The sequence below is a fragment of the Amycolatopsis sp. w19 genome (assembly GCF_051373225.1).
Taxonomy (GTDB): Bacteria; Actinomycetota; Actinomycetes; order Mycobacteriales; family Pseudonocardiaceae; genus Amycolatopsis; species Amycolatopsis japonica.
On the sequence record NZ_JBPQFM010000017.1, the window covers coordinates 1 to 113304 of the forward strand.

At 69.0% G+C, this 113304-nt stretch carries 104 protein-coding genes and 2 pseudogenes (1 of these 106 only partly in view); 53 read left to right on the forward strand and 53 right to left on the reverse strand.

Annotated features, from left to right (window positions below; all coding sequences use genetic code 11):
• The first annotated feature begins 411 nt into the window (after positions 1-411).
• Entirely contained in the window at positions 412-1215 is an 804-nt protein-coding gene (locus ACSMFO_RS28240) for an alpha/beta fold hydrolase (RefSeq protein ID WP_436461127.1), read from the forward strand.
• On the forward strand, positions 1215-1973 hold the full coding sequence (locus ACSMFO_RS28245; RefSeq protein ID WP_436461128.1) for an SDR family oxidoreductase: 759 nt from the start codon (positions 1215-1217) through the stop codon (positions 1971-1973). Before ACSMFO_RS28240 ends, ACSMFO_RS28245 begins: the two co-directional genes overlap by 1 nt.
• Here the strand turns inward: ACSMFO_RS28245 and ACSMFO_RS28250 are convergent.
• Positions 1912-3510 (reverse strand): IS1634 family transposase, encoded by a 1599-nt coding sequence (locus ACSMFO_RS28250; protein WP_436461129.1) that lies wholly within the window; start codon positions 3508-3510, stop codon positions 1912-1914. The two genes, ACSMFO_RS28245 and ACSMFO_RS28250, sit on opposite strands and share 62 nt — an antisense overlap.
• A 185-nt stretch (positions 3511-3695) precedes the next feature.
• On the opposite strand from ACSMFO_RS28250, the gene ACSMFO_RS28255 reads away from it, so the two are divergent.
• The 5 genes from ACSMFO_RS28255 to ACSMFO_RS28275 all read left to right on the forward strand — a co-directional run bounded on the left by ACSMFO_RS28255 (position 3696) and on the right by ACSMFO_RS28275 (position 10655).
• On the forward strand, positions 3696-6251 hold the full coding sequence (locus tag ACSMFO_RS28255) for a bifunctional FO biosynthesis protein CofGH (RefSeq protein ID WP_436461237.1): 2556 nt from the start codon (positions 3696-3698) through the stop codon (positions 6249-6251).
• A gap of 150 nt (positions 6252-6401) precedes the next feature.
• Complete coding sequence (locus ACSMFO_RS28260; protein ID WP_073847643.1) at positions 6402-7253, forward strand: HalD/BesD family halogenase; 852 nt, start codon at positions 6402-6404, stop codon at positions 7251-7253.
• A gap of 162 nt (positions 7254-7415) precedes the next feature.
• The gene (locus tag ACSMFO_RS28265; protein WP_436461238.1) at positions 7416-8249 is read left to right on the forward strand and encodes a class I SAM-dependent methyltransferase; all 834 of its coding nucleotides are present in this window, start codon (positions 7416-7418) and stop codon (positions 8247-8249) included.
• Positions 8246-10027, forward strand: coding sequence for a choline/carnitine O-acyltransferase (locus ACSMFO_RS28270; RefSeq protein WP_436461130.1), 1782 nt, complete (start codon positions 8246-8248; stop codon positions 10025-10027). Before ACSMFO_RS28265 ends, ACSMFO_RS28270 begins: the two co-directional genes overlap by 4 nt.
• 82 nt (positions 10028-10109) lie before the next feature.
• Entirely contained in the window at positions 10110-10655 is a 546-nt protein-coding gene (locus ACSMFO_RS28275; protein ID WP_083650045.1) for a DUF4232 domain-containing protein, read from the forward strand.
• Here ACSMFO_RS28275 and ACSMFO_RS28280 read toward each other — a convergent pair.
• Positions 10652-11290, reverse strand: a complete 639-nt coding sequence (locus ACSMFO_RS28280; RefSeq protein WP_436461131.1) for a hypothetical protein — start codon at positions 11288-11290, stop codon at positions 10652-10654. The genes ACSMFO_RS28275 and ACSMFO_RS28280 overlap by 4 nt on opposite strands.
• Positions 11291-11364: 74 nt before the next feature.
• On the opposite strand from ACSMFO_RS28280, the pseudogene ACSMFO_RS28285 reads away from it, so the two are divergent.
• Positions 11365-11553, forward strand: a pseudogene (locus ACSMFO_RS28285) (histidine kinase dimerization/phospho-acceptor domain-containing protein); the annotation flags it as partial.
• Between the two features lie 9 nt (positions 11554-11562).
• On the opposite strand, the gene ACSMFO_RS28290 reads toward ACSMFO_RS28285, so the two are convergent.
• From ACSMFO_RS28290 to ACSMFO_RS28300, 3 genes are all read right to left on the reverse strand, one after another.
• The gene (locus tag ACSMFO_RS28290) at positions 11563-12636 is read right to left on the reverse strand and encodes a hypothetical protein (protein WP_436461132.1); all 1074 of its coding nucleotides are present in this window, start codon (positions 12634-12636) and stop codon (positions 11563-11565) included.
• 67 nt (positions 12637-12703) lie between these two features.
• Entirely contained in the window at positions 12704-13144 is a 441-nt protein-coding gene (locus tag ACSMFO_RS28295; RefSeq protein WP_436461133.1) for a hypothetical protein, read from the reverse strand.
• 14 nt (positions 13145-13158) lie between these two features.
• Entirely contained in the window at positions 13159-14496 is a 1338-nt protein-coding gene (locus ACSMFO_RS28300; protein ID WP_436461239.1) for an LVIVD repeat-containing protein, read from the reverse strand.
• A 112-nt stretch (positions 14497-14608) separates the two neighbouring features.
• On the opposite strand from ACSMFO_RS28300, the gene ACSMFO_RS28305 reads away from it, so the two are divergent.
• Positions 14609-16051 carry a peptide ABC transporter substrate-binding protein gene (locus tag ACSMFO_RS28305; RefSeq protein WP_436461134.1) on the forward strand — a complete coding sequence of 481 codons (1443 nt, stop codon included), beginning with the start codon at positions 14609-14611 and terminating at the stop codon, positions 16049-16051.
• Here ACSMFO_RS28305 and ACSMFO_RS28310 read toward each other — a convergent pair.
• Complete coding sequence (locus tag ACSMFO_RS28310) at positions 16031-16930, reverse strand: LysR family transcriptional regulator (protein WP_436461135.1); 900 nt, start codon at positions 16928-16930, stop codon at positions 16031-16033. The two genes, ACSMFO_RS28305 and ACSMFO_RS28310, sit on opposite strands and share 21 nt — an antisense overlap.
• Positions 16931-17001: 71 nt before the next feature.
• On the opposite strand from ACSMFO_RS28310, the gene ACSMFO_RS28315 reads away from it, so the two are divergent.
• Positions 17002-18036, forward strand: coding sequence for an SDR family oxidoreductase (locus tag ACSMFO_RS28315; protein WP_436461136.1), 1035 nt, complete (start codon positions 17002-17004; stop codon positions 18034-18036).
• Positions 18037-18291: 255 nt separating this feature from the next.
• On the opposite strand, the gene ACSMFO_RS28320 is transcribed toward ACSMFO_RS28315, so the two are convergent.
• A complete protein-coding gene (locus tag ACSMFO_RS28320) occupies positions 18292-19032 on the reverse strand; it encodes an SDR family oxidoreductase (protein ID WP_436461137.1) in 741 nt (246 codons plus the stop codon).
• A 171-nt stretch (positions 19033-19203) separates the two neighbouring features.
• Here ACSMFO_RS28320 and ACSMFO_RS28325 point away from each other — a divergent pair, with 171 nt between their 5' ends.
• Both ACSMFO_RS28325 and ACSMFO_RS28330 read left to right on the forward strand, forming a co-directional pair.
• Positions 19204-19629: a hypothetical protein gene (locus ACSMFO_RS28325; RefSeq protein ID WP_037346876.1), complete on the forward strand. Its 426-nt coding sequence runs from the start codon at positions 19204-19206 to the stop codon at positions 19627-19629.
• Between the two features lie 156 nt (positions 19630-19785).
• Positions 19786-20874, forward strand: a complete 1089-nt coding sequence (locus ACSMFO_RS28330; RefSeq protein WP_436461138.1) for a substrate-binding domain-containing protein — start codon at positions 19786-19788, stop codon at positions 20872-20874.
• A 70-nt stretch (positions 20875-20944) separates the two neighbouring features.
• Here the strand turns inward: ACSMFO_RS28330 and ACSMFO_RS28335 are convergent, their stop codons facing one another.
• The 3 genes from ACSMFO_RS28335 to ACSMFO_RS28345 form a co-directional block, all read right to left on the reverse strand.
• Positions 20945-22837, reverse strand: coding sequence for a S8 family serine peptidase (locus ACSMFO_RS28335; RefSeq protein ID WP_436461139.1), 1893 nt, complete (start codon positions 22835-22837; stop codon positions 20945-20947).
• 207 nt (positions 22838-23044) lie between these two features.
• Positions 23045-23929, reverse strand: coding sequence for a sortase (locus ACSMFO_RS28340; RefSeq protein WP_436461140.1), 885 nt, complete (start codon positions 23927-23929; stop codon positions 23045-23047).
• Positions 23926-26274, reverse strand: coding sequence for a hypothetical protein (locus ACSMFO_RS28345; protein WP_436461141.1), 2349 nt, complete (start codon positions 26272-26274; stop codon positions 23926-23928). The genes ACSMFO_RS28340 and ACSMFO_RS28345 overlap by 4 nt, the downstream gene beginning before the upstream one ends.
• Before the next feature lie 187 nt (positions 26275-26461).
• Here ACSMFO_RS28345 and pstC point away from each other — a divergent pair, with 187 nt between their 5' ends.
• Genes pstC through ACSMFO_RS28365 form a run of 4 tightly spaced genes read left to right on the forward strand, consistent with a single transcriptional unit; the run spans position 26462 to position 30964 of the window.
• Positions 26462-27451: a phosphate ABC transporter permease subunit PstC gene (gene pstC, locus ACSMFO_RS28350; RefSeq protein ID WP_436461142.1), complete on the forward strand. Its 990-nt coding sequence runs from the start codon at positions 26462-26464 to the stop codon at positions 27449-27451.
• Positions 27448-28581, forward strand: coding sequence for a phosphate ABC transporter permease PstA (pstA, locus tag ACSMFO_RS28355; RefSeq protein ID WP_436461143.1), 1134 nt, complete (start codon positions 27448-27450; stop codon positions 28579-28581). The genes pstC and pstA overlap by 4 nt, the downstream gene beginning before the upstream one ends.
• 41 nt (positions 28582-28622) lie before the next feature.
• Entirely contained in the window at positions 28623-29423 is an 801-nt protein-coding gene (locus ACSMFO_RS28360) for a phosphate ABC transporter ATP-binding protein (protein ID WP_378417405.1), read from the forward strand.
• Positions 29420-30964 (forward strand): substrate-binding domain-containing protein, encoded by a 1545-nt coding sequence (locus tag ACSMFO_RS28365; protein ID WP_436461144.1) that lies wholly within the window; start codon positions 29420-29422, stop codon positions 30962-30964. Before ACSMFO_RS28360 ends, ACSMFO_RS28365 begins: the two co-directional genes overlap by 4 nt.
• A gap of 43 nt (positions 30965-31007) precedes the next feature.
• Here the strand turns inward: ACSMFO_RS28365 and ACSMFO_RS28370 are convergent, their stop codons facing one another.
• The gene (locus ACSMFO_RS28370) at positions 31008-31919 is read right to left on the reverse strand and encodes an NADP-dependent oxidoreductase (RefSeq protein WP_436461145.1); all 912 of its coding nucleotides are present in this window, start codon (positions 31917-31919) and stop codon (positions 31008-31010) included.
• Positions 31920-32015: 96 nt separating this feature from the next.
• Between ACSMFO_RS28370 and ACSMFO_RS28375 the strand changes: the two genes are divergently transcribed.
• Positions 32016-32477: a GNAT family N-acetyltransferase gene (locus tag ACSMFO_RS28375; protein ID WP_360088975.1), complete on the forward strand. Its 462-nt coding sequence runs from the start codon at positions 32016-32018 to the stop codon at positions 32475-32477.
• Here ACSMFO_RS28375 and ACSMFO_RS28380 read toward each other — a convergent pair.
• Positions 32455-33408 carry a helix-turn-helix transcriptional regulator gene (locus tag ACSMFO_RS28380; RefSeq protein ID WP_436461146.1) on the reverse strand — a complete coding sequence of 318 codons (954 nt, stop codon included), beginning with the start codon at positions 33406-33408 and terminating at the stop codon, positions 32455-32457. The genes ACSMFO_RS28375 and ACSMFO_RS28380 overlap by 23 nt on opposite strands.
• 62 nt (positions 33409-33470) lie before the next feature.
• On the opposite strand from ACSMFO_RS28380, the gene ACSMFO_RS28385 reads away from it, so the two are divergent.
• From ACSMFO_RS28385 to ACSMFO_RS28395, 3 genes are all read left to right on the forward strand, one after another.
• Positions 33471-34607, forward strand: a complete 1137-nt coding sequence (locus tag ACSMFO_RS28385) for an epoxide hydrolase family protein (protein ID WP_436461147.1) — start codon at positions 33471-33473, stop codon at positions 34605-34607.
• 3 nt (positions 34608-34610) lie between these two features.
• Positions 34611-35690 carry a winged helix DNA-binding domain-containing protein gene (locus tag ACSMFO_RS28390; protein WP_436461148.1) on the forward strand — a complete coding sequence of 360 codons (1080 nt, stop codon included), beginning with the start codon at positions 34611-34613 and terminating at the stop codon, positions 35688-35690.
• 76 nt (positions 35691-35766) lie between these two features.
• Positions 35767-36063, forward strand: a complete 297-nt coding sequence (locus ACSMFO_RS28395) for a hypothetical protein (protein WP_038517587.1) — start codon at positions 35767-35769, stop codon at positions 36061-36063.
• 17 nt (positions 36064-36080) lie between these two features.
• On the opposite strand, the gene ACSMFO_RS28400 is transcribed toward ACSMFO_RS28395, so the two are convergent.
• Complete coding sequence (locus tag ACSMFO_RS28400; RefSeq protein ID WP_436461149.1) at positions 36081-36851, reverse strand: FHA domain-containing protein; 771 nt, start codon at positions 36849-36851, stop codon at positions 36081-36083.
• 83 nt (positions 36852-36934) lie between these two features.
• On the opposite strand from ACSMFO_RS28400, the gene ACSMFO_RS28405 reads away from it, so the two are divergent.
• Entirely contained in the window at positions 36935-37306 is a 372-nt protein-coding gene (locus ACSMFO_RS28405) for a PH domain-containing protein (protein WP_038517592.1), read from the forward strand.
• A gap of 355 nt (positions 37307-37661) precedes the next feature.
• Here ACSMFO_RS28405 and lpdA read toward each other — a convergent pair whose 3' ends face one another.
• The 4 genes and pseudogenes from lpdA to pip all read right to left on the reverse strand — a co-directional run.
• A complete protein-coding gene (lpdA, locus tag ACSMFO_RS28410; protein WP_037346846.1) occupies positions 37662-39047 on the reverse strand; it encodes a dihydrolipoyl dehydrogenase in 1386 nt (461 codons plus the stop codon).
• A 47-nt stretch (positions 39048-39094) separates the two neighbouring features.
• Positions 39095-39865 (reverse strand): lysophospholipid acyltransferase family protein, encoded by a 771-nt coding sequence (locus ACSMFO_RS28415; RefSeq protein WP_037346845.1) that lies wholly within the window; start codon positions 39863-39865, stop codon positions 39095-39097.
• A 63-nt stretch (positions 39866-39928) separates the two neighbouring features.
• A complete protein-coding gene (locus ACSMFO_RS28420; protein WP_435826488.1) occupies positions 39929-40336 on the reverse strand; it encodes a nitroreductase family deazaflavin-dependent oxidoreductase in 408 nt (135 codons plus the stop codon).
• Between the two features lie 63 nt (positions 40337-40399).
• Positions 40400-41338: pseudogene (pip, locus tag ACSMFO_RS28425) on the reverse strand (prolyl aminopeptidase); the annotation flags it as partial.
• A gap of 38 nt (positions 41339-41376) precedes the next feature.
• On the opposite strand from pip, the gene ACSMFO_RS28430 reads away from it, so the two are divergent.
• From ACSMFO_RS28430 to ACSMFO_RS28450, 5 genes are all read left to right on the forward strand, one after another.
• The gene (locus tag ACSMFO_RS28430) at positions 41377-42417 is read left to right on the forward strand and encodes a LacI family DNA-binding transcriptional regulator (RefSeq protein WP_436461150.1); all 1041 of its coding nucleotides are present in this window, start codon (positions 41377-41379) and stop codon (positions 42415-42417) included.
• 77 nt (positions 42418-42494) lie between these two features.
• Positions 42495-43646, forward strand: coding sequence for a dihydrodipicolinate synthase family protein (locus ACSMFO_RS28435; protein WP_436461151.1), 1152 nt, complete (start codon positions 42495-42497; stop codon positions 43644-43646).
• The gene (locus tag ACSMFO_RS28440; RefSeq protein ID WP_436461152.1) at positions 43646-44452 is read left to right on the forward strand and encodes a sugar phosphate isomerase/epimerase family protein; all 807 of its coding nucleotides are present in this window, start codon (positions 43646-43648) and stop codon (positions 44450-44452) included. Before ACSMFO_RS28435 ends, ACSMFO_RS28440 begins: the two co-directional genes overlap by 1 nt.
• A gap of 69 nt (positions 44453-44521) precedes the next feature.
• Positions 44522-45994 carry an apolipoprotein N-acyltransferase gene (locus ACSMFO_RS28445; RefSeq protein WP_436461153.1) on the forward strand — a complete coding sequence of 491 codons (1473 nt, stop codon included), beginning with the start codon at positions 44522-44524 and terminating at the stop codon, positions 45992-45994.
• Between the two features lie 76 nt (positions 45995-46070).
• Positions 46071-46775, forward strand: a complete 705-nt coding sequence (locus ACSMFO_RS28450; protein ID WP_037346833.1) for a response regulator transcription factor — start codon at positions 46071-46073, stop codon at positions 46773-46775.
• Here ACSMFO_RS28450 and ACSMFO_RS28455 read toward each other — a convergent pair.
• Genes ACSMFO_RS28455 through ACSMFO_RS28465 form a run of 3 tightly spaced genes read right to left on the reverse strand, consistent with a single transcriptional unit; the run spans position 46769 to position 49043 of the window.
• Complete coding sequence (locus ACSMFO_RS28455; RefSeq protein WP_436461154.1) at positions 46769-47884, reverse strand: ABC transporter permease; 1116 nt, start codon at positions 47882-47884, stop codon at positions 46769-46771. The genes ACSMFO_RS28450 and ACSMFO_RS28455 overlap by 7 nt on opposite strands.
• Positions 47881-48540 carry an ATP-binding cassette domain-containing protein gene (locus ACSMFO_RS28460; protein WP_436461155.1) on the reverse strand — a complete coding sequence of 220 codons (660 nt, stop codon included), beginning with the start codon at positions 48538-48540 and terminating at the stop codon, positions 47881-47883. Before ACSMFO_RS28460 ends, ACSMFO_RS28455 begins: the two co-directional genes overlap by 4 nt.
• Positions 48537-49043 (reverse strand): lipoprotein ABC transporter ATP-binding protein, encoded by a 507-nt coding sequence (locus ACSMFO_RS28465; RefSeq protein ID WP_436461156.1) that lies wholly within the window; start codon positions 49041-49043, stop codon positions 48537-48539. The genes ACSMFO_RS28460 and ACSMFO_RS28465 overlap by 4 nt, the downstream gene beginning before the upstream one ends.
• A gap of 77 nt (positions 49044-49120) precedes the next feature.
• Here ACSMFO_RS28465 and ACSMFO_RS28470 point away from each other — a divergent pair, with 77 nt between their 5' ends.
• Positions 49121-50485, forward strand: coding sequence for an ATP-binding protein (locus ACSMFO_RS28470; RefSeq protein WP_038517622.1), 1365 nt, complete (start codon positions 49121-49123; stop codon positions 50483-50485).
• Positions 50486-50686: 201 nt separating this feature from the next.
• On the forward strand, positions 50687-51307 hold the full coding sequence (locus ACSMFO_RS28475) for a TetR/AcrR family transcriptional regulator (RefSeq protein WP_038517625.1): 621 nt from the start codon (positions 50687-50689) through the stop codon (positions 51305-51307).
• A gap of 99 nt (positions 51308-51406) precedes the next feature.
• On the opposite strand, the gene ACSMFO_RS28480 is transcribed toward ACSMFO_RS28475, so the two are convergent.
• Positions 51407-52144, reverse strand: a complete 738-nt coding sequence (locus ACSMFO_RS28480) for a TetR/AcrR family transcriptional regulator (RefSeq protein WP_436461157.1) — start codon at positions 52142-52144, stop codon at positions 51407-51409.
• A 61-nt stretch (positions 52145-52205) separates the two neighbouring features.
• Here ACSMFO_RS28480 and ACSMFO_RS28485 point away from each other — a divergent pair, with 61 nt between their 5' ends.
• Both ACSMFO_RS28485 and ACSMFO_RS28490 read left to right on the forward strand, forming a co-directional pair.
• Entirely contained in the window at positions 52206-53075 is an 870-nt protein-coding gene (locus ACSMFO_RS28485; protein WP_436461158.1) for an alpha/beta fold hydrolase, read from the forward strand.
• A 91-nt stretch (positions 53076-53166) separates the two neighbouring features.
• Positions 53167-53640 carry a hypothetical protein gene (locus tag ACSMFO_RS28490; RefSeq protein WP_436461159.1) on the forward strand — a complete coding sequence of 158 codons (474 nt, stop codon included), beginning with the start codon at positions 53167-53169 and terminating at the stop codon, positions 53638-53640.
• Here the strand turns inward: ACSMFO_RS28490 and ACSMFO_RS28495 are convergent.
• Positions 53589-55064, reverse strand: coding sequence for a carotenoid oxygenase family protein (locus ACSMFO_RS28495; RefSeq protein ID WP_436461160.1), 1476 nt, complete (start codon positions 55062-55064; stop codon positions 53589-53591). The two genes, ACSMFO_RS28490 and ACSMFO_RS28495, sit on opposite strands and share 52 nt — an antisense overlap.
• A 130-nt stretch (positions 55065-55194) precedes the next feature.
• Between ACSMFO_RS28495 and ACSMFO_RS28500 the strand changes: the two genes are divergently transcribed.
• Complete coding sequence (locus ACSMFO_RS28500; RefSeq protein WP_360129242.1) at positions 55195-56160, forward strand: winged helix-turn-helix transcriptional regulator; 966 nt, start codon at positions 55195-55197, stop codon at positions 56158-56160.
• Between the two features lie 74 nt (positions 56161-56234).
• Positions 56235-56423: a DUF5302 domain-containing protein gene (locus ACSMFO_RS28505; RefSeq protein WP_005162443.1), complete on the forward strand. Its 189-nt coding sequence runs from the start codon at positions 56235-56237 to the stop codon at positions 56421-56423.
• Positions 56424-56519: 96 nt separating this feature from the next.
• Here ACSMFO_RS28505 and ACSMFO_RS28510 read toward each other — a convergent pair whose 3' ends face one another.
• The 4 genes from ACSMFO_RS28510 to ACSMFO_RS28525 form a co-directional block, all read right to left on the reverse strand.
• A complete protein-coding gene (locus tag ACSMFO_RS28510) occupies positions 56520-57590 on the reverse strand; it encodes a Glu/Leu/Phe/Val family dehydrogenase (RefSeq protein WP_073847669.1) in 1071 nt (356 codons plus the stop codon).
• 159 nt (positions 57591-57749) lie between these two features.
• Positions 57750-58943 carry a kynureninase gene (locus ACSMFO_RS28515; RefSeq protein WP_436461161.1) on the reverse strand — a complete coding sequence of 398 codons (1194 nt, stop codon included), beginning with the start codon at positions 58941-58943 and terminating at the stop codon, positions 57750-57752.
• A complete protein-coding gene (locus ACSMFO_RS28520) occupies positions 58940-59722 on the reverse strand; it encodes a tryptophan 2,3-dioxygenase (protein WP_007033945.1) in 783 nt (260 codons plus the stop codon). Before ACSMFO_RS28520 ends, ACSMFO_RS28515 begins: the two co-directional genes overlap by 4 nt.
• Entirely contained in the window at positions 59719-60540 is an 822-nt protein-coding gene (locus tag ACSMFO_RS28525) for a PaaX family transcriptional regulator (protein ID WP_436461162.1), read from the reverse strand. The genes ACSMFO_RS28520 and ACSMFO_RS28525 overlap by 4 nt, the downstream gene beginning before the upstream one ends.
• Positions 60541-60588: 48 nt before the next feature.
• Here ACSMFO_RS28525 and ACSMFO_RS28530 point away from each other — a divergent pair, with 48 nt between their 5' ends.
• Genes ACSMFO_RS28530 through ACSMFO_RS28545 form a run of 4 tightly spaced genes read left to right on the forward strand, consistent with a single transcriptional unit; the run spans position 60589 to position 64326 of the window.
• Positions 60589-61314: a creatininase family protein gene (locus tag ACSMFO_RS28530; protein WP_038517649.1), complete on the forward strand. Its 726-nt coding sequence runs from the start codon at positions 60589-60591 to the stop codon at positions 61312-61314.
• On the forward strand, positions 61311-62813 hold the full coding sequence (locus ACSMFO_RS28535) for a benzoate-CoA ligase family protein (RefSeq protein ID WP_436461163.1): 1503 nt from the start codon (positions 61311-61313) through the stop codon (positions 62811-62813). The genes ACSMFO_RS28530 and ACSMFO_RS28535 overlap by 4 nt, the downstream gene beginning before the upstream one ends.
• Positions 62810-63502, forward strand: a complete 693-nt coding sequence (locus tag ACSMFO_RS28540; protein WP_436461164.1) for an SDR family NAD(P)-dependent oxidoreductase — start codon at positions 62810-62812, stop codon at positions 63500-63502. Before ACSMFO_RS28535 ends, ACSMFO_RS28540 begins: the two co-directional genes overlap by 4 nt.
• Positions 63499-64326, forward strand: coding sequence for an enoyl-CoA hydratase family protein (locus ACSMFO_RS28545; protein WP_360088877.1), 828 nt, complete (start codon positions 63499-63501; stop codon positions 64324-64326). The genes ACSMFO_RS28540 and ACSMFO_RS28545 overlap by 4 nt, the downstream gene beginning before the upstream one ends.
• Before the next feature lie 336 nt (positions 64327-64662).
• Here the strand turns inward: ACSMFO_RS28545 and ACSMFO_RS28550 are convergent, their stop codons facing one another.
• The gene (locus ACSMFO_RS28550) at positions 64663-65916 is read right to left on the reverse strand and encodes a DUF222 domain-containing protein (RefSeq protein WP_436461165.1); all 1254 of its coding nucleotides are present in this window, start codon (positions 65914-65916) and stop codon (positions 64663-64665) included.
• 189 nt (positions 65917-66105) lie between these two features.
• On the opposite strand from ACSMFO_RS28550, the gene ACSMFO_RS28555 reads away from it, so the two are divergent.
• Positions 66106-66923 (forward strand): IS5 family transposase gene (locus ACSMFO_RS28555; protein WP_436461166.1). Its coding sequence is split into 2 segments (ribosomal slippage): positions 66106-66454 and positions 66454-66923, totalling 819 coding nucleotides; the frame shifts between segments, so codons are not numbered across the junction.
• Between the two features lie 9 nt (positions 66924-66932).
• On the opposite strand, the gene ACSMFO_RS28560 is transcribed toward ACSMFO_RS28555, so the two are convergent.
• Complete coding sequence (locus tag ACSMFO_RS28560) at positions 66933-67889, reverse strand: helix-turn-helix transcriptional regulator (protein ID WP_436461167.1); 957 nt, start codon at positions 67887-67889, stop codon at positions 66933-66935.
• Between the two features lie 62 nt (positions 67890-67951).
• Between ACSMFO_RS28560 and ACSMFO_RS28565 the strand changes: the two genes are divergently transcribed.
• A complete protein-coding gene (locus tag ACSMFO_RS28565; RefSeq protein WP_038517663.1) occupies positions 67952-68422 on the forward strand; it encodes a VOC family protein in 471 nt (156 codons plus the stop codon).
• Here ACSMFO_RS28565 and ACSMFO_RS28570 read toward each other — a convergent pair.
• The 5 genes from ACSMFO_RS28570 to ACSMFO_RS28590 form a co-directional block, all read right to left on the reverse strand.
• Positions 68414-69331 (reverse strand): SMP-30/gluconolactonase/LRE family protein, encoded by a 918-nt coding sequence (locus ACSMFO_RS28570; RefSeq protein ID WP_038517668.1) that lies wholly within the window; start codon positions 69329-69331, stop codon positions 68414-68416. The genes ACSMFO_RS28565 and ACSMFO_RS28570 overlap by 9 nt on opposite strands.
• 173 nt (positions 69332-69504) lie before the next feature.
• Complete coding sequence (locus ACSMFO_RS28575; protein ID WP_063271648.1) at positions 69505-70161, reverse strand: histidine phosphatase family protein; 657 nt, start codon at positions 70159-70161, stop codon at positions 69505-69507.
• The gene (locus tag ACSMFO_RS28580; RefSeq protein ID WP_436461168.1) at positions 70162-71226 is read right to left on the reverse strand and encodes a phosphotransferase family protein; all 1065 of its coding nucleotides are present in this window, start codon (positions 71224-71226) and stop codon (positions 70162-70164) included.
• Positions 71223-71975 carry an SDR family oxidoreductase gene (locus tag ACSMFO_RS28585; RefSeq protein ID WP_360129270.1) on the reverse strand — a complete coding sequence of 251 codons (753 nt, stop codon included), beginning with the start codon at positions 71973-71975 and terminating at the stop codon, positions 71223-71225. The genes ACSMFO_RS28580 and ACSMFO_RS28585 overlap by 4 nt, the downstream gene beginning before the upstream one ends.
• 101 nt (positions 71976-72076) lie before the next feature.
• Positions 72077-73327 carry a S8 family peptidase gene (locus tag ACSMFO_RS28590; protein ID WP_037346775.1) on the reverse strand — a complete coding sequence of 417 codons (1251 nt, stop codon included), beginning with the start codon at positions 73325-73327 and terminating at the stop codon, positions 72077-72079.
• 261 nt (positions 73328-73588) lie between these two features.
• Between ACSMFO_RS28590 and ACSMFO_RS28595 the strand changes: the two genes are divergently transcribed.
• Positions 73589-74539 (forward strand): hypothetical protein, encoded by a 951-nt coding sequence (locus ACSMFO_RS28595; RefSeq protein ID WP_436461169.1) that lies wholly within the window; start codon positions 73589-73591, stop codon positions 74537-74539.
• Here ACSMFO_RS28595 and ACSMFO_RS28600 read toward each other — a convergent pair.
• Positions 74536-76170 (reverse strand): acyl-CoA synthetase, encoded by a 1635-nt coding sequence (locus ACSMFO_RS28600; RefSeq protein WP_037346774.1) that lies wholly within the window; start codon positions 76168-76170, stop codon positions 74536-74538. The genes ACSMFO_RS28595 and ACSMFO_RS28600 overlap by 4 nt on opposite strands.
• A 150-nt stretch (positions 76171-76320) precedes the next feature.
• Between ACSMFO_RS28600 and ACSMFO_RS28605 the strand changes: the two genes are divergently transcribed.
• On the forward strand, positions 76321-78027 hold the full coding sequence (locus ACSMFO_RS28605; RefSeq protein WP_436461170.1) for a bifunctional 3'-5' exonuclease/DNA polymerase: 1707 nt from the start codon (positions 76321-76323) through the stop codon (positions 78025-78027).
• Between the two features lie 227 nt (positions 78028-78254).
• On the opposite strand, the gene hrpA is transcribed toward ACSMFO_RS28605, so the two are convergent.
• The 6 genes from hrpA to ACSMFO_RS28635 all read right to left on the reverse strand — a co-directional run bounded on the left by hrpA (position 78255) and on the right by ACSMFO_RS28635 (position 87084).
• Positions 78255-82139, reverse strand: a complete 3885-nt coding sequence (hrpA, locus tag ACSMFO_RS28610; protein ID WP_436461171.1) for an ATP-dependent RNA helicase HrpA — start codon at positions 82137-82139, stop codon at positions 78255-78257.
• Between the two features lie 125 nt (positions 82140-82264).
• On the reverse strand, positions 82265-83428 hold the full coding sequence (locus ACSMFO_RS28615; protein WP_436461172.1) for a lactate 2-monooxygenase: 1164 nt from the start codon (positions 83426-83428) through the stop codon (positions 82265-82267).
• A 13-nt stretch (positions 83429-83441) separates the two neighbouring features.
• Positions 83442-84650 (reverse strand): cation:proton antiporter, encoded by a 1209-nt coding sequence (locus tag ACSMFO_RS28620; RefSeq protein WP_038517693.1) that lies wholly within the window; start codon positions 84648-84650, stop codon positions 83442-83444.
• A gap of 43 nt (positions 84651-84693) precedes the next feature.
• Positions 84694-85005, reverse strand: a complete 312-nt coding sequence (locus ACSMFO_RS28625; protein WP_038517696.1) for a hypothetical protein — start codon at positions 85003-85005, stop codon at positions 84694-84696.
• Between the two features lie 49 nt (positions 85006-85054).
• Entirely contained in the window at positions 85055-85615 is a 561-nt protein-coding gene (locus ACSMFO_RS28630; protein ID WP_436461173.1) for a GNAT family N-acetyltransferase, read from the reverse strand.
• Positions 85612-87084, reverse strand: coding sequence for an APC family permease (locus tag ACSMFO_RS28635; protein ID WP_436461174.1), 1473 nt, complete (start codon positions 87082-87084; stop codon positions 85612-85614). The genes ACSMFO_RS28630 and ACSMFO_RS28635 overlap by 4 nt, the downstream gene beginning before the upstream one ends.
• Before the next feature lie 192 nt (positions 87085-87276).
• Between ACSMFO_RS28635 and ACSMFO_RS28640 the strand changes: the two genes are divergently transcribed.
• Positions 87277-87918 (forward strand): GOLPH3/VPS74 family protein, encoded by a 642-nt coding sequence (locus ACSMFO_RS28640; protein WP_125735455.1) that lies wholly within the window; start codon positions 87277-87279, stop codon positions 87916-87918.
• Positions 87919-88037: 119 nt separating this feature from the next.
• A complete protein-coding gene (locus ACSMFO_RS28645; protein ID WP_350594616.1) occupies positions 88038-88889 on the forward strand; it encodes a chitosanase in 852 nt (283 codons plus the stop codon).
• A gap of 382 nt (positions 88890-89271) precedes the next feature.
• Here the strand turns inward: ACSMFO_RS28645 and ACSMFO_RS28650 are convergent, their stop codons facing one another.
• The 3 genes from ACSMFO_RS28650 to ACSMFO_RS28660 are packed head-to-tail and all read right to left on the reverse strand — an operon-like array spanning position 89272 to position 91448.
• Complete coding sequence (locus tag ACSMFO_RS28650; RefSeq protein ID WP_436461175.1) at positions 89272-90267, reverse strand: PHP domain-containing protein; 996 nt, start codon at positions 90265-90267, stop codon at positions 89272-89274.
• Between the two features lie 18 nt (positions 90268-90285).
• On the reverse strand, positions 90286-90789 hold the full coding sequence (locus ACSMFO_RS28655) for a metallophosphoesterase family protein (RefSeq protein WP_378412913.1): 504 nt from the start codon (positions 90787-90789) through the stop codon (positions 90286-90288).
• Positions 90789-91448, reverse strand: coding sequence for a GntR family transcriptional regulator (locus ACSMFO_RS28660; protein ID WP_436461176.1), 660 nt, complete (start codon positions 91446-91448; stop codon positions 90789-90791). Before ACSMFO_RS28660 ends, ACSMFO_RS28655 begins: the two co-directional genes overlap by 1 nt.
• A 35-nt stretch (positions 91449-91483) precedes the next feature.
• Here ACSMFO_RS28660 and araD point away from each other — a divergent pair, with 35 nt between their 5' ends.
• From araD to ACSMFO_RS28680, 4 genes are all read left to right on the forward strand, one after another.
• Positions 91484-93202 (forward strand): L-arabinonate dehydratase, encoded by a 1719-nt coding sequence (gene araD, locus ACSMFO_RS28665; RefSeq protein ID WP_436461177.1) that lies wholly within the window; start codon positions 91484-91486, stop codon positions 93200-93202.
• 150 nt (positions 93203-93352) lie between these two features.
• A complete protein-coding gene (locus tag ACSMFO_RS28670) occupies positions 93353-95155 on the forward strand; it encodes a VanW family protein (RefSeq protein WP_436461178.1) in 1803 nt (600 codons plus the stop codon).
• 104 nt (positions 95156-95259) lie between these two features.
• Positions 95260-96471 (forward strand): MFS transporter, encoded by a 1212-nt coding sequence (locus tag ACSMFO_RS28675; protein ID WP_436461179.1) that lies wholly within the window; start codon positions 95260-95262, stop codon positions 96469-96471.
• Between the two features lie 140 nt (positions 96472-96611).
• Positions 96612-97826 carry a GGDEF domain-containing protein gene (locus ACSMFO_RS28680; protein ID WP_436461180.1) on the forward strand — a complete coding sequence of 405 codons (1215 nt, stop codon included), beginning with the start codon at positions 96612-96614 and terminating at the stop codon, positions 97824-97826.
• Positions 97827-97895: 69 nt separating this feature from the next.
• Here the strand turns inward: ACSMFO_RS28680 and ACSMFO_RS28685 are convergent, their stop codons facing one another.
• Entirely contained in the window at positions 97896-99248 is a 1353-nt protein-coding gene (locus tag ACSMFO_RS28685; RefSeq protein ID WP_038517725.1) for a TrpB-like pyridoxal phosphate-dependent enzyme, read from the reverse strand.
• A 76-nt stretch (positions 99249-99324) separates the two neighbouring features.
• Between ACSMFO_RS28685 and ACSMFO_RS28690 the strand changes: the two genes are divergently transcribed.
• Positions 99325-100209, forward strand: coding sequence for an arginase family protein (locus tag ACSMFO_RS28690; RefSeq protein WP_436461181.1), 885 nt, complete (start codon positions 99325-99327; stop codon positions 100207-100209).
• The gene (locus ACSMFO_RS28695) at positions 100206-100895 is read left to right on the forward strand and encodes a dienelactone hydrolase family protein (RefSeq protein ID WP_436461182.1); all 690 of its coding nucleotides are present in this window, start codon (positions 100206-100208) and stop codon (positions 100893-100895) included. The genes ACSMFO_RS28690 and ACSMFO_RS28695 overlap by 4 nt, the downstream gene beginning before the upstream one ends.
• A gap of 12 nt (positions 100896-100907) precedes the next feature.
• Here the strand turns inward: ACSMFO_RS28695 and ACSMFO_RS28700 are convergent, their stop codons facing one another.
• The gene (locus ACSMFO_RS28700; RefSeq protein ID WP_436461183.1) at positions 100908-102035 is read right to left on the reverse strand and encodes a hypothetical protein; all 1128 of its coding nucleotides are present in this window, start codon (positions 102033-102035) and stop codon (positions 100908-100910) included.
• A gap of 53 nt (positions 102036-102088) precedes the next feature.
• On the reverse strand, positions 102089-103024 hold the full coding sequence (locus tag ACSMFO_RS28705; protein ID WP_436461184.1) for an alpha/beta fold hydrolase: 936 nt from the start codon (positions 103022-103024) through the stop codon (positions 102089-102091).
• Positions 103025-103226: 202 nt separating this feature from the next.
• On the opposite strand from ACSMFO_RS28705, the gene ACSMFO_RS28710 reads away from it, so the two are divergent.
• Positions 103227-104021: a PIG-L family deacetylase gene (locus ACSMFO_RS28710; protein ID WP_436461185.1), complete on the forward strand. Its 795-nt coding sequence runs from the start codon at positions 103227-103229 to the stop codon at positions 104019-104021.
• 101 nt (positions 104022-104122) lie between these two features.
• On the opposite strand, the gene ACSMFO_RS28715 is transcribed toward ACSMFO_RS28710, so the two are convergent.
• Positions 104123-104521, reverse strand: a complete 399-nt coding sequence (locus ACSMFO_RS28715; RefSeq protein WP_038524161.1) for a RidA family protein — start codon at positions 104519-104521, stop codon at positions 104123-104125.
• A 57-nt stretch (positions 104522-104578) separates the two neighbouring features.
• Between ACSMFO_RS28715 and mtnA the strand changes: the two genes are divergently transcribed.
• The gene (gene mtnA / locus ACSMFO_RS28720; RefSeq protein ID WP_436461186.1) at positions 104579-105544 is read left to right on the forward strand and encodes an S-methyl-5-thioribose-1-phosphate isomerase; all 966 of its coding nucleotides are present in this window, start codon (positions 104579-104581) and stop codon (positions 105542-105544) included.
• Here the strand turns inward: mtnA and ACSMFO_RS28725 are convergent.
• The 3 genes from ACSMFO_RS28725 to ACSMFO_RS28735 form a co-directional block, all read right to left on the reverse strand.
• Positions 105541-106746, reverse strand: a complete 1206-nt coding sequence (locus ACSMFO_RS28725; protein WP_436461187.1) for a GNAT family N-acetyltransferase — start codon at positions 106744-106746, stop codon at positions 105541-105543. The genes mtnA and ACSMFO_RS28725 overlap by 4 nt on opposite strands.
• Positions 106747-106831: 85 nt before the next feature.
• Entirely contained in the window at positions 106832-107047 is a 216-nt protein-coding gene (locus ACSMFO_RS28730) for a ferredoxin (protein WP_436461188.1), read from the reverse strand.
• A gap of 2 nt (positions 107048-107049) precedes the next feature.
• Complete coding sequence (locus ACSMFO_RS28735; RefSeq protein ID WP_436461189.1) at positions 107050-108240, reverse strand: cytochrome P450; 1191 nt, start codon at positions 108238-108240, stop codon at positions 107050-107052.
• A 112-nt stretch (positions 108241-108352) separates the two neighbouring features.
• Here ACSMFO_RS28735 and ACSMFO_RS28740 point away from each other — a divergent pair, with 112 nt between their 5' ends.
• On the forward strand, positions 108353-108919 hold the full coding sequence (locus ACSMFO_RS28740; protein ID WP_038517748.1) for a TetR/AcrR family transcriptional regulator: 567 nt from the start codon (positions 108353-108355) through the stop codon (positions 108917-108919).
• A 40-nt stretch (positions 108920-108959) separates the two neighbouring features.
• Positions 108960-109862 (forward strand): phosphotransferase, encoded by a 903-nt coding sequence (locus ACSMFO_RS28745; RefSeq protein WP_436461190.1) that lies wholly within the window; start codon positions 108960-108962, stop codon positions 109860-109862.
• Here ACSMFO_RS28745 and ACSMFO_RS28750 read toward each other — a convergent pair.
• Together ACSMFO_RS28750 and ACSMFO_RS28755 are read right to left on the reverse strand one after the other, a co-directional pair.
• Positions 109843-111036 (reverse strand): cytochrome P450, encoded by a 1194-nt coding sequence (locus ACSMFO_RS28750; RefSeq protein ID WP_436461191.1) that lies wholly within the window; start codon positions 111034-111036, stop codon positions 109843-109845. The two genes, ACSMFO_RS28745 and ACSMFO_RS28750, sit on opposite strands and share 20 nt — an antisense overlap.
• A 45-nt stretch (positions 111037-111081) precedes the next feature.
• Positions 111082-111633 carry a TetR/AcrR family transcriptional regulator gene (locus ACSMFO_RS28755; protein WP_436461192.1) on the reverse strand — a complete coding sequence of 184 codons (552 nt, stop codon included), beginning with the start codon at positions 111631-111633 and terminating at the stop codon, positions 111082-111084.
• Positions 111634-111685: 52 nt separating this feature from the next.
• On the opposite strand from ACSMFO_RS28755, the gene ACSMFO_RS28760 reads away from it, so the two are divergent.
• Positions 111686-112231, forward strand: coding sequence for a hypothetical protein (locus tag ACSMFO_RS28760; protein WP_436461193.1), 546 nt, complete (start codon positions 111686-111688; stop codon positions 112229-112231).
• 195 nt (positions 112232-112426) lie between these two features.
• On the opposite strand, the gene ACSMFO_RS28765 is transcribed toward ACSMFO_RS28760, so the two are convergent.
• Positions 112427-113304: the final stretch of an FAD-binding and (Fe-S)-binding domain-containing protein gene (locus ACSMFO_RS28765; protein ID WP_436461194.1), read on the reverse strand. The gene runs 1888 nt beyond the window's last position; the window shows 878 of its 2766 coding nt (coding positions 1889-2766); its start codon lies beyond the right edge, outside the window; its stop codon occupies positions 112427-112429.

Below are 113304 nucleotides of genomic sequence, written 5' to 3' on the forward strand. Positions count from 1 at the left end.
GCTCTACTGGCTTAGTTCACTAGCACACTGTTGAGTTCTCAAGCAACACACCCCGAATCGCACCACCATCACAGCGGCCTTATCCGAAGCAGTCATTCCTAGCAGTTTTTGGTGGGACACCCACTCAATCGCGCTAAGTTCTTCAACTCCGCGGCGAGAGCTTGGTTCGTGTCCCGGTCGGCCGCTCGGTTTCCCTGGCGACGAAGAGAACTTTACATGGCCGGAAACCCCCGAAAACAGGGGGGTACCTTAACGACATTCGCCCAGGTCAGAGGCCATAAACGGGTCCAGGCCCGGCGATCACGCGGTGATCGCCCCAGGAGACCGCAGGTGAACTCCCGGGCAAGAACATTGCTCCGAGTACATTGCACCGTATTGATCCCAGCGATTGCTCCGATTAGCGTCGGGCTCATGAGTACTGCGGAACTCGACGGCATCTCCGTCGCTTACGACGACCTCGGCACCGGGTTGCCCGTCGTCCTCGTCCACGGCCACCCCTTCAACCGTTCGATGTGGCGGCCCCAGGCCGAACGCTTCAGCCGGGAGGGCTACCGGGTCATCACCGCGGACCTCCGCGGGTACGGCGAGACGACCATGCCGCCGGAGAGCACGAAGACCGGACTCGACGTCTTCGCCAAGGACATCTGCCGTCTCGCGGATCGCCTCGGTCTCGGGCGCTTCGTACTGGGCGGCCTCTCCATGGGCGGGCAGATCGTCATGGAGTTCCACCGCACCTACCCCGAGCGCGTCGCCGGCCTTCTGCTCGCCGACACCTCTCCCCAGGCTGAGACCGAGGAGGGCAAGCGCGTCCGCAACGAGATGGCCGACCGCGTCCTCGCGGAGGGAATGAACCCGTACGCGGAGGAAGTGCTGACGAAGATGGTCTCCCCGGAGAACGTCCGCACGATGCCGGACGTGGCGGCACACGTCCTCGGCATGATGCGCACGACGCCCAAGGAAGGAGCGGCGGCCGCGCTCAGGGGACGGGCCGAGCGTCCGAACTACCGGGAGAGCCTCACCCGCGTGGAAGTACCGGCCCTGGTGGTGGTCGGGACCGAGGACGAGTTCACCCCGGTCGCGGACGCCGAGCTCATGCACGACCTCATCCCCGGCTCCACCCTGGCGGTGATCGAAGGCGCCGCGCACATGCCTAACCTGGAGCGCGAGGCCGAGTTCAACGACGTGTTCGCACGATTCTTGAAAGAGATTGACTGATGCCCCAGAAGACCGTTTTCGTGACCGGTGCCAGCGCCGGGTTCGGCGTCGAGATCGTCCGCCGGTTCGCCGCCGACGGCGCCAAGGTCGTCGCGGCCGCGCGCAGCAAGGACCGGCTCGACAAGCTGGCCGGCGAGCTGGGCGAGAACGTCCTCCCCTTCGAACTCGACGTCCGGGACGCCGACGCGGTGGCCGCCCTCCCCGGCACGCTGCCCGCCGAGTTCGCCGAAGTCGACCTGCTGGTCAACAACGCCGGCCTCGCGAAGGGGCTCGAGCCCGCCCACCGGGCGAAGCTCGACGACTGGGACCAGATGATCGACACGAACATCAAGGGGCTCGCGCACCTCACCCGCGCCCTGCTGCCCGGCATGGTCGAGCGCGGCCGCGGGCACGTGATCAACATCGGCTCGGTCGCGGGCAGCTACCCCTACCCCGGCGGCAACGCGTACGGCGCGACCAAGGCGTTCGTACACCAGTTCAGCCTGAACCTGCGCGCGGACCTGCAGGGCACCGGCGTCCGGGCGACCAACGTCGAGCCGGGCCTGGTCGGCGGCACCGAGTTCTCCGTCGTCCGGTTCGAGGGCGACCAGGGCAAGGCGGACAACGTCTACAAGGGCACGACGCCGCTGACGGCCGCCGACGTGGCCGAGTCCGTCTTCTGGGCGGCTTCGCAGCCGGAGCACGTGAACATCAACGTCATCGAGTTGATGCCGGTGGTACAGAGCTTCTCCGCGCTCCATATTCACCGAGAGAGCTGAGACCGAAGAGGGCGAAGAGCGCCTGCTGTTCCGGGTTCCGCTCGGTCAGCAGGCGCCGCGTCCGCGGGCGGCCGCCGGTGGACGGATACCGCAGCACCGTCTCCCCTATCCCCGCGAGGCTGTCCATCAGTTCGCGGACCGACAGGTTCATCCCCGCGCGGTCGGCCTCACGCCGCATGAGGTGGGTGACCGTGGACGCGAGCACCGTGACCAGGGTGTGCACGGCGATCCGGTGCGGCGTCCACTCCCAGCGCGGGGCCGGGCCGGTGACGGCGGGGCCGGTCAGCCAGCGGAACGTCGAGTCGAGGTGCGTCCGGGCGCGGTACGCGGTGACGACCTCGGCCACCGGCCAGTCGTGGTCGGTGACCAGCACCTGCTTGCCGAAGAACTCGTCGTGCAACCGCGACACCGCGGCGTCGTCGACCTTCCAGGTCAACCGGATCTCCCCCGGCCTCGTCCCGGTCAGTGCCGGTGAGAGCACCCGTTCGACGCGGCGGCCGCGGGTGATCCGGGCGATTTCGGCGTTCACCTGGCCGCGGTCGCCCCGGTACGTGCCCGAGGCCAGCGCGGCGTCGAGGCCGGCGAGTTCGCGGGTCGCGGTGCCCAGTTCCTCGCCGAACGCGCGGGCCTGCGCGTTGTGCAGGGTCTCCGAATGCGTGAGGATCACGCGCCGCCGCATCCCGGCGACCACGGCCCTGGTGTCGAGGGCGGTCAGCCCGGCGAAGCGTTCCGGGTCGACCGGTTTGCGCGCGGACGGCGGTTTCGCCAGCAGTTCCGGGTGCTCCGACAGCGGGAGCGCGCCGACGAAATGCCGTCCGAGGTCCAGTTGCGCGGCCTGGCCGGCGGTGAAGACGAGCGTGACGGGATACAGGGAGCGGAGTTCTTCGGCGAGCGCGGCGAACGGCGGCGCCCCTTCCCTCGGGTACACGTGCGAGGCCAGCGGGATCGCGCCGTCCTTGGTCACCACCAGCCCGAGACCGGCGAGTTCGCAGCGGCAGGGGTCGGCCGTGGTGAAGGTGGCGAACCGCGGGACGTCGACGGCGAGCGCGGCGTCGCCCGTCCCCAGCCACGAGAGCACCGCGTCGGCGACGGCGGTCTCGATCCGCGCGATCCGTTCCGGTGTGAGGCGTTGCAGGGCCCGACGGTGATTCGGCAGGTCGGCCTCGATGAATTCCCGGGCGACGGAGTCACGCCACCAGTCGGCCAACTGCGTTTCCGGCGCGGTCGCCCGGTGCAGTACGGCGAGCGCGAGATGCGTCCCCAGGGTGGTCGCCGCGCGCTGGGCCCCGACGGCTTCGTCGACCCGGCGCACGAAGTCGAGCCGTCGCAGCGTGGCCCACACCGCCGCGACGTCGCCGAAGGTCCGATGACGCGCTTCGCCGGGCGCGGAGACGTCGCCGTCCATCGCGCGCCCGATCTCCTCGGCCGTGCCGAGATAGCGCTGCGAAACCACCCTCGGCTCGCCGTCGACCCGCGCGGAGGTGACGAGGTAGTAGTACGTCCGCCCGCCGACCTTCTTGCCGATCACCGAAGCCACACTTTAGGTAATACACTCCGGCCCCTTGATCGGCAACCAAGATCACGCTCTGACCAGCGGAAACAGTGACCACACCCACGTGGGTGACGCGGTGGCGGGATGCACACTGGCAGGTGGAGCGAGTCCGGCCATAGCGTGCGGGAATGGCATCCCCTGCTGACGCGAACGCCCCCACCACCTCGGCGATGCGCCGGGCGCTCGCCAGGGCGCGCGACGGGAAGACCCTCGACATCACCGAGGCCTCGATCCTGCTCCAGGCGCGCGGCGACGACCTCAAGACGCTGTCCGAGCACGCCTCGAGGGTCCGCGACGCCGGGCTCGTCGCGGCCGGCCGTCCCGGCGTGGTCACTTACAGCCGTTCGGTGTTCATCCCGCTGACCCGGCTGTGCCGGGACCGCTGCGGCTACTGCACCTTCGCGACCGTCCCCGGCCGCGTCGAATCGCCGTTCCTCTCCCCCGACGAGGTGCTCGACATCGCCCGCAAGGGTGCCGCGATGGGGGTCAAGGAAGCGCTCTTCACCCTCGGCGACCGTCCGGAGGACCGCTGGAAGGCGGCGAAGGACTGGCTCGACGCGCACGGTTACGACGACACGCTGTCCTACGTCCGGGCGATGGCGATCCGGGTGCTCGAAGAGACCGGCGTCCTCCCCCACCTCAACCCCGGCGTGCTGACCTGGCAGGACTTCCAGCGGCTCAAGCCGGTCTCGGCGTCGATGGGCATGATGCTGGAGACGACGGCGAAGCGGCTGTACACCGAGAAAGGCGGCCCGCACTACGGCTCGCCGGACAAGGACCCGGACGTCCGCCTGCGGGTGCTGGAGGACGCCGGCCGCAGTTCGGTGCCGTTCACCACGGGCATCCTGATCGGCATCGGCGAGAACTTCGAAGAACGCGCCGACTCCCTGTTCGCCATCCGCAAGGTCGCGAAGACCTACGGCGGCATCCAGGAGGTCATCGTCCAGAACTTCCGCGCGAAGCCGGACACGAAGATGCGCGCGACCCCGGACGCCGATCTCGAAGAACTCGCCGCGACCATCGCCGTCGCGCGGCTGGTGCTCGGGCCGCGGATGCGGATCCAGGCGCCGCCGAACCTGATCGGACAGCAGTACGAACTGATGCTGAACGCGGGCATCGACGACTGGGGCGGCGTCTCACCGCTGACCCCCGACCACGTGAACCCCGAACGCGCGTGGCCGCAGATCGACGAGCTCAAACGCCGCACCGAGGCGCTCGGGTTCACCGTGCGCGAGCGGCTGCCGATCTATCCGGAGTACGTCAAGGCGGGCGAGCCGTGGCTGGACCCGCGGCTGAACGCGCATCTCGCGCCGCTGACCGACACCGAGACCGGGCTCGCGATCGAAGAGGCCATTCCGGTGGGCATCCCGTGGCAGGAGCCGGACGGCGGGTGGAAGGAGGCCGGGCGTACCGATCTGCACGTCGAGGTCGACACCGTCGGGCGCACGGAGGACCGCCGCAGTGACTTCGACTCGGTCTACGGCGACTGGGCCGAGATCAAGGGCAACATCAAGACCGGACCGCAGCGGTTCGACACCGACATCCGGGATGCCTTGCGCAGCGCGGAAAAGGACCCCGCCGGACTCTCGGACGACGCGGCGCTGGCGCTGCTGCACGCCGACGGGCCGGAGCTCGACGCGCTCGCGAAGATCGCCGACGACCTGCGTCGCGAGGTGAACGGCGACGACGTCACCTTCGTCGTCACGCGGAACATCAACTTCACCAACGTCTGTTACACGGGTTGCCGGTTCTGCGCGTTCGCCCAGCGGCGCACCGACGCCGACGCGTACACGCTCTCGCTGGAGCAGGTCGGCGACCGCGTCGACGAGGCGTGGGCCGCCGGCGCGACCGAGATCTGCATGCAGGGCGGCATCCACCCGGATCTGCCGGGTACCGCGTACTTCGACCTCGCGGCGGAGGTGAAGCGCCGTCAGCCGGACATCCACCTGCACTCGTACTCGCCGATGGAGGTCGTCAACGGCGCTTCGCGGACGAACCTCTCGATCGAGGACTGGCTGGCGCGGGCGAAGGAAGCCGGCGTCGACTCGCTGCCGGGCACGGCCGCGGAAATCCTCGACGACGACGTGCGTTGGGTTCTGACCAAGGGCAAGCTGCCGACGTCCGAATGGATCAACGTCGTCACCACCGCGCACAAACTCGGCATCACGACGACATCGACGATGATGTACGGGCACGTCGACACCCCGGCGCACTGGGTGGGGCATCTGAAGCTGCTGGCGAAACTGCAGCGGGAAGGCCTGGAGCGCAACGGGCGGCGCGGGTTCAGCGAGTTCGTGCTGCTGCCGTTCATCCACCAGAGTTCCCCGATCTACCTCGCCGGGCTGGCGAGGGCGGGCACGACGCTGCGCGAGAACCGCGCGGTGCACGCGCTGGCCCGGCTGCTGCTGCACGGGATGATCGACAACATCCAGAGTTCGTGGGTGAAACTCGGCGAAGAGGGCAGCCGCGCCGTGCTCCAGGGCGGGGTCAACGACATCGGCGGAACGCTGATGGAGGAGACGATCAGCCGGATGGCCGGCGCGGCGAACGGGTCGTACAAGACGATCAGCGACATGCGCGCGATGGTCGAGCCGCTGGGCCGCCCGCTGCGGCAGCGGACCACGGAGTACGGCACGCCGACCGCCGAGCGGATCGCCGCGGCCCAGGCGTCCGACGGCGTCGCGACCGCGGTGCGGCGTCCGCTCCTGCCGCTTGTCACCAGCTGACGAAAATCCCCTGACGGCCCCCTGACTCGCGTACAAACGCGAGGAAGGGGGCCGTCACGTTGCGTGTGGCACCGCTCACAAGGCCCGGGGGTCGCGGGCGTTTTCTGTGCTAAACCCGAGAATCACTTCCGGGCAGCCGAGAGGACGTCGATGACCGCGAGCGCAGTCCAAGTGGCCGATACCGCCCGCTATCCGTTGTCCGAACCGGGAAGCCCGGCGTGGCGCGAAATCGTTTCCCGGACCCGCGCCGAACTGCGGGAAACGGGCTGCAGCGTGCTGGCCGACTTCATCCGTCCGGAGTTGCGAGACGTCCTTCGCCACGAAGGCGCGAAGATCGCTCCGGAGGCGTACGCGAAGGTCGAACGCGTCAACGCCTACAACATCGCCATCGACACTCCGCTGCCGGAAGACCATCCCGGCCGCACGATCATGGAACGCGGCAACGCTTTCGTGGCGCGGGACCGGATCCCGGCGACCGCGGTGATCCAGCAGCTGTACTCGAGCCGTGAGTTCCAGCGGTTCGTGGCCGACTGCTTCGAACTCCCCGAACTGCACGAACTCGCCGATCCGCTGTCCGGCCTGGTGCTCAACGTGATCGAACCGGGCCGCGCGCATCCGTGGCATTTCGACACCAACGAGTACACGGTCAGCATGCTCACGCAGGAAGCGGCCGACGGCGGTGTCTTCGAGTACTGCCCGAACATCCGCTCCGAAACGGCGGAGAACTTCGACGACGTCCGTGCCGTCCTGGCGGGCGAAGGTGAGCACCTGATCAGGCGGCTCACTCTCCGTCCTGGCGATCTTCAGCTGTTTCGCGGACGCTTCGCGCTGCACCGGGTGAGTAGTGTTCAAGGGGCAGTCGCCCGCCATTCCGCGATCTTCGCGTACAGCGAGCGCCCTGGGGTCATCGGCAGTCCGGAACGGACGAGGCAACTGTTCGGCCGGGTCCTGCCGGAGCACGTCGCTTCGGCGGCGGTCCGGGGCGATCAGCTGCTCGACTAGCGCCAGTTGGCGGAGCTGAAGGAGTACCTGAAAGGTGACCACAGGTGTGAACCCGCCCCGGCCGTAGGCCCCGCTATCGCGGTGGCAGGGCAGCGCCCTGCCGACGTCGATCGCGGTCGCGGGTTCACCTACCGACACTCAGTCAGGAGCTTGGCCGTGCCTTTGGATTCGACCGGCAAGATCAATTTCGACGACATCTACACCGCGCCCGATCCACGCGCCTTCTTCGGCACGTTGCGCCGTCTGGACTACGACATCCCGCAGCAGGCGAAGGCCTACTTCGCGAAATTGATCGACGAGTACCGCGCGGAGGCCGATGTCAAGGTCCCGACGGTGCTCGACCTCGGCTGTTCCTACGGTGTCAACGCGGCGCTGTACAGATGCGACACCACGATGGAGCGGCTGTACGACCACTACGCGTCCGCCGGTGCGCTGAGCCGGGACGAACTGATCGCGCGTGACCGCCGGATGGACGCAGTCGGCGATGACGTCCGCTTCATCGGCCTCGACGCCTCCGCGCCCGCTCTGGACTACGCGCTCGCTGCGGGCTTCATCGACGAAGCGATCCACGCCGATCTGGAGAACGAAGACCCGACCGACGAACAGCGCGCGTTGCTGTCCGAGGTCGACATCGTCATCTCGACCGGCTGCGTCGGCTACGTCACCGAGAAGACCCTCGTGCGGATCGCGCGGGAAAACCGGCCGTGGATGGCGCATTTCGTCCTCCGGATGTTCTCCTACGGCCCGGTCGCCGACAGCCTCGGCGAACTGGACTACGAGACGACCGGGGTCGAGGGCGTCTTCCGGCAGCGGAAATTCGCTTCGGATGAGGAACAGACGCAGATCCTGGACAATCTGTCCGTCGCGGGCGTCGACCCGCGTGGGCTGGAGGCCGGTGGCCGGCTGTACGCGCGGCTGTTCGTCTCCCGTCCCCACGGCGCGGCGGGCGGGCTCGCCTCCGCGCTGAACGCCCTTCCCCTTCGAGATCGAGGATGATCGTGAGCAGTCCGGAACCGTCCACCCGCACGTTCGGCAACGAGGACAGCCTGCCGCGGGTCCCCGTCCCCAGCCTGGAGGACACCTGCCGCCGGTTCCTCGAGTGGTGCTCGCCGCTGCTCACCCCCGGCGAACTCGCGGAGACCGAAGGCGCCGTCACCGAGTTCCTCGCCGAAGGAAGCTCAGCGCACGAGCTGCAGAGCGCGCTCGAGGCCTACGACAAGCGCGAAGACGTCCGAAGCTGGCTCGACACCTTCTGGCCGTATCGCTACCTCGGCCGTCGCGACCGGATCGCCCTCAACGCGAACTTCTTCTTCCTGTTCACCGAATCCCCGCTGGAACAGCTGGAGCGCGCGGCCGAACTGACGGCTTCGGCGGTGGACTACAAGCTGAAGCTCGACGAGGAACTGATCCCGCCGATCCTGCTGCGCGGGCGGCCGCAGTCGATGGTGCAGCACAAGTTCCTGTTCTCGGCGACCCGCATCCCCGGCGCCGCGCAGGACACCGCGCGCACGCCGTACCGCGAGGACTGGCCGGGGCCGTCGAAGGCGCGGCACATCGTGGTCTTCCACCGCGACACCCCGTTCCGGATGGACGTCATCGCGCCGGACGGCCGGCCGTATTCCCCCGAACAGCTGGTCGCGGGACTGCAGGCCATCGTCAAGTCGGGGACCTTCGTCGAGGACCCGCAGACCGCCGCCGGGCATTTCACCACCAAGGCCAGGGCCGAGTGGGCGGCGACGCGGGAAGCGTTGCTGGCGGCGGGGAACGCGGCCGCGCTCGACGACATCGAGACCGCGTTGTTCTGCCTGTGCCTGGAGGACTTCACGCCGTCGGGCACGCAGGAGGCGTGCGACGCCCTGCTGCACGGCGACAGCGGGAACCGCTGGTTCGACAAGGCCGTGTCGCTGGTCGTGTTCGAGGACGGCACGGCGGGGCTGAACGTCGAGCACTGTGAACTGGACGGGACCACGATCCTCGGGTTCACCGACGCGCTGCTCAGCGGTACGCGGCTGGAGCGGCCGCCCGCCGACGGTGTGCCGTCGTCCGAGGTCATCGAGTTCGTCCTGGGTGACGCGCTGCGCGAAGACGCCCGCGCCGCTGCCGCGTCCTTCGCCGAGTACGCCGACGCGACCGCTACGAAGACGGTGTCCTTCACCGACTTCGGCGCGAACCGGGCGAAGGAGCTCGGGATGTCCCCGGACGCCTTCGCGCAGATGGCGTACCAGCTCGCGCACAAGCGGGCGAAGGGGATCACGGGCGCGACGTACGAGTCGATCGCGACGCGGCAGTACCAGAACGGGCGCACCGAAGCGATGCGCGTGGTGACGCCCGAGGTGCTGTGGTTCGTCCAGGTGATGAACGACCCGCAAGCCGACCGCCAGACCCGTCAGGCGGCTTTCCGCGCGGCGGCCGCGAAGCACGTCACGCGGGCGAAGGAGTGCCAGGCAGGCGACGCGCCGGAGCAGCACCTGTGGGAGCTGCAGCTGATCCAGAAGCGGCGTGGCGTCGAGGACTCCCCGTCGCTGTACTCGTCACCCGGCTGGCTGAAGATGCGCAACGACTACCTGAGCACCAGCTCGGCGCCGTCGGTGAACATCCAGTACTTCGGTTTCGGGTCGACCAGCCCGCAGTGCATCGGCATCGCGTACGTGCTGCTGCCGGAGTCGTTGAATCTGTACCTGTGCACGCCGAAGCACGTGGCGCACGACATGGAGCTGTTCGCGACGGAACTGGCCGATGCGGTGCGTGAACTGCAGGAGTTGCTGGCCTCTTGAGCGGGGTCTGAGATGGGCCGAAGGCGTCCTTCGCCGCGTCGGATGCGGTGAAGGACGCTTTCGGCCCAGGTAAGGTTCCGGCGTGCTGGGGAAACTGGGGTCACTGGGTGGATTGCTGCTAGTCGTGGCGGGGTGCGGCGAGCCTCCGCCGCCACCGCCGCCGGTCCCGCCCACCGTCCACACGCCGGACCCGGGCCCGGTGGTCCCGGCAGGCTGCCTCGACACCGGCGTGACGGTGAAGTCCGGGCCGGTCGAGGCCGCGCTGGGGCATCGCGCGGTCGTGCTGACCCTCACCAACTGCGGCACGACCCCGCGCACGCTCACCGGCTATCCCGAAATCCGCTTGCTGGACAAGGAAAAGCGGCCGATGAACGTCGCCGTGGAGCACGGCACGTCGTATATGGCGATCGATCCCGGCGTCAGCCCGCAGACGGTCCAGCCCGGCGGGACGCTGCTCTCGGTCGTCTCGTGGTCGAACACGGTCACCGTGGGTTCGCCGGAGGCCGGCGCCTACGTGACGGTCGCGGCCGCGAAGGGCGATCCGGAGCAGCGGATCACGGTCGACACCGACCTCGGGACCACGGGCAAGCTGACGCTGACGGCTTGGAACGCCAAGCTCAAGAACTAGAAGCTCGCGAACAAGCCCTCGAAGAAGTCCGGCGCCGACACGATCACGAGACCGAGAAGTCCCAACGGCAGGGCGACGACGGCGACCTCGGCGGCCTGACGCGGTGAACGAATCCCCCGCCAGGCCACGAACGCGATCGCGATCGCCGTGGCGACCGCCAGAGTTCCGAAACCGGATCGGTCGGATCGCCGGACGAGATCACCGATCAGCAGACCCACGACCGCCGAGGTGGCCAGGGTGCCGCGGCGGTCGCCCCGCCCCACGGCGTCGAGCAGAAGCCCGGCGACGAGTCCAGCGGCCACGGCCAGACCGCACCACAGCACGAGCGTCGAAGGGTCGATTCGGTACGTGCCCTCGTATTTGACGCCGTAGACCCACGCCTTGCCGAGGTAGAACGCGAGGACCGCCGCGATCAGCGCGCACACCGCCCGGATCACCGCCCGCCGGCGGGGCATCCCGGGGACGACCGCGACGATCAGCACGATCCACAGAGTGAAGCTGTGCGCCAGCGGCCGTAGCGACTCGCTGTAGTAGGCGTAGGCACCGACGGCGCCGGAAACCGCACCCGCCACGAGCACCGCCACCTCGGAGAACCCGAAGTAGCCGGACACGCGTTTCCCCACCTCGACCGACATCGCTCCCCCTAGCTCGCGGATACGACAGTGAAGCAGATGACCGGGTTTTGTGACGAGACCGCACGGCTCCGCGACGGACACCGCTCGCGTCGATGGTCGCCACGGTCGACACCCTCGACGCCGGCCCCGAGGTCAGGACCCGCGCGGCCGAGTTGCTCGGGACGCAGACCCGGCGCCTGGCGCGGCTCGTCGAGGATTTGCTGGAGATCTCGCGGTTCGACGCGGGTTCCGCGGACCTGCGGCCCGAACTGGTCGACCTCGCGGCGCCGTTTTCACCGTGCGTCTTCCACGGGAGTCACCAGCGTGAGCCCGCGTGGCGTGTAGTCGTCGAAATACGGCAACGGGATATGGGTGAGCACCAGCAGGAGCGCGGTCAGTACACCGATCTGCGGCAGTTTCAGCTCACGATGGCCGAGCCAGAGCCACACCACCACGAAGAAGTTGGTCATCAGCAGGAAACCCCACCGGGCGTCGTCCCAGCCGCCGAACGCGAGCAGGACCGGCGCACCGATCGCGGCGGCGGGCACCACGGCCGCGAGGGTGGGCCGGTACAGGTACAGGAAACCGCCGAGCACCACGGCCGCGATCGGCAGCAGGTAGAGCAGGACACCGGCGATCGAGTACAGCCGCCAGCTTTCGGACTGGGTGCGCCCGAACAGATCCAGCGCGTCGGCGCGGTAGGCGAAGTCCGCTGTGGACAGTGAGCGCCGGAGACCGTCGATGGTGCCGGGAGCGGCGGGCGGCAGGGCGAGGATCCCCAGGCCGAGTACCGCCGCCGGGGTGAGCAACGCGCACGCGCGCCGGAACGGAACCTTCCGCAGCAGGGCGAAACCGAAGATCGGCAGCACGGTGAGCAACGCGATCTCGTGCACGGTCACCGAAAGCGCCATCACCGCACTGGCGAGCACGGGTCTGTTCCGGTGCACCGCCCACAGCGCGCCGGACAGCAGGAGATACAGCACCTGGTCGAGGTAGCCGACCTCGTGGAACAGGTAGCCGCCGGTCGGCAACAGGAGCCAGGCGACGATCAACCACCGCCGGCTTTCGGTGCGGCTGCGGACGAAGGCGAGCGTCAAGACCGCCAGTACCGCGCCGAGGACGGCGAAACTCGCGACCGCGAAGACCACGTAGTCGTGCCCGAACGGCTTCAGGAGCGTGCCGACGAGGAAACGGCGGTGGAACCCGTCCGTCAGCGACACGGCCTGCAGGGTCGCCGCCCACTCCCCCGGCAATCGGAACCCGGTGTAGCCGGCGAGGAGGACGGCGATCGCGAACAGGGTGGTGACGCTTCGTCGCGAAGTCTTCCCGGCGACGGGGACCGGGGCCCGCTCGAGCAAGGTGGTCATGACGCCAAGCTAGGAACGGATCATCCCGCTGCCGTGATGGTCCCGCGACAGTTCCGCCACAGAACCGTTACATGGTTGTCGACCTCAGGACCGCCTGTTCGGAACCGTCGACCACGAAAGCGGTCCGCGCCTTGGTCGTCGTGGGCAGCTCGCAGGACAGCCACGCCACGCCGGGCGTCAGGAGTCCCTTCAGCTGGTTCGGCACCTCCGGGGCCCCAGCCTTGCACTTGAGATCTGCGATCACTTTCGACACGGCTTCGGGGCGAAGCTTCACCACCGCGGACAGCTTGAAGACAGATGGCCCGGGTGCCTCGATCCGGCCCTCGGAGGCGCCCATCCTCTCCTCGACCCACGACGCTTCGACGATCTCGCCGACGTCGGGGAAGTCCTCGGTGACCGGCGCCGGATCGGTGCGGACGGCCATTTCCTTCGGCGGTGGTGCCGGGGCACAGGCCGCGATCAGGACGATCGCGGCCGTGATCCCCAACGTCTTTCCCATGGTGCGCATGGGGACATCTTGGCTCAGGCGGTGAGCTTCAGGATGTCGATTCCGCGAGTGTTGTCGGCGACATAGACGTAACCCTTGTGCCAGTAGGGCGCCCACGCGCTGGCGTCCGCCGGGCGGAAGTAGGCGATCTGCTTCGGGTCGGTCGGGTCGCTGACGTCGAGGAAGCGTGTGCCCTGCGTGTAGAACGACTGCACGAGGACCTTGCCTCGGACGTCGAAGTAGTGCGCGGAGCAGTCACCCGTCGCCGGGTCACTGCCTTCCTGCCCGGCGACGCTCCAGGTGCCGACGGACTTGAGGCGGAACGGCTTCTCCGGCGTCGAGCGCCAGCCTTCGCCGTTGTAGGAGTTCTGCAGCGACGAGATCGTCAGCACGCCGTCACCGGCGCAGCCGTCGAGGAAGCTCTCTTCGGTGGCGTAGATCAGGTCGCGGCCATGCCAGCGGTTCGAGTCGGCGCCGTCGGCCGAACGGTGTCCCGCCGGGTGGAAGCTGTTGTGCATGAACTTCGACGGCGCCGCCGTCTCCTCGATGCCGCCGCCCGCGTACGGCACCGGGTCGAACGCCGTCGCGCGGCGGACCTTGCCCTGCACGGGATCGCGGTGGTGGCCGTTGGTCCAGTAGCCGCGGACACCGCCTCGCCCGGACACCCACGCCACGCCCTCGTCGTCGACCTGGACGTCGTGCACGTAGTCGGTCTTGCCGTCGTTGCGCGCGAGTTCGATCGGGTTCGGGAACGTCTTGGGGTTGCGCGGATCGCGGATGTCGGTCACCCAGATCGGGCGGCCGCCCCAGTCCGCGGGCTGGTTCGCGGCCTTCGCGGGGCCGCCGGTCCAGAGGTACCGGCAGTCGTCGACGCAGCTGGTCGTGTGGCCGGCGGGCACCTTGGTGTAGCTCAGGATGGCCGGTTTGTCCGGGTTCTTCAGGTCGATGATGTAGATGCCGGACTCGCCGGTCTGTGTGGTGCCGCCGTAGGCCCGCGGGTCCCGCGCGAGGAAGACGAGCTTGCGCTTGACGTCGACCTCGGTGTCTTCGGTCTCCCACAGGCCGGGGAGGCTGACCTCGCCGATCAGCTTCGGGGCGGTGGGGTTCTTCGTCAGGTCGTAGACCTTCAGGCCGAACTCGCCGGAAACCGCCATGACGTCACGTTTGCCGTACTGCAGGAACCCCATGGCGATGGCGCCTTGCGCGTCGGGCACGTTGCCGACGGCCTTGACGTTCTTCACCGCGCCGGGCGCACCGGCGACCCGGACCTTCTCACTGGCCGGTTTGTCCTCTTCGCCGCAGGCCGCGGCGGGCAATCCGGTGGCGATCAAGGTCGCGGTGACCGTGGTGAGCGCCAAACACGAACGGAGCAACCAGTTTCCTCGCACAGAAACCTCCCAGGCTGGTCCCCGCACCCTATGATCGCCACTTTGCCCGCACAACCGCCATTGGTTGTGGGACTGCTCGGTGCGGGACTGCTAAGACATGACCATGCGCTTGCGTCTTCTGGCCCCGCTCCTCGCCGCCGCCCTGGTCGCGGCGGGCTGCACCGAATCCGGCGAACCGCCCGCACCGGACGTTCTTCGCGTGGGCCTGGCCGCCCCGGCGACCCTGCTGCCCGCGGACGTCCGCGACCAGTCCGGACGGATGGTCACCGGCGCGCTGTGGACTCCGCTGGCGGACTACGACCCGGCGACGGGGAAGACGACGCCGCGGGCGGCCGAATCGTTCTCCAGTTCCGATCGGATCACCTGGACGGTCAAGCTCAAGGACGGCGGGAAGTTCCACGACGGCACCCCGGTGACCGCGCAGTCCTATGTGGACACCTGGAAGGCGATCGGCGCGGAGCAGTGGCAGGCGTCCCGGGTCGTCAAGGATCTCTTGCGGGCCAAGGAGATCACCGCACCCGAACCGCTGACCATCCGCCTCGTGCTCGACCGCCCGTCCGGGCAGGTCCCGGCGCTGCTCTCCTCGCCCGCGCTGGTCCCGCTGCCCGCTTCCGCGCTGGCTTCGCGTGATTGGGCGGGTTTCGCGCAGCGGCCGGTCGGCAACGGGCCGTTCCGGTTGGACGGCGCGTGGCAGCCGTCGGGCGGCAAACTGGTCCGGGTCGCCGACGCGCCGGGCAAGGCGCGGACGGTCGAGCTGAAGACCGGCGACGCGGCGGCACAGTACGACGAGGTCAAGGCCGGGAAACTCGACCTCTCCACCTTCGTGCCCGGCGATCGCCACGAGGCCATGCACGCGGATTTCGCGCAGCGGCACGTGATGTGGGCCCTGCCCACCGTCGCCTACCTCGGGTTTCCCTTGAACGCACCGCATTTCTCCGACGCGACCGTCCGGCACGGCTTCGGGCTCGGCATCGACCGCGCGGCGCTGGAGGCCGGTGCGCTCGGCAAGCAGGTGGATCCGGCGAAGTCGCTGCTGCCGCCCGCCGTCGCCCCCGGCGAGCGCAGCAGCACGTGCCGTCCCTGCACGTTCGACGCCGGAGCGGGGAAATCCCTGCTGACCCAAGCGGAGTTCCCGGCCACGCCGGTCCACTTCGGACAGTCGCAGGCGAGCTGGCTGCGTCCGCTCGCGGAGCAGGTCGGCAAGGCCGTCGGTGTCCCGCTCGCCCCGGAACCGGGGCAGGGACCGTTCGCGATCGACGTGGCACTGACGACGCCGAGCCCTCAGGAAGTGCTGGCCGAGATCGTGAAGGCGACCGGCTATGCCAGCGACGGGTTCGCCGACCTGCTGAAATCGGCCGAGGAGACCGACTCCGCCGAAAGCGGCGAGGTCTACCGGCTGGTGGAGAACCAGTTGCTGCGGGATCTCCCGGTCGTGCCGCTGTGGTCCGGGCACGGGCACGCCGTCTGGGCGGACCGCGTGGGCGACGTCAAGGCGACGGCGTTCGGCGGCGTGGACCTCTCAGGGATTTCCGTGCGGTGACCCGAGCGTGCATTCCCCCGCGACGACGTCGATGAAGGCCGAGGTCAGCGGGTCGGGAGTGCTGCGGCAATAGGCGGCGAGCGTCCGGCGGATCGCCGGTTCGGGCCGCAGGACGCGGCCGTGGAAACCTTCGGGCAGCACATTGGCGGGCACCAGCGCGGGACCGAGACCCGCGGCCGCGAGCAGAGGGGCGGCCGCACTCTGTTCGGTGCGGACCGCGGCCCTCGGCTGGAATCCCGCCGCGGCGCAGGCCTGGTCGACGAGGTCGGCCAGGCCGTTGCCCGGCGCGTAGTGCACCCACGCGCAGTCGGCGAGGGTCGCCAGGTCGACGACGCCGGTGCCGTCGTCCTCGCGCGGCCCGTCGATCGGCAGGACGACGACGAACTCCTCGACCCCGAGTTCGCGCACCGGCCCGTCCCAGTCCGGTGGGACCGGGCCGACCGCGACGTCGGCCTCCCCCGCCGCCATCGCCTCCCGGAGTTCGTCCGCGTGCCGGAACTCCACCAGCCGGACGTCGACGTCGGGCCGCTCGCGGCGCCACACCCGCAACGCCGCGGGGAGGACCCCGAGGCCGACCGAGTAGACGGTGGCGATCTGCAGTTCCCCGGCTTCCAGCCCCGATGCCTGCCGGGCCGCGCACCGCGCGCGTTCGGCGTCGGCGAGGGTGGCGCGGGCGTGCGGCAACATGGCGCGGCCCATCGGGGTGAGCCGGACGCTGCGCGGCAGCCGTTCGAGCAGCGGGCCTCCGACACCCTTCTCCAGCGCGCGCACCTGATGCGACAACGCGGGCTGCGTCACGTGCAGCAACTCGGCGGCCCTGGTGAAGGAGCCGGTGTCGACGACGGTCACCAGGTATTCGAGCTGCCGCAAGCTGGTCATGAAGAGAGTTTATCGGAGAGGTGAGATCTATGCCTTGGACTTATCACGCGGGCTGGTCCAGGCTCGGAGACATGAACGAAGAACGCAAGGTCGCCCTGGTCGCCGGGGCCAACGGGGTCATCGGCAAGAACCTGATCGCCCACCTGGAGACGCTGCCCGGCTGGCGCGTCATCGGCCTGTCGCGGCGTGGCGGCCCCGGCCAGATCGCGGTCGATCTGCTCGACGCGGACGACACCCGCGCGAAGCTCGGCGGCCTGGACGACGTCACGCACGTGTTCTACGCGGCCTATGTCGACAAGCCGACCTGGGCCGAACTGGTGCCGCCGAACCTGGCGATGCTGACCAACCTCGTCGACGCGATCGAACCCGTCGCGACCGGCCTGCGGCACATCAGCCTCATGCAGGGCTACAAGGTCTACGGCGCCCACCTCGGCCCGTTCAAGACCCCGGCGCGGGAGGACGACGCCGGGCATATGCCGCCCGAGTTCAACGTCGACCAGCAGCAGTTCTTGGAGCGGCGACAGGCCGGGAAATCCTGGACGTGGTCGGCGATCCGGCCGTCGGTGGTCGGCGGGACCGCGCTGGGCAACCCGATGAACCTGGCGCTGGCCATCGCGGTCTACGCGTCGATCTCGAAGGAACTCGGCCTGCCGCTGCGGTTCCCGGGCAAACCCGGCGCGTACGACAGCCTCCTGGAGATGACCGACGCCGGACTGCTGGCGAAGGCCACCGTCTGGGCCACCGGTTCGGAGAACGAGGCGTACAACATCGCGAACGGGGATCTGTTCCGGTGGAACGACCTCTGGCCGCGGATCGCGCGCTACTTCGACCTGGAGGTGGCGCCGCCGCTGCCGATGTCGCTGGACGTCGTCATGGCGGACAAGGAAGAACTCTGGACTTCGGTCGCCGCGAAGTACGGCCTCGAAGTGCCGTACAGCGCCGTTTCGTCGTCGTGGGCGTTCGCGGACTTCGTGTTCGGCTGGGACTACGACATGTTCGCGGACGGCTCGAAGGCGCGGCGTGCCGGTTTCCACGAGTACGCCGAGACGCCGGAGATGTTCTTCCGGCTGTTCGACGAGTTCCGCACGACGAAGGTGATCCCGTGAGGCTCTCGTGAGCGACTGAGATCGACATGTCCGATTTGATCACTTTGCGCAGTATTGTCCGGGGGTCGTGAGTGGTAATGGTCGTTCTAACCCTCTTTACCACTCACGACTCCCGCGAAACCGGACTTACAGACATAAAGCAGGCGTAACCTGCCCGGAAAGTGACCACTGTGGACACCAAGGCCTCAAGCAGCACAACGCGCCACACTTGACTTACTCCTCAATAACCGTCCTTACCACTCACGAAGCTTGAAACTAGCCGCGCCCGATGTACGGCATCGCGGTCGCCGTGACGGTCAGAAATCCGACGTTCGCGTCCAGCGGCAGCCCGGCCATGTACAGCACGGCGTCCGCGACGTGCCGGGCGTCGAAGGTCGGCTCGGCCTTCACGCTGCCGTCGGCCTGCGGGATCCCGTCGGCCATCCGCAGGGTCATCTCGGTGGCCGCGTTGCCGATGTCGATCTGTCCACATGCGACATTCCAGGCGCGGCCGTCGAGGGAGATCGACTTCGTCAGCCCGGTGACCGCGTGTTTCGTCGCGGTGTAGGCGACGGACGCGGGGCGCGGGGCGTGCGCGGAGATGGAACCGTTGTTGATGATCCGGCCACCGCGCGGATCCTGCGTCTTCATCAGCCGCACGGCCTGTTGCGCGCACAGGAACATCCCGGTCAGGTTGGTGTCGACGGCGCGTTTCCAGTCCGTGAAGGACAGTTCGTCGACGGTCCCGCCCACGGACACGCCCGCGTTGTTCACCAGGAGGTCCAGCCGCCCCCATCGGGCGCGGACCGTCTCGAACAGCGCCGCGACGGAATCGGGATCGCCGACGTCGGTGGGCACGGGAAGCGCGTCCGCCGCGCCGTCGGCGGTCTCGGCCAGCGCGTCCGCGCGGCGGCCGGCGAGGGCGACCCGGTAACCGGCGCCGAGCAACGCGCGGGAGATCTCCCTGCCGAGCCCGGAACCCGCCCCGGTGACGACCGCGATCCTGCCGTTGCCCATCGATCCTCCTCGCAGACCGTGCCGGAGCGGACCGGCTCGGTGATTTTTTTCCGATTACCCGCGTCCGTTCAGGCTAGCGCGCCGCCGCCGGGGGAAAACGTTCACCCGTCGGCCGTCGCGCCTTAAGCGGATCCGGTAACCCCTTCACCACATGGCGGCGATTCACGGGATGTGACCAGGGGGAATTCAGTAGCGAAGAATCCACGCTTTCAACTCGTCCAGACCGGCGAGCAGACCCTTCGATGGCGGCTGCTCGGCGGCAACAACGTGTCGCTCGGATCGGCGCCCGAAGACTATCCGCGAGCCGAGGAATGCCTTGTCGCGATCGCTTGGCTCAGCACGCATATTTCCGAACTGACCAGCGATTTCAGTCATCTCAGCGGCGGTCGCTGGCGCTGGCGCCTGCACACCGGCGACCGGCTCGTCGCGATCGCCAGCCACGCCTACGGAAGACGTATCGAGGCGCAGCGCGGCCTCGACCGGTTCCGCTCGGCCACCACCGAAGCGTCCATCGGCGAAGGAATCGAGACGATCGCCGATTGGCGCCGGAAATACCGTCGCGATTCCGGCGGACATTCACCGAATCGTTCTCCGTGACGGCCGATCACGGAAAGTGCGTTCCCCGGAGATTAACCACCATGACGTCGGGCGGGAACGCGAAGCACCGCAGCCGGACAGTGTTGCGGAGCGAGGATTGCGTCAAGTCACGGAATCCCGCGACTACTTGGGGACTAGAGAAAGAGTGCAAACAAGATGCGTGCTCGTACCACTCGGTTTCTCGGCGCCACCGCGATCGCCGCGTGTGCCTGCCTCACCCTGACCGGCACCGCCTCGGCGGTCGCCCCCGCCAACGGCCTTTCCGAGGTCATCGCCGCGGCGGGCTCCGACACCACGGTCGACATCACCGGCGCGATCCTCGCCAACGCGAACGGTGGCGCCTGGAACAGCGACCCCGACAACTTCGTCAACGTGCCGCCGCTGCTGTCCGGCACCCAGACCTTCACCGTCCCGGCCGACCCGTTCGCCGACGAGGTCGTCTACAGCGCGGGCAACCCGGCCCCGAACGGTTCGTCGCAGGGCAAGGCCGCGCTGAAGGCCTCCGCCGAAGCGGGCGACGGCAAGATCGACATCGCGCGGTCATCCTCGGCTCGCGGCTCCTCCGACCCCGGCACCTTCGAGTACTTCGCCTTCGCCACCGACGGTGTCACCTGGGCCTCGTCGGCCACCGGTTCGGGCGCGGGCCTGACCCTCACCCTGGCGCAGCTGCGCGGCATCTACGACGGCTCCATCACCAACTGGAACCAGGTCGGCGGCGCCAACTTCCCCATCAAGGTCTACCTGCCGCAGACCGGTTCCGGCACGCTGAGCTTCTTCACCGGTACCGTCCTCGGCTTCGACCCGACCACCAAACCGGTCACCATCAAGCGCTTCCAGGAGCACGACGGCAACTCCATCCCGGTCGCCGACCGCGCCACCGCGATCGCGCCGTTCTCCATCGCGCAGTGGATCGCGCAGGGCAACACGGTCGTCGCCGACAAGCGGGCGGGCTTCACCGTCAACCCGCTGACCGGCGCCGGCTTCAACGGCTCCCCGGTCGCCGGTTCGGCGGGCGGCTACACCCCGGCGTTCACCACCGCGTTCCTGGGTTCGCGCAGCGTCTACAACATCGTCGACTCCCGCACCCCCAGCTACGACCAGGCCAAGCGCGCCGTCGGCTTCGACGACGGTGACACGGCCTCGACGGCCAGCCCGCTGTGCGGCGGTCAGCTCGCCGCCACCATCCAGCGATACGGCTTCCTGACCGTGTCGGGCCCGAACGGCCTGTCCTGCGTCAAGTCCTGACCCCTCCTAGCGCGTGAAGGCCCCCTTCCCTCGGCTCAGCCGGGGGAAGGGGGCCTTCACGCGAGAAGTGCTACTTCGGGGCGACGCCCAGCGCGGCGAGCGCCGGGTCGGTCATGATGACGCCCGCGCCGGTGACCGGGTCGAAGCCGGGGGCACCGAGGTCGATCGCGGTCGAGACGAGCGCGTTCCGGATCTCCGCCGGAGTCGCGGCCGGCTTGCCCTGCTTCAGCAGCGCGGCGATGGCGGCGGCGCTCGGCGCGGCGGCCGAGGTCCCGAAGAACGGCTGGAAACCGCTCACCGAGGTCGCGACGCCGTCGGCCGCGGTGATGTCCGGCTTGTTGCGCGTCGCGCCACCGGTCGAGGACACGTTGCCGGGGGTGATCACCGAACCGTCCGGGTTGTAGAACTGGTGACGGCGACCGTCCGAAGTGAACCGCTCCCACTTGCTGGCGGAGGTGAACAGACCCGGGTACGGGCCTGCCGGGTTCGCCGGGTCACCGGTCTCGAGCGCGCGGCCGAAGGCACCGGCGGCCGGGGCGGCCGCGACACTGAAGGCGTTGACGGCGGCCGAGTGGCCGGAGGTGACACCGTTGGTGCTGAAGGCTTTCAGCGCACCCGAGGTGACGAAGCGGCCGCGGATCACGTTGAGCGCGATGAACCGGTCGGAGCCGCTGTACTTGACCACGGCGACCTTGAAGCCCGAGCCGCTGGCCGGGACCTGGGCGATCTCGTACGGGTTCTGCGTGCCGTTCTGCGCGCCCTCGCTGGAGGCGACGACCGAACCGGACGAGTTCAGGACGAACAGGTCGTAGTCGCTGGTGGCCTTGCCCCACGGGTCGGACCAGAACAGGGTGACGTAGCGGCCGACCGAGTTCGGCGAAAGGGCGTTGTACAGCTGGGTCGTGGTGCTCGGGTCGAAGTCGTGCGGCGTACCGGTGATCCCGGAGATCTTGCTGCTGGAGCCGCGGAAGTCGCCCTCGTAGTAGCCGCTGGTGCCGTCGGTCAGGTTGCCCGAGTTCCCCGCGGAGGAGAAGTAGAGCACGCCGGCCGCGGTCACGTCGTTGACGGCCTGCGCGACCGGGCCGTCCTGGAACGGCGACTCGTCGAAGTAGGACACGTCGTCGACGATGATCGTGCACTTGCCGGTGGTGCGCAGGGCACGGATGTTGTCGGCGAAGCTCTGCTCGCTGGTGAACGCGGTGGCGAAACCGAGCGCGGCGCCGGGCGCCATGTCGTGGATGATCTCCAGCATCGCGGTGCCCTCGTCACCGCTGCCCGCCTGGCCGGGGAGGACGTCGACGGCGGGGAGCTCGCCCGCGGTCTGGGACGCCTTCAGGGATTTGATGCCGTCGGAAAGCACGCAGACCTTCTGGCCCGCGCCGGTGACGCCGTACTTGGTGCGGGCGGTGTCGTTGCCGTGCGCCTTGTCGCCCTCGGCGACCTGCAGCGCGGCGGCGGTCTGCTTGACCGCGGCCTGCCGCCGGTCCTGCTGCGCGGACTCGTTCCAGGTCATGGCCTGGGAAGCGGCCTTGACCTCGGCGACGTCCCCGCGTCCGGCGATCGCGTCGACGGCGTTCAGCGGGAGGTCGGCGCGGATCGCGCCGGCGGGAGAGGCGTAACGGACGGTGCCGCCCGCCGCCTTGACGGCGTCCACCAGGGACTGTCCGGCGCCCTTGATGTCCACCGCGACCGTGCCGGCGTCGCTGACGCCCAGCCCGGTCCGGTATTCGGGCAGCTTGCCCGCCAGGCCCTTGTCGGCACGCAGGCGCTTCTCGACGACGAGCTGGCTCGACTGCTTGCGCTCAGCCGGGGTGAGGCTCTTCTTGATGCTCTGCAGTGCGGTGATCCCGGCCTGCGTGCGCGCCTCCTCCGACGGTTGGGCGCCGGAAACCGCCGTCGACAGCAGCAAAGCGCCGACCGCGACCGGAACCGAGCATGTGACCACCCGGCTGAATCTGCTCATCGAAATCTCCCTGGCTTTTCCAAAGCACTGCCCACACGACACAGCCCGCAACAGGAATCCCTTCGGCCGCCCGAATGAATTACCCTGACCGGGCGTAATGGGGAGAATCTAAAGAGCGATCCGTGACGAGTCCACCGACCAAAGTCTGGATCGGGGGATGATCCACATCCTGGGAACGATTCCGGTCCGAAAAGACCGATATCCCGTTTACGCCCAGGCGGGGAACAGCCGCCACAACGCCAGCGCCGCGAGCGCGGCGAGGGTGAGCAGCACCGGCCCGGTGATGACATAGGTCGAAACCGGACGCCAACGGCGATAAAGGAATGTCGCCCCGGCCGCCGCGACCACGAATCCGCCGAAGGCCAGCACCAGCCCGGCCCACGCGTCACCGTCGCCGGTGCGGCCGTCCTGCGCGTCCGCCCGGCCGTTCTGCGGGCTCGGCCGGAACGGCCTGCCCTCCAGGACGGCGGTCACCACCGTCGCCTCTGCCGAGGCCAGTGGCCACCACGACGCCGACGTCACCAAGGTCAGCCGGTCGTTTTCGGTCTTGCCGTAATCGGCGCCCTCGTCGAGGGGGCGGGTGGCCTTGTCGGTCACCCGGTAGACGGACTTGCCCTGCGTGGTCGCGACGACGATCTCGTCGCCCTTCTCCAGCGCGCCGAGCGAGCCGAACGGGCCGCCGAACCCGGCGTTCCGGGCGGCGATCACCGCGTTGCCCGGCTGCCCCAGCCCGGCCGTCCCCGGCACATGCCCTGGTCCGGACGCGGTTTCCCCGCTCGAAGCGCCCTCGATGACGACCTGCTGCACCTTGAGGGCGGGGATCTCCATGACGGCCACCGGTTTGCCGAATTCAACCGGTTTCGCGGGCGGCGCGGCGCCGAAGAGGCTCTGACTGGCACCCAGCGCCACGCCGATCTCGCCCCGGATCTCGGTCAGCGCCTTCCGCTGATCACTCGACTGCAGCATCGGGCCCAGCGCGTAGACGACCAGTGCCAGCGCGACCAGGGTGGTGACCAGCCACGCGAACACGACCGCGCCGATCCAGCCAGGACCGAACCGCAGGAATTGCCTCTCCTCCACTTCGGTGTTCACGCCGCGCCGCCCGACTGCCTGCGACGCAGGAGAGCGGCCAACGCCCTCGTCAACCAGGACGGCACCGGACGGCCTGCCGCGAGATACGCCGTCGCGGACGGCAAGGTCGCCAGGATCACCAGCGCCACCAACGGGATCAGGGCTCCGAGCGCGCCGGCACCGGCGAATTTCGGGATGTCGATCGACTCGGCGAGGTTCTTCGCCGCCGCCACGCTTTCCGGCGTCGGGGCGACCGCGGGCGAGGGTCCGGTGGCGGCCGAGGGCGTCCCGGCCGACGCACCCGGACCGCCGGACGGGCCGGTGAGCGAGGTGTTGGACGCCTGCGTGACTCCGTTCGCGCCCGGTGGCGGCGGGTTCTTCGCCTCTTCCTTTTCCTGACAGGCCTTTTCGGCGGTACCGGTCCCGATCTTGGCGACGCGTTCGGTGGCGGTGGCGGCCAGGCCGGGGGTCAGCCGGGCCATGCCGGGCGGAAGCAACGCCTGTCCGAAACCGGCCGCGAGACCGGCGAACGCCTTCAGCTGGTCCTGCTTCTCCTTCATCGGCTTGCAGGTCGCGTCGATCACCGGGTTGACCGGAACGGCCATGTACTCGACGAAGGTGAGCGGGTAGGCGCCGTCCTTGGTGACGGTGCCGGTCTCGGCCGTCCCGTCGGGCCCGACCTTCATCGAATCGGCCGCCAGCTGCAGGCTCTGCTCGGTCGGCGCGACGAAGTTCCCCTTGCCGTCCGGGAGCGCCACCGGCGTCCAGCGGTTGACCGTCGCCGTCGCGAGATCGGTGATCACCCAGTTCAGGCAGCCGCCCGCACAGTCCGCGCCACGGCCGACGACCGCGTTGTCCACGGTCTTGCGCACCGACAGCTGACCGGTTTTCGCGTCGACGTTGTTCACCCGCGACTTGCCGGGGTCGAGCATGCTCAGATCGGAGATCACCCCAGGCGACTTCCCGCTCAGCTCACGGAAATAGTCGGCGCCCAGCGCCGGGAAGACCCACGCCTCCGGCGCCGTCGTGGCGAGGAGCTTGCTCAGCGCGAACGGGATCGTCCCCGGCCCCGATTCCCCGGTCACGCCGAAGAAGTCCGGGCTTCCGCCGTATCCGGCCCGTCGGTTCACCGCGATCACGCCGACGGGCTGGCCGTCCTTGATCGCCGAGAGCGCGGGATTGCGCTCGACCAGCGGCGAACCGTTCTTGAAGACGCCGCCCCGGCCGCCGGCGTCGGGGTTCTGCCCGCCCTTCGTGAACATGTGCGCCAGCTCGGTGGCGGTGAACGACATCGTCGTTGCGAGCTTCGAGCCGAGCGGGTTCCCTTCGTCGTTGACGTCGGTCGGCGACCATCCGACCGCGGCGATCACCGCCGCGTTGACCCCGACAGGGACGTATTCCCTGGACCGCACCGTCTGGGCGGCCAGCGCGTTCCCGCTGCCGGTGATCATGAGATCGGAGGTGCCCTTGTCGAACGCGGTCAGCCCGGTGTCCTCGGTCTCGCTCACGATGTTGGCGGGCTGATCGGCCTGGGTGGGTGCGCACAGCGCCTGGTTCCAGGCGACCGCGGCCCGGCCGAGCCGCTCCGGCATGCTGGCGTTGAGCGTGTTCCGCCCGATCCCCTTGCAGCCCTTGACGCCGATCCCCGGCAGGTATGGGGTGAACTTGATCGACTCGTCGACCCAGGTCACCGTCTTGCCGGTCGCGTCCTGCGCGGTGATCTGGATCGTGGCGGTGCAGGGATTGTTCTCGTCGCAGGTGAACGAATACTGCCTTCTGCTCTTCGCACCGGTCGCCGGATCGACGACGACGGGATTGTCCGCCCACGGCACCTTGGGGAATTTGTCGCCGGGATTCACCGCTTTTTCATAAGTGGTGTAAAGCGGGTCCCAGGCCACCGCGTGCGGGCGCAAGGTACCGCGCGGAATCGTCGTGTCGAAGACGATGTCGCCGGTCGTGCTGCTCCGCACCCTTTCCATCGACTGCATGCCCGCGGCCTTGCCGGTGAATTCGTCGCCGAATTCGTCCTGGCAGTAGGACTGCACCCGGGTGAGCAGGGTGCTGTCCTTGGGCCACGGCGGGACGTACACCTTCTTCATGAGGTTGTCCGGCACGTCTTTCGGGCAGATGACGAGCTTCGCCTTGGCCCCCTTGGGCAATCCCGAAAGCGTGATCCGCACTGGATCGCCGTTCTGGACCGCCGAAAGATCGGCGGGTTCGGTCTTGAGCCGATACGGCGGATTCGCGGGCGCCTGCGCCTGCGCGGCGGGAACGGACACCCCCGCGACCGCGAGTATCCCGCAGAGCAGCACGATCCCGGCTCGTCTCGCGCGGAACAGGAACACGGACGACTCCCCAGATTTCACGGGACCCAACGTCCACGAGTCACCCGGCGGGGGTCAACGGGTCCCCCGCACTGATTCACATACGTCCCGTCGGGCGTTCTCCGCGTGGACACCTTTCCCGGGCGTGGGCACCACATACTGGCCGCACCGAGGGGCGACGTGGTGTGCCCTGAACTCCTTTGACCGCCAACACGAAGGAAGGCCGCTCGTGACCATCGCGCCACCCCGGCCCGATCCGTCCCCACCGGGAGCCCCGGTGCGGCGGGCGATCACCGAAGTCCTGTCGCGGGCCGACCGCGCGTTCCGCCGGGTCACCACCGGCGCCGGGCTGACCATGCTGGCGATCCTCGTGGTCATCGGCTTCTTCCTCGTCTACCGCTCCGGGCCGGCGTTCGACTCCAGCGGTTTCGGCTTCTTCACCACGATCCGGTTCGATCCGGCTTCGGGTGTCCTCGGCGTACTGGGCCTGCTGTACGGGACGATCGTGGTGGCGCTGATCGCGGTCCTGATCGCGGTCCCGCTGAGCATCCTGGCCGCACTGTTCATCACGGAGTACTCCAGCGGGCGGATCCGCGGCTTCCTGACCGGACTGGTCGACCTGCTCGCCGCGATCCCGAGCCTGCTCTACGGCCTGTGGGGGTTCGCCTTCCTCGGACCGCAGATCGTGCCGGTCTCGTCGTGGCTGACCGAAAACCTCGGCTGGATCCCGGCCTTCTCGGCCAAGGAGAACGCGCTGTACATCCAGTCCATGTTCATCGCGGGTCTGGTGGTCTCGCTGATGGTCCTGCCGATCACGACCTCGGTGATCCGGGAGGTGTTCGCGCAGACACCGCCCGGGGAGAAGGAGGCGGCGCTCGCGCTGGGCAGCACGCGCTGGGGCATGGTCAAAACCGTGGTGCTGCCGTTCGGCCGCGGCGGCGTCATCGGCGGTTCGATGCTCGGGCTCGGCCGCGCGCTCGGCGAGACGATCGCCGTTTCCCTGCTGCTGCCACAGGTTCCGGAGATCACGAAACATCTCGTCCAGTTCGGCGGCGCGACGATCTCCGGGTTCATCGCCAACAACTCCGGCGCGTCCGGGCTCGCGCTGTCCGGGCTGATGGCCGCGGGCCTGGTGTTGTTCGTCTTCACCCTGGCGACGAACTTCACCGCGTCGGTGATCATCTCCAAGAGCCGTTCCGGCGCGGGGGTGGACGCGTGACCGCGACCATGACTCCCCCGGTCACCCCGCCGCGCAAGCTCGTCAAACGCCGCCCGTCGGAGACGACCAGGCAGGACCGGCTCGCGGCGCTCGGCTGCGCGGTGTCGGCCACGCTGCTCACCTGGTTCGTCATGCATCTGCTGCTGGATTCCCCCGGCCGGCTGGCCGACCTGATCATCGCGTACCTGCTCTACCTGGCGATGCTGTACCTGGTCACCCGCGACCGGCTGGGCAAGCTCGCCGCGTCCGACCGGCTCGTGTCCACGATCGTCGTCACCGGGGCGCTGGTCCTGCTCGCGCCGCTGCTGTCGCTGTTGATCTACATCGTCGCCGAGGGCGCGCCGTACCTGCGGCTCGGTTTCTTCACCCACGACATGTCCGCGGTCGCGCCGACCGATCCGGTGACCGACACCGGTGGGTTGCACGCCGTCGTCGGCACGCTCGAACAGACCGCGCTCACCCTGGTCCTCGTCGTCCCGCTGGGCGTGCTCACCGCGGTGTTCCTGAACGAGACGCGGTCGCGGTTCCGCCGTCCGGTGCGGATCATGGTCGACGCGATGAGCGGCCTACCGTCCATTGTGGCCGGTCTGTTCGTCTACGCGGCGCTGATCATCCCCGGTATCCAGGCGGGCGTGGGATTGTTCAGCTACAACGGGATGATGGCCACCCTCGCCTTGACGATGGTCATGCTGCCGACCGTCACGCGGACCGTGGACGTCGTGCTCCGGCTCGTCCCGGACGGCCTGCGCGAGGCGTCGCTGGCGCTCGGCGCGAGCCGGGCCCGCACGGTGTGGTCGGTGGTGCTGCCGACCGCCAGGACCGGCGTCACCACCGCCGTGATCCTCGGCATCGCCCGCGTGGCCGGGGAAACCGCACCGCTGCTGTTCACCTCCTTCGGTGCGCTGGGCATGAACGCGAACCCGTTCTCCGATCCGCAGGAGAGCATCCCGCTGTTCATCTACCGCTTCATCAAGCAGCCGCTGGAGAACGTCCAGCAGCGCGGCTACGTCGGCGCGCTCGTGCTGATCCTGCTCATCTTCGGCCTGTTCGCGATCGCCAGGGTGGTGGGCCGCGACCGGTCGAAGCGCAAGGCGAAGAGAACCACCGTCAAGACACAGGAGAACCGGTGACCGACACTGAAGTGTCCTACGTGGACAGTCCGGCGCGCCCGCTGGTCGAACTGACCGGCGGGCCGCCGCCCGGCGCGGCGGAACTCGAGTCCCGCGAGATCGGTGCCTGGTTCGGTGACCGCCTGGTGCTCGAAGGGGTTTCGCTGCGGATGCCCGCCAAGGAGGTGACCGCGCTCATCGGTCCCTCCGGCTGCGGCAAGTCGACCTTCCTGCGCATCCTGAACCGGATGCACGAGCTGGTGCCGTCGGCGTCGCTGACCGGCGAGGTCCTGTTGGACGGTACGGACATCTACGCCGACGGGACACGTCCGCAGCAGGTCCGGCTGCGGATCGGCATGGTGTTCCAGAAACCGAACCCGTTCCCGGCGATGTCCATTCGCGACAACGTGCTGGCCGGGCTGAAGCTCGCCGGTGTCAAATGCGGCGACAAGGACGCGCTCGTCGAGCAGAGCCTGGAGCGGGCCGGACTGTGGCGCGAGGTCCGCGACCGGCTCGGCTCCCCCGGCGGCGCGCTGTCCGGCGGGCAGCAGCAGCGGCTCTGCATCGCGCGGTCGCTGGCCGTGCAGCCGAACGTGCTGCTGATGGACGAGCCCTGCTCGGCGCTCGACCCGACGTCGACCCGCCGGATCGAGCAGACCATCGCCGAGATCGGGCACGAAGTGACGGTCGTCATCGTCACGCACAACATGCAGCAGGCCCAACGGGTTTCGGATCACTGCGCGTTCTTCCTCGCGGCCGAGAACGAACCCGGCCGGGTGATCGAACACGGGCCGACGGACACCATCTTCAACGCGCCGTCGGACGAACGGACCTACGACTACGTGAACGGGCGATTCGGATGATCACGAGGCTGGCCGCGGTGATGGCGTTGCTGTTCTCGGTCTCCGTGGCGACCGCCCCCGGCGCGGCGGCGCTCACCAGGATCACCGGCTCCGGCTCCAGCTACGTCGGCCCGGCGATGAACGACTGGCAGAACGGCGCGACGTCACGCGGTATCCCGGTCAACTACTCGGCCAACAACTCCCCCGCCGGGGTCAACCAGTTCGGCGACCGGACGGTCGACTTCGCCGGGACCGAGGCCGAAGTGTCCTCGCTCATCGCGGCGGGCGGCGGCGGTCTGTCCGCGCAGACCCGCGGCTACCAGTACGTCCCGGACGTCGCAGGTGCCATCGCGCTGATGTACAACGTCAACGACCAGGCCGGGAAACGCGTCGACTACCTGCACCTCAGCCGGGAGGCGATCGGCCGGATCTTCAGCCGGGACATCACCCGCTGGAGCGATCCCGCCATCACCGCGACCAACGGCGGGAAGTCCTTGCCCGATCAGCCCATCACGCTGGTAGGCCGGACCGGGCAATCGGGGACGACGGCGCTGTTCTACGACTTCATCGCGCACGCGGCACCCGATGCCTACAACCGGTTCGTCTCCCGCAACGTCGGCAATGGGATGGGGAACCTGCCCGCGGGCGTCCGCCCCATCCAGCTTCCCGGGCAGGGCCCGGACGCCGAGTGGTACCGGCTGCTCGCGGATTCGGACCAGATCGCGACGGCCATGGACAACGCGACCATCCCGTTCTCCATCAGCTACGACGAATTCGCCTACGCCCAGCGGTACCAGGTTCCGTCGGCGTGGGTGCAGAACGGCGCGGGCCAGTACACGCAGCCCTACGCGGAGAACATCGCGGCCGCGTTGAAGCACGCGGAACTGCGGCCGGACCTGAGCCAGAAACTGGACAAGGTCTACTCGAACACCGATCCGAAGTCGTATCCGATCTCGGCGTACTCGTACGTGATGATGCCGTGCACCAACGGCCGTGACACCTGCCGCGGCGGCTACGGCGACCAGGGCAAGACCGACACGATCACCGCTTTCCTCGAACACGTCGCCTGCGACGGCCAGATCAACATGGCCCGGATCGGCTACTCGCCGCTGCCGCCGAACCTGTCGCAGGAGATCATGAACTCCAACGCGCGGCTCACCGGGCAACCGGCGAAACAGCTGAACGCGGGCAACTGCGGCAACCCGACCTTCCACGGCAGCCTCGGCGCCGGCGCGGCCAGCCCGCCCGATCCGCTGGTGACCGCCGGGATCATCGCCCCGGACGGTAAACCCAAGGCCGCCACCTCGGGCCCCAAGGCCTCCGCCGGTCCCGGCGCGGGTCCGGCCGTCGGCGACAGGACCGCGACCGCGACGGCGAACCCCGACGAAGAGTCGGCGGGCGGCGGCTCGAAGAACTGGAGGGAAGCCGCCCCGGCCTCCTACGACGAGGGCGGGCTCGGCGGTTTCGGCGGCTGGGCGGCGCTGGTGCTCTTCGTGGCGATCGTGACGCCTTTGGTGGTGCGCGGGGTGGTGAGGAAACTGCGGAGATCTTGGGGCTCGTGAGTGGCAAGGACGGTTCTAACCGTCCTCGCCACTCACGAGGTCACTACGGGAAGGTCAGCACGATCTTCCCGCGTCCGTGCCCGGTCTCGATCTCCCGATGCGCCGCCGCGGCCTCGGTGAACGGATACGTCCGCCGCACGAGGAAGCGCAGTTCCCCCTTGGCGTACAACGACGCCAGCATCCCCAGCCGTTCGGCCGTCCTCGTCCCGGTGACCACCCGCGCCCCGGCCTCGGGCGCGCGGCCATGCTCGACCAGGGTGAGCACACGGTCCGGATTCCCGACCAGTTCCAGGGAAAGATCGAAGGCTTCCCCGCCCGCCCCGTCCAGCGCCGCGTCGATCCCGGACGGAGCGAGGGCACGCACCCGGTCGGCGAGTCCGTCCCCGTAGACCACCGGTTCGGCGCCGAGCGAACGGACGTAGGCCTGGTTCGCCTCGCTCGCCGTCCCGATCACCTTCGCCCCGCGCAGCACGGCGAGCTGGACGGCGGCCGTGCCCACCGCGCCCGCCGCCCCGTGGATCAGCAGCGTCTCGCCACGGGCGACGCGCAGGGCGTCCAGCGCCAGGTACGCCGTCTGCGTCCCCGCCGTGAACCCGCCCGCGACCTCCCACGGCATCTCCGCCGGCTTCGGCGTGACGTTCTCCGCGGGCACCACGATGTACTCGGCATACGCCTGCACCGCGGTGAACCCGAGCACCTCGGCCCCCGCGACGAGGCCGGTAACCCCGGAACCGACCTCGTCGACGACCCCGGCGAACTCGTTCCCCGGGACACGCGGCCAACGCAGCTCGAACCCCGCGGGTTCCCAACCCGCCCGCACGGCCGCGTCGTACGGCTGCACCCCCGCCGCCTTCACGCGCACCCGGACCTCCCCGGCTCCGGCGTGCGGCTCCTCCAGCTCCAGCACCCGGAGCACCTCCGGGCCACCGGCTTCCGTGAACGCGGCCGCTTTCATCTCGTTCCTCCAGTTCGTCTGCTGTCGGAACCCAGCCTGATACCTCCAGATAGCTGGAGGTCAAGAACTGTCGGTGTGGCGTTCTAAGCTGCGCACGTGACGAGCTACCGCATCTCCAGGGCAAGCGCTTCCGACGCAGGCAGGCTGACGGCGCTGATGCACGAATCGGCCGCCTACCAAGGGGAATACGCCTCGATCCTCGACGGCTACCAGGTCACCGAGGACTACCTCGCCACCCATCCCGCGTACGTCGCCCACGCGCAGCGGGACGTGGTCGGTTTCTACAGCCTGATCGAGTACCCGGCCGAGCTCGACCTGCTGTTCGTCGCCGATTCGGCACAGGGCACGGGTATCGGCGCGTGGCTGGTCGAGCACATGCTCGGGCAGGCCGCGAGCCTCGGCATGACCGAGATCCGCGTCGTCTCCCATCCGCCCGCCGCCGGGTTCTACGAGCGGATGGGCGCCCGCCGCGTCGGTGTCCGGCCCGCCAACCCGCCGAAGATCGCCTGGGAGCGCCCGGAGCTGGTCTTCGACGTCAAGCACCCACCGCGCGACTGAACCTCCCGATCAGTTTGCGCAGGTGGCCGGCGAATTCCGGCGAGTCGACGACCTCGAAGTCGGTGTCGAGCAGGCCCAGGTAGAGCGCCAGATACTCCAGCGTGTCCGCACCGGCTTTGAGCAGGCAGGTCCGCTCGTCGACGGCTTCGACGACGACGGCGGGCGGCACCTTCGCCGCGGCTTCGGCGGCCGGGGCGTGCAGCCGGATCGTCGCGTGGTGCCGCCACAACGCCGCGCCGACACCGCGCTGGAGGTAGGCGACCACGCCGCCTTCGGGTGGTTCGCGTTCCTCGAAACGGCGGCCGTTCGGTGTACGCGGCCGCACCCGGTCCGCGCGGAACGTGCGCCATTCCTGTTTGTCGACGTCCCAGCCGACGAGGTACCACCGGCGGCTCATATGCACGACGCGGTGCGGCTCGACCTGCCTTCGGGTCTCGGATCCGTTGTGTCCCAAGTAATCGAAGCGCAGGGTCTCGCGGTCGCGGCAGGCCGCGGCGATGGCGGCGAGCACCTCGGCGTCGACCGTGGGCCCGCCGCCCCGCACCGCGAGGGTCGCGGAATTCAACGCCGCGACACGATGCCGTAGCCGCGACGGCAGCACCTGCTCCAGTTTCGCCAGCGCGCGCACCGACGTCTCCTCGATGCCCGCGATCGTCCCGCCGGCGGCCGTGCGCAGGCCCATCGCCACCGCGACGGCCTCCTCGTCGTCGAGCAGCAGGGGTGGCATGGCCGCGCCGGCGCCGAGGCTGTACCCGCCGGAGACGCCGGGCGTCGCGTCGACCGGATAGCCCAGCCCGCGAAGGCGCTCGACGTCGTTCCGGATCGTCCTGGTCGTGACGTCGAGCCGCTCGGCCAGTTCCGGGCCCGTCCACGTGCGCCTGGCCTGCAGCAACGACAGGAGCCGCAGCAGTCTCGCCGAAGTTTCCGCCATGAATCCCACCTTGTCCGCAATCGCGGAACGAACCTTTCCGCAATCGTTCCTAATCTAGCCCCATGACTGAGATCAAGCCCTTCCGCATCGCCATCGACCAGGCCGAACTCGACGACCTCAGGGACCGCCTGAGCCGCACCCGCTGGCCCCGTGAGGTCACCGGCGACTGGAGCCGAGGCGTCCCGGTCGCCTATCTCAAGGGGCTGGCGGAATACTGGGCCGACGGCTTCGACTGGCGCGCCCAGGAAGCGGAACTGAACGAGTTCCCGCAGTTCACCACCGAGGTCGACGGCCAGACCATCCACTTCCTGCACATCCGGTCGACCGCCCCGGACGCGCTGCCGGTGGTCCTCACGCACGGCTGGCCGAGCTCGCCGTTCGAATTCCGGCGGGTCGTCGAGGAGCTCAGCGGCGAGTTCCACCTGGTCATCCCGTCGCTCCCCGGTTACGGGTTCTCGAGCCCGGTGAACGGCCCCGGCTGGGGCAACCTGTTCCGCGTCGCCCAGGCGTGGATCACGCTGATGGACCGCCTCGGCTACGAGCGCTTCGGCGTCCACGGCACCGACGCGGGTGCCGGGGTCGCGGGCATCCTGTCGATGATCGCCGCGCACCGGGTGGTCGGCGTGCACCTCACCGGGACCAGCGCGGGCATGCCGTTCGGTCCGGCGCTCGACCTCGACGGCCTCGACGAGAAGGACCGCGAGCGCGGCGAACGCTTCAACCGGTTCCAGTCCGACGGTCTCGGCTACCTGCATCTTCAGGCGACCCGGCCACAGACGCTGGCCTATTCGCTGAACGACTCCCCCATCGGCCAGCTCGCGTGGATCGTCGAGAAGTTCGCCGAATGGACCGATCCGGCGAAGGAACTGCCGGACGACGCCGTCGATCGCGACCACCTGCTGACCGCGGTGAGCCTGTACTGGTTCACCGGCGCCGGCGCTTCCTCCGCGCACGCGGTTTACGAAGGCATGGAGGTCTACCGGCAGATGGCCCAAGGCGGGTGGGACGACGGCGGCGAGGCGCCCGCCGGTCCGCCGCGCGGGATCGCCGTCTTCGCCGGGGACACCACGATCCGGAGCCTTCAGGACGGTCCGGTGGAACACTGGTCCGAGTACGACACAGGCGGCCACTTCCCGGCGATGGAGGTCCCCGGCCTGTTCGCCGAAGACCTCCGTTCCTTCCTGCGAAAGTGCGTCTGACGAATGGATCAGCTCAGCCCTCGGGCCCTCAACCGCGCGACCCTGGCCAGGCAGCTCCTGCTGGATCGGGCCGATCTCCCCGCCATCACCGCGATCGAGCGGCTGGCAGGCCTCCAGGCGCAGGCCCCCGACTCGTCCTATGTCGGACTGTGGTCACGGCTCCGGGATTTCCAGGTGGACGAGCTGGCGAAACCGCTGGCCGCCCGCGAAGCCGTCCGGATGACCTTGATGCGCGGCACCGTGCACCTGGTGACGGCCGCCGACGGTCTCGCACTGTGGCCCACCCTCAAACCGGTGGTCGAGCGCGGTTTCCTCGGCCACTACTCGCGGGAGGTCGCCGGGCTCGACCTCGCCGCGGTCGCCGAAGCGGGGCGGGCCCTGATCGCCGAACGGCCACGCACCCGCGCCGAGATCCGGGCCGCGCTGGCGCCCCGATGGCCCGACGCGGACCAGCCGACGCTCGGCTACGCGGTCAACAGCCTGCTCCCCCTCGCGCATGTGACCCCGCGTGGCCTGTGGGGACAGACCGGACCGGCCGCGTTCGCCCTGCTCGAAGACTGGGTCGGCGAACCGATCACGAACGGGATCTCCCTCGACGACCTGGTGCTGCGCTATCTCGGGGCGTTCGGCCCGGCGACCGTCCGCGACGCACAGGTCTGGTCGGGGCTCACTCGGCTGAAGGAGGTCTTCGAGCGGCTGCGGCCGCGGCTCATCACCTTCACCGACGTCGAGGGAAAGGAACTGTTCGACCTTCCCGGCGCCCCACGCCCCGACCCGGAAACCCCGGCGCCGCCCCGGTTCCTGCCCGAGTACGACAACGTCCTGCTCTCCCACGCCGACCGCGTCCGGGTGATCCCCGACGGCCGCCGCGTGCCGCTGCCACCCGGTAACGGCGGCCGCCGGGGCACGCTCCTCGTCGACGGTGAATTCCTGGCCATTTGGGCGATCAAAGGGGCGACCCTCACGATCGAATCGCGGGAACCCTTGCGAGATCAGGATTCGATCGCCGAAGAGGGCGCGCGGCTGCTGGAATTCGCAGTGCCGGATTCCGAGCACGACATCCGTTTCGGCATCGGCGGGTAACGGTCCGGCCTTTTGCCGTAACGATGGGCACCGTTCGGGCGAAGCATGGACGCAAAGAGCCTGAAGGGAGCGGGCCATGAGCAGGAACTACGGTTTCATGACGGTGCTGGCGGGCCTCAGCGCGCTCGCGGTGATCGCGGTCGCGGCGGTGTGGCGGTATCCGAACACTTCGGACGTGACGGCGGTGATCACCGCGGCGGGAACGGTGATCGGCACCGTGGTGGGTGCCTTCTTCGGCGTGAACGCGGCCTCGGCGGGACGTGTGAAGGCCGAAGAGAGCCGGGATCAGGCCACAGCGGCACTGGTCAAGGTGGCGACTCAGGCGGATGAAGGCAGCGACGTCGCCAAGGCGGCGATGGAAGGCGTGCGCTGACCGTCCTCTACGGACAGTCAGTCGAGCGCTTCGAGCAGGGCGAGGTCCGGCGGGACGAGCGTCGTGGACAGCACCAGTTCTCGCAACAGGTTGTCGTTCAACGCGTTGCCGACCGGCTCGCCGACCTCTTCGCGCCGCAGCCCGAAAACGCCGCCGGCGGACAACCGCCCCCGGACGTCGATGACGATGTGCTCGACCCGGCGGGCGGTCCACGTCTCGTCCGGCCTGAGTTCGGAGAGCGCCTCGGCCGTCTGCTGGCGGGACAACGGCTGCGGATTGAGGTCGTGCAGCAGGTAGCGCTGCCCGAAGACGACCAGGACCAGGCGTTCTTCCGCACTGAGGCGCCAACGGCGGGGCGGCACGGTGACGTCGTCGTGGCGGGTGACGGGATGCCCGCCCTCGGGACCCGCGACGTACAACTCGAGCAGGTGCTCCCGCCTGCCCGAACCGCGGACGAACAGCGGCGTGTACCCGTCCGACAGGGGAATCGGCTCCTCGCCGCGGGAAAGCCAGCGGGAATTCGGCAGGCGGATGGGCAACTGGCCGGTGTTGCTGACCCACCATTGCCCGTCGGTGAAGTTCAGCAGCCCGTGCTTGCGGCTGACCTGCAGGTCGTTCTCGCCCACACAGACGTCGACCTGCGGCCGATTACGCCCGAAAGAGATCTCGCCGCCCTCGCCGGGATCGACGGACACTCCGCCCGCGAGCGTGAGCGCGAAGACCGCGCCGGGCGCCGACCGGGGCACGCCGAGCGCCAGGCTCTCGTGCGTCGTCGTGAGCCGCTTCATCGTCCCTCCTCCTGCTCCCCGGCATTATGCGAGATCCCGCCGGGGACGGGTCCCGGTGTCGCGCTCGTCCGTATCGTGGGTACATGATTGACTTCTCCAAGGACACCGTCTTCAAGCTCACGCCGTGCAAGCCGAAGGACATCGCGCCGACGGTGCAGCCGATCATCATCCCCGGCGAGCAGATCATCTCGTCGTTCAAGGCGGTGCGCGACTTCGTGGTGTTCACGAACAAGCGGCTGATCGCGGTGAACGTCCAGGGCATGACGGGCCGGAAGAAGGACTTCACCTCGCTGCCCTACAACAGGATCCAGGCCTTCTCGATCGAAACCGCGGGCACCTTCGACCTCGACGCGGAACTGGACCTATGGTTCAGCGGGCTGGGGAACGTGCGCCTCGAATTCCGGGGCTCGGACATCCGGGCCATTGGGCAACTGATCGCCACACACACGCTCTAGCCCGCCTGCGGACACTGGGCCGCGGCGGGCGCGTTGCGAAAGCCACTTTCGCAACGTTGAAGGTTGCGAAAGTGGCTTTCGCAACGCCTGGTCACCATCAACCCGTGCGCCCCGAGGGCAGCTTGTGCGCGGGTGGCCGTCTCGCGTGATTGGACGGACGACACACGTGTCGGGAGGGACGACATGCGTGATCGGGCGGCCGCCTCGCCCCCGTCGCCCGAGTCGTCCATCCAGTCACACGTGTCGTCCGCCGGATCACGCGTGTCGTCCGGTCAATCACGCGAAACCGCCGACGCGGTACAGATGGTCGTGAGTGTTTCGGGTCGTTAGAACGACCCGAAACACTCACGAGGACCTACATGTTGATCATGTGCCCCGCGAGTCCGTGCACGGCTTCCTTGACCGCTTCCCCCAGGGTCGGGTGAGCGTGCACGTTCCGCGAGATCTCGTGCACCGTGAGGTCCCACTGCTGCGCCAAAGTCAGTTCCGGCAGCAGTTCGGTCACCTCGGGGCCGATCAGGTGCGCGCCCAAAAGCTCGCCGTGCGTCGCGTCGCTCAGGATCTTCACGAAGCCGACGGCCTCGCCGAGGCCGTGCGCCTTTCCGTTGGCGGTGAAGGGGAACTTCGCCACCTGGACGTCGAAGCCCTTTTCGCGGGCCTGTTCTTCGGTCCAGCCGAAGCTGGCGATCTGGGGCTGGCAGTAGGTCGCGCGCGGGATCATGACGAAGTCGAGTTCCATGGTCTCGGCGCCCGCGATGGTTTCGGCGGCGACGACGCCCATGGATTCGGACGCGTGCGCGAGCATCAGTTTCGCGGTGACGTCGCCGATCGCGAAGATGTGCGGGACGTTGGTGCGGCCGCGCGAGTCGATGGCGATGGCGCCGCGGTCGGTCAGTTCCACGCCGGTCTTGTCCAGGCCGTAACCCTCGACGCGCGGCTGGAAACCGATGGCCTGCAACACCTTGTCCGCTTCCAGGACACGCTGCTCGCCGTTCTTCGAGACGGTCACGCGCACGTTGGAGCCGGTGTCGTCGATGGACTCGACCTTGGTCGACGTCAGCACCTCGATGCCGAGTTTCCGGTAGCGGCGCGCGAGTTCCGCGGAGACCTCGGCGTCCTCCAGCGGGACCATCCGGTCGAGGTATTCGACGATGGTCACCTTCACGCCGTAGTTGTGCAGCACGTAGGCGAATTCGACGCCGATCGCGCCCGCGCCGGCGATGACGATGCTCTCCGGCAGTTCGTTTTCCATGATCTGCTGTTCGTAGGTGACCACGCGGTCGCTGCGCGTGGTGCCCGGCAGCAGGCGCGCGGTCGCGCCGGTGGCGATCACGCAGTTGTCGAAGGTGATCCGCTCGCCGTTGACCTCGATGGTGTTGGCGTCGAGGAAGGTGCCGTGCCCGTCGTATTCGGTGATCTTGTTCTTCTTCATCAGGAAGTGCACGCCTTTGACGCGACCGTCCGCGACCTTGCGGCTGCGGTCGAAGGCGGCCTGGTAGTCGAAGCTGACCTTCCCCTCGACCTGGATCCCGAAGGACTTCGCCTCTTTGGTCACGATGTGCGCGAGTTCGGCGTTGCGCAGCAGTGCCTTCGACGGGATGCAGCCGACGTTGAGGCAGACACCGCCCCAGTACTTCTCCTCCACGACCGCCGCGCTCAGCCCCAGTTGCGACGCCCGGATCGCCGCCACGTAACCGCCGACTCCGGCCCCCAGGACAACGACGTCATAGTGTGCACTCATACCCCGAAACCTACCCCTCACCGGGGCGGTCCGAAGGGTGAGACTGCCTACTCGGGACGCGAGCCGCGGATCTCGATCAGCAGCTCGGTCACCGCGGTCATGATCCGCTTGGTCGCCTCCTCCAGCACCTCACGGGAGGGCGAGGGCGTCATGAGGTCCGAGAGGTCCACCGGCGGACCGGCGACCAGGTTCACCGTCTTGCGCGGGAAGGCGCGCGGGAGCACGGCGTCCGACGGCAGCAGGTGGTGCGTGCCCCAGTTCGCCAGCGGGATCACCGGGACACCGGTCTCCAGCGCGATCCGCGCGATCCCGGTCTTCCCTCGCATGGGCCACCCGTCCGGGTGATCCGTGAAGGTGGCTTCCGGGAAGATCACGACGCATTCACCCTCACGGACGGCGCTGACGGCGTCGCGGTACGCGTCCGACGCGGTGGCCGCCCCGCGGTAGACCGGGATGTGCTTGCCGGAACGCATCACCGAGCCGATGACGGGCGCGTCCCACAGGCTCGCCTTCGCCAGGTAGCGCGGCACGCGTCCGTGCGCGAGGCAGTACGCCGTCACCGTCGTCGGATCGGCGAACGAGAGGTGGTTCGACGCCACCAGGAAGCCGCCCGACGACGGCAGGTGCTCCCCGCCGCGCACCCGGAACCGGGTGAACAGCACCAGGAACGGCCACACCACGTTGATCGCGAAGGCGAACCAGGCGCCCCGGCCGGCGCGGGCGAAGCGCCGGCCGAAGGCGATCATCTGGCGGAACGTCAGCAAGTCACCCGAAGCGGGGCTCAGCGCGGTCCAGCGTTCACGGGGTCTCAGCACCATGGACGTAATTCGTAGCCGAACCCGCTCCGGTTCGGCTACGACCACGCGCGAACGCGGCGCGGATCACACGCGCTCGAGCACCACCACGGGGATCTCGCGGTCGGTCTTCTTCGCGTAGTCGTTGTAATCCGGCCACACGGCGGCGAGCTTCTCCCACAGTTTTGCGCGCTCCTCGCCTTCGAGGGTCCGGGCGCGCGCGGTGAACTTGTCCGCCTTGACCTGGGCCTTCACCTCGGGGTTCGCCTGCAGGTTCTTGTACCAGCCCGGGTCCTCCGGCGCGCCGCCCTTGGACGCCACGATCACCGGGTTGTCGTCATCGTCGAACTGGTAGATCAGCGCGAACTTGCGGTCCTCGCCGGTCTTGCGGCCCTTGGTGGTGAGGATGAGGCAAGGCGCGCCCTGCTCCCAGTCGTGGCCCACCTCGCCGTCGGTCTCTTCGTAGCGACGGACGTGCTCGTCACCGAAAAGCATGTCTGTGTTCCTCTCGTCCTGGCGTATACCGGCGCCTCGCCAGTCTGACGCGAACCTGTCGGTCGCGCTGATCAACTCGTGCAGGGTGCCGGGTTCGTCGAACGCGTGACCCGAGTCGCCGACCATCACCAGTTCGGCGGAAGGCAGCACCTGGCTGAGTTCCCACGCGGTGATGGCCGGGGTGACCACGTCATAGCGTCCCTGTACCAGAACGCACGGGATGTCCCGGAGCTTCCCGGCGTCGCGGAGCAGCTGATCTTCGGCCAGCCAGCCGCCGTGCCGGAAGTAGTGGTTCTCGATCCTCGCGATCGCGAGGGCGAACGCGGGATCGCTGAACGCGTCGATCACCTCGTCGTGGGGACGCAGTTTGACCGTTTCCCCCTCCCACCGGCTCCACGCGATCGCGGCGGGGCCGTGCACGGCGGGATCCGGATGGCTCAGCAGTTCGTGATAGACCTCGATGAGGTTCTCCTGGCGGCGCGAATACGGCACCGGGGCCAGGAAGCGCGACCACGCCTCGGGGAAGAGGAACGCCGCTCCCCCGCCGTAGAGCCATTGCAGTTCCTTCACCCGCAAGGTGGCCACCCCGCGGAGGACGAGTTCCGTGACGCGCCCCGGGTGGGTTTCCGCGTAGGTCAGCCCGAGCACACTCCCCCACGAACCGCCGAAGACCATCCAGTGTTCGATGTCCAGATGCTCGCGCAAGCGCTCGATGTCGGCGACCAGGTGCCACGTCGTGTTGACGGAAAGCTCCGCCTCCGGGGTGGCACAGTTCGGCGTGCTGCGCCCGCAGCCGCGCTGATCGAAAAGGACGATGCGGTACCTGTCCGGATCGAACAGTCTGCGATGTCTCGGACTCGAACCGCCCCCGGGGCCGCCGTGCAGGAAAATCACCGGCTTGCCCTCGGGATCGCCGCATTCCTCCCAATAGATCTCGTTGCCGTCACCGACGGGCAACATCCCTTGGACGTAAGGTTCGATTTCCGGATAAAGGCCGAGCATGTCCGCCACTATGCCCCAAACGCCAGCTTGGAGGATCGATGAAGGCCCGCCCCCACGTGACGCTGGAAGATGTGGCGCGCACCGCGGACGTGTCGCTCGCGACCGCGTCCCGCGTACTCAACGGCACCGCCACCGTCCGGGGGGATCTCCGCGAACGAGTGATCGCCGCGGCGGCCGAGCTCTCGTATACCCCCAATGCTCACGCTCAGGCATTGGCCGGTGGCTCACAGCCGACCGTCGGGGTGATCTGCCACGACGTCGGCGATCCGTATTTCGCCGCGATCGCCGGCGGGATCATGCGCGCGGCGAGTGAAAACGATCTTCTGGTGATGCTCGCGAGCACGTTCCGCGATCCGGCCAAGGAGGTCGCGTACGTTTCGACGCTGCGTGCCCAGCGCGCGTCGGCCATTCTGCTGATCGGTTCCGCGTTCGAGGACAAGGCGTGGGAAAAGGCGATGGCCGCCGAACTCGAACCGTACCGGCGCGGCGGCGGGCATGTCGCCGCGGTCAGCAGGCATCGCGGGCTCAAAGTGGACACCGTCCAGCCCGACAACCGGGGTGGCGGCGCCGAACTGGCGAAGGCCCTGCTGGACTTGGGACACCGCCGTTTCGCCGTGCTCGCCGGGCCGAAGAGCCTGACCACCGTCGTCGACCGCCTCGACGGGTTCGCCGCGGAACTGCTGGAGCACGGCGTCGAACTGGCCGAGGACGACGTCTTCGAGGCGGCGTTCACCCGCGACGGCGGTTACGAGGCGATGGAGAAGGTCCTCGCCCGGCCGCGCAAGCAGTGGCCGACGTGTGTGTTCGCGGTGACCGACGTGATGGCGATCGGCGCGATGTCGGCCCTACGCGACGCCGAGGTCTCCGTGCCCGGCGAGATGTCGATCGCCGGCTTCGACGACATCCCGGTAGTGCGCGATCTCACGCCCGCGCTGACCACGGTCGCGCTGCCGCTGGAGAAGCTGGGTGAACGGGCCATGGACCTGGCGTTCAAGGCCTCCCCCGGCACCCGGCCGCGCGTGGTGAAGATGTCCGGCGAGGTCGTCCTGCGCCGCAGCACCGCCGCTCCCGCGCGCTGAAACCCTTGTGTGCGGCCCGCGGGGTGACTTAACGTGGTCTGAGAAAGCGCTTTCTCACACCGCGCCACGGAGACCCGATGACCTTGATCGCCCTTCCCACCGCCGACGGCGGACTGGCGGAATGGACGCCGCGAGGGGCGGAAACGCCCGCGAAACCGGCGACTCCGCCGACCTCCCGGATCGCCTACGCGGCCGCGCACGTGGTCGCCGACCCGTTCGCCCCCGCCGACCCCGAAGAAGGCGCGGTACTGGACTGGGACATCACTCTCGCCTTCCGCGAGCACCTGTGGTCCTGCGGTCTCGGCGTCGCCGAAGCCATGGACACCGCGCAACGCGGGATGGGCCTGGACTGGGCCACCACCAAGGAGCTGATCCGCCGCACCGGGGCGCTCGCCGCCGGACGACCGTGGGTGGCGGGCGTCGGCACCGACCAGCTCCCCGACGGTGAAGCGACCGCCGGGTCCATTGTGGACGCCTGGCGCGAGCAGCTGGACCTGGTCGGCGAGGCGGGCGCGATCCCGGTCGTGATGGCCAGCCGCGCGCTCGCCGCGTCGGCTTCCGGGCCCGCGGACTACCATGCCGCGTACGGGAAACTGCTCTCCGGCGCGGACCGCCCGGTCCTGCTGCACTGGCTGGGAGAGCAGTTCGACCCGGCGCTGGCGGGTTACTGGGGCCACGATGACGTCCGCAAGGCGGCCGAGGAACTGGGCAGGCTCTGCGCCGAGCATGCCGGCGTGATCGCCGGGGTCAAGGTTTCGGTGCTCGACGCGTCGGTCGAGACCGAATTCCGCCGCGCGCTGCCCGAAGGCGTCAAGTGCTACACCGGCGACGACTTCAACTATCCGGAACTCATCGCCGGAGACGAGCAGGGCCACAGCGAAGCGCTTCTGGGCATCTTCGACGCCGTCGCGCAGGTCGCGGGCGCCGCGCTCGCCCGCCTCGACGAGGGCGACAAAGCCGGTTTCCACGGCCTGCTCGACCCGACGATCGCCTTGAGCCGGGCCATCTTCCGTGCCCCCACGAGGAACTACAAGACCGGCGTCGTCTTCCTCGCCTACCTCAACGGGCACCAGGACCACTTCCGCATGGTCGCGGGCCGCGAGTCGGCCCGGTCCATCACGCATCTGGCCGAACTGCTGCGCCTGGCCGACGCCGCGGGCGCGCTCACCGACCCGGAGCTCGCCGTCGCGCGGATGCGGCCGCTGCTGGCCGCGGCGGGGGTGGCCTGATGGACCGGTTGAGCCTGAACCAGATCACCACCAAGGCGTGGTCGCTGCCGGAGGCCGTCGCGGGCTGCGCCGAGGCGGGCGTCCGCTGGATCGGCCTGTGGCGCGACAAGGTCGCCGAGACCGGCGTCGAGGAAGCCGCCCGGTTGCTCAAGGAGTACGACGTCGGTGTGTCGTCGTTGTGCCGCGGTGGTTTCTTCACCGGGGTCACCCCGGAAGGATCCCCTGTGGACGGTGTCGCGCAGACCAGGGAGGCGATCGACGAAGCCGCCGCGCTGGGTGCGGACGTCCTCGTCCTGGTCGTCGGCGGGGTGAACGGCAGCCTGAAGTCTTCGCGACAGCGTGTCGCGGACGCGGTCGGCGAGCTGGCGCCGTACGCCGGTGAGCGCGGGGTCCGCCTCGGCCTGGAACCGTTGCACCCCATGCAGTGCGCCGAACGTTCCGTCCTGTCCACTGTGGACGAGGCGCTGGCGATCGCGCTGGAACATCCGGCCGATCAGGTCGGCGTGATCGTCGACGAATTCCACGTGTGGTGGGACCCGCGGATCGAGGAGTCGATCGCCGCGGCGGCGGGCCGGATCGCCGGATTCCACGTCTGCGACCAGAAGGCGCCCCTGACCGACACCCTGCTCGGCCGGGCGCTGCCCGGTGACGGCCCGATCGACCACCGGCATCTGAAGGCGTGTGTCGAGGCCGCCGGGTACACCGGCCCGATCGAGGTCGAGGTGTTCGACGCCGACCTTTGGCGCCGTCCCGGTGGCGAGGTGCTCGCGGAGACCGTCAAGGCCTACCGCGACCACGTTTCCTGACGAAAGTAAGGGTCCCTCGCTGCCCAAGGTCGGCTGTCCGGGCGGCCGTGGTCTCCTACCGTTCGCGGCATGAAACCACGGCTGCTCTGGTGGCTGGGCACAGCGTTGCTCCTGCTCGCCGTCCACACCGCCTGGAACGTTCCGCTCGCGGCCTGGGTGTTCCCGGTCCTCCTCCTCCGTTACGCCCGGCTGGTACCCACGCGCCGCGCGATCCTGATGGTGGGACTGTCCCTGTTGATCGGGCAGTTGTTCTGGCTCGGTGTCACCGGTCTGCTGTTCGTGCTCTCCGGTCTGCTCGCCTTCACCTTGCTCGCCGTGCTGCAGACGACGGCGTTCCTCGCCGATCGCCTGCTCGCCGACCGCGTCGGCCTCTTGAAGACACTGGTGTTCCCGGTGACGCTCGTCGCGGGCGAGTACCTCTTCACGGTGATCACCGGATTCGGGGACTTCGGCGCGCTCGGCAGCACCCAGTCCACGAACCTGCCGCTGCTCCAAACGGCTTCCGTGACCGGTGTCTACGGGCTCACCTTCGTCATGGCGTGGTCCGCCTCGGTGGCGAACACCGTTTGGACGGAAGGATGGCGGCCGGTCAAACGCACGGTCGTCGTGCACCTTTGCCTGCTCGGAGTGGTGTTCGCCGCCGGTGGCGCGCGGTTGCTGTTCGACGCTCCCACGACGAACACGGTGCGGGTCGCGGGGATCAGCCCGTCGGCCGAGGCGGACCGGTCGAGTTCGGACGCGCTGAAGCGGATCGGCGTGAAGTACTGGCGTGCCGAAGAAGTCGTCACCGCCGACCCGGTCGCGATCGGTGCGGCGTTCGCGCCGGTCACCGAGGATCTCGTGACGAGGACCCGGCAGCAGGCGTCGGCGGGCGCGAAGATCGTGCTCTGGCCGGAAACGCACGCCGGCGTGCTGGAACGCGATCAAGCGGCGCTGCTCGCCCGTATGGGCACCGAAGCGAAGCAGGCGGGGATCCACGTCGGACTCGCGTACTCGCTTTACACCGCGCAGGCACCGTTCATCCGCAACGTGGCCGTGCTCGTCGGGCCGTCCGGCGAGGTGCTCTGGACCTATGACAAGACGCATCCGACGCCGATGGAGCCGATGACGCCGGGTCCAGGTGTCGTCCCCACCGAGGATTCGCCGTACGGACGGATCGCGTCGGTCATCTGTTATGACGCGGATTTCCCCGGTCTGATGCGCCAAGCCGCGGACAAGGGGACCTCGCTGATGCTCGTCCCCGCCAACGACTGGCCGGGATTCGGCGCGCTGCACGCGGAAAAGGCCGTCTTCCGCGCGGTGGAGAACGGATATTCACTCTTCCGGCAGTCCACTCACGGGAATTCCACCGCCGTGGACGGTCAGGGCCGGGTGCTCGGGCACGCCGACTACTACCGGACGGATCAGCAGACGCTCGTCGCGGATCTGCCGGTGCAGCCGAGAACACAGACCGTGTACGCCCGTGTCGGTGACGTGTTCGCCTGGCTGTGCCTCGCCGTCGCCGCGCTCTGTCCTTTATGGACATATCGAAGGAAACGTTAGCGCCCCGTTACGGAAGGCGTGGTGTTCCTAACGTCTCAGCCGAAAAGAACAGTGTTCAACGGTTAAGCTCCCCCGCATGCCGAAACTGCTGGTGGTGGAAGACGACGACGCGATCGGCGGCGTCCTCGAATCGACCCTCCGTCTGCACGGCTACGAGGTTTCCTGGCAGCGTGACGGCCGCACCGCGCTCGCGGCCGCGGCGGACGGCGACATCGACTTCGTCCTGCTCGACCTCGGCCTGCCGGATCTGGACGGGGTCGAGGTCTGCCGTCGGCTGCGGGCGGAGCTGCCCGGCGCCGTCCTGGTCATCCTGACCGCGCGCCAGGAGGAGATGGACGTCGTCGTGGGCCTGGAGGCCGGCGCCGACGACTACCTCACCAAACCCATCCGGCTCGGCGAGCTGCTCGCCAGGGTGCGGGCGCATCTGCGGCGCGGGACGGCGCCGCCGGAGAGCAGGCCCGCGATCGCCATCGGCTATCTGCGGGTGGACACCGCCGGCCGCCGGGTCAGCGTCGGCGGCAAGGAGATCGCGTTGCGGGCCAAGGAGTTCGACCTGCTCGCCCGGCTGGCCGAACAGCCGGGCGTCGCGGTCAGCCGCGACACCCTGATGTCCGAGGTGTGGGACGCGCACTGGTACGGCTCCACGAAGACGCTCGACGTCCACATCGCGGCGTTGCGCCGGAAGCTGACCGAATCGGCGCCCACGCCCGAGCAGGCACCCAGGATCTCGACCCTGCGAGGGCACGGTTACCGCCTGGAGCAACCCTTCGAGAATCAGTAGTCGCGCAGGTCGGAGACCTCGTCGCGGGCGGCGAGCTGCGCGATCCGGGCCGACGCCGCCACGCACGACGCGATCACCACCAGCGCCAGCAGCCCGAAGTAGCCGTGCGGCGAAGGCACCCTCTCCACCTTCGAGACGAAGACGAACAGCACGCCCAGCAGATGCCCGGCGATCAGGCCGCCGCCTCCGACCACCAGCGCGTCTCCCGCGATGAACGCCGCCACCTGCCGCCGTTTCCCGCCGAGCGTGCTCACGATCAGCAGATCGCGGCGACGTTCGTTGAGCGCCGCGCCGAACGACGGCCCGGCCGCGGCGGCCGCGAGGATCAGCGAGGCGATCAGGTCCACCTCGGCCTCGCCGCAGCCGTCCCTGGTGAGGGCGGTCGCCATGGCGAACGCCACCGCCAGCGCGACCAGTACCACCGACCGCGCCAGGAGCGCGCTCCGCCACGAAATGGACAGCGCGATCACGCCCGCGAGCCCCGAGACGAGCGGCCGGAGTATCCCGCCGATCGCGCGTTTTCCCTTCCGCAGCCCCAGCTCCACCAACCGCCACAGCAGCATCGTGCCGCCCGCCCAGCCGAACAGCGGCCAGACGAAGGCGAGCGCGAGCAGGATGACGTCGAGGCCGTAGGTCGACCACCAGGGCGGCCCGCCGTCGGCCGGGACGAAATACCACTCGCGCAGCACCGGGGGCAGGATGGCGAGTGCCGCGACGAGCAGTCCGGCGAGCAGCAAGAGAACGATTTCCCGGACGACGGCTACGCCCGTACCGGTCGCGAAGCCACAAGCCAGGGACACGACACTCCCGACCACGCCGCCCGCCAGCCCTGCCGCCGCGGCTTCGGCGGCGGCCAGCCCGACCACCTGCCCGCCCGTGGCGCCGCGGGCACGCAGCAGGTCCTGATCCGCCCGCAGCACCCTCGCCGAGGGCGTGGACAGCAGCACCACCAGCACCATCGCGGGGATCCAGCGCGGCGCCGGGGCCCAGGTCCAGTCGTGCACCGCGAGCAGCGTGGTCACGATCGCGACCCCGGCCGCGGGCACGCCGAGCCTGGCGGGGCGCACGCGCGCGATCCCGCCGACCCACAACGCCATCGCGGCGATCACCGGTCCAGCACCAGCTTCCCGTCGACCATGGCCCAGTGTTCCCCGAACAGCCCGGCCGGGGCGGCTTCGGCCGTCGCCACCAGCAATCCGGCGGCCAGCTGGTCCGCGGCGCGCACGAGCCTGCCGAGGAGCCGCTCGCCCTCGCGCTGGTCGAGCCAGCCCGCCGGGTCGTCGGCGAGGATCAGTTTCGGCGCGGGCGCGAGCGCCCTGGCCAGGATGGCGAGCCGGATCTGCTCGCCGGTCAGCTCGCGGGGTGCCTTCTTGGCGAAGCCGGCGAGGCCCACGAGCTCCAGCGCCCCGTCGACGGCGTCGCGGACCGCCGTGCCGGTCCGCCCGGCGAGCACGAGCGGCAGGGCGACGTTGAGCCGGACGTCGAGGTCGCGCAGCAGCCCGCCGTCCTGCAGTACCAGCCCGATCAGGTCGGGCCCCGGCGGCGACGGCTCGAAGGCGGGCCAGTCGATGGTGCCCGCCGTCGGTTTCTTCATCCCGGCGAGCAGGTGCAGCAGCGTGGTCTTCCCCGCGCCCGCCCTGCCGGTCACCACCGCGCGGGTCTCCGCACCGATCACGCAGGTGACGCCGTGCACGGCGACCACGGCGGTCAGCCCGGAACCGTAGGTGTGCGCCAGTTCGTCGGCGCGGACCAGTGGCGCCGTCACGCCACTCTCACGATCCGCTGCGCGGCCGCCGCGATCTCGGGGTCACGGGTCGCCACGACGACGGCCGTCCCGCGGGCCGCGACGGCGCACAGCAGATCCATGAGTTCGAGTGCGGCGAGCCCGTCGAGCTCGCCCGCCGGTTCGTCGGCGAGGAGCACGTCAGGCGCCCCGGCCAGTGCGACGGCGACTCCGGCCCGCGCGCCTTCCAGCGCCGACAGCGTGCCCGGGTAGTCGTCGCCCCGTCCGGCCAGCCCGACCAGTTCGAGCAGGTCACCGGCGGTGCGCCGCCCGGCGAGCCGCCCAGCCAGCACGACGTTCCGCCCGACGGTGAGGTGGTCGAAGAGGTTTCCGCGCCGGAGCAGCACGCCGACCCCTGGAGCGCCGAGGAGGGCCTCGCCGCTTCCGGCGGGCAGCACGGCCACACACTCGCCCGGGACGGCGAACCGGACGAGGGGGACGGATCCGGGCCCCGGGCCTGCCATGACGGCGGCACGTCGGCGCATGGCCCCAAGGTAAGGCGAAGGGGGTCAACATCGCCTTGATCTCAGGTCAACGGACGGCAAAATATCGCGTCGGGTGGGTGATCCTCTCGCACTTCGGCCACACTCTGAGCGTGCGCCGCCGGATCGTCACCCTCACCGTGCTGGCCGCGGTGCTGGCGATCACCCTGTTCGGGGCGCCGCTGGCCATCGCGGTCGCCAAGTTCCACGAGGGCAACTCGACCCACGACCTCGAACGGGTCGCCGACACCGTCGTCCTCGGCGTGGCCGGCGATCTGGCCAACGGCCGGATCCCGGAACTGAGACCGGTCAAAGAGGAGGAAGGCCGGATCCGCGGGATCAGGGTCGCGGTCTACACCCCGACCGGCAGGCTCCTGGCAGGCAACGGCCCGAACAGCGAAGACCGCTTCGTCCGCGAAGCGCACTACACCGACATGGCGACCGGCACCCGCGACGACGAGATCGTCCTGGCCGTCCCGGTACTCAGCGGGCCGTCGCTGGTCGGGGTGGTCCGCGCCGCCCATCCCCGGTCTGAACTGGACGCCAAGATCCGCCTGACCTGGCTGAAGATGATCGCGCTCGCCGGGATCGCGATCGGTGCGAGCTGGCTGATCGGGCGCCGGATCGCCACCCGGCTGGCGCGGCCGCTGGAGGATCTGGCCGCCACCGCCGAACGGCTCGGCGAAGGCGACTTCACCGTCCGCACGCGCCGGACCGGGGTCCACGAGATCGATCAGGTCGCCGAGGCGCTCGACGTCACGTCCGAGCGGATCGGCGAGACGCTGGACCGCGAGCGGACCTTCTCCTCCGACGCCTCCCACCAGCTGCGAACCCCGCTGACCGGGCTTCGGCTGCAGCTGGAGGCCGCGCTGGAAAGCCCCGACCGCGACCCCTACGCGACGATCCGCGACGGCATCGCCTCGGCCGACCGGCTCGAACGCACCATCGACGACCTGCTGGCGCTGGCCAAACAGACGAGGGCCCCGCGCGCGCTGCTCGACCTGGGCAAACTCTTCGAGGAGGTCCGCCAGACCTGGCACGGCCTGCTCGCCGGACGCGGCCGCGCGCTGCGGATCAGCGGCCGGGACGCCCTGCCGGCGCGGGCGGCGGACGCGGCCGTGCGGCAGGTGCTCGCCGTACTGCTGGACAACGCGGCGACCCACGGCCGCGGCACGGTGTCCGTCCTCGCGCGTGACGCCGGGGACGCGCTGGCCATCGACGTGAGCGACGAGGGCGCCATCGAGGACGGGCACGATCCGTTCGCGACCGTCGACCGGACCGAGGACCACGAAGGCAACGGGATCGGGCTGCGGCTGGCGCGGAGCCTGGCCGAGGCGGAAGGCGGGCGGCTGCGGCTGACCAGCCCGGCGCCGACGACGTTCACGCTGCTGCTGCCCGCCGAACGCCCCTCGCCGAAAGAAGAAGGCCCGGGCCTGGCGAGCTAGGGGGGGTTACTCGCCAGGCCGGGCCGGTAGGAGGCAAACGCGCCCCGACAGCGCGCACGGCATGCCACCTGACTGAAGACGGTAAAGACCAGCGGGCCAACAGACGGTACACGCCGGATTAACTGACACTTTGCTTTTTGATGTCACACGGGTTCGGCCATCGTCCGGCCGGGCTGAATCGATCGTGGGAAGATTGACCGCATGACCACCGAGCCGGCGCCGAGATGGCGGAGACTGGAACCGGACGAGCGCAAGGAGCAGATCTTCGCCTGCGCGGCCCGCCTTTTCTCCGACCGCCCGTACTCGGAAGTGTCCACTTCGGACATCGCCGCCGAGGCCGGGGTCGCCAGGGGTCTGATCAACCACTACTTCGGCACGAAACGCGAGCTCTACCTGGAGATCATCCGGCGGGCGCTGACCGTGCCGCGGCTCGCCGTCGAGATCCTGCCGGAAGGCCCGCTCGAACTGCGCGCCGACGTCGCCATCGACTGGTTCCTGGACATGGTCACCAGCCAGGAGAAGATGTGGCTGGCCGCGATCGCACCGGAGGGCATCGGCCGGGATCTCGAGGTCGAACGGATCCTCGAAGAAGCCGATCGCGAATCGGCCGACCGGGTGCTCGAAGCCGTCGGCCTCTCCCGCGAAAGCGAACACGGGCCGGAACTGAACGCCCTCGTCCGCGCGTTCGGCGGGATGGTCAAGGCCGCGGGCCGCGAATGGCTCGTGCGCGGTTCACTCGATCGCGCGCAGGTGCACACCTTGCTCAGCAAATCGCTGGTCACGCTGGTGGGCGACGTGTTCCCGGAGATCCAGCGAGGCTGAAAAGGGAGAAGCCCCCGGCACCTCGAGGGGAGGTTGGTGCCAGGGGCTTCGGGACCGGTGACGAGCACCGGTATTCCTCCACACTACGCCGATTCCCTGTCACGGCTCTGTCAAACGTCCGATTGCGTTCAGCTGGGTGAGCCGGAGTTCGAGACCGTCGAGACAACGCTGCACGGCGTAATGGTAAAGCCGCTCGTAGTAACCGGCCGCGAGGTCCGGATCCGCGACCAGCTCGGAGATCGACTCGCCCAGCGCCGCCATGCCGGGCAGGTCCTCGCGCGTGCGGTACGCCGCGTAGCCCTCGCATCGGTCGAGCTGGAGCGCCATCGCGCTCTCCCGGTCGTCCTCCATCGCGACGAACTGGCAGGCGGTGGCGAGCAGCAGGTTGTAGGCGAACGGCGCCTCGCTGCCGAAACCCGCCGCGAGCAGACGGCCGATGCCGGTGTTCATGGTCGGCACGGCGGCGGCGACCGACGGCCCGAACAGGGCGAGGCGGCGCGCCGAACCGGGATAGCGGCGCAGCACGGTCCGCACGGTCGGCAGGAATTCGTCGAACCAGTCCCGCCACGACAAGGCCTCGTCGGGCAGCGTCAGTTCGCCGACCACCCGGTCCAGCACCGCGACGACGACGGTGTCCCGGTCGCCGACGTGGTGGTAGACCACCGCGGGGTAGGCGTCGACGGCGGCCGCGAGCTGCCGCAACGTCCAGTTCTCCAGGCCCGATTCGGCCGACAGCTCCAGCGCGGCGTCGACGATCCGGTCCCTGGTGACGGCCGGCCGTCCGGAAGCCGCGCGGGACCTCGGCCGGGAACCCGCGTCTTCGGAGAAAGTCGGCATGCGGGCTACCGTATCCGCATTCGGCTGGTCGGACGGCGGGGGCTTCCGGCAGGATCAGGCCATGCCCCGCGCGCGTGTGAACGGTCTCGAACTCGAGTACGACACCTTCGGCTCCCCCGCGGATCCGCCACTGGTCCTGGTGATGGGACTCGGCGCCCAGATGGTGACGTGGGAGGAGGGCTTCTGTGCGCTGCTCGCCGAGGGCGGCTTCCACGTCGTCCGCTTCGACAACCGCGACATCGGTCTCTCGTCCTATCTGGACGATCTCCCCGCGCCGGATCTGGCCGCGCTCGCCGCGGGCGACCTGGCCTCCGCGCCGTACCTGCTGTCCGATCTCGCCGCCGACATCACCGGGTTGTTCGACGCGCTCGGTTTCGCCCGCGCGCACGTCGTCGGGGCGTCGATGGGCGGGATGATCGTGCAGCAGCTCGCGATCGACTCGCCCGAGCGGCTGCTCAGCCTCACGTCGATCATGTCGACCACCGGGGATCCCTCGGTCGGGCATCCGGAGCCCGCCGCGCTCGCCGGGCTGACGCGGCCGCCCGCCGCCACCCGGGAGCAGGCGATCGAAGACGGCGTCGCATGGTTCAAGCTCGTGGGTTCGCCCGGTCACCCGTCCGACGAAGAGTTCCTGCGCATGAAGGCCACCCGCAACTACGACCGCGCGAATCACCCCGAGGGTGCACTGCGGCAGGCCGCCGCCGTCGTCGCTTCGGGTGACCGCACGGCGAAGCTGCGCGACGTCCACGTCCCCACGCTCGTCATCCACGGCGAAAGCGACCCGCTGATCAACGTCAGCGGCGGGAAGGCGACCGCGGAGGCGATCCCGGACGCGGAACTGCTGCTGTTCCCCGGAATGGGTCACGAACTGCCGCGGCAGCTGTGGCCCGCGATCGCCGACGCGATCATCGCGCACGCGCGCAAGGCCTGAAGGGGCAGGATTCCGTCAAGGTTCCAGGCTGAGCCGTAGGGAAGGCGTTCACGCCCGCGGCACGGCCGGTCACACGGAGTTGACTGGGCGGATGAGGAATCCCGAGTGTTTCGGCTTCCCGTTCGGTTGTGCCGCCGTCGTCGCCGCCGCGTCGGTGGCCGGACTGCTCGGCTCGGCGCGACATCACGTCTTTTCCTTGCTGGCCTTGGGTTTCGTCGTACTCGCCACCGGTATCGTGACGCGTTCGACCGCGACCGCGGGGACGGCGGTGATCGCCTGGGGTGTCCATTCGGGATTCACCGTCGGGACACTGGGCGCGCTCCAGTTCACGACCGAGACGGGCGTCGCCGCCCTCGTGTTCACCGCCGCGACCGCGGTCGGCGCGCTCGCACGGCGTTTCGTCCACGATGCCAGGTCCGAGTCGCCCCACCCCCTGGAAGGGGCGACTCGGACGCGGCTTTCCGGCCCTGACACACCTGCCCATCCCCCTCCGGTGGGCGAGTGCGACGGGGATCATCGATCACGGGAAGGTTCCAGCTGGTCCGCTCGTACCCAGGTCGCGTGAAAACCGAGCGGGACCCGCTGGGGCAAGAGGACCCTGGCCACGGGTCCGGCAGCGAGATCGGCGGCGTCGAAGACGTCCAGCTCCGAGCGCCCCTCACGCTCGTCCTGGACGAAGGTCACCAGATAGCCGTCGGCGGAATCGGCGGCCGCGCCGTCGCGGGGTGCGAACGGCGCCTCACTGCCCCACCGGCCCGGACCGAAACGGTGTTCGGTCTTGGCGCCGGCAAGATTGTCGTAGCACACCAGGCCGTCGAATTTGAGCGTCGACTCCGGCGAGATGTGCACCGCGTAGGAGAAGCGATTCCGGCCGCCGACCACCCTCGAGTCGACGGACGGAAATTCGGTGTTGTCGTCGTCGAGCTGGTTCTCCAGGCACTGCCCGGTCCGGAGGTTGAACCGGTAGCGGTGCAGCGAGGCGTCCAGCCGCAGGTACGACAGCATCTTGGCGAGCGGGGTGCGGGCGTCCGCGCGCGGTTGCGGGCGCTGGACACGGCAGACGTCGAGGACGATTTCTTCGCCCTGCTCCCAGGAATTGACGACGTGGTAGATGTAGCAGGGGCTGGCTTCGAACCAGCGGATCTGGCTACCGTTACCGTAGCGAGGAAGCACCCCGAACCGGCTCGGCAGCGACCGGTCGAACAACAGCCTGTGACGGCCGTTGCGCGCCGCCTCCATGTCCTGGACCAGCGGTAAATCCATCAGGACGGCGTAGTTCTCGGTGATCGCCATGTCGTGCGGCAGGCGCGGACCGGGGAGTTCGATATCGGTCGCGCTCGCGACCTTGCCGTCCGCGCTGATCACGCCGTAGCGCAGGTACGGCGGGCGCGGCCCGTAGTCGAACCAGAACATCTCGCCGGTGCGCTCGTCGACCTTCGGATGGGCCATCATGTCGCCGACCAGCGTGCCGAGGAAGTCTTCGGCGCCCAGTGTCTCCAGGGAAAGCGGATCGACCGCGTACGGCGTGCCGCACATGTACCAGGTGGAGAGCACCTTGCCGCGATGGAAGATCAGGTCGGTATTGGCGCTGTCCTTGACGTTCAGGCCGTGCGTGTTGCCGAACGGGTTGCCCCTGGGCGACTCCATGACGCCCTTCCAGAGCGCCTTGCCCGCTTCGGATTCGGCCTCGAACGCCTTGGTTCGGACCCAGCGGTTGCGGTAGCGGGCCTTGCCGTTCTCCAGGTGGACGGCGTGGATCATGCCGTCGCCGTCGAACCAGTGGTAGCGCCCCTCCGGCTCGAACCGGGGATTCGGCCCGTTGCGCAGGTACACGCCGTTGAGGTCCGCGGGGATCTTGCCGATGACCTCGAGATCGCTCGCGTCGATCTCCTCGCCGACCGGGGCGTAGACGCCCATCAGGTACGGGTTGACCTCGGGTTCCCCGGTGGCGGCTGCCACCAGGACCGGCTGCTCGGAGGTGCTCGTCATCGGTACTCCCCGGCTGGTTCGTGTTGACCGATGGCTGAGACACTATGATTTCTGTAGTCAGGTGTCAAGAGGCTTCTGTTGCTGTAGTCAGTAGTACGCTGACAGCGACATCACCCTTGGAAGGAACCACGTGACAGAGGCGACGGCGCACCGCGTCCGGCCGGCGGGCGATCCGCTGCGCCGGGCGCTCGAACTGCTCGGCGATCAGTGGACCTTGCTGATCCTGCAGAGCCTTTTCCTGCGCTTCCGCCGTTACGAGGAGCTCCGGCTGCGGCTCGGCATCTCCCCCACCGCGTTGTCCGGGCGGCTGCGCGAAATGGTCGACGCGGGCGTGCTCGTCCGCACGCCGTACCGGGACGCGCGCCGCACCCGGCACGAGTACCGGCTCACCGGACGCGGCCTCGATCTGTGGCCGCTGCTGATCTCGATCTGGGCGTGGGAACGGGAATGGGTCGAGGGACGGCGCGCGGTACTGCCGACGCTGATCCATCTCGACTGCGAACTGGCCACGTCGGCGCCGCTCGGCTGCGCCTCGTGCGAACGCCGGGTCGACGCCCGCGACGTCCGCGCGCGGCGGCTCGACGAGACCGGCGTCGTCGAAGCGACGGCGTCGAAACGCTTCCGCCGCAAGGACGCCGAGTCCCTCGCGGGCGATCCGCTGATGTTCTTCCCGGACACGATGGAACTCCTCGGTGACCGGTGGTCGACCGGAGTCGTGGTGAGCGCGCTGCTCGGGGCACGGCATTTCTCGGAGTTCGAACGCGAACTGGGCATCGGGCCGAGCGTGCTCTCGGGGCGGCTGTCGAGACTCGTGGACGTCGGCGTGCTGCGGACCGGGATCGCGAAGACCCGCACCGACGCGCACGACTACCGGCTGACGGCGAAAGGGCTCGCGTTCTTCCCCGCGCTGGCCTTCATCGCCGAATGGTCGCGAGGTTTCGAGGTCCCGGGCCAGGAGCCCGACATCACGCTGGAGCACGTGGACTGCGGCAACCGGCTGAAGCCGATCCTGCTGTGCGATCACTGCTGGCACCCGCTGCTGCGGGACCGGGTCCGGTTCGGCGGTCCGGTCCAGCTGCCGGCGCCGTCCAGGTGACGTAAATCGACTCGCCAAGGCGGTCGGTTCCTGACAGGCTGGCGTGGTCACACGTCGTCACCTCGGAGGTAAGAATGACTGAACCCGCACCGTCACCGGCGGATGGCGAAGAGGACGACACGAAGCGCAAGTTCCGCGAGGCCCTGGAGCGCAAGCAGGCTCAGGCCCGCTCAGGCTCGGCGCACGAGAACGGCGGCGGGAAGAACCTGCACGCGCACGGTCCGGCGGCGAACAAGCGCACCTTCCGTCGCAAGAGCGGCTGAGTCCCCGGCACACCCCAGTGCCATGAAAGGTCCTTTCCTTGCAAATTTTGCAAGGAAAGGACCTTTCATTGCGTTCAGAGGGCCGCGTCCAGGGACCTACACCGTCAGGATCGACCGCAGCCCGCCGACCTCGGCCATCCGGCGTTCGGCCAGCCGGTCCGCCGCCGTCGCCGGCGGGACACCGTCGGCCTTCGCCAGCGCGAAGACCGCCTTGGTGGTGTCGAAGATGGCCGTCGTCTTGCGCTTGGCGCGCGCGAAGTCGAAGCCGTGCCGCTCGTCGTCGACCTGGATCACGCCACCGGCGTTGACCAGGTAGTCCGGCGCGAAGAGGATGCCGCGGTCGTCGAGCTGCTTGCCGACGCCCGGATGCGCGAGCTGGTTGTTGGCCGCGCCGCAGACGATCTTCGAGCGGAGCAGGCCGACGGTCTCGTCGGTGAGCACCCCGCCCAGCGCGCACGGCGCGAAGACGTCGAGTTCGGTGCGGATCAGCGCGTCGATGTCTTCGACGACTTCGACCCCGGGGTACGCCGCGCGGGTGCGCTCGATCGCCGCGGGCGAGACGTCGGTGATGACCACCTGCGCGCCCGCCTCGATCAGATGCCCGACCAGGATGTGCCCGACCTTGCCGACGCCGGCGACGCCGACCTTGCGGCCCGCGAGGTCCGGGACACCCCAGACGGCGTCCGCGGAGGCGCGCATGCCCTGGTAGGTGCCGAAAGCGGTGAGCACCGAGGAGTCGCCGGCGCCGCCGTTCTCCGGCGAGCGGCCCGTGACGAACTCCGATTCACGGGCGACGATGTCCATGTCCTGCACGTAGGTGCCCACGTCGCAGGCGGTGATGTAGCGGCCGCCCAACGTCTGGACGAACCGGCCGAACGCGCGAAGCAGCGCTTCGGTCTTGTGCTTCTGGGGGTCGCCGATGATGACGGCCTTGCCGCCGCCGAGGTCGAGCCCGGCGAGCGCGTTCTTGTACGCCATCCCCTTCGACAGCGCGAGGACGTCCGCGAGCGCGGCGTCTTCGGATTCGTAGGGGTAGAACCGGGTCCCGCCGAGCGACGGCCCGAGCGCCGTCGAGTAGATCCCGATGATGGCCTTCAGGCCGGTGGCCTGGTCTTGACAGAAGACGACCTGTTCATGGCCGGTACCTTGGCCGAACACTTCGGTCACTGTGGTGACTCCTTGTCCTGGAGTGCACGCTGCTTGTGGCTCACGTGCGAAGTTCCTGCAACAAGGCACAGTCCCCGACGAAGGTCGTCCGGCGGCGACGGTGCCACATCGCAAACCTAGATCGCCCCGGTCCGTTCGCCAAGCCGGGGCCGAGGTGTCTCAGCCGTCGACGACCTCTTGAAGGACACGGAGCGCGGAATCGAGCTGCCGGTCGGACAGATACGGCGCCGGTCCGAACCGCAGATACGCGCCGCGGCTGTCGGTCCGGACGCCGCGTTCGGCGAGGGCGGTCTGCAGCGCTCCGGCGTCGGCGCATTTCAGCGACAGGAAGCCGCCGACGCGGTCGAGCGGCGTCTCCCGGTCACGGGTGATGACGTCCTCGGGCAGCCCGAGCTTGTCGAAGCCCTCGGCGAGGAAGCCCACCTGGTGCCGCGAAACCTCCCGCAGGAACTCGGGCGTGAGCCCGTGCTCGGCGAAGAACCGGAAGACGCGAGCGCCCCGGTAGTGGCTCGTCGGGTCGTAGGTCGCTCCGGCGAACCTGTCCGATCCGGCGGCATAGGCGATCTGGCCGGGCCGGCGCTCGTCCGCGAGCGCGCCGAACTCGGCGTACCAGCCGGTGACGACCGGCCGCAGTTCCTGCGCGTGCGCGGGCATCCGCAGGAAGCAGTTGCCCTCGCCGAGCTGGAGGTACTTGTAGCCGCCGCCGAGCACCCAGGCGTTGGTGAGCCCGAGGTCGTGCAGCGAGAACGGGACGACGCCGAGCGCGTGGTAGGCGTCGACGACGAGGTTCACCGACTTCGAAAGGCAGACGTCGGCGAGATGCGCGAGCCCCGGCACGAGCCGGGAGGTCTCGAACAGCACGGCCGAGACAAGCACGGCGGCGGTGTCTTCGGTGACCTCGGCCGCGACGCGTTCGGCCAGCGTGGCGACCGGCGCCGCGGGGACGCGGACCACCTCGACGCCTTCCTCCGCCAGCCTGCCCAGCTGACGGCGCAGGGTGTGGAACTCGCCGTCGGTGGTGACCAGGCGCGGACGGCGAGGCAGGTCCATCGCCGAGAGGAACCGGATCACCAGATCGTGGGTACTGGCGCCGAGCGCGATACCGCCGTGCGGGTCACCGAGCAGCGCCCGGAACCCAGCGCGCATCTCGTCGGCCTTCGCGAAGGCCCGGTCCCATTTCGTGTCGACCTCTTCGGCCGCGTCGGCGAAGGCCTCCAGAAGACCTTCCCGCGCGACGTCCGGCCACGCCTGATGCGAGTGCCCGGTCAACAGGATCCGGTCCGCCACACCGAACGCCTGGTAGTGCTCCGCGAGCGCGTTGGGATCGCGGCGGAGTTCGTCGAGGTTCGTCAAAGCCTGCTCCGCACCGCCCAGAGATCCGGGAACATCGGGGAGAAAAGCGTCGTACGCAGATAGTGCGCGCCCGACGAACCCCCCGTCCCGGTCTTGTCTCCGATGGTGCGCTCGACCATCTTCACGTGCCGATACCGCCACTCCTGCATCCCTTCGTCCAGATCGACCAGGTGCTCCGCCACGACGGACGGCCCGGTGTCGTCGCGGTAGACCCGCAACAGAACCTCTTGGAGCGCCGGAGAGGGTTCGAGTGGCTTGGTGACATCGCGCCCGGTCGGGACGTCGTACCCCTTCACCGCCAGGTAGGTGACGAAGGAGTCGAAGAGCGACGGCCGTGACATCGCGTCCGCGATCTGGGCGCGCTGTTCACCGCCTTCGGGGTAATGCGCGAACACCCGCTCGTCCCGGCGGCCGAGGACGGCCTCCAGGACACGGAACTGAGCAGACTGGAACCCGCTCGACGCGTCGAGTCGCGCACGGAAACTGGTGAACTGGCTCGGAGTCATCGTCTCGAGCACATCGATCTGCGCGACCACCACCTTGAAGATAGTCAGGATTCGCCGCAAAGTGCGGACGGCGTGAGCGGTGTTACCCGCTTCGAGTTGCTCCTGCAGGTAAAGCGCCTCGTGGAGAACTTGTTTGAACCAAAGTTCATACACTTGGTGGATCACGATGAAGAGCAATTCGTCGTGCTCGTCGGACCTCGGATGCTGCGCGTCCAGCAATTCGTCCAGCGAAAGGTAGGACGTGTAACTCAATGCGGCCTGAGTGTCGTTCATTTTTCTGTCACCTCGTCGAAATGGCGTTGCGCCGCCGGGGCCAGCGCCTGATAGAGATCGTGGAACAACTCGACCGCGGCCGCCCGGCTCGGCGGAGCGGGCACCAGCCCGACCGGGAGCTCCGGATCGAGTGACGGGAAGGCGCGGAACGTATGCGTCAGCCAGGTTCGGACTCCGAACGCCTCGGCGTCAGGCAGGTCGCCTGAATATCCGCCGAAATCCCGGACGAACGCGTCGTAACGCGCGGCGAGGCCGTCGAGGTTCCATGCCCGCGCGGCGAACCGCCGGACGTCGAGCCCGGCCGACGGCTTCCCGAGCATCAGCCCGGCGTGTTCGGCGACGTCCAGTTCGGCCAGGAGGGCGAGCACCTCGGCCTCGCGGTCGTGCGGGGCGATCCAGGTGCCGTCCTGGACCGGGCCGAAACCGAGGAAGCGCAGCCGTCGCACCAGCCGCTCCCTGGCCTGGCGGCGGCTCTCCGGGATGCTCTGCCACAGCACGGTCCACTGCCCGGCCTCGCGGTCGCGTCTGCCGAGGGAGAAGATCCGGCGGTCGCCGTCCTCCAGCAGCGCGATCGTGCGGCGGGTCAGCGAGTAGTGGACGAGCCTGCCCGCCTTGTGCCTCGCGAGCAGGTCGCGGCGGGCGAGCCTGGCCAGCGCGATCCGCGCGGCGCCGTCGGAGAAGCCGAGCCCGGCGAGCACCCCGACCAGGCCGCCGGACCAGACACGGCGGCTCTCGCGCGGCGACACGTAGGTGCCGAGCAGGGTCATCACCAGCTCCTGGGGACCTGGGTCGCCGTGGGGCGGGGCCGATTCGGGCATGAGCGCAACTCTATACACCTCAGGCCGCTGCGGTGTAGCTTGATTCGAGTGACGTACTTCGCGGAGTTGAGCTCGCGTCAGGTGGCCGCGCTCGCGTCCGACGCGCGCGTTCCCGTGCTGCTGCTCCCGGTGGGCGCCGTCGAGCCGCACGGGCCGCACGCGCCGCTGGGCACCGATCCCCTGATCTCACGCGGGATGTGCGAACGTGCCGCCGCGAGGCTGGCCGGCGATCCCGGTTTGCGCGTGCTGATCCTGCCCGAGGTGCCGTACGGGGTGACGCGGTTCGCCGCCGGGTTCGCGGGCGGTGTCTCGATCGGCGAAGAGACCCTGTACGCGCTGCTGACCGAGATCTGCGGCGCGCTCACCGAGCAGGGGCTCACCCGGATCCTGCTGGTCAACAACCATTTCGAGCCGGCGCATCTCGCCGTACTGCGGCGGGTGGCGGAGACGGCGGACGTCGGCTTCGTCGACCTCGTCCGCCGCCGGTACGCCGCGCGGCTCACCGACGAGTTCCGCTCGGGTGAATGCCATGCCGGGCAGTACGAGACGTCGCTGGTGCTGGCCGACCGGCCGGATCTCGTGGACGCCGCCGTCCAGCGCGGACTGCCCGCGGTCCACGTCGACCTGGCGCGCGGCGGGGTCACAGACTTCGCCTCGGCCGGGATGACCGAGGCCTACTGCGGCACCCCCGCCCAGGCGACCGCCGAGGAAGGCGAGAAGACCTTCTCGGTACTCACCGACATCCTGGTCGAAGCGATCCGGGAGCTCGTATGACCTTCAATCTGGCGACCCATTTCGTCGACCGCCTCCCCGGGCAGCGGACGGCGTTGCTGTGCGGCGACGAGGAAGTCACGTACGCGCGGCTCGGCGCATTGGTGAACCGGGCCGGGAACGTGCTGCGCGAACTCGGTGTCCGAAGTGGACAGCGGGTTCTGCTGGCGCTCAACGACAGCGTCGAGTTCGTGGCCGTCTGGTACGCGGCACAGAAGATCGGCGCGGTCACCGCCGAGGTCTATTCTTTTCTGCAGCCCAAGGATTACGCGTACTACCTCGGCTACACGGAGGCCGTCGTCGTCATCGCGGACGCCTCGACGCTGCCCGCGTTGCGCGAAGCCGGGGCACGGAACCTGCTGGTCGTCGGCGATGTGGAGTTGCTGCCCGGCGAACACTCGTTCTCCGCGCTGATCGCGTCGGCGCCGGCCGAACTGGAAGCCGCGCCGACCACGCTCGACGACGTCGCGATCTGGAAGTTCACCACCGGCAGCACCGGCGCGCCCAAGGCGTGCGTGCACCCGGCGCGCAGCGCGCTGGAAAGCTTCGACCGGTACGCGCTCGGCGTGCTCGGACTCCGCGAGGACGACCGCGTACTGGCCGTGCCGAAGCTGTTCTTCGGCTACGCGCGCGATCTGACCGCGTTGTTCCCGTTCGGCGTGGGCGCGTCCGGGATCGTGTTCCCGCAACGCAGCACCACCGACCTGCTGTTCTCGCTGATCGAGCGCTACCGGCCGACGATCCTGGTCAACGTGCCGACCATGATGAGCGCGATGATCGCCCATCCGGCGGCGGCAGGAGTGGACATGAGCTCGCTACGGCTCGCGACGTCGGCGGGTGAGGCCTTGCCGTCGGAGCTGCATCGCAAGTGGGACAACCTGTTCGGTGTCCCGGTGATCGACGGGATCGGCTCGTCGGAGGCGTACCACATCTATCTGTCCAACGTGCCCGGCGCGCAGCGGGTCGGCAGCCTCGGCCGCGAGGTCCCCGGCTACACCGCCCGCGTGCTGGACGAGAGCGGCGATCCGTTGCCGGACGGGGAGATCGGCACCCTGGAGGTGACCGGCCCGACCATCGCGCGCGAGTACTACGGCGACGCCGAGAAAACGGCGCGGACATTCGACGGCGACACCCTGCGCACCGGCGATCTGTTCAGCCGCGACACCGACGGATACTTCCACCACCACGGCCGCGCCGACGACCTGCTGAAGGTGTCCGGCGTGTTCGTCGCGCCGAGCGAGATCGAAGACTGCCTCATCGGTCATCCCGCCGTCGTCGACTGCGCGGTGCTGGGGGTGACCGTCGACGGCCTCGTCGTCCCGCGGGCGTGCGTCGTCCTGGCGGAGGGCGCTTCCGCCACGGCCGGAGAACTCAAGGATCACGCGCGGGCCCAGCTGGCGAAGCACAAGTATCCGCGCGAGGTGGTGTTCGTGACCGAACTCCCCCGCACCGCCAACGGAAAACTCGATCGGCGCGCGCTGCGCCGGGTGGAGGCAGAGTGAGCAGGATCGTCGTCGTCACCGGCGGGACCCGCGGGATCGGCGCGGCCATCGCCGCCCGGTTCCGGGCCGCCGGCGACAAGGTGCACGCCCCCGGCCGGGCCGACTGCGACGTCACCGACGAAGACGCCGTCGCGCGGTACTTCGACGGTCTCGGGCCGGTGGACGTGCTGGTGAACAACGCCGGGATCTCGGCGAGCGCCCCGCTGGCGAAGACCTCGCTGGAGCAGTGGCGGACCCAGTTCGAAGTCAACGCGACCGGCGCTTTCCTGTGTACACGGGCGGTCCTGCCCGGCATGCGGTCGCGCGACACCGGCCGGATCGTCACCGTCGCCTCGACGGCGTCGCATATCGGCTACCGCTACACGGCCGGCTACACGGCCTCGAAGCACGCCGCCGTCGGCCTGATGCGGGCGGCCGCCGCGGAACTGGCGGGCACCGGCGTCACCGCGAACGCCGTCTGCCCGGCCTTCGTGCGCACGGACATGACGGCCGCCTCCGTCGCCCGGATCCAGGAACGGACCGGCCGCGACGAAGCCGGCGCGGAAGCCGCCCTCGCCGCCGCGTCACCGCTCGGCCGCCTGCTCGAACCCGACGAGGTCGCTCACGCGGTGACCTTCTTCGCGGCGCCCGAAGCCGCCGCGATCAACGGACAGACACTCGTCCTCGATGGAGGTGGGATCCAGTCATGAGCCCGTTCCGCGCCACGCCGCCGATCACGACGGACTGGGAGCACTTCGAGTTCACCGTGGACGACGGCGTCGCCACGGTCACCTTGAACCGCCCCGACAAACTGAACGCGCTCACCTTCGACAGCTACGCCGACCTGCGCGACCTGCTGGCCGAATTGCCGCATCGCGGCGACGTCCGGGTGCTGGTCATCACCGGGCAGGGGCGGGGTTTCTGCTCCGGCGGCGACGTCGAAGAGATCATCGGCGAACTGCAGAAGATGGAGTCCGCGGAACTGCTGGAGTTCACGCGGATGACCGGCGCGGTGGTGAAGGCGCTGCGGGAATGCCCCATCCCGGTGATCGCCGCGGTGAACGGTGTCGCCGCGGGCGCTGGCTCGGTGATCGCGCTGGCGAGCGACTTCCGACTGCTGGCGTCGTCGGCGAAGTTCGCCTTCCTGTTCACGAAGGTCGGACTGGCCGGCGCGGACATGGGCTCGGCGTACCTGCTGCCGCGGCTGGTCGGGCTCGGCCGGGCGACGGAACTGCTGATGCTGGGCGACAAGATCGACGCTGCCCGGGCCGAGACCATCGGGCTGGCTTCGAAGGTGGTGCCCGACGATTCACTGGCTTCGGAGGCTTTGGCGTTGGCGCGGCGTCTTGCCGATGGGCCGGCTTTGGCTTACAGCACGACGAAGGTTCTGTTGACGCGCGAGCTCGATATGGATCTGGGGAGTTCCATCGAGCTGGAGGCGATCACGCAGGCTTTGCTGATGACGGCGAAGGATCATGGGGAGTTCTATGCGGCGTGGACGGCTGGGCGTTCTCCTCAGTGGACTGGTCGGTGAGGTCTTTTCGGTGACCGTCGGGGCTGGCGCCGGTCGGTCGTGACCGGCCTGGTGACGATGGACTGTGTGGATTTTAGTGCGTTGGATGACCTGAAATCCACACAGTCGTGCGTGATCGGGCCAGTCGTGATGATCGTCCGTTAGGGAGTGCTTCGGTCGTCGCTGAATCTGGGAAGGCGCAGGCCCTCAGTCGCGGATACGGAGGGCTTCGTCGCCGAGTGGCGGGTCCTGAGGTTCTCGGTCGGGCGAGCGATGGACTGTGTGGATCTTGGGACATCACCCACATGGGCATGCCGAGGGGCCCGTCGCCTGGATGGCTAACGGGCTCCTCGGGGTTCAGACGTGATGCAGGGTGTTACGGCGGGGTTTTCGGGGCGGATCTCGGTATTGGGGTGGGATGAATTCCGGTAACCCGTCGGCCGCCATGCGTACTTCCCAGTCACCGTGGTGAATCAGCCGATGATGGAAGCCGCAGAGCAACACGAGATTCCGAAGATCCGTCGGCCCGCCGTCTGCCCAATGATGAATGTGATGAGCGTGGCAGTTCTTCGGTTTCCGATGACACCCGGGGAAGGCGCAGCCACCGTCGCGGATGTTCAACGCGCGTCTCTGGCCTGGGGTGACGAACCGTCTCAGGCGCCCCATATCCAGCGGCTCACCCGACGCGCCCATCACAACCGGCACCATCAGGCAATCGCAGGCGGCGAGCCGGGCTTCCCGAGCGGTCATCGTCCCGACGAAGTCCAGGCAGGCGGTGCCGAGGCCGGATTTGAGTTCCTCCAGCCCGATGGTGACATGCACCAAGGTGCGGTAGCCACTGGTACCGGGCTGGTCGGGGCAGGCGATGGCCAGATCGAGCAGTTCGGCCCAGGCGTCTCCCATGCGTTCGCACTTCATCCGCAGATCCGCCTGACCGAACTCATCCACCGGGCGTGGCTGGGCATGCGCTTCCAACGCGGCCGCGGTGCGGGCCCCGGTCTCGTCATCGAGGAGGCCAGTGAGTTTCCAGAAGCCGTCTTTGCGCCGCTCCAGGGTGATCTCGCGGCGTGGTTCCTTCGGCTCAGGATCTTTGGGTTCCTTGCCGTCGGGATTCAGCAAGCCTTGCAGGTTCGCTTCGGCCTTGGCGAGTTGGCGGGGACCGGCGTTCGGGGCGAGATTGGCGAGGATCTGCTCCGCACCCGCCCGCTCCTCCGCCGAAATGTCGGCCGGGAGGTTCTTCAAGATCTCCAGGATCTGATCGATCCGCTCATCCCCGACCAACCCCTGAGCGGCGACCGCGGCAGTCGCGGGCGCGACCGGCGGAACCTCAGTGCCATCCAACGCACGCGTCGGGTTCAACGCGATCGCCCGCTTCACGATCGGACCCGCCTCACCACGTGACAGCCCCGCGATCTCGGCGAGCCAGCTCGCCGTGCTCCCATGCCCATACAAGTCTTTGGCGCCACGAGACTCGATCTCCGCCAGGAACTGCCCCAGACAGGCGGTCGCGATCCGGATAACCTGCAAAGCGTGCTGCACGCCATGGGCAAGCTCCAGCTTGCCAGCGCGCCACAGTTCTTGCGGCAACTCGGGGAGGAAGGTCTCGGACACGACTCCATAATACCCGAAGAAATCGAACACGTGTTCGTAATTTTAAGCAACCAGCAAATCGCACGAACAACACTGAAGAGTGAAACGGCCGCCGACCCCGAATCATCTCGCGAACGCACTTCACGCACTTAGTCGACTAAGAGCGTGTCTTACGTGGTGATCGGTTGCCCGTAAGCGATGATCTTGGTCGTGGTGGATCGGTTGTCGCTGCGGCTGGTGCCGGATGAGCTCTGGGAATTGGCGGAGCCGTTGATTCCGGTGTTCGAGCCGCGCCCGCAGGGCGGTGGTACGGCGCCGCTGGACGCTCGCGCGGTGTTCACGGCGATTGTGTATGTGCTGAGCAGCGGGTGTGCTTGGCGGGATGTGCCGCCGTCGTTCGGGGTGCCGTTCCAGACCGCGCACCGTCGCTTCGGCCAGTGGACCGAAGCTGGTCTGTGGCGGCGGTTGCATCACGCGGTTCTGGACGAACTCGGTGGCCGTGACCTGATCGACTGGTCGCGCGCGATCGTCGACGGAGCAAGCGTGCGCGCGAAAAAAGGGGATCCATGACCGGACCCAGCCCGGTGGACCGCGGCAAACCCGGCTCGAAAATCCACGCCCTGTCCGACCGCGACGGGCTCCCGCTGACCGTCGCGATCTCCGCGGCCAACACCCACGACAGCTGTGCGCTCAAACCGCTGGTCATGGCGGTGCCGGCGATCAAATCCCGGCGCGGCCCGCGGCGGCGCAAGCCCGCCAAACTGCACGCCGACAAGGCCTACGACCAACCCGACCTCCGAGCCTGGGTCGCCCGCCGCGGCATCAAGGTCCGCATCGCCCGCAGAGGAATCGAATCCACCGGCAAGCTCGGCAAACACCGCTGGGTCATCGAGCGGACCATGGCCTGGTTCACCGGATACCGCCGCCTGACCCTGCGCTACGAACGCAAAGCCGAACACTTCCTCGCCTTCCTCCTCCTCGCCGCAGCACTCACCTGCCACAAGAAACTCCGCAAACACACCACATGAGACAAGCCCTTAGTCGGCTAAATGCGAAAGGTGACCCGCGGCGCCCAGCAACCGATCGGCCAGAACCCGGCACCGCTCCCCCAATTCCACCGGCTCGATCACCTCGAAAGCGTGCCCCAGCACCACCACATGCATCAGCAGGAAATCGAGATCCCCGGCCCCGCTCAGCACCTCGCACCGCGAACGTCCCCGTTCCCGCACCACGGCGGCCGACGCCGGGATCTGCGAACGCACGACCGGAGCGGGCGCGTGGACCAGGAATCGCGCCTGGTGCCGGTAGACGCGGCTGGCGATGTTCTCCTGCACGTACGCCGCCGCGTCGGGCGCCTCGCGCGGGCGGAAACGCCACGATCGCGCGGAAACCTCGGTCATCTTGTCGACGCGGAAGGTGCGCCAGTCGTCGCGGTCGAGGTCGTAGGCGAGCAGATACCAGCGCCGCCCCGAGGCCACCAGACGGTACGGCTCGACCCGCCGCGGCACAGAACCCGAAGACGGATACTCGAAGGCCGCTTCGACCTCGTCGCGGCAAGCGCGGGCCAGGGTCATGAGCACGTCGGGGTCGATCGGCGCGCGGCTTCCGTCGAAGGCGACCACGGAGCCGGACAGCGCGCTCACTTCGCGCCGCAGTCTGGTCGGCAGCACCCGGTCGAGTTTCGTCAGCGCCCGCAACGCGGCTTCCCCGCTGCCCGCGCCGGCGAGCAGCGAGACCGCGGTGGCGATCGCCTCCTCGTCGTCCAGCAGCAACGGCGGCATGTCGTGCCCTGGCCCGAGCTGGTAGCCCCCGCCGACGCCGTTGCTCGCCTGCACCGGGTAACCGAGCGCGCGCAGCCGCTCGACGTCCCGCCGGATCGTGCGCGGCGTGACACCGAGCCGTTCCCCCAGCTCCGGGCCGGTCCACACGGCGCGCTGCTGCAACAGCCCGAGCAGGGTGAGCACCCGTTCGGTCGTCCCGCGCTCGTCCTCCATGTCACCCACTGTGCCAGAGATAGCGGACCGATCCTGTCCGCTAGGCGTGTCAGACTTCTCCCATGAACCGCAAGAGCCGCGAATTCCAGGTCAGCTTCGACGCCCTCGACCCGAAAGCCCTGTCCACCTTCTGGCGCGACGCCCTGGGCTACGTCCACCCCGGCCCTCCCGGGGTCGAGGTGCCCGAGGGCACCGACCCGCTGGACGCGTGGGACGAGTTCCTCGAGCGTGTCGGTATGCCCGTGGAGCAGCGCAATAGCCGCTCGGCCCTCGAAGACCCGGCGGGCGAAGGGCCCAGGATCTTCTTCCAGCAGGTCCCGGAGGACAAGATCGCGAAGAACCGCGTCCACCTCGACATCCGCGCCGCTCCCGGCCTGCAGGGAGACGAGCGCATGGCGGCGCTCGAAGCCGAATGCGACCGTCTCGTCGCCCTGGGCGCGACGCGAGTGAAGCGTTTCGAGCCCGAGCAGCCGTTGAGCCTCGGCTTCATCGTGATGAACGACCCCGAGGGCAACGAGTTCTGCCTAGACTGACGTCACCGCGATCGCGTTGTCCTCCAGGGATCCGAAGTAGAGGGTCCCGGCCCGCTCGCGGACGCCGACGAGCACGTGGAACCCGTCGATCTCCCCGCGCAGTTCGTGGACGAGCTTCCCGTCCGGAGTCACGCCCCGCACCCCGCATTCCCGCGCGGGTGCGGGCTGGAGGGCCGTCGGCAACGCCCGGACACCGGCCCGCAGCGGCGCGGGGAGCTTCTGCACCAAGGAAAGCGCGGGAACCTTCGGGCTCGCCACGGTGATCCAGATCAGCCCGTCGCTGCCGGTCGAGATGTTGTCGGGATAACCCCACAGATCGTCGACGAGGTAGTCCCGCGTGCCCGCCTTGTCGCCCGTGAGCCATACGCGCGCGACCCGGTAGGCGCCGGTCTCGGCGACGGCCACATAGGACTCGTCGGGCGGCAGCGCGACACCGTTGGCGAACTGGAAACCGTCCGCGAGCTGCTCGATCTTCCCGTCCGGTGTGCGCCGCAGGAGCCGTCCGCCGCCGGTCTGCTCGATCAGGTCGTCGCGCCATTTCTCGATGCCGAAGCGGCGCGACGAGTCGGTGAAGTACACCGTGCCGTCGGAGGCGACGGCGGCGTTGTTGCAGAACACGAAGTCGAGCCCCACCGCCGAAGTCGCCAGCGTGGTGACCGGGCCGCCCGCGAGCGGCATGGTGAGCAGACCGGCCTTGGCGTCGCAGATCAGGAGGTCTTCGCCGTAGAACTCCAGGCCCAGCGGACGGCCGCCGGTGTCGCCGAGGACGTCGATCCGCTTGCCGTCCGGCGTGACGCGCAGGATCCGCCCGTCGTCGACGCCGGTGTAGATCCGCCCCTGGTCGTCGACCACGACGTCCTCGGGACCGTGCCCGTTGACCGGGATGACCGTGACCTCGCCGAACGCCATCGCGTGTCTCCTAGTGTCGCGCACCGGAATGCGGTGCATGAGTCGGTGGATCCAGGTTTCCGCTGGCGGTGTTGCCGGTTCGTCCTCGTACCGGGTTGTACTCGGGCGGACCGGCAATGCCGCCAGCGGGAAGCTGGGCCGCCGAATCGTGTGCCGCATTCCGGTGCGCGACACTAGCGATAAGTGAGCAGTTGTGCGGCTTCCGCCTCGAAATGCGGATGTTCGTTGAACGACAACAGGGTCACCCCACCGCGTCCGGACACCAGTTTGGTGATGCCCGCGTTCACGGTGACCCGGTTCAGTTTCAGCAGCCCCGCCTCCGGCGTGCCCATGAGCGCGCCGCAGACCGTCGCGATCACACCACCGGAGCTGAAGACGACGGCGTGCTCACCCTTGCCCAGCGACGCCACGACATCGGCCAGCGCGCCCTTGACCCGCTCCAGGAACCGGGGCCAGGTTTCGGCACACGGACTCGAATCCCCTGCCGACACCCACGCGTTCAGGGCACCGTCCAAAGCGGCCTGATACGCCCGCGAGTCGGTCTGCTGGACACCGGCGGCGTGATACTTCGCGATGTCGACGTGGTCGTACTCGTTCCAGCGCTCGTCCTCGACGACGGCGATGCCGGAGCCGAGCACCTTCAACGCCGTCGCGGCGGTGTCCCGTTGGCGGGCAAGGGAACCCGCCCGCGCCTGGGTGAATTCGACACCTCGACGGAGCAGTTCCTCACCGACCACAGTGGACTGTTCGAAACCGCGCGGCGAGAGCTGGTCGTAGTTCTCCGCGCCGAACGACGCCTGCCCGTGCCGGACCAGATAGATCGCGCCCATCTACGCGGTTCCTCCTCCGATGATCCGGCGGCAGCGGCCGTCGAGGTAGCCGACGAACTGCCAGAGGTCCTTCAGCGCCGGATTGGTCGTCTGTCCCGCGTGGTAGCGGTAGTAGATCTGCTGGATCACCACCGCGAGCCGGAACAGGCCGTACACCTCGTAAAACGTCCAGTCGCCGATTTCGAGACCGGACCGCTCCGCGTACCGTCGCACGAATTCCTCGCGCGTGTACATCCCCGGCAGGTGCGTCGGCTGACGACGGCTGAGCTTCATGACGTCGTCATCGTCGTCCTGCACCCAGTACGCCAGGGTGCTGCCCAGTTCCATCAGCGGATCGCCGAGGGTGGCCATCTCCCAGTCGAGCACGCCGACGATGCCGAGATCGTCGTCGAGCACCAGGTTGTCGAGCCGGTAGTCGTTGTGGATCAGGCAGATCTTGACCTCGGGCGGCTGGTTCTCCTTCAGCCACGCCATCACCTCGGCGCAGTCCGGGACGTTCTCCGTGCGGGCCTTGAGGAATCGCTCCGACCAGCCGCGCACCTGACGCTCGACGTAGCCGGCGCCCTTGCCGAGGTCGGCCAGCCCGGCGGCCTCGACGTCGACGGCGTGCAGCTCGACGAGCCGGTCGACGACCTTGCCGCACAGTTCGCGCGCGCTCTCGGGCGGCAGGTCGAAACCGGCGGGCAGATCTCCGCGCAGGATCAGGCCTTCGAGCCGCTCCATCACGTAGAAGTCGCCGCCGAGCACGGTTTCGTCGTCGCAGAAGGCGAGAACCTCGGGCACGTAAGGGAAGACCGGCCGCAACGCCTGCTGGACCCGGAACTCGCGGCGCATGTCGTGCGCGGATGCGGCCTTGTGCCCGACCGGCGGACGCCGCAGGATCAGCTCGCGATCCGGATAGGTCAGCAGGTACGTGAGGTTCGAGGCGCCACCGGGGAACTGGCGGACCCCGGGCGGCGCATCGCCGAGCCCGGGCACCCGCGCGGCCAGCCAGGCGTGCACCGCGGCCGGGTCGAACGAGTCCTCTCCGCGTACCTCGACGGTCTTGTCCGCGGCCAAGGTCATCCGAACTTCTTCAGCATCGACGCCGGGACGAACGGGAAGAGCTTCGAAAGCACGCTCCACGGCCACGTCGGCACGAACGCCTTCGCCGTCTCGGATTCGATCGCCTTCACGAGCGCCTGCGCGCCCGGCTCCGCCCTGACGGCGCCCGGAAGCTTCGAGATGTCTTCGTTCATCTCCGATTCGATGAACCCGGGGTGCAGCGTGGTGACCTTGATCGGGGTCTTCAGCAGCTCGATCCGGGTTCCCTCGGCGAACGCCGAGATACCCGCCTTCGAGGCGGCGTACGCGGTGGCGTTGCCGGGCACACCGCGAAGCGCGAGGAACGAGGACACGACCACGAGATGGCCGTCCTTCTGCTTGCGGAAGATGCCGACGGCGGCCTCGATCTGGGCGGCCGCGGCGAGGAAGTTCGTCTGAAGGGTCTCGCGGTTCGCGTCGAAGCGGCCGGTGCCGATCCGCTGCCCCTTGCCGAGTCCCGCGTTCACGATCACGCGATCGAGGGAGCCGAGCTCCTCGCGGAACTCCTCGAAGACGGCGAAGACCTGGTCGTGGTCGTTCACGTCGAGCTTCCGGGTGACCACGGTGATGCCGGGGTACGCCTTCTTGAGCTCCGCGGCGAGGGTTTCGAGCCGGTCGACACGGCGGGCGGCCAACGCCAGGTTGCGGCCTCTCGCGGCGTACTGCCTGGCCATTCCTTCGCCGAGTCCGGAGCTCGCCCCGGTGATCAGGATGTTCTTCCGCAGGACCATGGGCAGGAGCTTACCCGTTGGTAACAAGTCTGGGAGCCCCTTGGACAGGGGGCTGCCCCCGGCGCCTGGAGTTCGCCGGGGGCAGCCTGTCCGCAAGGGTCTTACTTGACCTGGAGCAGCTTGTTCGCCGTTCCACCGGTCGGGTTGCTGATCTTGCCGTCCGCGGCGGCGGCGACGAGACCTTCGGCGACCTGGGCCGGGGTGGCGTCAGGGTGCGCCGAGAGGTACAGCGCGGCGGCACCGGCGACGTGCGGCGCGGCCATCGAGGTACCGCTGATGGTGTTGGTGGCGTCGTCACCGGTGCCCCACGTGGAGGTGATGTCGACACCCGGCGCGTACAGGTCGACGACCGAACCGTAGTTCGAGAAGCTGGCCTGCTTGTCGGTCTTGTCGCTGGCGGCCACCGTGATGGCCTCCTTGACCCTGGCCGGGGAGGTGGTGCCGGCGTCGGAGGACTCGTTGCCCGCCGCGAGCGCGAAGGTCACGCCCTTGTCGATGGCACCCTTGACCGCCGCGTCCAGGGCGTCGTCCGCGCCGCCGCCCAGGCTCATGTTGGCGACCGACGGGCCCTTGGCGTTCGCCGCGACCCAGTCGACACCGGCGACGACACCCTCGGTGGTGCCGCTGCCGTTGGCGTCCAGCACGCGGACGCCGACGATCTTCACGCCCTTGGCCAGACCGTGGTCCGTGCCGCCGATGGTGCCGGCGACGTGCGTGCCGTGGCCGTGCTCGTCATTGGGGGTGTCGTCGTTGTCGACGAAGTCCTTGCCGCCGGTGGCGCGGTCACCGAAGTCCTTGTGCGAGCCGCGGACACCGGTGTCGATGACGTAGGCGGTGACGTTGTCGGCCTTCACCGGGTAGGTGTACTTGTTGTCGAGCGGAAGGTCCGCCTGGTCGACCCGGTCCAGACCCCACGAGGGCGGGTTGTCCTGGGTCTCGCTGATCTTGAACGTCTTGTTCTGGACGACGTAGGCGACCTGCGGGTCGGCGGCCAGACGCTTCGCGGCGGCCTCGTCGGCCTTGATCGAGAAGCCGTTCAGCGCCGAGCCGAAGGTGCGGGACAGCGTGGTGCCGTACTGACCGGTGAGGCCCTGTGCCTTGGCGGCCACGTTCGCGGTGATCTCGCTCGCCGCGGCGACGCCCTGGCCGACCGCGGTGGGCTTGAGGACGACGATGTAGCTGCCGCCGACCGCGTTGGCCGCACCCGCGCCGCGGATCTCGCCCTGCTGGTCGGCATTGGCCGCACCCGCGCCGAACGTGGCGACCGCCGCGGTCACACCGGCGAGGGCGACTCCCGCCACGAGGCCGCTACGGGTCTTTCGGGACTTCAGGTTCTTCCGGGACTTGCTCACTGGTTCCCTTCCTGCCGCGCCGTGCGGATCACCCGGGAGGATGATCGTTGTTGAGAGCCATGCAAGCCGGTGCGCAGGTGGCCGGGCAATGATTCACAGTTACCAGTACTAGGCCATACGGAGTAACGACGCTCGTCCGGAAAGTCGTTTTCGCCTGGCAGAAGGCGCCCCTGAAGCGTTACCTCAGACTGTTAAAGTTATTCGTGTTGTTATCAACCGGGCGGTGTCAGGGAACGGCAGACGGGGGCGGTCGGGCAGCATATGGTGGCGGGGAGCGCGGCGGACCGAGTGACCACGGACGATGAAGATCAACCGCGTACCGCGTTCGCCACCGCGTTGCGATCGGCCATCGCCACGAGCGGCCTGAGTCTCGACCGTATCCAAGCCCGGCTGCTCTCGCGCGGCGCGTCGGTGAGCGTGACCGCGCTGAGTTACTGGCAATCGGGCAAACGTCAGCCGGAACGGCAGAGTTCGCTGTCCGCCGTCCGGGTGCTCGAAGAGGTGCTGGCGATCCCCGCCGGATCGCTGCTCAGCCTCCTGCCGCCGCCGCGGCCGCGCGGGGCGTCGTCACGCCGCAGCCGGGCCACCACCGAGCAGCCGCTGACCTTCCCGCTCGAAGCGCTCCAGGCGTTGCTGGAGAAGGTCGGCGCGCCCAACGCGCTCGAACAACACCATCAGCTGAAACTCGTCGGCCTGCACGACCTGTGCGAGATCGCCGAGGACGGCGGGCAACGCGCGGTGACCGCGCGGGCGGTGTTCCAGGCGGGCGCGGACGGGCAGGACCGCTGGCTGCTGGTGTACGCCCAGGGCGACCCGGAAGCGGGGCCGCCGGTGCTGAACACCCTGCGCAACTGCCACGTCGGACGTGCCGAGGTCGACGACGAGCACGGGCTCACGGTGGCCGAACTGCTCTTCGACCGGCCCATCGATCGTGGCGAGACTCACCTGATCGAATATTCGCTGACCAACCCCGGGCCGCCGTACCCGGAATGCCGGAACACGCATTACCGCGAGTTCCGGCGTCCCGTGCGCGAGTACCTGCTGGAGGTCCGGTTCGACCCGGAGTCCAGCCCGGCGAAGTGCTGGCAGTATTCGCGCCAGGGCACGTCGCCGCTGGACCGGAAGGAACTCAAACCGGACCAGGGCAACGGTGTCCACGCCGTCGCGCTCGACTTCGGCCCCGGCGTGTTCGGCATCGACTGGGAGTACTAGTGGAGCTTGTTGCGCAGCACCTTCCCGGTCGCGTTGCGCGGTAGCTCGTCGAGGAACTCCACGTCACGCGGCACCTTGTACCGGGCGAGGTTCGCCTTGACGTACTCGCGCACGCCGTCGACGTCCAGCTCCGACTTCTCGGCCCGCACCACGAACGCTTTCAGCCGCTGCCCGAATTCGGGATCCTCGACCCCGACGACCGCGGCCTCGATCACGTCTTCGCGTTCGACCAGGAGGTTCTCCACCTCGATCGGGAAGACGTTCTCGCCGCCCGAGACGATCATCTCGTCGTCACGGCCGTCGATGAACAGCAGGCCGTCCTCGTCGAAGTGGCCGACGTCGCCGCTGGAGAGCAGCCCGTCGATGATCTCCTTGTTGCGCCCGTCGGTGTAGCCCTGGAAGCTCAGCCCGCTGCCGACGAACACCCGGCCGGTGACATGCGGCTCGGTGATCTTGCCGCCCTTTTCGTCGTACAGCGCCACTTTGCAGCCCACCGGCGCGCGGCCGACGGTGCCCGGCGCCTTGCGCCAGTCCTCGGGCGTCGCGACCGTCGCGACCGCGACCTCGGTGGAGCCGTAGAGGTTGTGCACGACGTCGCCGAACGCGGCGGTCGCGCGGTTCCCGAGATCCGGGGACAGCGCGGAGCCGGCCACGAAGATGATCCGCAGGCTCGACGTGTCGTATTTGGCGCGGATCTCCTCGGGCAGGTCGACGATGCGCTGCAGCATCGTCGGCACGAGGACCAGCGTGGTGCAGCGGTTCTCCGCGACGCCGCGCAACGTCTCCTCCGGCACGAACTTGCGCCGCATGACGACCTTCGAACCGAGCGCGAAGGACAGGATGAACTGCGACAACCCGGTGCCGTGGAACAGCGGCGCGCCCATGTAGGTCGCCTCGCCGGTGCGCAGCGGGATGCGGTCGAGGAACTGCGCGGAGGCGAGCGCGGAGGTGTGCGGCCGCGGCGCGCCCTTCGGCGTTCCCGTGGTGCCGCTGGTCAGCAGGATGAATCCGCCGGGTTTGGCGGGCGCGGGCCAGGGACGGTCGTCGGTGCTGGCGACCAATTCGGCGACGACCGGGATGCCGGCCGGGCGCGCGGTGTCCGAATCGACCCAGGCGAGGTAATGCTCGACGTCGCCCTCGACGGCGTCCAGCAGCTCGGTGAACTCCTGGTCGTACACGAGCGCCGTGACGCCTTCACGCTTCGCGACGTCCGCGAGCTGGGGTTTGGCGAACCCAGTGTTCATCAGCAGCAGCTTGGCGCCGAGTTTGCCCGAGGCGAGCATCGTCAGCACGAGACCGCGGTGGTCGCGGCACAGCGCGGCGATCACCGAACCCGGGCCGAGGCCGCGTTCGGACCACGCCCTGGCCAGCGCGTTCGACTGGGTGTCGAGCTGTTTGAAGGTCAGCGGCCCCAGCTCGTCGATGATGCCGGTCGCGGTCGGGTCGCGGCGGGCGGCGATCATGTTCGCCCCGGCGAACGGGCCCCACTTCCGCACCATGACCAGCGAACGCAGGCCCTCGTCCACCCGCGGGATCGGGAGCAGGCCCGCTTGCCGCATCACGTCGATGCTGCGCACGGTCTCGGTCACCTTGCCCGCCACCAGGGTGGCGAGGCCGGTGGGGTTTCTCATCCGGGCACCTCCGTTGCTGCTGCGGCGAGACACCATGCCACCGGCGGTTCGCGTACCGGCGGTATGGGGTTGCTACTCGACAGTAGCCGACCGATAGCGCAGGCGCACTAGCCGTCTGGTGACAGAAATGTCGGAGGGAACCACCACAATGTGAGTGTGCAGGCGATCGCAGGTCAAGAGGAGGATGGCGACTTCGCGATCGCACTTTCCGGGCAGCCGCCGCGGCGCAGTCTGAAGCTCGCGGAGTTCGTCGCCGAAGTACGCGATCTGGAGGCGGAGCACTCACCCCGTTGGGTGTTCCCGTCGGTCGAAGGAACGTATCCCGCGTTGATCAAGGCGGGCGTCCGGGTGCGGCGCTGTCATGACCTGACACTGATCGAGGGCTTGCTCCTGGCCCACGAGGGGCGGCCGCAGGAGTCGCGAAGCCTGCGCGCGGCGCTGGCCAGGGCGAACGGGCAGGAGGCGCCCGCCGACGAGCCGCCGCTCTGGGCCGAGGACGACCAGCCGACGCTGTTCGAGACGCGCGGCCCGCGGCTGCCCGCCGGCGTCACGGTGATCGACGCGGCGCGCCGGGTGCTGGCCGAGCAGGAGAAACGGGTCGCGCTGACCGATCATCCGGAGCGGCTCCGGCTGCTTTTCGCGGCGGAGTCGGCGAGCGCGCTGGCGGCCGCGGAGATGTCGGCCGACGGCTTGCCCTGGCGGGCGGACCTGCATTTGGCGTTGCTCGCCGAGCAGCTCGGCCCCCGCGTCCCGGCCGGGCACCGGCCGAAACGGCTGGTCGAGCTGGCGGCGAAGATCAGCGACGCGTTCGGCGGACGCCCGGTCAACCCGGACGCCCCGGCCAGCGTCGTCCGCGCGCTCGGCCGGGAGGGCATCGAGGTCTCGTCGGCGAGGAAGTACCTGCTGCGCGACATCGACCACCCCGCCGTCCCGCCGCTGCTGGAGTACAAGGAGCTCGCGCGGCTGCATTCGGCCAACGGCTGGACCTGGCTCGACGAGTGGGTGCGCGACGGCCGGTTCCGCCCGCATTACGTCGTCGGCGGGGTCGTCTCCGGCCGGTGGGCGAGCCGGGGCGGGGGCGCGCTGCAGATCCCGAAGGTCCTGCGGACCTGTGTCCGGGCCGATCCGGGCTGGAAGCTGGTGGTCGCCGACGCCGCGCAGCTGGAGCCGCGGGTGCTGACGGCGTTGTCCGGGGACCGCAAGCTCGCCGACGTCGCCGCGGCCACGGATCTGTACGCGAGCCTCGCCGAGGCGATGTTTTCCGGCGTGCGCCGGGTGCCCGTGCCCGCATGGGACGACAGGGACGACCGGGACCGCGCGAAGATCGCGATGCTGTCGGCGATGTACGGCGGCACGTCCGGCGAGGCCGGGCCGCTGCTGGCGTTGCTGCGCACCAGGTTCCCGGACGCGGTGTCCTATGTGGAGCGTGCCGCGCAGGCCGGGGAACGCGGGGAGCGTGTCCGCTCGCGGCTGGGCCGGACGTCGCCCGCGCCGTCGGAGGCGTGGCGCGCGCTGACCGGCGGGGTCGCGGCGGACGAGGCAGGCGAACTGAAGGCGCGCCAGGCGTCGCGCAACTGGGGCCGGTTCACCCGCAACTTCGTCGTGCAGGCGAGTGCGGCGGACATGACCGCGGTCCTGCTGGCGACCCTGCGGGGCAGGCTCCCCGCCCCCGCGCATCTGGTGTTCTTCCAGCACGACGAGGTCTTGGTGCACACCCCGGCCGAGTTCGCCGACGAGGTCTCGCAGTCCATTGTGGACAGCATGGCCGAGGCGGCGCGGCTGCTCTTCGGGGCCGCTTGCCCGGTCCGGTTCCCGTTGCACATCGCCGCCGTGGACACCTACGCCGACGCCAAGTGAGTTCCGCCCCCAATCACGCGAGTTCGCCGTCTGATCACGCGAGTTCGCCGTCTGATCACGCGAGTTCGCCGTCTGATCACGCGTGTCGTCCGTTCAATCACGCGAGTTCCGCTTTCCCTGCCACGGAACACGTGTGATCAGGCGGCGAACTCGCGTGATCAGATGGACGACACGCGTGATTGGGGGCGGGACTCGCGTGATTGAACGGCGAACTCGCATTCAGAGGACTAAATGCGGGCGGCGTCGTCCAGGGCCTTGATGACGCGCTTCAGGGAGACGGGGTGGGCGGTGCCCAGCGTCTGGGCGAAGAAGCTCACCCGCAGTTCCTCGATCATCCACCGGATCTCCCGCAGCGCGGGCGACGAAGTGCCCGGCGGGAGCGCGTCCAGCGCGGCCTGGTACTCGTTGCGCAGCCAGGCGATGTCACCGGTGCGCTGGATGTCCCGGGTCGGCTCGGTCGGGAGCTTCTCCAGCCGCCGCTCGATCCCCCGCAGGTACCGGACGACGTGCTTGAGCCTGTCCTGCCCCATTTCGGTGACGAAACCCTTGTGCACCAACCCGTCCAGCTGCGCGCGGACGTCGGCGAGCGAGTCCTTCGGGCCGCGGGTGTCGGCCAGCCGGGTCTCGACGTCGTTGGCCGCGCGCAGGATCTTCTCGACGTTGGTCAGCACGTCGAGCACCCCCGCGTTCAAGCCCGCGCGCACCTTTTCCAGCAGTACGGCGAAACCGGCCTCGTCCCAACGTGGTCCGCCGTTGTCGGCCACGAGCTTGTCGACCGCGCAATCCACGCAGTCTTCGAGCAACGCCGCCACCGAGCCGTGCGGATTCCGGTTCAGCACGAGTTTCGACGAGTTGCCGAGGTTGCGGGTGATGAACTTCATCGGCGACGGGATGTTCAGCCGCAGCATCCGCCGCGTGCCCGCCCACATCGACTGTTCCTGCTGGCCCGGCGTGTCCAGCAGCCGCACCGCCACGGAACCGCCTTCGTCGACCAGCGCCGGATACGCCTTGACGTCGTGCCCGCGCTGCTTGCTCGCGAACACCTTCGGTAGTTCGCCGAACGCGGGCGTCGTCAGGCCCTCGCGCTCGATGCTGTCGGCGGCCTTGGAGATCGTCGCGCGCACCTGGCCGCTCAGATCCCGTTTGAGCGCCTCGATGTCCTTGCCTTCGGACACCTTCTTGCCGCGCACGTCGACGACACGGAACGTCATCTTCAAATGCTCAGGCACCGCCGACAGCTGCCACGCGTCATCCGGGATCACCACTCCGCGCAACGCTTCCAGCTCGTCGGCGACGGCGTGCAGCAGCGGACCGTCGGCCGGGCCGACCCTCGACAACACCAGTTTCGCGTGGTCGGGGGCAGGCACGAAGTTGCGCCGGATCGCCTTGGGCAGCGACTTGATCAGCTGCGTCACCAGCTCTTCGCGCAGGCCGGGGACCTGCCAGTCGAAGCCGTCCGCCGTGACCTGGTTCAGCACCGGCAGCGGGATGTGCACGGTGACGCCGTCCGCGTCGGCACCCGGCTCGAACTGGTACGTGAGCTTGAAGGTCTGCGTGCCCTGCGTCCAGAAGTCGGGGTAGTCGGCCTCGCGTACGCCACCCGCGGTCTCGTTGATGAGCATCGTCTTCTCGAAGCTCAGCAGGTCGGGCTCGGTGTGCCGCGCCTTCTTCCACCAGCTGTCGAAATGCCGCGCGGAGACGACGTCGGCCGGGACGCGCTGGTCGTAGAACTCGAACAACGTCTCGTCGTCGACCAGGATGTCGCGACGGCGGGCCCGGTTCTCCAGGTCCTCGACCTCGTCGAGCAGCGCGCGGTTCTCGCGGAAGAAGTGGTGGCGGGTCTCCCAGTCGCCCTCGACCAGCGCGTGCCGGATGAACAGCTCGCGGCTCACCTCGGGATCGATGCGCCCGTAGTTCACCCGGCGGTCGGCGACGAGCGGGACGCCGTACAGCGTCACCTTCTCCGTCGCCATCACCGCGCCCTGCTTGCGCTCCCAGTGCGGCTCGGAGTAGTTCCGCTTCACGACGTGCCCGGCGAGCGGCTCGACCCATTCCGGCTCGATCCGCGCGTTGACGCGGCCCCACAGGCGCGAGGTCTCGACCAGTTCGGCCGACATGACGAACCGCGGCTGCTTCTTGAACAACGCCGACCCCGGGAACACCGAGAACCGCGCCCCGCGTGCGCCGAGGTAGTCGCCCTTGGCCGGATCCTTGAGGCCGACATGCGACAACAGCCCGGCGATCAGCGACGTGTGCACACGTTGCGGATCGGCCGGGCCGGAGGTACTGAGCGTGATGCCGAGCGGTTTGGCCAGCTGACGCAGCTGGCTGAAGATGTCCTGCCATTCGCGGATACGCAGGTAGTTCAGGTACTCGTTGCGGCACATCCGGCGGAACTGGTTGGTGGACAACGCCTTCTGCTGCTCGCTGACGTACTCCCACAGGTTGAGGTACGCCAGGAAGTCCGACGTCTTGTCCGCGAACCGCGCGTGCTGCTCGTCCGCCGCCTGCTGCTTCTCCGCCGGCCGCTCACGCGGGTCCTGAATGGACAGTGCGGCCGCGATGATCATCACTTCGCGGACGCAGCCGTTGCGCGAGGCCTCCAGCACCATCCGCGCCATCCGCGGGTCCACCGGGAGCAGCGCGAGTTTGCGGCCGGTCTCGGTGAGCTTCTTGCCGTCCGACATCTCGAACGCGCCGAGCTCCTGCAGCAGCTGGACACCGTCGGTGACCTGACGGCGATCCGGCGGCTCGACGAACGGGAACGCCGCGATGTCGCCGAGGCCGAGCGAGGTCATCTGCAGGATGACCGAAGCGAGGTTGGTCCGCAGGATCTCCGGATCGGTGAACTCGGGCCGCGCGTCGAAGTCGTCCTCGGAGTACAGGCGGATGCAGATACCGTCCGACGTCCGGCCGCAGCGGCCCTTGCGCTGGTTCGCCGACGCCTGCGAGACCGGCTCGATCGGCAGCCGCTGCACCTTGGTGCGATGGCTGTACCGCGAGATCCGCGCGGTACCGGGGTCGACGACGTACTTGATACCCGGCACGGTCAGCGACGTCTCGGCGACGTTCGTCGCGAGTACGACGCGCCGCCCGGTGTGTCGCTGGAACACCCGATGCTGGTCCGACGACGAAAGCCGCGCGTACAGCGGCAGGATCTCGGTGTTCCTCAGGTCCTGTTTGGACAGCGCGTCCGCCGCGTCGCGGATCTCCCGCTCGCCGGAGAGGAACACCAGGATGTCGCCCGGTCCCTCGTGCTGGAGTTCGTCGACGGCGTCGCAGATGGCCTGTGTCTGGTCCCGGTCCTGATCGGCGTCCGGATCGTCCGGGTCGATGATCGGCCGGTACCGGACCTCGACCGGATACGTCCGGCCGGAGACCTCCACGATCGGCGCGTCGTCGAAGTGCTTGGAGAACCGCTCCGGGTCGATCGTCGCCGAGGTGATGATCACCTTGAGGTCGGGGCGCCGCGGCAGGAGCTGCTTGACGTAGCCGAGGATGAAGTCGATGTTGAGGCTGCGCTCGTGCGCCTCGTCGATGATCAGCGTGTCGTACTGCCGCAGCATCCGGTCGGTCTGGATCTCGGCGAGCAGGATGCCGTCGGTCATCAGCTTGACCAGCGTGTCCTGGCCGGACTGGTCGGTGAACCGGACCTTGTAGCCGACGGTCTCGCCGAGTTCGGTGTTCAGCTCGGAGGCGATGCGATCGGCGACCGTGCGCGCGGCCAGCCGCCGCGGCTGCGTGTGCCCGATCTGGCCCCGGATGCCGCGGCCGAGTTCGAGGCAGATCTTGGGCAGCTGGGTCGTCTTGCCCGACCCGGTCTCCCCCGCGACGATCACCACCTGGTGGTCGCGGATGGCCTCGGCGATCTCGTCCTTCCGCTGGCTGACGGGCAGCTCTTCGGGGAAGGAGATCTTCGGGACGCCGTCCCGCCTACGCGTGATCCGGAGTTCCGCGGCCTCGATGTCGGCCTCGATCTGCGCGGTGACGCTCTCGGCGTTACGCGCTTTGCGGGCACCGTCGAGCCGGCGCCGGAGGCGGTGCTCGTCGCGCGACATCAATTCGGGCAGGCGAGCGCGCAGGGCGCCGAGCGGGGAAGGTTGAGCAGCCATGACCGGCACCAGGATAGCCGTGCGTCACGATCCGGGCCTCCGAATATCCCGCACGTCACCACCACCCCACGCATTTCGTCCTCTGGATGCGGTAGTCGGCAGCGCGAACTACCGCATCCAGAGGACTAAATGCGGGTGAGGGAGGCCGGAGTGAGGTCGGCGAGCCGCCGGTGCCCGGACAGGCCCATGGTCAGGTCGAGGTCGGCGAGCAGGCTCCGCAGCACGTGCCGGACGCCGTCCTCCCCCGCGTGCGCCAGGCCGTACACCCACGGCCGCCCGACCAGCACGGCCTTCGCCCCGAGCGCCAACGCCTTGGCGATGTCGGCGCCGGTGCGGATCCCGGAGTCGAACAGGATCTCCAGCCGGTCGCCCACCGCGGCCATGATCTCCGGGAGCGCGTCGAGCGACGCGATCGCGCCGTCGACCTGGCGGCCGCCGTGGTTGGACACGACGATCCCGTCCATCCCGGCGTCCACGGCACGGCGCGCGTCGTCGGGGTGCTGGATGCCCTTGAGCACGATCGGCCCGTCCCAGTGCTCGCGCAGGAACGGCAGCCGGTCCCAGGTGCTGTCGGTGCCGGTGATCATCGAGATCCAGCGCAGGATCGCGGTCGGCGCGTCTTCCTCCGGCGTCTTCTCCAGCAGGCCGCGGAACACCGGGTCGCTCAGCGGGACGCCGAGCCCTTCGCCCTTGATGAACGGCAGGTACGCGTGGTCGAGGTCGTTCGGGCGCCACGCGAGCGTCCAGGTGTCGAGGGTGACGACGAGCGTGGTGAACCCGGCGGCCTTCGCCCGCGCCAGGATGCTCGCGCAGACGTCGTTGTCCGTCGGCCAGTACAGCTGGAACCAGCGCGGCCCCTCACCACTGGCCTCGGCGACGTCCTCGATGCTCGTGGACGACGCCGTCGACATGACGTAGGGCAGGCCGACCGACGCCGCGGCCCGCGCGGCCGCCGGTTCGGCGCCCTCGTGGACGATCGACTGGACGCCGACCGGCGCCAGCAGCACCGGCGCCGGAACGGGCGTGCCCAGGACCGTCGTGGACAGATCGCGTTCGGTGGCGCCGGTGAGCATCCGCGGCACCAGGCGCCAGCGGTCGAAGGCCTCGCGGTTGGCCCGGGCGGTGGCGCCGGAACCGGCCGAACCGGCGACGTACCAGAACGGTCCAGGCTCCAGGATCTCCCGCGCCGACTCCTCCAGTTTCGTGGCGTCGGTCGAGCAAGGCGGGAAGGTGCCGCCGAGTCCCTGCAGGTAGATCTCGTTCTGGTAGCCGCCGAACCGCTCCGTCACCCAGGCCTCCTCGTCACGTCGCCCTGGCCGGCTCGTCGCGGCGGGTCGAGCCTCGGACAATACTCGCCGGTAGCAACCAGGTGAGTTTCTCGGAGCGGATGACCGCGACTGGACCGATCACTGCCAGCAGGAGGACGTAGCCCGCGACGAACGGCGCGACCCGCGAGTCGAGCCCGGCCGCGGTCGCCATCGCCGCGAGCACCAGCGAGAACTCGCCCCTGGTGAGCACGGTCAGCCCGATGTTCACCCCGGCCTGGCGATCGAACCCGTTCACCCGCGCGGCCAGCGCGCCCGCGCCCAGGTTCAGCACGATCGTCAGCGCCACCGCGATCAGCACCGGCACGACCACCGAGCCGACCGCGTTCGGGTCGATGCTGAGCCCGAAGATGAAGAAGAACAGCGCGCCGAACGCGTCCCGCAGCGGGAGCACCAGCTTGTGGATACGCGGCGCGACCTTCGAGCCGCCGAGCATCATGCCGACCATGAACGCGCCGATGGCGTCGGACACCCCGACCTCCTCGGCGACGGCGGCGCCCATGACCGCGACCCCGACGAAGCAGACGGTCAGCAGTTCGTCGTCGGCCGAGCCGAACAGCTTCGACACCACACGGCCACCCCAGCGGGCGAGCGCGGCCATCACGATCAGGAACGCGAAGGCCTTGCCGAAGTCGGCGAGCGCCGAACCGAAGCTCCCGGCGCCGGACAGCACCGGCTGCAGCAACGCCAGGTAGAGGGCGAGGAAGATGTCCTCGATCACGATGATGCCCATGATCAGCCGGGATTCGGGGTTGTCCATCCGGCGGGATTCGAGCAGGAGTTTGGTGACGATCGCCGACGACGAGATCCCGATGGCACCGGCGATGACCAGCGCTTCCCTGGTCCCCCAGCCGAGCAGGAAGCCGAAGGCGAGCCCGCCGCCGATGTTCAGGATCAGGTAGATCAGCCCGGACCAGACGAGTTTGCGCCCGCCCTTCGCCAGATCGTCGAGGGAGAACTCGAGGCCGAGGTAGAACAGGAGGAAGACGAGGCCGAGCCCGGCGAGCACACCGAGCTCTTTCGGATCGTCCACAAGGGACAGTCCAGGGGTGTTGGGGCCGAAGACGAAACCGGCCAGCATGAACAGGGGGATCGTGGGCAGCCCGATACGGGCGCCGGCTCTGGCGATGACACCGGCGGCGAGGAACGCCCCGCCGACGGCCAGCAGGGCATGACCGGAACTCATGGAGACCTCCGATGGATGGCTGATGCGGGCAGAAAGACGCCGATCAGCGCGGAGGTGCCCGTGCGGGCGCCTGGGGCACCGCACGGGTGATGACGACGGGTTCGCCCTGCTCAGGGACGTGGCCGGCGTCGGGGAGGTCGACGGTCTCCGCCTCGGCGGGAGCGTCGGCGAGGGGAACGGCCTGCCCGCCGTGGAAGGCGGGCAGCGGATGGGTCGCGAAAACGGCGACGGGATCTTCCTTCGCGGCCCGGCCGTGCCCATGGGGAACGGTCGGTGTCACGAAGGCGAAGACGAGCAAGATCAGCAGGAAGAAGACGGAACGGTGCCGTGCGGCGGGGGCACGGGTGGTCGTCATCTGCCCGCCACTTTACCAGTCCTTTATAGACATATCGACGAGGGATCCGTCACGGCTCGCGCCACATGGGCTGCATCGGCGGCCCGCCGTCGACCGCGAAGGCCGGCCCGTGATCACGGAAACCCAGCCGCCGGTACAGTTTCGCGCTCTCCGGGCTGCTCGCCTCCAGGTACGCGGGCACGGGGGCGTACCGGTCGAGCCCGTGCCGCAGCAACCGTGCGCCGATCCCTCGCCGCTGTGCCTTCTCGCGGACGCCGATGAACTGCGCGTGGTGGTACTCGCCGCCAGGGGCGCGTTCCGTCATCAAGTCGAACAACGCGATGAGCCTGCCGAGCTCTTCCCCGGTCAGCCCGGCGAACGCGGCCCCGTCGAGGTCGTCCTCGCCGCCGGGTGTCCAGACGACGGCGGCGGAAAGGTCGTCGGTGACGTCGACGTGGCCGCCGACGGCGAGCGCTCCCGCCAGCACCGCCCGGTGGAAGATCCGCTGCCCCACCGCGCGCCGCTCGTCACCGGGGAAGACCCACACACTGACCGGGTCGTCCTGGAAGGCCTCGGCCAGCACATCGATCACAGTGTCCATTTCGGACGGTTCCGCCGCGCGTACGATCATCTTCCCGTCCTCAGCTTGACCGGTTCTTCGTCTTCTTCGAGCGGGCCGCCGATGGCGGCGTACGTCTCGGGATCCTTCGTCCGCAACACTTCCGCGCGCAGGAAGCCCACCAGCGCGGCGACGAGCACGAGACCGGGCAGCCCCCAGCGCAACAGGAACGTCCCGGCCGGGCCGAGCAGCAGATCGAAGTTGAGCAGGATCAGCGCCAGGACGGCCGACAGCGCGAGGATCGCCAGCGACGGCGCGATCCAGCGGCGCCAGGCGTTTTCGGCGCGGCGGCGCCGTTTGAAAAAGCCGATCACCGAAAGCGAGACGGCGATCATGATCACCACGACACCGGTGGACGCCGTCGTGCCGAGCCAGGTGAACAGTTCGGTCACCGGGTCGCGGCCCGCGATCGCGAAGAGCGACACGACCACCAGCGCGAGCGCGGTCTGCGTGAGCGAACCGGCGACCGGCGCGCCGGTGCGTTTGCTGGTCTTGGCCAGCGAACGCGGCAACAGCCCTTCCCTGCCCAGCGCGAAGAAGTACCGCGCGACGGCGTTGTGGAAGCTCAGCAGCGCCGCGCACTGGCCGGTCACGAACAGCGTGTACGCGACGTCGGAGAACGTGCCGCCGAGATGTTCGCCCGCCAGGTTGAACAGCAGATCCGGACCCTGGGCGGCCGCGGTCGTCACGATGACGTCCGGCCCGGCGCCCACGGCCAGCGCGAGCGACGAGACGACGTAGAGCACCGCGGTGAGCGCGATCGCGGCGAACGTCGCCCGGCCGACCGTGCGGCTGGGTTCCCGGGTCTCCTCGCCGTAGGTCGCCGCGCCCTCGAAGCCGATGAACGCGGCCGCGGAGAACGCGAACACCGCGCCCACCCCGGTGGTGAACAGGCTCGACGGTTCCAGCGGCACCAGGGAAACGCTGCCACCGGCCGGATTCGAGAACAACGCGATGTCGACGATCGCGACGACGGCCACCTCGAGGCACAGCGCCACCCCGAGCACCTTGGCGTTGAGATCGACCCGCAGGACGCCGAGCGCGCCGACGAGAAGCACCATCACCAGCGCGCACAACCACCACGGCGGCGGGGATCCGGTGAGTGTGCCCAGCCAGGTCGACACCGACCAGCCGAACAGGCCGTAGATGCTGATCTGGATGGCGTTGTAGGAGATCAGCGTGACGAACGCGATCCCGGCGCCGGTGGATTTGCCGACCCCGTTGGCGACGTACGGGTAGAAGGCGCCCGCGTTGGTGATGTAGCGGCTCATCGCCGCGTACCCGACCGCGAACAGGCCCAGGATCGGGGCGAGCAGAAGGAACGACAACGGCACCCCGATACTGCCGGTGACCGCGTAGTTCGTCGGGACCCCGCCCGCGATGGCGAAGAGCGGCCCCGCCGCGGCCACCACGAAGAACACGATCTGGGCGGCCCCGAGCCGCCGATGACCGAGACCGCGCCGCGGTCTTTGCGTACCCATGGACCCGTCCCCCCGGACGTCGGTTTGGCGGTGTGTGGACGTTCTTGATCTTGCGAAGCCATCCCACCCTAGGGCCGGGCACGCCGGCGAGGTACGTCCGTTCAGGCTAAAAACGGACCTCGGGTCGCAGTGGTGCACGCACTACCGCTACTTTGGCCGTCCCGCACCACAACGCCGGAGGGCGTGCCATTCATGCGTCGGCTGACCTTGGTCGATTCCCTGTTCTTTCTCGCCCACGACGAGTTCACCGGAAAACCCGCGCTGCGCCGCACGGGACTCGGCATCGGAATGGCCGGTTCCGCGCTCTGCGATCTCCTCCTCGCCGAGCGGATCACCGTGGAACGCAAGCGAATCCGCCCGCTGTCACGACGCGGCCTCGCCCATCCCCCGCTCGACGGGGTGTTCTCGGAAATCCTCCGCGAACGCGAACGGCACACCGTCCGGGAATGGGTCACCCATCTCCGGCACGACCTCGGGGAAACGGTCGCGGACAATCTGCTCGCCGCCGGCGTGATCGACCGCGAGACCGACCGGATGCTCATCCGGAAGAATCACCGGTACCCGCCGCGGGATCTGCTGATGTCGACGGCGGCGCGCAGCAAGGTGCGGGCGGCCGTCCTCGGCACCGAACAGCCGGATCCGCATTCGGTCTGCCTGGCCCTGCTGGCCTGGACCATCGGGCTCGACGACTTCTGCGAACCGGAACTCGACCGGGCAGGCCTGCGCGCCTGGGCCGAGTCCACCCATCGGGAACTTCCGAAGGCGCTGGCCGAACTGATCTCGGGGGTCGACGCGGTGTGCGCCGCCGTCGTCTACACCGGCGACCGCCGGTAACGAAAATCTTCGACCGGCTCTCCCCCTTGCCGGAAACTGTCACCCGTGGTTATCGTGTGCCCACGCCGCAGCAACACCTTGACAGAAATGACAATTCTCTGTGGAAAGGGACACCTTTCATGAGTGACACCCTGCGGCCCGCGATGCGTCGTGCTCTCGGCGCGGTCTCCGTTCTCGCTCTCGCCGTTTCCGGCCCCGTCGCGATCTCCTCGCTCGCGTCCGCGGCGCCCGTCCCGGCGTCGGCGTCGATCTTCGCATCCGGTGGCGACCTCGCCTCGCCGGAGAAGAAGGAGATCGCGATGCAGATCGTCTCCAGTGCGGAAAACTCTTCCCTGGACTGGAAAGCGCAGTACTCCTACATCGAGGACATCAACGACGGGCGCGGGTACACGGCCGGCATCATCGGGTTCTGCTCCGGCACCGGGGACATGCTGGAACTCGTCGAGCGCTACACGAACTCGGTCCCGGACAACCCGCTCGCGGAATACCTCCCGGCGCTGCGCAAGGTCGACGGCACCGATTCGCACGAAGGGCTCGGCAGCGGTTTCGAAAACGCGTGGCGGGAGGCCGCCGGTCGCGAGGACTTCAAGGCGGCGCAGAACGGTGAACGCGACCGCGTCTATTTCGACCCGGCGGTGAATCAGGCGAAATCGGACGGTCTGGGCGCACTGGGACAATTCATCTACTACGACGCCATCGTGATGCACGGCCCGGGCACCAGCCAGGACAGCTTCGGCGGTATCCGCTCGGCCGCTCTCCAGCAGGCCAAACCACCCGCCCAGGGTGGTGACGAGACGGCGTACCTCAAGGCGTTCCTCGACGCGCGGCGCGTGGTCATGAAGCAGGAAGAGGCGCACGCGGACACCTCGCGGATCGACACCGCCCAGCTGGTGTGGCTCAACGACGGCAACCTCGACCTGCACACCCCGCTGAAGTGGGCGGTCTACGGGGACCCGTACGAGATCGGCTAGCGCACCGCGACGCATGTCATGAAAGGGTCGTTCAGGACATCTTTCGTCCTGAACGACCCTTTCATGACACACGCGAGGGTGAACTATCGAGGGGCAAGGTGGCGTGATGGAGCCGGCGGTGCGAGCGGGCTCGTCACCGAGACCCAGCACCGTGCGCCCTCGGACTGTCCAAAAAGGACAATCTTCGAGATCAAGGCATCCGATTTGGGTACTTTGCGCAGTATTGCCCGGGGGTCGTGAGTGGCAAGTGTCGTTCTAACCCTCTTTACCACTCACGACTCCCCGTAAAACCGGACTTACAGGCACAAAGCAGGCGCATGCTCTCCGGAAAGTGAACTGTGGACACCTCAGGCGGCACAACGCGCCACATTTAACTTACCCCTCAATAACCCGCCAGCAGATCCTCGGCGGTCCGCGTGTTGATCACCCGGTCCGGCTCGATCCCCAGTTCGTTGGCCCTTTCGCAGCCATAGACCAGCCAGTCCAGCTGGCCGGGGGCGTGCGCGTCGCTGTCGATCGCGAAATCGCAACCCAGGTCGACGGCCAGGTTCAGCAGCCGCGTGGGCGGATCCCGGCGCTCGGGCCGCGAGTTGATCTCGACGGCGACCCCGTTGTCCCGGCACGCGGTGAACACCGCTTCGGCGTCGAACTCCGACTCGGGCCGCTTCCCGCGGCCACCCATCACCAGCCGTCCGGTGCAGTGCCCCAGCACGCGGACCCGCGGATGCCGCACCGCGGCGATCATCCGCGGCGTCATCTCCTTCGCGGGCATCCGCAGTTTCGAGTGGACACTCGCGACGACGAAGTCCAGCCGCTCCAGCAGTTCTTCCTCCTGATCGAGCGTGCCGTCCAGGTGGATGTCGACCTCGATGCCGTGCAGGATCCGGAACGGCGCCATCGTCTCGTTCAGTTCCGCGACGACGTCCATCTGGCGGCGCAGCCGCTCGGGCGAGAGCCCGTTCGCGACGGTCAGCCGCGGCGAGTGGTCGGTCAGCACCATCCATTCGTGGCCGAGCGCGCGGGCGGCCTCGGCCATTTCCTCGATCGGGCTCCCGCCGTCGGACCAGTCCGAATGGGTGTGGCAGTCGCCGCGCAGCGCCGCCCGCATCGCGCCGCCATCGGGCAGCTTCGGCTCGCCGATCTTCTCGAAGTACGCGGGACGGCGCCCGGCGAGGACGTCTTCGACGACGGCCGCGGTCGCCTTGCCGATGTTCGGCAACGCGGTCAACGTGCCCGCCTCGGCGCGTTTACGCAGGTCGTCCGGCTTGACCTTGGCGATCACCGAGGCCGCCTGCCGGAACGCCCGCACCCGGTAGGTCGGCTCGCCCGCGCGTTCCAGCCGGAACGCGATCTCCCTCAACGCCTGCGCCGGTTCCATGCCTACCTGTCTACCCGGTCAGCGGCGAAGAGGCAGCTCATGCCTTGTGACATCGCGCAATTCACCGTCGCGGATCTCGGCGGTCTGATAGGTGCAGAACGGCTGCCGCCGCCGGTCGGTCGGCGAGCCGGGGTTCAGCAGCCGCATCCCGTTCGGCGTGACGGTGTCCCAGGGGATGTGGCTGTGCCCGAACACGAGGACGTCAGTGTCCGGGAAGAGCTCGTCGCAGCGCCGTTCACGGCCCTGTTTGGCGCCGGTTTCGTGGATGACCGCCAGCCGGACGCCGCCGAGGTCCGCCCGCGCGATCTCGGGGAGCCGCGCCCGCAGGTCCGCGCCGTCGTTGTTGCCGTAGACGCCGATGAGCCGCCCGCTCCGGGCCTCGAGTTCGTCCAGCAGGGCGACCTCGACCCAGTCGCCGGCGTGGACGACGACGTCCGCCGCGTCGACCTCGCGCCAGACCTGCTCCGGCAGCGCCTTCGCGCGCAGCGGCAGATGGGTGTCGGCGATGAGCAGCAGCCGCATCAAGCGTCTCCGATGGTTTCGAGGGTCCGCTCCAGGAAATCGCCGATGTGGGTACGCAGCAACCCGGCCGCACCTTCGGCGTCGCCCTTCTTCGCCGCCGCCAGCACCGTCTTGTGCTCGGTCCATTCCTTGCGCCAGCTGGGATTCGCCTCCCAGCCGACCACGCTGATCAACGCGGCGCGGTCCCTGAGGTCGTCCAGCATCGACACCATCAGCGGGTTGCCGCAGCCGCTGTACAGCGCGCGGTGGAACCGTCGGTTGAGCAGGCTGAGCGCGGCGTGATCCTTGTCCGAAAGCGCCGCCGACGCCTCTTTCAGCGCTTCCGCGGCGTCTTCGAGCAGGTCCGGCGAGCGGCGCTCGACCGACCGGCGCACGGCCTCGGGTTCCAGCACCATGCGGACGTCGTACACGGACTTCGCCAGCTCCGCGTCCACCACGCACACCGAAGCGCCCTTGTACGGGCTGAACGTCACGAGTCCCGTGTTCGACAGCACCTTGAGCGCCTCGCGGACCGGCGTCTTCGAGACGCCGAGCCTGGCCGCGAGTTCGGCTTCGACCAGCGGCTGGCCGGGCTTCAACTCCCGGGTGAGGATGCCGCGGCGGATCTCGTCGAGCACCACTTCGGTCCGTGAAGCGGGCAGGCTGAAGGTCGAAGACATGGGCCGATCATATATGAGATGCCATACTCGCGGTCATGAGGAATCCCGAGGAACTCCGCAGCCACCGCTGGTTCGGCGGCGACGAACTGCGCGGCTTCAGCCACCGGGCCCGGAGCAGGCAACTCGGCTACAACCCGGAGGAGCACCTCGGGAAACCCGTCATCGCGATCCTCAACACCTGGAGCGACATCAACCCCTGCCACATGCATCTGCGCGAGCGGGCGGAACAGGTCAAACGCGGGGTGTGGCAGGCGGGCGGGTTCCCGCTGGAGTTCCCGGTCGCGACGCTGTCCGAGACGTTCCAGAAGCCGACGCCGATGCTCTACCGCAACCTGCTTTCGATGGAGACCGAAGAGATCCTGCGGTCCTATCCGATCGACGGCGCGGTGCTCATGGGCGGCTGCGACAAGACGACACCGGCGTTGCTGATGGGCGCGACGAGCGCGGGACTGCCCGCGATCTTCGTGCCCGCCGGCCCGATGCTGCGCGGACACTGGCGGAACGAAGTGCTCGGCAGCGGCACCGACATGTGGAAGTACTGGGACGACAAGCGGGCCGGGCTGATCGGCGACGAGGAACTGTCCGAATTGGAGCGTGGGCTGGCCCGCTCTCCCGGAACCTGTATGACGATGGGGACCGCGTCCACGATGATGTCGGTCGCCGAGGTGCTCGGCTTGACCTTGCCCGGAGCCGCGTCGATCCCCGCCGTCGATTCGGCGCACCACCGGATGGCCGCGGCGAGCGGCGCGCGGGCCGTCGGGATGGTGTGGGAGGACCTCACCATCACGAAGATCCTCGACGAACGCGCGTACGCCGACGCGATCACCACAGCGCTGGCGCTCGGCGGCTCCACCAACGCCGTCATCCACCTGATCGCGATGGCCGGACGCGGCCGGATCCCGTTGTCCGTCGACGATTTCGACACGATCGCCCGCCGGGTCCCGGTGCTGGCGAACATCCGGCCCGGCGGCGACTGGCTGATGGAGGACTTCTACTACGCCGGCGGGCTTCCCGGTCTGCTCTCCCGGCTGACCGACCTGCTGCACACCGATCGCGTCACGGTCACCGGCCGGACGCTCGGCGAGAACCTGGCTTCGGCGCGGGTGCACGACGACGACGTCATCCGTACGCGTGACAATCCCGTCGCCGCGGAAGGAGGAGTCGCGGTGCTGCGCGGGAATCTCGCGCCTTCGGGCGCGGTGATCAAGCACATCGCCGCCGACCCCCGGCTGCTCGTCCACACTGGACCCGCGGTGGTCTTCGACGACTACCGGGACTTGAAGAAGCGCATCAACGACCCCGCGCTCGGCATCACCGAGGATTCGGTGCTGGTGCTGCGCGGATCCGGTCCGCTCGGCGGCCCTGGCATGCCCGAGTACGGGATGCTGCCGCTGCCGGATCACCTGCTGGCCAAGGGGGTCCGCGACATGGTCCGCGTGTCCGACGCCCGGATGAGCGGCACCAGTTACGGCGCCTGCGTGCTGCACGTCGCGCCGGAATCCCATGTGGGCGGTCCGCTCGCGCTCGTCCGCGACGGCGACCCGATCACCTTGGACGTCCCTTCGCGACGGCTGAGCCTCGACGTCGATGATGCGGAATTGCAACGCCGGCGGGAGGCCTGGAACCCGCCCGCGCCGCGCTACGAACGTGGTTACGGCGCGTTGTACTCCGAACACATCACGCAAGCTGATGAGGGTTGTGACTTCGATTTTCTCGCGCGGGTGGGCGAAAACCCGGAACCTGACGCCCAGTGACCACCCGACGGAGTGACCCGCTCACCCAACCGGGCGAGTTGCAGGCCCACAAAACGCGCCCCGTATCTTGAACGTACGTCCGGAACGTGTGGAAGGCCCGGATGTTCGATCACGAAGCCCGGCGCTCGCCGGACCGTGGAGGGTGGAGAGTTGCCGCAGGAACCGCGCTGGCCCGAGTCCCACGCTGAGCAGACGGACATTCTCCCGGTCGTCACGCCCGGGTTCGCGGAGTCTGCCACGCCGCAGGAGCCCACGCCACCGAAACGCCGTCGCGGCTATCGCAAGGCCGCCTTCATCGGCGGCGGCGTGTTCGGCCTCCTGGTCGTCGCGTACGCCCTCGACGTGCTCGTCTCCCAGGGCAGCGTCCCCCGCGGCGTCACCGTCGCCGGGGTCGACGTCGGCGGGATGGACCGCACCGCGGCCGAGAAGGAGCTCCGGGGCGGCATCGAACCGCGGCTGACCCGGCCGGTGAAGATCGTCGCGGGCGACGCCGAGGAGTCGCTGGCGCCGAACAACGCCGGCCTGCGCCTCGACTGGCCCGCCACCCTGGACCAGGCGGGCGACCAGCCGCTGAACCCGTTCACGCGGATCGCGTCGTTCTTCTCGACCACCGAGGTCGGCGTCGTCACCCAGACCGACGACGCCAAGCTCACCGGCGCGCTGGAGAACCTGCGCGACAAGGTCGACCGCGACCCCATCGAAGGCACCGTGCGCTTCGAGGAGGCCAAGCCGGTCGCGGTCGAGCCGAAGACCGGGCAGAAGCTCGACCTCGAAGCCGCCAAGAAGACCATCCTGGAGCGCTGGGCCGGTGGCGAGCCGCTGAACCTCGCGGTCACCCAGACCCCGGTCAAGGTCTCGCCGGAGGCCGTCCACGCCGCCCTCGAGCAGATCGCGAAGCCCGCCGTTTCGGCGCCGATGGTCATCAAGGGCGAGGGCAAGGACGCCGTCGTCAAACCCGAGGACATCGCGGGCGCGCTGACCTTCGAGCCCGTCGACGGCGGCGTGCTGAACCCGAAGGTGGACAACAACAAGATCATCGAGGCCGCGGGTCCTCAGCTGAAGTCCACCGAGAAGGAGGGCAAGGACGCGCAGATCGTCTTCGAAGGCGGCAAGCCGACCGTCCAGCCCTCCGAGGACGCCAACGTCGTCGACTGGGAGCCCAGCCTCAAGCCGGTGCTCGACGTGCTCAAGCGCGCCGCGCCCCGCGAGCTGCCGGTGACCTACAAGAAGACCCCGGCCAAGGTGACCACCGAGCAGGCGAACCAGCTCGGCATCAAGGAGGTCGTCAGCGAGTTCAAGACCGGCGGGTTCGCCGCGGACTCGGGGACGAACATCCGGGTCGTGGCGCAGAAGGTCAACGGCGCCATCGTGAAACCGAACGAGACGTTCAGCCTCAACGGGTTCACCGGGCCGCGCGGTGCCGCGCAGGGCTACGTCGAGGCCGGTGTCATCAAGGACGGCGCACCCGGCCGCGAGGTCGGGGGCGGGATCTCGCAGTTCGCGACCACGCTGTACAACGCCTCGTACTTCGCCGGTATGAAGGACACCGAGCACAAGGAACACAGCTACTACATCAGCCGCTACCCGGCCGCCCGCGAGGCGACCGTGTTCCAGAACCACAACGGCGGCAGCGTGATCGACCTGAAGTTCACCAACGACGGTGACACCGGCGTCGCGATCCAGACCATCTGGACGCCGTCGGACATCACGATCCGGCTGTGGGGCACCAAGAAGTACACCGTCGAGTCGATCCCGGGCGGCCGCAGCAACCCGTCCGACCCGCCGACGAAGCCCGGCCCCGCCGAGAACTGCAAGCCCAGCAACGGCGCGCCCGGCTTCACCACGTCGGACACCCGGGTCATCAAGGACGCCGCGAGCGGCCGCGAGATCCGGCGCCACACCCGGAACGTGCACTACAACCCGCAGCCGAAGATCACCTGCGGCACTGAGTAGCTCCTAGCGCGTGAAGGAGGCCTTCACGCACTAGGAGGGTTCACCACCCGCGCTCGGAGCGGTACGCTGAGTGACTCACTCGACCGGGCGGGGGTGGTCACCTCGTGGACTCCAAGGCGACCTTCCGGCAGATCCTCGCGGTCGGTGAACTGCGCGCGATCTGGTTCGCGGAACTCCAATCCATCCTCGGTGACCAGGTGGCCAGGGTCGCCCTGTCGGTGCTGGTGTTCCAGCGCACCGGCTCGGCGACGTGGCCGGCGCTGACGTACGCGCTCACCTATCTCCCTGATCTGATCGGCGGGCCGTTGCTCGGCGGTCTGGCCGACCGGTACCCACGCCGCGCGGTGATGGTCTGCTCCGACGTCGTCCGCGCGCTCCTGGTCGCGGTACTCGCCGTCCCCGGCATCCCGTTGCCCGTGCTCGCCGCCGTGCTGGTGGTGGTGCAGCTGGCCAACGCGCCGTTCACCGCCGCGCAGGCCGCGGTCCTCCCTTCGGTGCTCAGGGGGGACCGGTACGTACTCGGCCAGTCCCTGCTGAAGATCACCAACCAGATCGGCCAGCTGGCCGGGTTCGCGCTGGGCGGCGCGGTGATCGCCGCGATCGGACCGGGCCGCGGGCTGGCGCTGGACGCGGTGACGTTCGCCGTCTCCGCCATCGTCCTGCGGCTGGGCGTGCGGGCGCGGCCCGCGACGGGCGCGGCAGGCCCCGCGACGTCGACCCTGCGGCGGCTTTCGGCGGGCGCCGGGACGATCTGGCGTGACCGACGGTTGCGCGCGCTGGTCGGCCTGGCGTGGCTGGCGGGTTTCGTGATCGTGCCGGAAGGCCTCGCCGTGCCCTACGCCGCGGAGATCGGCGGCGGGGCGGTGACCGCGGGGCTGCTGCTCGCGGCGCATCCCGCGGGGATCGTGCTCGGGGTGTTCGTGCTGGGCCGCCTCGTGCGGCCCGAGATCCGGTTGCGCCTGGTCGGCACGCTGGCGCTCGGGGCGATCGTGCCGCTCGCGGCGTTCTGGTTCCGGCCGTCACTCCCCTACGCCGCCGGACTGCTCGTGCTGTCCGGGATGTGCGCGGCCTACCAGGTCACCGCGAGCACCACGTTCATGCGGCTGGTACCCGACACCGAACGAGGCCAGGCCTTCGGCCTCGCCGGGTCGGGACTCATCGCCGTGCAGGGAATCGGGCTGATCGCCGGCGGCCTGCTCGTCGGCGTGCTCGGTTCACCGGCGACGACGGTCTCGGTCATCGCACTCGCCGGTCTCGTAGTGGCTGTTCCGGCCACCCGGGCTTGGCGCCACGTGGCCCCACCGCACCCCCTTTAGACCGGAACCCGGTACTCACCAGTTCTGCCCGCGCATAGGGCTCACCCCCTCCGCTTTCCCGCTCCCGGTCACGCGTGGTGCCCCACGCCTACCCATACAGCGTAGTGACACCTAGTATCCAACCGATTACGTTCGTCTCCGTGGCGCTAACGAATTGGGCGCTGTGGCGGCTACCCAACCGTGGTTTGATCGGCTTCGTCCTCCTGGTGGACGTCGCGGCGATCGCCGGATCCGCCTGGTCTTTTCTCCGCATCCCCTTCACCGAGGGCGACGCGCTCCCCTTCGCGATCCTGATCCTCAGCTCCGTGCTGTACACGGAACTATCCCGTCCGGTGGAGCGGGTGCGGGAACGGTTCGCCGGCACGCCGCACATCTCGCTCGACAGCGTGTGGACCTTCGCCGCCGTGCTGCTGGTGCATCCGGCGCTCGCGGCGCTGGTCATCGCCGTGTCGTTCTTCTACCGCTGGTTCCGCGGGCAGCCGAACCCGCTGTTCCGCCGGGTGTTCTCCACCTCGGCGACCGTGCTCGCGGGGTTCGCGGCGGCCGCCTACCTGTCCCGGTACGCGGTGCCGTTCGACGTGCTCCCCCGCGACGCGTCGTCGTTCGGGTCGGTTGTCGCGGCGGGCGGGGTGTTCCTGCTGGTCAACACCGTGCTGATGACGATCGCGGTGTACTACGGCACCCCGCACGAACGCCTGCGGGACGCGCTGGCGAAGCCGTTCGAGTACGCGCTCGAAGCGGCGACGATCGCGCTCGGCGTCATCGTCGCGTGGGCGCTGCGGGACTGGCCGGTGGTGCTGCTGCTGGTCGTCGGGATCACGCTGGTGCTGCATCGAGGTGTCCTGCTGCGGCAGCTGAAACGGCAGGCGCGCAGTGACGCCAAGACCGGGCTGCTCAACGCGAAGGCGTGGCGTGAGGCCGCGACCGACGAACTCGACCGCGCGCGGCGCGCGGGGCGGCACACGAGCCTGCTGATGGTCGACGTCGACCGGTTCAAACTGATCAACGACCGGCACGGGCATCTGGTCGGCGACCGGTATCTGGCGGCGATCGCGGAAACGCTGCGTACCGAGGTGCGCGGAACGGATCTGGTCGGGCGCTTCGGCGGCGAGGAGTTCGTCGTCCTGCTGCCCGGCACGCCCGCCGTGCACGCCCACGCGATCGCGGAGCGGATCCGGGCGAGCGTGGCTTCGCGCGCCGGTGACCTGCCGGAGCACGTCACCGTGTCGATCGGGCTCGCCGACCGGCCGGGCGTCGCCGATCTGGACACGGTGATCGCCGTCGCGGACCGGGCGCTCTACGAGGCCAAGAACACCGGGCGGAACCGGACTTCGGGCTACCAGGTGACCGGCTGACCCCCGCGTTTCGTCCTCTGGATGCGATACTTGCGTGTGCAAGGACCGCATCCAGAGGACTAAACGCGCTCAGGGGAGGCCGGCGAGGGACTTCTCGAGGGCCTCGTCGGGCAGCGCGTGATCGGAGATGTCGCCCGCCAGGTACGCGCCGTACGCCGGGAGGTCGAGGTGCGCGTGCCCGCACAGCGCGGTCAGTATCACCTTCTCCTCCCCGGTTTCCTTGCACCGCAAAGCTTCCTGGATACACGCGGCGAGCGCGTGCGTCGGCTCGGGCGCGGGGATGATGCCCTCCGTGCGCGCGAACCGCACGCCCGCGGCGAAGCAGTCCTCCTGCCCGATGGCGATCGCGTCGATCAACCCGAGTTCGTAGATATGCGAGATCAGCGGGGACATCCCGTGATAGCGCAGGCCACCGGCGTGGATGGGGTCGGGGATGAAGTCGTGACCGAGCGTGTGCATCTTCAGCAACGGCGTCAGCCCCGCGGTGTCCCCGAAGTCGTACGCGTACTTCCCGCGGGTGAGCGTCGGGCAGGCGGCCGGTTCGACCGCGCGGATCACCGGGTCCATCCGGCCCGCGAGTTTCTCGCGCAGGAACGGGAAGGCGAGCCCGCCGAAGTTGGATCCGCCGCCGGTGCAGCCGACGAGGACGTCCGGGGTGTCCCCGGCCAGCTCGAACTGTTTGAGCGCCTCTTCGCCGATGATCGTCTGGTGCAGCAGCACATGGTTGAGCACGCTGCCGAGCGCGTAGCGGGTGTTCTCCGCCTGCGCCGCCTGCTCGACGGCCTCGCTGATCGCGATGCCGAGGCTCCCGGTCGAGTCCGGGTCGGCGGCCAGGATCGCGCGGCCGGATTCGGTCAGCTCGGACGGGCTCGGGTGCACCGTCGCGCCGAACGTCTCCATCATCAGCTTGCGATACGGCTTCTGGTCGTAGGAAGCGCGGACCTGCCACACCTCGCACTCGAGCCCGAAGGTGGCCGAGGCGAACGCGAGCGCGCTGCCCCACTGCCCGGCGCCGGTCTCGGTGGTCAGCCTGGTGACGCCCTCCGCCGCGTTGTAGAACGCCTGCGGCACGGCGGTGTTGGGCTTGTGCGAGCCGACCGGGCTGACGCCCTCGTACTTGTAGTAGATGCGGGCGGGCGTGCCGAGCGCCTTCTCCAGCCGCCGCGCCCGGAACAGCGGTGACGGACGCCAGAGCCGGTAGACGTCGAGGACCTCTTCCGGGATGTCGATGTACCGCTCGGTGCTGACCTCCTGGGCGATGAGCGCCTGCGGGAACAGCGGCGCGAGATCGTCCGGACCGACCGGCTCGCGGGTGCCGGGATGCAAGGGCGGTGGCGGCGGCTCCGGCAGATCCGGGACGACGTTGTACCACCTGGTCGGCATGTCCGCTTCGTCGAGGATGTATTTGGTCCGCTCCGCCATTGAGCCTCCTCCGTCCGTCCCTTCAACCTAAAGGGACGGACGGCGCGGCACCAGACATCGCTACTACGGTGTGACCATGGGGAATCTCGTACTGCTCGACGCACCGTCCAATCTCGGGCTGCGCCCGCCCGCCGAAGGCGTGGTCCCCGGCTGTTACAAGGCACCGGGCGCGCTGCGTGACCACGGCCTGCTCACCCGGTTGGGGGCGACCGACGGCGGCGTCGTCACCCCGCCGCGCTATCTGCCCGCATGGTCAGCCGATGGCGGAGTGCGGAACGCGGCCGGGATCGCGGCCTACACCGAGTCCCTCGCCGCACGTCTCGCGAAGATCCGCGCGGACGGCGGCTTCCCGGTGGTGCTCGGCGGCGACTGCTCGATCGCGCTCGCCGCGATGCTGACGCTGCGTCGCGAAGGCCGCTACGGCATCGTCTACTTCGACGGACACGACGACTTCCGGCATCTCGGCAATTCCGAGTACGTCGCCAACGTGGGCGGCGAGGCCCTCGCCGTCGTCACCGGCCGTGGCCAACCCGAACTGGCCGATGTGGACGGTCTGAAGCCCTACGTCCGCGACGAAGACGTCCTCGTCCTCGGCGTGCGCGCGGAGGAGTCCGCCGAGGCACGGGACGCCGGGCTCCGGATCGTGACCAGCCAGGAGACCATGGCGTCCGGCACCGACGGCGCGCTCGCCGCCGCCCGGGAGATCTTCGCGCCGCTGGACGGTTTCTGGATCCACATCGACATCGACACCCTCGACCCGGAATTCGTGTCCGCCGTGGACAGTCCCGATCCCGGCGGGCTCAGCCCGGACAAGCTCGTCGAGCTGCTCCGGGGCCTGCTCGCGATCCCCGGCGCCGCCGGGCTGGAGCTGACCATCTTCGATCCCGACCTCGACCCCGACGGCACGCAGGCCGCCCTCGTGACGGACTGCCTCGTGCGCGCACTGGAAGGACCCCGATGACCAAGGTGACCGTCGCCGACGGCTCGTTCGACGCCCCGCTCTGGCTGCCCGAATCCGGCTCCGGCCCGGGGCTGGTGCTGATCCAGGAGATCTTCGGTCTCGACGACTACCTCAAGTCGGTCGCCGCCGACCTGGCCGCCCTCGGCTACGTCGTCGCGGTGCCCGAACTGTTCTGGCGGATCTCCCCCGGCTGGTCGGCCACGCACGACGAAGCCGGTGTCTCGGCGTCGATGGCCGTCGCCGGCCGGCTGGACCCGGCGAGCGCCGTCACCGACGTGCTCGCGACCCTCGCGACACTGCGAGCGCTGCCCGAAACCGGCGGCCGCGCGGGCGTCTTCGGCTTCTGCCTCGGCGGCTCGATGGCCTACGCGGCCGCCGCCGAAGGCGACCCGGACGTCGCGGTCTCGTACTACGGCTCCCGCGTTCCCGAGCAACTTCCTTTGCTGGACAAGATCACTTGCCCGATCCAGTTCCAGTTCGGCGGCGCGGATCCCTACATTCCCGCCGAGGGCGTGAGTCGCCTCGCCGACGCCGTCGCCTCCCACGACGGCGCGGAGATCCACATCCACGAGGGCGCGGGCCACGCGTTCCACAACCACGTGGCGCCGATGTTCCATCAACCGGAGCCCGCCGCGGCGGCCTGGGCGCTGACGTTGGAGTTCTTGGGGCGGACCTACCCGGTGTGACCTGGCCCGAACTCAGAAAACGAGATGGAATATGTCGTTGAGCAGTTTCGAAACCGGGATCACCCCGGAAGCGAGCGACAACACCCGGATCGCGGTCCCCTGGATGGGATACGGCTTTTCGCGAGCGAGCTGCTCGGCTTCGAGCAGGACCAGACGCGCTTCGACGTTGTTCCCCCGTTCCAGCAGCTCCCGGATCTCCTGATTCAATCTGATCAACTTGAGTCTCACGGTATTGGCGAACGTCCTCGCCACGCCGAGCCGGAGCGTGGACACCAGCAGCATGTTCAGCACGGTACCGCCGAGTGCGACGAAAACCAGGATCCCGGTGATGGTGTTCCGGACCAACGGGATCGCCTCCGGATCACGCAGGATGTAGATGAGCGCGATGACCGAACAGATGAAGGAGATCGAGGAGACGTAGGCGATGGCGATGATGCGGCCGATCGGGCGCCAGCCGTGGTCCCGGTCCACGCGGGCGGGGACGTGCCGGAAGACCATCAAGCCCGGAGCCGTGCGGAAGATCTTGGACAGGTGGTAGTAAAGGTAGGCCTGACAGCAGGCGAAGTACGTTCCGAGGGATCCGACCACGGTCCATGAGATCGCCATACCGGGGTTTCTTTCCCAAGAAGCCCACCAGCTGTCACGGAATCCGTCGCGAACGGCGCCGCTCGGCCGCGCATCGCCCTGTATCGAGGCCATGGCCTTGAACAGGTGGTTGTTTTCGACGACCCAGAGATAGAAACAAGTTCCCACGGTGAAGACCAACGCCAGCAGCAGAAGTTGCCAGCGAAGCCGGACCCTGAGCCAGCGCCCGATGCGCTCGTAGTGGACCTTCATCGGCTCACGCTCGAGCTGATCGGCCGCGAACAGGCTGCGTTCTCCGTGTGAGAGCTGGATATCGAGAGACCTCAGCCTGCGTACGAGCAGCACGTAGTTGATCACGGCCACTTCCGAAGTGATCCCGAGTGCGATGCTGGGGATATCGGCGCTGAAAGGCAGTCTGACGCAGGCGACTCCGCTCGCGTCAGGGCCGAAAAGGGTCAGCCGGACGATCCGGCCGAACCCGCAGCCCGCCGCGGCGAAGTCTCCGGACAGGATCGTCGACGCCGTCATGTAGAGCATGATGGCGGGGAGGACCATGACGATTCCGACTTCCCACGCCAGGCGCGACGGCCGCGAGGGTCTTTTCCCGTTCACGACAGCGCCGTCCCGAACAGGACGGCCAAGGTCTCGCGAGGACGCTCCACATGCGGGAAATGAGCGGAGTCACCGACAAGGACCGTTTTCGCGCTTTCGCAGATCGCGGCCAAGCGCACCATGTCACGGGGCGGAACCAATTTGTCCTCGACACCGAAGGCCGCGTGGATGGGACAGCTGATCTCCGACCAGTGCTGATCGGGGTCGTAGTCGAGGCCGTTCTGCGCGGCGAGGACGAACTGATCCGGCCGCATCCCCTTGACCAGCGACTTGCGAAAGCTCTTGCCGATCCCCCAAGGATGAGCGAGGAAACCGTTGAGCGCCAGCGGGAGCAGACCGATCGCGCTGCCGACCTTGACCATGCGCAGCCCCGGCCTTCCCAGCGCGGCCAGCACGCTTTGCATCCAGTACGCGATGGCGACCTTTTTCAGGAGAACGAGGCTTCGCAACGGATTCTGCACCGTTTCGATCACGGAGAAGTACGCTCCCGCCACCAGATGGACGGACCTGATCCGGTCGTCACCCCGGCCTGCCATGTCCAGCACCAGGAACCCGCCCATCGAGTGCCCGACCAGACGGCACGAGTGATAGCCGCAATCGGCGACCAGCTCCATCAGTACCCGGCCCACCTCACCGCTTTCCAGATCGGACTTGCGGTTCTGGGATTCCCCGAATCCCGGAAGGTCGACGAGGATGACGTCGCCAAGGTCGACACCGTCCTTCTCGGCTTGCCGCAAAAGCGGCGTCCAGGTCGACCAATCGTTGGCCACCCCGTGCACGAACAGTGTCACCTGAGTACCGGATCTCGCTTCCTCGGCGGTTCGCACATAGTGCAATTCCCCGAACGCGGTGGAGGCGGCCCCGCGAACCAAACCGAGGCATTCCGGCTCCAGTTCCAGTTCGAACGGGAAATAGCCGTCCCGGTTCTTCATCCGACCTCCATGCTCGACGGCGCCTGCCGGAGGAGTCGCCTCGAAGGTGCGTTCCGCAACCCGCGAAGAAGATCGAGGCTTCCACGGTTACCGACTTGTGACCCTCACCGTCGGTGACGGCGGCGTTCCCGGGCGCTGATGGACGCCGGGCGGCGTCGGCGTCCACCGGAATATGTCGGTGCCTCCCGGTAGTTTCCCCACCATGGCCACATTGGTGAGTTTTCACGCCCACCCCGACGACGAGTGCATCGTCGCGGGAGGCGTCATGCGCAAGGCCTTCGAGGAAGGTCACCGTGTCGTGCTCGTCGTCGCGACCAGGGGGGAGGTCGGCGAGGTGCCGGACGGTTTCCTCGACGACGGAGAGGAGTTGTGGCAGCGCCGCGTGCAGGAGACGCACGCATCCGCCGAGGTCCTGGGGGCCAAGCGGGTGGAGTTCCTGGGGTACACCGATTCCGGCATGATGGGCGAGCCGCGCAACGACGTGCCCGGCACGTTCTGGCAGGCCGACGTCGAGGAGGCCGCGCAGCGGCTGGCCGCGATCCTGCGCGAGGAGCAGGCCGACGTCCTGACCGTCTACGACGACAACGGCGGCTACGGGCATCCGGACCACATCCAGGTGCACCGCGTCGGGATGCGCGCGGCCGAGCTGGCCGGCACGCCGCGGGTCTACGAGGCGACGAGCAACAGTGACGAGATGCGCCGCGGCATGGAGGAGGCGGTGCGGACCGGGCAGGTGAAGGCCGAGGACCTTCCCGAGTTCGAGGACGGTTCCGAATTCGGCAAGCCGGAGGCGATCCTGACGGCGAGGGTCGACGTCACCGCGTACCTGCCTGCCAAGCGGGCCGCGATGCGCGCGCACGCCAGTCAGATCAGCGAGGACTCGTTCTTCCTGGCGATGCCCGACGAGGCTTTCGCGCAGGCGTTCGGCGTCGAGTGGTTCATCCGTGCCGGGCAGGGTCCGGGCATCACGGAGACCGACCTCATGGCGGGTCTCTGACCGACAGGCATGCGGTACTGGACCTTCACACCTTCCCCAGTACATGAAGGCCCCCATCCTTGCGCCTAAGTACAGGAAGGGGGCCTTCATGTACCTCAGCTTCAGGCGGTGGCGGCGGTGACGTCGAGTTCGACGAGCTGCCCGGGGTAGCCGAGCTGCGCGACGCCGAGCAGGGTGCTCGCGGTGGTGAAGGCCTCCCCGATCGCCGACTCGACGAACCGGTCCCACACCGCCGAGAGGACGTCCGCGTCCGGCGTCACCACGTAGATCACCGTGCGCACGACGTCCGCCGGGGTCGCCTTGGCGAAGGCGAGCGCGGCGGCGGTGTTCGCGACGACCTGGTCGACCTGCGCGAGCACGTCTCCTTCGACGACCTTGCCGTCTTCGGCGAGCGGGCATTGGCCGGCGAGGTGGACGTCCCTCCGGCCTTCGACGATGGTCACGTGGTGGTAGGTGGGAGTGGGGTGCAGACCGGGCGGATGGTGGCGTTCAATGGTCACGAGCCGCATCCTCACCGAGGCGGTCGCGACGGGACAACCGGATTTCACGGGGGAGCCATGCGCAGGACGATCGACTGGACCGGTGACGCGGTCACGATCATCGACCAGACCGTTCTACCCGCCGAGTATCGCGTGCTCGAATTGCGCACGGTCGGCGAACTCGTCACCGCCATCCAGCGGCTCGCGGTACGCGGGGCGCCGGCGCTCGGCGCGGCGGGGGCGCTCGGCGTCGTGCTCGCCACCCGCGCGCAGGGCGACGTCGAGGCCGAGGCGCGCCGTGTCGCCCAGGCGCGGCCTACGGCGGTCAACCTGAGCTGGGGCGTTTCCCGCGCCCTCGCGAAGCTCCCGGAGGGGCCGGAAGCCGTTCTCGCCGAAGCCCTGGCGGTCCTCGACGAGGACGAGCGGATCAACCACGAGGCCTCCCGGCTGGCGGCCGACGTGGTGATCGAGCACTGCGGGCGGCGGCCGTTGCGGCTGCTGAGCCACTGCAACGCCGGCCACCTCGCGACGGTCGCCTGGGGCAGCGCGCTCGGCGTCGTCTGGCATCTGCAGGCTCGCGGCCTGGTCGAGTCCGTGCTCGTCGACGAGACCAGGCCGCTGTTGCAGGGTGCCCGCCTGACCGCTTGGGAACTGGCCGAAGCCGGTGTCCCGTACCGGATTCAGCCCGACGGCGCGGCCGCCGCGGCGATGAGCCGGGGCCTGGTCGACTGCGTCCTCGTCGGCGCCGACCGGATCGCCGCCAACGGCGACGTCGCCAACAAGATCGGCACCTACGGCCTGGCGATCGCGGCGAAGCACCACGGCATCCCGTTCGTGGTCGTCGCCCCGTCGTCCACTGTGGACACCGCGATGCCGGACGGCGCCGGGATCGTGATCGAGGAACGCGATCCCGGCGAGATCCTGGCCTTCGGCGGCACGAAGGTCGCGCCCGAAGGCGCGGAAGTGTTCAACCCCGCCTTCGACGTGACGCCGCACGGGCTGATCACCGCGGTGGTGACCGAGCACGGAATCCTGAAACCCTAGAAGGATTCCAGGCAGGACGGCTCGCGGTCGGCGGCGAACGCGGCCGTCGTCCGCGAAACCGCGCCGGCGGTCCGCTCCTTGATCCGGCCCGCCGCGGCCAGGGTGCTCGGCCTGGTCCCGCCGAGGAAGATGGCGCCGAGGTCGGTGACGTCCAGTTCGAGATCCGGCGCGCCCTCCACGCGCGTCACTTCCGCGTGGCCGTCGGCGTCGGTGACGAGCCGCCAGGTCCCGGCGTTCCACGGGCAGAAGGCGTCGCGTACGCCGAACACCAGGTCCACCGGTCCGTTGTAGCGCCGGGTGACGAGGGCTCGATCGACGTCGACGAGCCGGAGCCACAGGGAATCGCCGCCGGACCGGGTCATGGCACGCGGGTTGGCGAGCAGATGAACGAGCGGTTCGTCGAGAGCGGCCAACACCTCCACCGTGACGACGAGGTCGTAGTCCAGCAGGAAGCGGTACAGCGTCGCGTACGCCTCCGGCGTGGTCGCGACCAGTTCCTGCACGCTCAGGATCCCGCGCGGGCCCTCTTCGTTCCAGTCGTTCTTCACCCGGTAGATCACGTAGCCGTCGGGCAGGACGGCGAACCTCAGCGCGGTCGCGCCGTTCCTCCGCCGTTCCGGGTCGTCGAGGTTGAACTCCCACGTCGCCCCTGGCCGGTCCAGCGCGCCGACCCGTTGGGGCGCTTCCTTTTCGTAGATCGCCTTGATCAGCGGGATCGCCTGCTCGCGGCCGATTTCGCGCACCCGCTCGGTTTCGAGTTCGACACCGGGCCGGAACGCGGATTTCGCGCGGATCTTCGCGCGGTAGAACTGCGCCGCGAGCCCGTATCCGAAGCGGGGGTAGATGACGGCCTCGGACGCCCACAACGCGGCGATCGGTTCGCGGCCCTCGTCGTGCAGGCCGTGCAGCTGCGCCCGCATGACCCGGGTGAGCGCGCCCCGCCGCCGATGCCCCGGCGCGACACCGACCGATGTGATCCCCGCGAACGGCGTCGGCCCCGCACCGGGAACGGTGATCTTCCGGGTGAGGATCTCCCCCATCCCGATCAGTTCGTCGCCTTCGAAGACGCCGTGTGAACGCTCGGGTTCGAACACCAGCCCTTCGCGGTATTGGAACCCTTCCGAAGGATCGGCGAGGAAAGCACGCGCCAGCATGTCCGAGAGTGCGGGCAGGTCGTCGGTGGTCAGGGTGCGGAGGGTCAAGCCGTCATCGCTCACCCTGTTCGTACTACGCCCCTTCACCGACGACCGCCACGCCTTTTTCGAAGCAAGCACGGAAGGGCGGCGTTCAGGGCCTCGGCCCGATCACCTCACCCTTTTCCATCACCTCGATGGCCATCGCGGGGCAGGAATCCGCCGCGTCGAGCACCGTCTCGTCCGGATCCACCTCCCCCTTGACCGCTGTCGCCACGGCGCCTTCGAGTTCGAAGACCTCCGGCATCAGCGCCGCGCACATCCCCGAGCCGATGCACGTGTTGCCATCGACCTCGACTTTCCAGCTCATGCTCACCATCCGATCGGCATGGAGCGGGGGCCCCGCACCAGCATCTGGGTCTTCCACACGATATCGCCGTCGAGGTGCAGCCCGGGGAGGTCTCGCAGCAGCGCCTTCAGTGCCTCCTGCAGTTCGAGCCTGGCCAGCGGAGCGCCGAGGCAGTGGTGCACGCCGTGCCCGAAACCGAGGTGGGGATTGGCTTCCCTGCCGAATTCGAGGGTTTCCGCCGACCTGAACTGGAGCCCGTCCCGGTTGGCGGCGCCGATCGCGACCATCACCGGCTCACCCTCCTTCACCAGCACGTCACCCACTTGGATGTCTTCGGTGGCGTAGCGAGCGAAGCCGGCTCCGGCCCCCAGCGGGACGAACCGCAGCAGTTCCTCCACCGCGGCCGGGATCAGGTCCAGGTCCGCACGCAGACGGGCGAGCTGCTCCGGCTGTTCGAGCAGGGCGTAGACGAAGTTGGGGATCTGGCTGGCGGTGGTCTCGTGCCCGGCGATCAGGATGCCGATGCACATGTCGACCAGTTCCAGCTCGCTCAGCCGGTCGCGGACGTCGCGCGCCTCGATCAGCGCGGTCATCAGATCGTCCTGCGGCTCGGCGCGGTGCTGCTCGACGAGCACGTGCATGTACGCCCGCAGCTCGTCCTGGTTGGCCATCATCTCTTCGGTGGTCAGCGGGCTGGTGGACAACGCGGCGTCGCTCCACACGCGGAACTTCGGCCGGTCCTCGACCGGGACGCCGAGCAGTTCGCAGATCACCGCGACCGGGATCGGCAGCGCGTAGTCCTCGACCAGGTCCGCGGGCTGTCCCTTGGCCTTCATGTCCTCGATCAGACCGGCCGCCAGTTCGGCGACGCGCGGGCGCAGCAGTTCGACGCGGCGCATGGTGAACGCCTTCGCGACCAGCGTGCGCAACCGGGTGTGATCCGGCGGGTCCATGCTCAGGATCCCGCCGGGGCGCCTGCCGGGCGCCATCCGCGGCTCGTCCTTCTCCGCCGCCATCGCCCGGGAGAACCGCCGGTCGCCCAGCACGAAACGGGCGTCGGCGTACCGGGTGGCGAGCCACGCCGGCTCACCGTGCGGGAGCCGGACGCGGAGCATGCCCTTGGTGGCGCGTGCCGCCGCGTACGCCTCGTTGAGTTCGAGGCCGGCGTCCTCGTTGAAGGGATAGGCGACGAATTCGGTGTCTGTGGTGGTCATTTGTCCGGAAACCCCCCGGCTCGGCGGTTTGTAAGCAACTGCTTACAACGCTAACCATGATCACGCTGAGCGTCAATGCGCCTACCGTGCGACGCCCGGCTAGCCTTTGCCGATGACGGAAGAACCGCAGGTCCGCAAGCGCGACGCGGCCGCGACCAGGGCGGCCCTGCTCGACGCGGCGGCGGCTCTCTTCGCCGAACGCGGCTTCGACCGGACGACCGTGCGCGACATCGCGAAACTCGCCGGTGCCAACCAGGCCCTGCTGTTCCGCTACTTCGGGTCGAAGGACGCGCTGTTCGAGGAGGTCCTGGCGCGCGGCGGACGCGAGCAGATCGCCACCACCCCACCGGACGAACTGCTCGGGACGGCGTTGCGCAGCATGCTGGAATCCGACACCGGCCGCGACCGCACCCTCGACGCGTACCTGCGCTCGACCGGGCACGACAGCGCCGCGGCCGCGGTCCGGCGGCAGCTCGGCGAGGAGTACGCGAAGGTGCTCGCCACGTTGAGCGACGCCGACGACGCGGAACTGCGGGCCGACCTCGTCCTCGCCTGGTTGCTCGGGATCGGCCTGGTCCGCGACATCACCGGCAAGGAACCGCTGGCCAGCGCGGATCCCGACGACGTCTGCCGTCTGGTGCTCGGCGCGGCGCGGACTCTGCTGGAGCGCAGCGGGTAATTGCGTCGCCGTCCACGACGCACTGTTCTACGGTCGGGCCGTGATCACGTTCCCGCCCGCCGGTACCGAAGCCGAGTTCGACGCGCTGACCAGGCAAGACCTGCTCCCCGCCGTGAGGTCGCTCGGCTTCGGCGAAGCCGTCCCGTTCACCGAGGGCTCGCTGCCGGTCTACGCGGTCGGCGACGATCTGGTTCTCAAGCTGTTCCCGCCGGTGCATCTGGGCGAACTCCCCACCGAGCGGACGATGCTCGAAGTCCTGCACGGGAAGTTGCCGATCCCGACCCCCGCCGTGCACGAGGCCGGAGAGCGGGACGGCTGGGGCTACGTGCTCATGGAACGCCTGCGCGGCGAAACATTGAAGGACGCCTGGCCGAAACTGTCCACAGAGGACAAACACCGGCTCGCGCCCGAACTCGGCGAGGCGCTGGCCGCCCTGCATTCGCTGCGCGACCCGCGCCTCGACGTCCTCGGCCCGCCGGACTGGGCCGCGTTCGTCGCCGGACAACGCGCGAAGGTCGTCGAGCATCACCGGCGGACCGGGCTCGACGAAAGCTGGATCATGCAGATCCCGGCGTTCCTCGATTCCGTCGAGCTGGGCAGCCCGCCGGTCGTCCCGCTGCACACCGAATTCATGCGCGACCATCTCATGGTCACCCACGACGGCGGCCGTCCGCGGCTGACCGGGCTCTTCGACTTCGAACCGGCCATGCGGGGCGCGGCCGAGTACGACTTCGTCGCCGTGGGCCTGTTCGTTTCCGGCGGGGACAAGGATTTCCTGCGGCGGCTGCTCACCGGATACGGCGTCGAGCCGGACGAAGACTTCTCCCGGCGCTGCCTGGCATACGCGCTTTTGCACGTATACAGCAACTTCACCTGGTACCTCGGGGTTCTCCCAGCGCCGGAGGAACCGACTCTGGAAAGCCTCAGCCGCGCTTGGTGGTAGCCCAGGTCACCGGTACCTCCTCGGGGCCGCGGATCGAAAGCGGCGGACGCCAGGTGATGGCCGAGGCGGGAACCGCGAGATCCAGTCCCGGGAGCCCGTCGAGCAGGGTCCGGAACGCGATCTCCCCTTCGAGGCGGGCCAGGGCAGCGCCGAGGCAGAAGTGGAGGCCGTGCCCGAAGCCGAGTTGCGGCGCGTTCCGCCGCCGGATGTCGAACCGGGACGCACCGGGAAAGGCGGCTTCGTCACGGTTCGCCGCGCCGGTGTGCGCCAGCACCGCCTCACCGCGCCGGACCGGGCCGGCGCTCAGTTCGACGTCTTCCAGCGCGACCCGGAGCAGCGACGCGTCGGCCGGTCCGTCGAACCGCATGATCTCCTCGACGGCCCCCTCCGTCAGGCTCGGATCGGAACGCAGCGCGGCGAGCTGATCCGGATGTCCCGTCAGCAGCACGATCCCGGTCGCGATCAGGCTGACCGTGGTCTCGTGCCCGGCGAGCAGGAGCTGGGTGGCGAGATCGATCAGCTCGGCCTCGGTGAGCCGGTCGCCGTCCTCGTCGCGAGCGTGCACGAGGACGCTCAGCAGGTCCTCCCCCGGCGTCTCCCGTTTGACGGCGACGAGCGCCGCCATGTCGTCCGCCCCGTCACGCCGGGCCTGCGCCACTTCCTCCGGGCTGTACGCCATCGGCGTGACGATCACGCGCGACCATTGGCGGAACCGTTCCCTGCCTTCGTAAGGGACGCCGAGGATCTCGCACATGACCGCGGTGGGCAGTGGGAAGGCGAACATCTCCACGAGATCCGCCGGCGGACCGTGCTCGGCCATCGCCCGCAGGAGCGTGTCGGCGATCTGCTGGATCCGCGGCCGGAGCCCGGCGATCCGGCGGACGGTGAAGGCCTGCGCCGTCAGCTTCCGCAGGCGCGTGTGATCCGGCGGATCCATGTTGAGGATGCTGTGCTCGCCGGTGGAGAAGTCACCCGGTTCGATGAGACACGGCGCGCCCGGGGCGAGCAGGTTCCGGGAGAACCGCGTGTCCGAGAAGATCAGGCGGACGTCTTCGTACCGGGTCACCAGCCAGCCTTCGCAGCCGCTGGGGAAGACGACCCGGGACATCGGCGGATATTCGGCGTAGATCGGGGTCGCGGGGTCGTCCTTCTCCGCGGGATAGGTGGCTGTCATGGAGCATGATGATGAGCGGCGCGGCGCGCGGCCGGAAGGCCCTTCTCACCGGGTGATAATCCCGCGCAGGAACTCCAGATAGGCCGGGCGTTCCGTACCGGGCAGCAGGGTGCCGCCACTCGCCCGCTGCGCCTGGATCAACCCGACGAACGCCGTGTACGCCAGCAAAGCGCGATGGCGGGCTTCGGTTTCCGGGCAGTCCATCTCACGGAAACAGCGGACGATGAACTCGACGCGCCGCGCGGTGACGCCGGCGAGCAGCGGGCCGATCACGGGGTCGCCCGCGTGGGCGAGCAGGGCCAGCTCGGCCCGTTCGTCCTTCGCGCCGAAGACGAGTTCGAAGAGTTCACGCAGCCTTCGGACCGGATCCGAAATCCCGTCCAGCAACGTGATGAGCGCCTCGGTGTGCTGTTCGGCCCACCGGCGCACGGCGGCCTCGACCAGCGCGTCCCGATTCGCGAAATGCCAGTAGAAACTGCCTTTCGTCGTCCCGAGTTTCGCCGCGATGGGCTCGACGGCGATCGCGGCGACGCCGCCTTCGCACAGCGCTTCGAGCGCCGCGTCCGCCCAATCTTCCCGCGCGAGCTTCCGTTTCACGCGGCATACGCTACCGTATGGAAAACCATGCGGCACCGTACGGGAGGCGGACATGCCCTTCGGATCACCCGCGAACTGGGGCGCGACCACGGAAGAACGCCGTCGCGCGCAGCCGGCGGACACCCTGCTCGACGGCCCGGTCGCGCGGTTCGACCGCGCGGTCACCGTGCGGGCGCCCGCCGCGCTCGCCTACCGCTGGCTCTGTCAGATCTCGGTCGCGCCCTACAGCTACGACCTGCTCGACAACCGGGGACGCCGCAGCCCCGGCACCCTCACCCCCGGCGCCGACGAACTCGCTCCCGGCGACACGCTGATCGTGTTCGAACTGACCGAGGTCGACCGCGGGCACAGCCTTACCGGGCGGACCTTCGCCCAGTCCGAGAAGCTGTTCGGCCCGGTGGCCGCCACGTATTCGGTCGAGCCGATCGACGAGCGGTCCTGCCGCATGCTGTGCCGCATCGTCGTGACCTCCGCGGGGTTCGGCGGACGCCTCAAGGAGTTCCTGCTCGGCTGGGGCGACCTCGTCATGATGCGGAAACAGCTGCTGACGTTGAAGAAATACGCCGAACGGGACGCGCGGCTCGGTCACGTCTCGTAAGTTCGGCCGGCTGCCGAAGGACGTCGCGAAAGCCACTTTCGGGACATCAGACGTCGCGAAAGTGGCTTTCGCGACATGCTCCCTTGGGTCCCTGGGCCGGCCGCCGCTTCCGGCTCGCCGACGTTGCGAAAGCCACTTTCGCAACGTTGAAGGTTGCGAAAGTGGCTTTCGCAACACGCCGAACGCGACGCCCGGCTAGGGCAGCGCGCGCCTTAACAGCTCGGCCAGGTGCAAAGCCCGCCGTCCGTCGAGCTGCTCGATCTGCGTCCGGCAGCTGAAGCCGTCCGCGACCACCTCGGTGCCCTCGGCCGCGGCACGGATCGCGGGCAGCATGCGGTCTTCGGCGCAGGCGACGGAAACGTCGTAGTGCCCGCGTTCGAAGCCGAAGTTGCCCGCCAGTCCGCAGCAACCGGAGTCCATTGTGGAATTGTGGACACCTGCGGCGCGCATGGCGGCCTCGTCGGCGTCGAAGCCGAGCACGGCGTGCTGGTGACAGTGCACCTGGCTGAGCGCCTCGACGTCCAGCGCGCGGAATTCGAGCGGCGAATCCTCGACGAGTTCGGCGAAGGTCCTGGTCCGTTCGGCGAGCAGTTCCGCCACCGGGTCGCCGGGGAGCAACGCCGGGAGGTCACCACGGAAGAGGGCCGTGCAGCTCGGCTCCAGCCCGGCCACCAGATACCCCGACCGCAGATACGGTTCGAGCACGGAAAGCGTGTGGCGCAACACCTTCTTCGCCACGTCGAGCTGCCCGGTCGACACCCAGGTGAGGCCGCAGCAGACACCGCGATCGGGCAGGACGACGTCGTAGCCCGCGGCGGTGAGCACCTCCGCCGCGGCGTCGAGGACGTCCGGCGTGAGGTAGTTGTTGAAGGAGTCGGGCCACAGCACCACGGGCCGGACACCGGTCGCCCAGCGTTTGAGATCCGCACGGCGCCGGGTGAACGGCGCCGTCGCGAACGTCGGCAGATCCCGTTCCGGCGCGATCCCGCCGAACTTCTTCAGCAGCCCGGAGAACCGGCGCGACATCGTGTTCGCCAGCCGGGGCGCGAGCGACGCCGCGCGCAGCCATAACG

Coding starts and splice junctions, on each gene's coding strand:
- ACSMFO_RS28240 (WP_436461127.1), top strand. CDS start 412: ATGAGTACTGCGGAACTCGACGGCATCTCCGTCGCTTACGACGACCTC.
- ACSMFO_RS28245 (WP_436461128.1), top strand. CDS start 1,215: ATGCCCCAGAAGACCGTTTTCGTGACCGGTGCCAGCGCCGGGTTCGGC.
- ACSMFO_RS28255 (WP_436461237.1), top strand. CDS start 3,696: ATGCGCCGGGCGCTCGCCAGGGCGCGCGACGGGAAGACCCTCGACATC.
- ACSMFO_RS28260 (WP_073847643.1), top strand. CDS start 6,402: ATGACCGCGAGCGCAGTCCAAGTGGCCGATACCGCCCGCTATCCGTTG.
- ACSMFO_RS28270 (WP_436461130.1), top strand. CDS start 8,246: ATGATCGTGAGCAGTCCGGAACCGTCCACCCGCACGTTCGGCAACGAG.
- ACSMFO_RS28280 (WP_436461131.1), bottom strand. CDS start 11,290: ATGTCGGTCGAGGTGGGGAAACGCGTGTCCGGCTACTTCGGGTTCTCC.
- ACSMFO_RS28290 (WP_436461132.1), bottom strand. CDS start 12,636: ATGACCACCTTGCTCGAGCGGGCCCCGGTCCCCGTCGCCGGGAAGACT.
- ACSMFO_RS28295 (WP_436461133.1), bottom strand. CDS start 13,144: ATGCGCACCATGGGAAAGACGTTGGGGATCACGGCCGCGATCGTCCTG.
- ACSMFO_RS28305 (WP_436461134.1), top strand. CDS start 14,609: ATGACCATGCGCTTGCGTCTTCTGGCCCCGCTCCTCGCCGCCGCCCTG.
- ACSMFO_RS28310 (WP_436461135.1), bottom strand. CDS start 16,930: ATGACCAGCTTGCGGCAGCTCGAATACCTGGTGACCGTCGTCGACACC.
- ACSMFO_RS28315 (WP_436461136.1), top strand. CDS start 17,002: ATGAACGAAGAACGCAAGGTCGCCCTGGTCGCCGGGGCCAACGGGGTC.
- ACSMFO_RS28320 (WP_436461137.1), bottom strand. CDS start 19,032: ATGGGCAACGGCAGGATCGCGGTCGTCACCGGGGCGGGTTCCGGGCTC.
- ACSMFO_RS28330 (WP_436461138.1), top strand. CDS start 19,786: ATGCGTGCTCGTACCACTCGGTTTCTCGGCGCCACCGCGATCGCCGCG.
- ACSMFO_RS28335 (WP_436461139.1), bottom strand. CDS start 22,837: ATGAGCAGATTCAGCCGGGTGGTCACATGCTCGGTTCCGGTCGCGGTC.
- ACSMFO_RS28365 (WP_436461144.1), top strand. CDS start 29,420: ATGATCACGAGGCTGGCCGCGGTGATGGCGTTGCTGTTCTCGGTCTCC.
- ACSMFO_RS28370 (WP_436461145.1), bottom strand. CDS start 31,919: ATGAAAGCGGCCGCGTTCACGGAAGCCGGTGGCCCGGAGGTGCTCCGG.
- ACSMFO_RS28380 (WP_436461146.1), bottom strand. CDS start 33,408: ATGGCGGAAACTTCGGCGAGACTGCTGCGGCTCCTGTCGTTGCTGCAG.
- ACSMFO_RS28385 (WP_436461147.1), top strand. CDS start 33,471: ATGACTGAGATCAAGCCCTTCCGCATCGCCATCGACCAGGCCGAACTC.
- ACSMFO_RS28390 (WP_436461148.1), top strand. CDS start 34,611: ATGGATCAGCTCAGCCCTCGGGCCCTCAACCGCGCGACCCTGGCCAGG.
- ACSMFO_RS28395 (WP_038517587.1), top strand. CDS start 35,767: ATGAGCAGGAACTACGGTTTCATGACGGTGCTGGCGGGCCTCAGCGCG.
- ACSMFO_RS28400 (WP_436461149.1), bottom strand. CDS start 36,851: ATGAAGCGGCTCACGACGACGCACGAGAGCCTGGCGCTCGGCGTGCCC.
- ACSMFO_RS28405 (WP_038517592.1), top strand. CDS start 36,935: ATGATTGACTTCTCCAAGGACACCGTCTTCAAGCTCACGCCGTGCAAG.
- lpdA (WP_037346846.1), bottom strand. CDS start 39,047: ATGAGTGCACACTATGACGTCGTTGTCCTGGGGGCCGGAGTCGGCGGT.
- ACSMFO_RS28415 (WP_037346845.1), bottom strand. CDS start 39,865: ATGGTGCTGAGACCCCGTGAACGCTGGACCGCGCTGAGCCCCGCTTCG.
- ACSMFO_RS28420 (WP_435826488.1), bottom strand. CDS start 40,336: ATGCTTTTCGGTGACGAGCACGTCCGTCGCTACGAAGAGACCGACGGC.
- ACSMFO_RS28430 (WP_436461150.1), top strand. CDS start 41,377: ATGAAGGCCCGCCCCCACGTGACGCTGGAAGATGTGGCGCGCACCGCG.
- ACSMFO_RS28435 (WP_436461151.1), top strand. CDS start 42,495: ATGACCTTGATCGCCCTTCCCACCGCCGACGGCGGACTGGCGGAATGG.
- ACSMFO_RS28440 (WP_436461152.1), top strand. CDS start 43,646: ATGGACCGGTTGAGCCTGAACCAGATCACCACCAAGGCGTGGTCGCTG.
- ACSMFO_RS28445 (WP_436461153.1), top strand. CDS start 44,522: ATGAAACCACGGCTGCTCTGGTGGCTGGGCACAGCGTTGCTCCTGCTC.
- ACSMFO_RS28450 (WP_037346833.1), top strand. CDS start 46,071: ATGCCGAAACTGCTGGTGGTGGAAGACGACGACGCGATCGGCGGCGTC.
- ACSMFO_RS28465 (WP_436461156.1), bottom strand. CDS start 49,043: ATGCGCCGACGTGCCGCCGTCATGGCAGGCCCGGGGCCCGGATCCGTC.
- ACSMFO_RS28475 (WP_038517625.1), top strand. CDS start 50,687: ATGACCACCGAGCCGGCGCCGAGATGGCGGAGACTGGAACCGGACGAG.
- ACSMFO_RS28480 (WP_436461157.1), bottom strand. CDS start 52,144: ATGCCGACTTTCTCCGAAGACGCGGGTTCCCGGCCGAGGTCCCGCGCG.
- ACSMFO_RS28485 (WP_436461158.1), top strand. CDS start 52,206: ATGCCCCGCGCGCGTGTGAACGGTCTCGAACTCGAGTACGACACCTTC.
- ACSMFO_RS28490 (WP_436461159.1), top strand. CDS start 53,167: ATGAGGAATCCCGAGTGTTTCGGCTTCCCGTTCGGTTGTGCCGCCGTC.
- ACSMFO_RS28495 (WP_436461160.1), bottom strand. CDS start 55,064: ATGACGAGCACCTCCGAGCAGCCGGTCCTGGTGGCAGCCGCCACCGGG.
- ACSMFO_RS28505 (WP_005162443.1), top strand. CDS start 56,235: ATGACTGAACCCGCACCGTCACCGGCGGATGGCGAAGAGGACGACACG.
- ACSMFO_RS28520 (WP_007033945.1), bottom strand. CDS start 59,722: ATGAACGACACTCAGGCCGCATTGAGTTACACGTCCTACCTTTCGCTG.
- ACSMFO_RS28525 (WP_436461162.1), bottom strand. CDS start 60,540: ATGCCCGAATCGGCCCCGCCCCACGGCGACCCAGGTCCCCAGGAGCTG.
- ACSMFO_RS28535 (WP_436461163.1), top strand. CDS start 61,311: ATGACCTTCAATCTGGCGACCCATTTCGTCGACCGCCTCCCCGGGCAG.
- ACSMFO_RS28545 (WP_360088877.1), top strand. CDS start 63,499: ATGAGCCCGTTCCGCGCCACGCCGCCGATCACGACGGACTGGGAGCAC.
- ACSMFO_RS28560 (WP_436461167.1), bottom strand. CDS start 67,889: ATGGAGGACGAGCGCGGGACGACCGAACGGGTGCTCACCCTGCTCGGG.
- ACSMFO_RS28565 (WP_038517663.1), top strand. CDS start 67,952: ATGAACCGCAAGAGCCGCGAATTCCAGGTCAGCTTCGACGCCCTCGAC.
- ACSMFO_RS28570 (WP_038517668.1), bottom strand. CDS start 69,331: ATGGCGTTCGGCGAGGTCACGGTCATCCCGGTCAACGGGCACGGTCCC.
- ACSMFO_RS28575 (WP_063271648.1), bottom strand. CDS start 70,161: ATGGGCGCGATCTATCTGGTCCGGCACGGGCAGGCGTCGTTCGGCGCG.
- ACSMFO_RS28580 (WP_436461168.1), bottom strand. CDS start 71,226: ATGACCTTGGCCGCGGACAAGACCGTCGAGGTACGCGGAGAGGACTCG.
- ACSMFO_RS28585 (WP_360129270.1), bottom strand. CDS start 71,975: ATGGTCCTGCGGAAGAACATCCTGATCACCGGGGCGAGCTCCGGACTC.
- ACSMFO_RS28595 (WP_436461169.1), top strand. CDS start 73,589: ATGGTGGCGGGGAGCGCGGCGGACCGAGTGACCACGGACGATGAAGAT.
- ACSMFO_RS28600 (WP_037346774.1), bottom strand. CDS start 76,170: ATGAGAAACCCCACCGGCCTCGCCACCCTGGTGGCGGGCAAGGTGACC.
- hrpA (WP_436461171.1), bottom strand. CDS start 82,139: ATGGCTGCTCAACCTTCCCCGCTCGGCGCCCTGCGCGCTCGCCTGCCC.
- ACSMFO_RS28620 (WP_038517693.1), bottom strand. CDS start 84,650: ATGAGTTCCGGTCATGCCCTGCTGGCCGTCGGCGGGGCGTTCCTCGCC.
- ACSMFO_RS28625 (WP_038517696.1), bottom strand. CDS start 85,005: ATGACGACCACCCGTGCCCCCGCCGCACGGCACCGTTCCGTCTTCTTC.
- ACSMFO_RS28630 (WP_436461173.1), bottom strand. CDS start 85,615: ATGATCGTACGCGCGGCGGAACCGTCCGAAATGGACACTGTGATCGAT.
- ACSMFO_RS28635 (WP_436461174.1), bottom strand. CDS start 87,084: ATGGGTACGCAAAGACCGCGGCGCGGTCTCGGTCATCGGCGGCTCGGG.
- ACSMFO_RS28640 (WP_125735455.1), top strand. CDS start 87,277: ATGCGTCGGCTGACCTTGGTCGATTCCCTGTTCTTTCTCGCCCACGAC.
- ACSMFO_RS28645 (WP_350594616.1), top strand. CDS start 88,038: ATGAGTGACACCCTGCGGCCCGCGATGCGTCGTGCTCTCGGCGCGGTC.
- ACSMFO_RS28650 (WP_436461175.1), bottom strand. CDS start 90,267: ATGGAACCGGCGCAGGCGTTGAGGGAGATCGCGTTCCGGCTGGAACGC.
- ACSMFO_RS28655 (WP_378412913.1), bottom strand. CDS start 90,789: ATGCGGCTGCTGCTCATCGCCGACACCCATCTGCCGCTGCGCGCGAAG.
- ACSMFO_RS28660 (WP_436461176.1), bottom strand. CDS start 91,448: ATGTCTTCGACCTTCAGCCTGCCCGCTTCACGGACCGAAGTGGTGCTC.
- araD (WP_436461177.1), top strand. CDS start 91,484: ATGAGGAATCCCGAGGAACTCCGCAGCCACCGCTGGTTCGGCGGCGAC.
- ACSMFO_RS28685 (WP_038517725.1), bottom strand. CDS start 99,248: ATGGCGGAGCGGACCAAATACATCCTCGACGAAGCGGACATGCCGACC.
- ACSMFO_RS28690 (WP_436461181.1), top strand. CDS start 99,325: ATGGGGAATCTCGTACTGCTCGACGCACCGTCCAATCTCGGGCTGCGC.
- ACSMFO_RS28695 (WP_436461182.1), top strand. CDS start 100,206: ATGACCAAGGTGACCGTCGCCGACGGCTCGTTCGACGCCCCGCTCTGG.
- ACSMFO_RS28700 (WP_436461183.1), bottom strand. CDS start 102,035: ATGGTCCTCCCCGCCATCATGCTCTACATGACGGCGTCGACGATCCTG.
- ACSMFO_RS28705 (WP_436461184.1), bottom strand. CDS start 103,024: ATGAAGAACCGGGACGGCTATTTCCCGTTCGAACTGGAACTGGAGCCG.
- ACSMFO_RS28710 (WP_436461185.1), top strand. CDS start 103,227: ATGGCCACATTGGTGAGTTTTCACGCCCACCCCGACGACGAGTGCATC.
- mtnA (WP_436461186.1), top strand. CDS start 104,579: ATGCGCAGGACGATCGACTGGACCGGTGACGCGGTCACGATCATCGAC.
- ACSMFO_RS28730 (WP_436461188.1), bottom strand. CDS start 107,047: ATGAGCTGGAAAGTCGAGGTCGATGGCAACACGTGCATCGGCTCGGGG.
- ACSMFO_RS28735 (WP_436461189.1), bottom strand. CDS start 108,240: ATGACCACCACAGACACCGAATTCGTCGCCTATCCCTTCAACGAGGAC.
- ACSMFO_RS28740 (WP_038517748.1), top strand. CDS start 108,353: ATGACGGAAGAACCGCAGGTCCGCAAGCGCGACGCGGCCGCGACCAGG.
- ACSMFO_RS28750 (WP_436461191.1), bottom strand. CDS start 111,036: ATGACAGCCACCTATCCCGCGGAGAAGGACGACCCCGCGACCCCGATC.
- ACSMFO_RS28760 (WP_436461193.1), top strand. CDS start 111,686: ATGCCCTTCGGATCACCCGCGAACTGGGGCGCGACCACGGAAGAACGC.